Here is a 115,343-nt window from a genome sequence, read left to right on the forward strand (position 1 = left end):
AAGCTGTCATGCAGGAACCATCCCGTCGCACTCTAATGAAAGGGACTGGGTTGTAAATGTTGGAGAAGAGCCGTTAGTGCCCAGGGGTCAGGATCACCAGCGCGTCGTGCTCAAAGGGATGCTGAGCCACGCGCACGGTGCCGTCGCCGTTGTCGCGGACGGGCAGCTTGGCGATGCGCTTGTCCTCCATGTCGAGGACCGTTGCCGTCCAGCCGCGCGCGCCGTCGAGCTTAAACTTGAGCGCCGTGGTGCGCGGCAGGTACGTAACGACACGATCGCCAACGCGCGCCACACGAATGGCCTCCCGCGCGTCGTCGATCAGCTCCTGCGCCGGAACCACGGCAAGCGCGTCATCGCCAGCCGTAGCGCCCAGGCCGGCAAGCACGTGCTCGATCAGGCCAAAGTCCCACACGCCCGCAAACTGCAGGCACTCTTGCCAGCGGAACGGCATGTCAAAACCCTCGCCCAGGACGGAGCCCTTACTGCGCGACGTCTGCCAGTTCCACACGCCGTGCGCACCGTAGGTAATGCCGGCACTGGCACCGGCCAGAATGCTCGACCAAACACTCGCGCGACAATCCTGCGCGGTAAAACGCCAGTACACGTTGCGGCTCGCGCCCATTTGCTCGTAGCAGGGCTCGGAATTGACCATCGGCTTTTTGGGATACTGCGCGCGAAAATCCTCGGGCAGCTTCCAAGCTTCCTCCTGACCGCTATAGTTGTGGCCGGGCTGGAACATGTAGAAGTCCAAGCGATCGGCAAACTGCTCGGGCAGGGCGCGGTTGCCACGGTTGATATGCATGGTGTGCAAGGACTCGGGAGCCAGCTTGGTGACCTCGTCGAGTGCATCCCCGTAATAGGCGATAGCCTCGTCGGTCTTAAAGTCGGTGTCGCCTGTCACCACATAGACGGGGTCGAACTCGCCCAGGTTCTCGACGACGCGGGCAACGTGGGCGCGAACCTCCTCGCGCGGCATGACCTCGGCACCCAGGCGCTCGGCGATCACGGAGCCCCAGGTACCGGGCACGTAGTTGCACCACATAAGCACGAGCGCCGGACGAATGCCGTGCTCGACGGCAGCGCGACACATGGCGGCGGCGCGATCCCAGTACGCTTGGTTGGGACGGGACCAATCAAAATGCACGCCGTCCTCGCTGGCATAGGGCCAAATGCCCAGATCGGGGCAGCAGCGATCCCACTGCGGCAGCGTGTTGATCTGCAGCACGTTCATGCCCTGTTCGGCACGGCGGGTCAGATAGTAGTCCCAATCGGCCTCGGTAATGCTCGTAAACGCGCTCCAGCACGTATCGGCAAACCAAAAGAACGGTTTGCCCTCGCACAAAAAGCCGTCCTGACGACCGTTAACGGTCAGCTTTCCCAAACTCATCTGCATGTCCTTTCGTTTGATAAAGGAGTTGCGAACCGGCAGATTCTTTCGCGGTAACCCCGCGCGAAAGCACCTGGCGCTTAGCATGCCCCGGCGAGTAGGCGCCACGCGCCCCCAATCAGTCTACCTTGTAAGAAGGGCCCCGCCGGGCTTGCGCCTGACGGGGCCCTGTCGTGTAGGTAAGGTCGTATGCGTCCGAATGGTTTGGCCTTAGGCCTCCATCTCGGCGAGCTCCTCCTTGGAGAAGCCAGTGGCAAAGACGACGGCAGCTGCGATGACAAAGGAGATTGCCATACCGACGATAGCCCAGACGGTGTTCATCTGGCCACCCTGCAGGTAGTTGGTGAAGACCAGGAAGTTGGAGGCACCACCGGCCAGGTAGTAGGTAACACCCATGAGGCCGGAGAACACGGCGCCGATGGCACCGCCGATGAACATGCCGAGCATGGTGCGACGGAAGCGCATGAGGATACCGAAGAGCGCGGGCTCGGTGACGCCACCGGCGATAGCAGAGATGACGTAACCGATGGCGAGAGACTTCTCGTCGGGGTTCTTCATCTTGAGGAAGGCACCGAAGGCGCAGCCCCAGACGGCGGCCATAGCGCAGTTGGTGGAAACGAAGACGAAGGGATCGTAACCGGCAGCGATGATCTGAACCTGGGCGAGCAGGATGACGGGCATGTGCATGCCGCAGACCACGAAGAGCTGCCAGAAGGCGCCGAGGACGGCCATGACGATCAGAATACCGATGCCGCCAAGGTCAGCAAGGCCGAAGAGCGCGTTAGCGATCAGCGTACCGATCTCGTTGCCGATGGGGGCGAGGACGATGAAGGCGATGGGGATGGTAACGATCATGGTGCAAAACGGCGTGAAGACCGTGGAGAGCACGTCGGGCATGACCTTCTTAAAGAACTTCTCGACGAAGTAGAGGACAGGCACCGAAAGGATGATCGGCAGGACGGACTGCTGATAGTTGGCAGCAGCGATCTGGATGCCGTAGACGGAGATGATGCCGCCACCCTCCTGCGTGGCAGCCGTCACAACGGACGGAGCCATGAGGGCGCCACCGAGCAGCATGCCGAGCACGGGGCTGGCGCCGAGCTTCTTAGCCGCGGCATAACCCAGGTAGATGGGGATAAAGGTGAACGTGGCCTCGTACAGCGTGGTGTAGAGGAACGTATAGGTCGGGTCGTCGGCCGAGAGCACACCGAGCATGGTGGGGCCGAGGACGGCCGCGATGGTACGGAACAGACCGCCGGCCATGAGCAGCGGGATGAGCTGGGTCATGGAGCCCGACAGATAGTCGAGGATGATATTGGGGAGGTTCTTGAGCTCGAACTTCTCCTTGGGAGCGTCGAGGTTCTCGTTGACGGCCTCACCCTGCTTGACGCCGGAGATGGCGACGAACTCGGCGAGCACCTTGGGCACGTTCTGGCCAATGATGACCTGGAGCTGGCTGCCGGCGAACTGGCAACCCAGAACGCCCTTGACCTTCTTGATCTTCTCCACGTCGGCCTTGCTGTTATCCTTGAGCGTCAGACGCAGGCGCGTCATGCAGTTGGTGGCAACGGAAACATTCTCCGCGCCGCCCACGAGCTCGAGGACATCGGTGGCAATCTGCTTGTTATCTACTGCCATGGGACCCCTCCCCATATCTTCGTGTGCCAGCCCCCTTGGGCTTAGGCACGCCTTTGGCCCGGCGACTATAACCCCTTACGGTTGCCGGACCCTTGGATACGCTTTTGTAAACAAGGTGTTTACTGAACGTTTACAGGCTTTAGTTTACACGGAGCGCCTCATTTGTGGCAATTTTGCCGTCTGAAGTCCGGTGAACGGTAGGAAATCGGGGGTGAGCGTATTTAAATGGCAGAAGATGGTCTCTTTGGCCATCTATTCATATATAGCTCTTTACGTGGGCTTTTATTTTGATAAACACCTCGCTGACCTGTTACCTCATCAGCAGAAGCCCTGCTAGAAGTTAGTAAACATATGTTTAGTGGTTCATTGCGTGTTCAGTTTTGCCGTTTACCGAATTTATCTGCTTGTTCTGCAATTCTGGATTAAACTAAACATGTTTAGATTGTATTGCCGCTTATGTTTCGTGTTGGCGGCGCAAGGGAGGCAGCTCATGGAACTCAGATCGTGCACCTACGCAACCGTCACCACCTTGGGCGACTTTGGCCCCTGGATCAGCAAGGTCGTACTCGACCTGCCCTGCACCGTGCGCGCCAACGACATCGACACGAACACCTTCCATATATATGTAGAGCGTCACGAGCGCTCGGGCGAGGTTCTGATGCGCAAGGAGCGCGGCGCCGACCATGCCGTTCCCTCCGCGGGTTACATCGACATTCTCGCCGCATATCCGTGCGACGAGAACGGACGTAAGCTCGCCGTGGGCACCCATGTGGCGCTCGAGGTCGCCGAGCAGCGCCTGACCAAGACCATCGAAGGCGGCGTCATGGGCTCGCGCATGCTCGATGACCAGCTGCGCATCACGCAGCTCACAGCTCTTCCCGGCAACGACGGCGACGATCCCACCTGCGGCCTGGTCTTCGACACCTGCCGTGGCGATATCTGCCCCGCGCTCAAAGGCTGGAGCAACACCACACAAAAGACCGCCGTCGACGGCATCGCGCTCGAATACGGCTTCTTTGAGCCCAGCTTTAAGGCCGAGGACTCAGCATGCTTCAACCCCTTTGCGCCCGAGGCAACGGTTGTGCCCCAAAAGGCCCCGCTCGTGGTGTATCTGCACGGCGCCGGCGAGGGCAAGGGCACCACGCAAGGCGAAGGCGCCACGCGTGCCTATATCGGCAACCGCGTCACAGCCATTAGCCAGGCGCAGATCCAGCGCTACTTTGGCGGCTTCGCCTGGGTGCTCGTGCCGCAGTCGCCCACGTTTTGGATGGACAACGGCGTCGAGCAGCTCGGTCACTCCAACCAGAGCATCTACTCCCCCGTGCTCAAGGCGCTTATCGACGAGTTTGTCGCCGAGTATGCCGACCGCATCGACACCGACCGCATCGTGGTCGCCGGCCTTTCCAACGGCGGCTTTATGACCCTGCGCCTGTGCGCCGACTACCCCGATTTTTTCGCCGCGGGCCTTCCCTGCTGCGCCCCGTGGTACAACGCCACGGACGAGGACGTAGCCGCGCTCGCCAAGACGCCGCTGTGGTTTACGCACTCCAAGGGCGACGAGCTCGTGCCGCCGCAACAGACCGTGCTGCCGCTCACGGCGCGTCTGCGCGATGCCGGCGCCAACGTGCACCTCACCTACTTTAGCCATGTCGAAGACCTGACCGGCGTGTATCGCGAAGCCGACGGCTCGGCCAAAAAGACGTTCAACCATGGCGTGTGGATCCACCAATTCAACGACCTGTGTTATCAAGACTTCGACGGGGGCAACGTACTCATCGACGGCGAGCCGGTGGGCTGCTGGGAGTGGTCGGCCAGGGTCGACCGCTAAGCCCTCCCATCGCGGGGACCGGGGTTTAGTCTCGCAAACGTCCTCGGGCATGCATGGGCTGGCGCTTTGCGCTTCGCGCTGCGCCTGCCCATGCCCCCTGCGGAATGTTTGCAAGACTAAGCCCCGGTCCCCGCTGCGTTGCCATTGTCGTTGGCCCTGGCCGGGCGCTTCCGGCAGCACGCCGGGTCGGTGGCGATGAGGGGTGTGGGCCCGTCTTGCCTTGCGCGTAACTGGCTGAATTTTTTTGGTTGGAGCTGTTCCTATGTCTCAAAATTTGACTCGGGTGATTGTTACTACCGATATGGAAGTCGATGATATGAACTCTCTTGTTCATTTGGCTCTGTATCTTAACTTGCTTGATGTTCAGGCTGTGGTGTACACGGCTTCGCAGTATCACTTTCTTGGCGATGGCATCCATACGCTGGGTGAGGTGAATCCGCATTGGCGGACTAAGGGGCGTCGCTCTTATGAGTGGGCCGTTGTGCCGCATGAGCCCGACCCGCTGGCCGGCGAGCTTCGTGAGTATCGGCCGTTTCCCGAGCATTGGATCGAAAATCTTTGGAGCAATGAGTACGCCCAGGCTTGGCCGCAGCTACAGGCCAATGCCATCGCCGCCGATGAGCCGCCGTTTCCTACGCCGGCTCAGATGATTGAGCGCACGTTTGTGGGAAACGTTGCTTTTGAGGGTGACGTGACTGAGGAGACTGAAGGGTCGCGCGTCATCGCCGATGCCATCATGGATGACGACCCCCGCACGCTGTGGCTGCTCAGCTGGGGTGGTATGAATACGATCGTTCGTGCCCTCATGAGTATTGCCGAGCGTCATCGTGCCACGCCCGAGTGGCCCGCCGTGCAGCAGCGGGTCTATCAGAAGGTGCGCGTGATGGGCGTTGCCGGTGGCGTGGGACAGGACAACTCGTGGCTCGACCATGGGCGTGAGCTCTTTCCCGAGCTCATCTTTTGGCGGGTGCCCTATATGTATGGAAACTATTTCGACGCCAAGATGGCTCAGCCCGATACGCTGCCGCTGTTTAAGGCTCCCTGGCCTGCGCAGAACCTCACTCAGGGCAACGGCCCCCTCATGGCACGCTATATGCTCTATGGCGATGGTAAGGTCTACGAAAACGAACCCGAGCGCTTTCAGTTTGGCGAGCATGCCCGCCTGGATTGGGGCCTGGACGGTATGCCCGCGGTGCAGTTTGAGCGCGGCGACTTTATGGCCGAAGGCGACAGCATGACCTATATTCCGCTGCTGCCGTTTGGCCTGCGCGGCATCGACGACCGCGACTTCGATACGCTGCTGGGCCGCATGTTTCTTGATGGACACCCCGATGCGAGCGCGCCCGCCGGTTTTGCCGCCCTCGGCACGCCCGCAGACGACAATCTCAATCCCTACCTGCGCGCCTATCAGGAAGACTTTGCCGTCCGCGCGCAATGGTGCGCCCATGATCCGGCCATCTGCTCGCATCCGGCACATGTTGTCGAGGTCACGGCCGACCGCAGCGCCGCAGCCGGCGAGCGCGTCGCCCTTGCAGCGACCATCGTCGACCCCGATGGCAAGGGCTTCGATGCGCATTGGGATGTGGCCGTAGACCCATCGAGCTATGCAGGCGTCCAGGATCTGTCGATGTGGCAAGAATGCACGGTAGACACCGCTTTCATCGTGCCCGCCGACGCGCAGCCCGGTGACCGCTTCGTGCTCACCCTTACCGTGCAGACGCGCGCCGAGCGCCCCTGCACCCGCTACGCCCAGGTTGCCGTGACCGTGGCGTAGCAAGGGCAACGCCCACATTCGACAAAGAGTGTCCCCCAGGCGCCAAACGAGCGAGCGGGCACTCATTGGGGACGTACTTAAATGAGTAGTTTCACTCATTTAAGTACGTCCCCAATGAGTAAAGTGCGTCCCCAATGAGTAGGAAAAATGGGCCATGTGTCCCAGTTGTGGAGACTCGTTGAGCCGTCTGGGTATCGTGAAAGATCGCGCGCTCGCCCATCATCAAAAGTGACACACGCTACCTGTTGATGGGAGGCAGCCATGGGCTTCTTTGACAAAATGTTCGAGAAGAAAGAGTGCGCGATTTGCGGTACCGAGCTGGGACTTCTCGGCAAGACCAAAATCAACGAAGGTTACCTGTGCAAAGAGTGCGCCGGCAAACTCTCCCCCTACTTTCACGGCTATCGCTCCAGCACCGCGGACGATATACGCGAGCAACTCGCCTACCGCGAGGCCAACGCCGAGCGCCTGGCCTCGTTCAACCCCACGCGCACGCTTTCTGCCGGGCGAACCAACATCATGCTCGACGAAGACGCGGGCCTGCTGATTATCACTTCGCAGAGCCGCTGGCGCGACGCCAATCCCGACATCATCGAGTTCTCACAGGTACTCGGCTGCGATATGGACATCGACGAGCATCGCACCGAGATCTATCGCGAGACCAAGGACGGCGAGCGCGAGAGCTACAACCCGCCGCGCTACGACCTGGATTACGACTTTAATCTAACCATCCACGTCAACACGCCGTACTTTACCGAGATCAACCTGCGCGTGAACGACTCCACCATCGATCAGCGCGGGTCCATCGAGTACCGCGAGGCCAAGCGCCAGGCAACCGAAGTCCGCGATGCGTTGGTACAGCTGCGCCAGGAAACGCGCGACAGCGTCGTGGCCGCCAAGGCCCCCAAGACCGCGGTCACCTGCCCCTTCTGCGGAGCCACCACCATTCCCGATGCCAGTGGGCGCTGCGAATACTGCGGCGGCGCAATCGGCGCATAGCCCCCGGCACGGAAAGGACCGATCATGGCCTTCGAGAGCGTCAACTATCAGTGCCCCGCGTGTGGCGGCCCCCTTCACTTTGCCAGTGCCGAGCAAAAGCTCGTCTGTGACTACTGCGATTCTCGTTTTGAAGTCGAAGAAGTCGAGGCCCTCTATCGCGAGCGCCAGGACAAGGCAGATGCCAAAGCCGATGCCGCAGCCGCGGCCCCCAAGCCTGCTGTCGACGATGCCGTGCAGGAGCTGGCTCAAAACGCCGGCTACATCTGCTCGTCGTGCGGTGCCGAGCTGGTCTCGGACGGCACCGTCGCCGTTACCACCTGTCCATACTGCGGCAACTCTGCCGTGGCACCCGGCCAGCTCTCGGGCGACTTCTCACCCGACCTGGTGATTCCGTTTAAGCTCGGGCGCGACGATGTCATGGCCGCGCTCAAGGAACACTACAAGGGCAAGATCTTGCTGCCCAAGAGCTTTGTCACCGGCAACCATATCGACGAAGTCCAAGGTGTCTACGTGCCGTTTTGGCTCTACGGCGCCCGCGTTGACGGCGAACTGTACTTTGACGCGACCAACGAGACCGTAACCGAGGAATCCGACCGCACCGTCACGATCACCGACCACTACGACGCCTACCGTAAAGGCAATATCTCGTTTGAGCGCGTGCCCGTCGACGGATCGTCCAAGATGCCCGACGGCCACATGGACGCCATCGAGCCGTTTGACTACGGCGCGCTGCGCCCGTTTTCGGTCGCGTATATGCCCGGCTACATCGCCAACCGCTACGACGAGGACTGCGAAACCTGCAAGGCGCGCGCCGAGCGCCGCATGGAGGAGAGCACGATCTCGGCCCTGCGCGAGACCGTCGTCGACGAATATGACGACGCCACGGTCGAAAGCAAGCAGCTCGACTACACCTGGGAAGAAAGCGATTATGCCCTGTTCCCCGTGTGGATGCTCTCTACCTCGTGGAACGGCAAGGGTTATCTGTTTGCCATGAACGGCCAGACCGGTCGCATGGTCGGCGAGCTCCCCTGTTCCAAGCCCAAGCTCGCCATTGCCTCGGTGCTGTTCTTTGTGATCGGATTTGCCCTCTCCCAGATCCTCTTCATGGGTGAGAACGCCTTCAATCCGGATTACCTCACCTTTGATGTCGAGGGCATCCTCATCAACATCATCGCGCCACTGATCATCGTGATTATCGGAGACGTGCTGCTGGTAGGCCAGCTCAAGACAGCCAACGAGGCCACCCACGCCGATTGCTACTGCGGAGACCTCGACCTGACCGAGAAGCACGACACCTTCAGCCATACCGAGACCTCGGTCGTCATGAAGGACAACAAAGACGATTAACCATTCTGACCAATACCACCCGGCCTTTGACGAGAAAGGAAGATCACCATGGGACTCTTGAAAGCTGGATTGGGAGCTGCCGGCGGCGTCATGGCCGACCAGTGGAAGGAATTTATCTATTGCGAATCGATGCCCGCTGACGTCTTGGCGTGCAAGGGCAGCAAGCGCACCGGCGGCCGCAGCTCCAACACGCGCGGCGAGGACAACGTCATCTCCAACGGCTCCGTCATCGCCGTCAACGACGGCCAGGGCATACTCGTGGTGCAAAACGGCAAGATCATCGAAGTCGCGCTGGAGCCCGGCGAGTTTGTCTTTGACACTGGCAGCGAGCCGAGCGTCTTTAGCGGCAACCTAGGCGATTCCATCAAGGAGACCTTCGCCAATATCGGCAGCCGCTTTACCTTTGGCGGCGACGCGGGCAAAGACCAGCGCGTGTACTTCATCAACACCAAGGAGATCATCGGCAACAAGTACGGCACCGCCTCGCCTGTGCCCTTCCGCGTGGTCGACAACAACATTGGTCTGGACGTCGACATCTCCGTGCGATGCAACGGCGAGTATTCGTACCGCATCACCAACCCGCTGCTGTTCTACACCAACGTATGCGGCAACGTGACCGATAGCTACACGCGCGACAAGATCGACAGCCAGCTTAAGTCCGAGCTGCTCACCGCCCTGCAGCCCGCCTTCGCCAAGATCTCGGAGATGGGCATCCGCTACAGCGCCATCCCCGGCCACACCACCGAGCTCGCCCGCGCGCTCAACGAGGTTCTCTCTGCCGACTGGCGTGACCTGCGCGGTGTCGAGATCGTGAGCTTTGGCGTCAACTCCATCGCCGCCTCGCAAGAGGACGAGCAGATGATCAAGGACCTGCAGAAAGCCGCAGTCATGCGCGATCCCACCATGGCGGCAGCCAACATTGCCAGCGCCCAGAGCGACGCAATGCGCGCGGCAGCCGCCAATCCCAACGGCGCGATGGCAGGCTTTATGGGCATGGGCATGGCAGGTGGCATGGGCGGCATGAACGCCAGCCAGCTGTTCGCCGCCGGCCAGGCACAGCAGCAGGCCGCCCCGCAACCGGCTCCGGCACCCGCTCCCGCACCGGCTCCTGCCGCTGCCCCCGCGGCCGGCACATGGACCTGCAGCTGCGGCGCCACCAACACCGGCAAGTTCTGCTCCGAGTGCGGCAGTCCCGCACCCGCCCCGGCACCGGCCAAGTGGTTCTGCCCCAACTGCGGCAGCGAAAACGGCGGCAAGTTCTGCAGCAACTGCGGAACGCCCAGGCCCTAGCCCCTCTATCTGGTAATTGGCGGGGGATCCGCCACCCCCGCATTTGCTTCTATGGGTTTCGTTCGATAAAGGAGGACACCATGAAGACAACGTTCAAAAAGCCCGTACTCGCATTTCTGACATGCGTCCTTGCGCTCGCCTTTGCCCTGACGGGCTGCAGCGGCGGCGGCAAAGACCCCAAGGCCAACTTCGTCGGCAGCTGGCAGTACTCGGGTGGAACCTTGGACGGCGAAGAGCTCACCGATGAGTACATGGATATGCTCAAGGAGTGGGGCCTCAACTGTATCCTGATCCTCGACGAAGACGGCACGGGCGTCCTCGACATGTTCCTTGAGGTCGCCGACCTGAAATGGGAGGCCAAGGACGCCACCACCGTAACGATTACCGCCGAAGATGAGTCGCACGACCTGAAGCTCAAGGACGACAAGCTCGTCCTGGAGGTGGACGGCGACAAGCTTATCTTTACGAAGTCCGACAAGGATCTGTCCGGTACGGTGAAGAAGGATCGCGAGAACGCCGAGAAGGAAGAAGAGATCGATGAGGCCGTCGAAGACGACGACGTCCAGAGCATCGAAATCTCCCCCGCCGTCACCGTCGCCGATGACGACCTGTGCACCATCACCATCACCGAGAAGTTCAAGGACGACTGGGGCGACATCGGCTTTGTCGTCAACATCACCAACAAGAGCGACAAGGACCTGACCTTCTACGCTCCTTCCGGCAAGACCAACGTCAACGGCACCATGAAGGAACCCTGGTTCTCGGCTCACCTGATGCCCGGCACCAACGCCACCGAGGAATTCACGTTCTCGAACGGCACGCTCGATAGCCTTGACGACCTCGTCAATACGACCATCGGCATCGACGCCTACCTGACCGATTCCTACGAGGACGTCGCCTCCTACAGCGCAACCATCGCGTAACGGCACGTAACATCAGCCGCGGATTGGCGGACACATCCGCGCACACCAGACGGGGCCGCAGGAGTTGATCCTGCGGCCCCGCCGTCTTGCGCCGACAGCACCGTTCGCACAAGCAGGTCGCCCGCCGTTTTCTGATGCAAAACGGCGGGCGGCCTATCTTTACGGCGCCAGAACACGGATGAGCGCACCGACTACGGGCGCTCCATATTGGGAACGATGCTGCCCTCGGTCACCGCATGTACGGCCAGGCGCATGATGTTGTCGTAACCGGTCTTGTTGAGGATCTCCGAGATGCGGCGCTTGATGGTGCCCTCGCTCATAAACAACTCGGCCGCGATCTCGCGACGACTTTTGCCCTCGCAGGCAAGGCGCAAAATCGACAGCTCGACATCGTCAAGGGCCGCCGTGCCCGAGAAAATGCTCTCGGGCGGCTTGGGAAACGTACAGTAGCCCGCCAGCGTGGAACGCATCACGGCGAACAGTTCGTCGATGCCGACGTTCTTGTACACAAAGCTATCGACGCCCGCCTCGCGAGCCTGATCGACAAAGGTGATCTCGGGCATGCCGGTCATGATGATGACGCGACACTCGGGCAGCTCCTCTTTAATACGCGCCGCCGCCACGATGCCGTTTGAATCGTGTTCGGTGCACACGTCCATCAGTATCATGTCCGGGCGCTCCTTGAGCGCGACACCCAAGGCCTCGGAGGCATCGGCGATCGCGGCGACGACGGTCATATCGGGCTGGTCGCCAACGGAGCGCGCGAGGCTCTCGCGCAGAATGGCCTGGTCTTCGACTATAAGGACGCGGATCATGAGCTTCTCCTTTGGGACGTGTCGTTGGCGTTAAGCGGAATGGATACCGCAAGCGTAAAGGGCGGGGCGGCGTGGACCTCTAGGCTGCCACCCAGATCTTGCGCGACATGCCTCATACCTGGGATACCCGTTCCCTCGCGATACGATACGGGGGCAGGCGCGCCATCGTTAGAAACGGTCATCCGCGCAACAGCGCCGTCTTCCGACGTCTCCTGCCACAGGCGCACATGGACCTGATGGGCCTGTGCATGCTTGGTGGCATTGGTTGAGGCTTCGCGGATAATCTGCAAAAATGCGGCGGCGACACGCGCGTCGCTTGGCAGCTCTCCCTCCACATCGATCTGCACGCTCACCAGGCCAAAGGCATGGACGATATCGCCCAGTTGCTCTGCCGGTTCGGTGTCACCCCTGCTATGCAAGTCGGCGGCAATCGAGCGCAGCAGCGGATCGATCTGCTCGAGCGACTCGTCATCCAGGCGCCCCTCCTCAAGATAACGATGGAGGATGGACAGGCGCTGACCGATCACATCGTGCACACGGGCGCGCATACGCAGATAGGCCGCATTGTCAGCAACTTTTTTGACTTCTTCGATCTGGGCTTGGAGCTCTTGGCCCGCAAGCTCAAGCAGGTGGTTGGCTTGCGCCAGGCGATCATGAGCATGCGCATACTCTGTTACATCCAGGCCGATAATGCGCTCGAAGAGGCGGCCCGAAACCATAACGTCATCGTGCACAAACAAGCGAATCTCGGCGGGAGAAACCTCGACCACAACGCGCGCCTCACCAAAGCGGTCCAGATTAATGCGCACGCGGTTCTTGCTGCTTTCGGGCATTTGCATGCTGAGTTTGCGCAGGTCGTTCCACGTACCGCTCATATCGCCTAGGTCGGTGGGCATATGAAGCTCCACCAGGTTTTTTCGCATGCAGCGGTTCATGAGCAGCGGACGGCCCCTCGGGTCCAGATACAGGATGCCCACGGGAATCACGTTGATGGTTTCGATCGTCGAGAACGTAGTGATATCTTCCTGGCGGTTACGGACGTCCATCAAGAGCGCCGCGATGGAGCGGAACAGGAAGAACGCTCCCTCCGCGATAAGGACAAGGGCCCACGCCGAGCCCACGGCAAAAACCACCGGCGGTGTAACGGCGACAACAAGCAGCAGCTCGGCCAGCATGACGGGGCGACGATAGTGCACCATAAGCAACACGCCATAGGCAAAGATCGCGGCATTGAGCCACAGCACTCCGCCCATTGCCCTGGCGCAAACGTCAAGCGGCGCCACCAGATACGAGCCAGACGACGCGAATAAGATGAGCACCGAAATCATCAGGTGAAGCACAAGGCTCGCCTCGTAGGCGCAAATCACCTTACGGTTATAGGACGAGCGGCGCGATGCGATGAGCGGGACGTGGATCATCTGCAGACACGCAGCCAGGGCAAAGACAACATCGAGCGCAACGATTTGGGGAAGGATGAGCGAAATCTGCATCGTCACTCACCCGCCCTCGGCATCAAAACGATCATGCGCAGCTGGCCGGGCTCGCCCTCAAGGCGGTATGCCACGTTGCGCCCCTGCAGCGCACTTTCGAGTTCATGGGCGGCCGGTGTCTGAGACAAGTCTTCCTCATCGTTGGAGAAAAGCGTAGCGCGCAGCTCGACACTGCACGAGTCATGGTCGCCCAAGTGATACATGAGCGCCGGATGGTCGGTGGTGTAGGCAAAAAACGCAAAGTCATACACGCAGTCGTACAGGGCGCTTACCGTACTGGCGTGCATGGGGCGTCGTATGGCGATAATCGAGGCGCAATCGACATCGACGGTGCGCAGGTCGCTTGCGAGCTCGTTGGCAATGAGCTGGATGCGGTCGCGGTCAAAGCCGCTCTCCCCGTGCTGCGCCAGCGTGAGCGACCCCTTGCGCTTGCAATAGGCGACGAGCATCTTGGCGCGCTGTAGCATGCGGTAACGCTCGTGAGAAGACGCTTCGTCGGTCAACGGCGGCAGCGAGCTCAGCAGGTCGTACATCCCTTCGAGCGCGCGGGCAAGCGCCTGGTCCACGTCTTGGACCAGCAAGGTCTCGGCCTCTTGATCTGCCAGGTGCGTCTTAAGGTCGTAGTCGGCGGCGAGCAGCTCGTTTTGACGCTGCAGCTCCATGCGACGATGCGCCAGCTCACGGTTAAGCTCGTTGAGCTCCGACACGTCTTGGGCAAGCAGGGCCGATCCGCCCAGCAGTGGAAAGGCACGATACATCACATCGGAATCGGACACCACAGCAAAGGCATGGGCGCGGCCGTGCTCCTGGGCCCACAACTCCTCGCGCACGCCTACCGGCATTGGCTTTGACACCGGCGTGGCATAGACCTCCTGCAGGTCGCGCGTTAGAACTTTGAGGTCGAGCGGCAAGGTGTCGAAGATGCCGGCGATGTCGTGATACGACGGAATGACACCGCAATCGAGACAGATTTCCATCGCCACCACGCACAGGACGCAATAGACGAGCGAAAAGTTGAGCCTCCATGCCCAGGGCACGCGCAGAGCATACGAGATGGCAAAGAATGCGCCACCCAGTAGTACGAGCGCCGCCGTGCCCGAGAAACGCTGGATGCGAAAGGACGAGGACCGACCAACCAGGATAAAAAAGGCCACAAAGTTAAAGGCCGTCCACACGAGGACGGCGAAATAACCCCAGCCGTATGTGTAATCTTTGCTCCAGGTGTCGCTTGTACGGTCAAAGCGGAAGACCTGCTGGTGAAAATCGTTGGTGAGCACAAATCCGATAAGCAGGATGGCCACAATCCACAGCGCAGCGCAGTAGCGGCGACCCAGGCGGTGCTGTTCCACGCCCGCGAGGCGCAGGCCGCACAGCTGGTAGAGCAGCGGAATGATCGTCATGGGCACGTAGTACAGGTACCACAGCACGGTGGCATAGAACGGCGTGAACGACTTGTATTTGAGGATTACCTCGATCATCCAGAGGGCGCAGATAGTGGCAACGGCAACAAGGCGGCGGCGCAAGACGTAGTCCAGGCAGCGCAGGTACGCCAACACACCCCAGATTGAAAAGGCGATTGCGGCAACAAGCAACGGAAGAGAGCTCGAGTGGACGAGCGCATCCACGACCTCTTCGGACACCTCGCTATAGGCGGGCACGACGTTAGAAAGTTTGGGGTCGAAGGCGAACAGCGCCGGCAAAACTGCCAAAAGCATGAGGAACAGCGCGGTGATGGCGCCGGCGATAGCAAAGACGCGGTGACGGTACACCTGATGTGTTATGCCAACAAGGAATCGCGGCATGGCGAAGAGCCTGCCGCCCCTAGGATCCGCTACGGGCGCGGATCGGGCGGCCGCGTGGCCAATATGTCGCTCGCGGGTACCCATAGTGCTTTTAGTGTACCGACAGGCAGGCCCAAAAAGCGGGCCACATGTCCCAAAATCCGCAGACGGCAGGGAGTGTCCCCAGCGACTAATCATTTAAGTACGTCCCCAATGACTACCAATGACGAGAGTGGATAATCTCCCACTTTGAGCCCGCAGACAGGCAAAAAACGGGAGATTATCCACTCTCATTCTGCGGGCACTCATTTAAGTACGTCCCCAATGAGTGCTTTTTTGACAAAGCGCCCGGCGAGCACAAGCTGCTCGCCGGGCGCTTTAGTTAGGAAGCTGTGGTTGTTGGGAAAACCTTAGGCCAGGTCCTCGCCGTTCGTCTCGATGACGTGTTTATACCAATCGAAGCTCTTCTTTTTGGAACGCTTGAGGGTGCCGTTGCCTGCGTCGTCGCGGTCCACGTAGATAAAGCCATAGCGCTTGGACATCTCGCCCGTGCCGGCAGACACCAGGTCGATCGGGCCCCAGGTGGTGTAGCCCAGCAGGTCAACGCCGTCCTCGGTCACCGCATCGCGCATCGCGGCGATGTGCTGGCGCAGGTAGTCGATACGGTAGTCGTCGTTGATGGAGCCATCCTCCTCGACAACATCCTTGGCGCCCAGACCGTTCTCGACCACAAACAGCGGCTTCTGATAGCGGTCGTACAGGTCGTTGAGGGTAATGCGGAAGCCTAGCGGATCGATGGCCCAGCCCCACTGGCTCTCCTGCAGGTAGGGGTTCTTGGCGCCGGCGAAGGCGTTGCCCTGGGTGCGCTCGACATCGGGGTTATCGGCACCGGCGGAGCAACGGGTGCTGTAATAGCTAAAGCTGATGAAGTCGACGGTGTTGGCGGCCAGAATCTCGCGGTCCTCGTCCGTCATGCCCACATCGATGCCCAGACGCTCGAGCTTCTTGACGGCATAGGCCGGGTAGTAACCGCGGCTCTGAACGTCGACGAAGAAATAGTTGCTCTGGTTGTCAATCTGCGCCTGGCGCACATCGCCCGGACGGCAGCTGTAGGGGTAGTAGCTACCTGCGGCAAGCATGCAACCGATCTTGACCTCAGGGTCGATCTCGTGAGCGATCTTGGTTGCCCAGGCGCTGGCGACGAGCTCGTTGTGGGCGGCCAGGTACTCGACGGCCTCCTTGTTCTCGCCCTCCTCAAAGACCAGACCGGCACCCATAAACGGCAGGTGCAAGATCATATTGATCTCGTTGAAGGTAAGCCAGTACTTCACCAGGCCCTTGTAGCGGGTGAAGATCGTGGTCGCGAGGTTCTTGTAGAAGTCGATGAGCTTGCGGTTACGCCAGCCGCCGTACTCCTTGATAAGGTGGATCGGGCAGTCGAAGTGCGTGATGGTCACGAGCGGCTCGATGCCGTGCGCCTGACACTCGCGGAAAACGTCCTCGTAGAAGGCCAGGCCGGCCTCGTTGGGCTCGGTCTCGTCACCGTTGGGGAAAATGCGGGTCCACGCCAGGCTCATGCGGAAGGTCTTAAAGCCCATCTCGGCAAAGAGGGCGATGTCCTCCTTGTAGTGGTGGTAGAAATCGATGCCGGTCTGCGCGGGATAGTAATAGCCATCCTCGAAGTCGAGCATCTTGCGCTGGCCGGAGACCACCGCGTAGCGCTCGGGGCCGTGCGGGGCCACGTCCACGTTGGCCAGGCCGCGGCCATCCACGTCGTAAGCGCCCTCGCACTGGTTGGCAGCCGTCGCGCCGCCCCACAGGAAGTCATTACGGAAAGCCATGCATCGATCCTTTCACACGTTGTTTGTCGTGGTTTCAGTATCCTTGCAAACAGCGCGTCGCTCAACGGCAACGGCGCAGGTCGACACTTCTTTTCGCACACGGCGGCCCGGCAGCCGCCCCCGTCTGACACTTTTTGATACCCGCCCGCCCAAACCACCACAAAGGGGACAGGCACCTTTGTGGTGGTTTGGGCAGTTGCGGTGAAATAGTTCCTGTTTTCCGGTCCGCGGCGCCTAAACAGGAACTATTCCACCGCAAGTTAATGAGGCCAGTCGCAGGTGATGTAGAGGTTTTTGCCGATGAGGCCTATGCAACCGTCCTCGACCTGCGGACTATTTGACTGAATAGGAAAAAAAGGAAAAAATAGGAAAAAAAGGAAAGGAGACTTATGACTGAAACCATCTTCTCCCCCTCATTTGGAAATCGCCCGTCCTATCTGGTGGGGCGCGGGAACGTGATTTCGACATTCATATCCGGCCTTGAGCAGGAGCCGGGCAATCGCGACCGAGCCATGCTCATGCTTGGACAGCGAGGCAGCGGCAAGACGGTTCTTCTGTGGGAACTTGCCGACCGCGCACGCAAGCTCGGCTATGTTGTCGCCACGCCTACCGTAGCCTCCGAGGATATGCTCGAGCGCATTGTTGAGAAAATCCAAGAAGCAGGCGAGCCTTACGTCAATACGCGCTACCTTCCCAAACTCACGGGCGGCAGCCTAAGTGTTTTCGGTTTCTCGGCAGGCCTCGAGTTCACACGAGACGTGCAGGAGACCAAGAGCTTTCAGTTTAAACTCACGCAGCTTGCGCGCAAACTGACCGAGCAGGGCCACGGCATCCTCATCCTCATCGATGAGCTCCAGGCAAATTCACCCGAGATTAGGCAGCTCGTCACCGCCTATCAAGAGCTGGTCGGCGAACGACTCAACGTCGCGCTCGTCATGGCGGGCCTCCCGGGAGCAGTCTCCGCGACACTCAACGACCGCGTACTGACATTTCTCAACCGCGCACGCAAAGTCACGCTCGAACCGCTTTCAGTCGGAGATGTCGATGCATATTATCAGCGGGCTTTCGAAGAGCTCGACCTTGATATTCCAAGCGACCTTCGCCTCCGCGCCGCTCACGCGACCCAAGGTTCGCCCTATATGCTGCAACTTATTGGCTATAACATCGCCAATCGTTGCAAGGCCGGAGAACGCATAGCGCAAGCGCATGTCGACGGAGCTATCGAAGCATCGAAAGTCGATTTCGAAAATGATGTTTGTGAAACGACGCTCGCCGCGCTATCGGACCAAGACGTCGCGTTTCTCGACGCAATGACTGATGACGAAGACGCCGTTTCGCGCATTTCCGATGTAGCGAAACGCATGTCGGTCACACCCGACTACGCGCAAAAGTATCGCCGGCGCCTCATCAACGCCGGCGTTATCGAACAGGCGCGCCGCGGTTACGTGCGCTTCGCCGTACCATATATGGCTGACTACCTGCGCAGCCAGCTCTAGCCAACCACCACAAAGGGGACAGGCACCTTTGTGGTGATTTGGGGCGGTTTGTCTTGATCTGTAACAGCTAGGCCGTCAAAATCGGGTTTGGTGTTACAGATCGAGATTTTCGGGCGGCCTTCTACGATATGTCTCAATCTGTAACAGGTAGTAACGATTTAGCCCGCTAGATGTTACAGATCGAGACAGAAGACTCTAGTCGCAGGTGATGTCGAGGTTCTTGCCGATGAGGCCTACGTAGCCGCCCTCGGCTGCCTTGGGGCTGTCAGCATGGCAGAGGACCCACTTGTCGGCCTTCCAGTAGCAGTAGCTGTCACCGGCGGCAGGCATGTCGGCTGCAGCCTCGGGGCGCGGGCCGTTGGTGCCCGCCGGCAGCGCCACCATCACCTGGAAGCCGCCGTCGTCGACCATGCAGGGCGTGTAGTGGAGCGTGGTGTTAAAGACTTCGACGACCGTACCCGCCGGCACGCGGAACGCCTTGACCTGAGCGGTGTCGAGCTTGCCGTCCTCGATCTCCCAGCGATGCGCCACGAGCAGGATAAAATCGCGGGCGCCCAGGTTAAACTCGCTGGCGCGGTGATACTCCAGGCAGTTGAGCTGCGTGTTGTGGCCGTTGCACCAGCCCAGCTGGAAGGGACGACCGCCAAACATGAGAAAGCCCAGCTTATCGGCATCCTTGACGCCCTCGAGCTCCGGCGCACTCGCTACGTACTTGCTGCCCTCAGGAATGGGCGTGGCAGAGAGCGCCTCGAACACGGGCGACGTGAGCTCGGACGGAACGTCATCCCAAACGTTGCCATAGGATTTGAACTCGGGATCGTTAACAGAGTAGATATGCATGTTCGCTCCTGTTCGTAAATGTGACTATACGAACATTCTAGAACAAACATGAGCGATTTTGAACGCTCGTCCCGACCACTCAACAAAAAGGTGCCCCGCATAAGCGAAGGCGCCCAATGCGCGCGTTTTGGGCGATAAAGCCCTTACGCCTGCTGATAGTGCAGGTGCTTCTCGTCGATATCGGCCAGGTCGCGGTCGAGATAACGGCGCGCAAGCCAGTTGGCCATGGGGAGGTTCTGGTCCAGGTAGTTGCCGCACTCCTCGGGAGCAGCGCCGGGGATATCGCCCTCAAAGCCAGCAACAAACTCGAACAGCTCACGCACGAGCGGCAAGATTTCCTCGCTCGTCAGCTCACCAAAAACGACGAGGTAAAAGCCCGTGCGGCAGCCCATGGGCCCAAAGTAGACGATACGGCTCGACCACTCGGCATGATTGCGGAGGAACGTGGCACCCAGATGCTCGATGGTGTGGCATTCGGCCGTGTTCATGACCGGCTCCTTGTTGGGCGTGGTCAGGCGCAGATCAAAGGTAGTGACGGCAGCGCCGGTCGCCGGATCGCGGTCGATGCGGCTCACATACACGCCGGGCTCAAGCAGCAGATGGTCAACGGAAAAACTTGCGATGCGCTCCATGGCAGTTCCTCTCGGTAGTCAATTTGGGACGGGGCTCTTTTAGCTGGTTCGAATGGTCGCACCAATCATACCAGTCAAAAAAGCCCCGTCCCAAATGAGCTGCCTGGGACGGGGATCAATGAGTTTTTAATCCCCGTCCCAGAAGAATCATTCTAGGCCGTGTACGCGATGGTCGCATCGACGGCATGCCGCCAGCCGGCGATCTTTTTGGCTCGCTCGTCTGCGGGCATGGCAGGCTCCACGATGCCGCGGGCGCCATAGACGTCGACGACATCGCGCGCGTACATGCCCAGCGCAATGCCGCAGGCCCAAGCCGCGCCCAGACCGCTCATCTCGTCATTGCTCGCAATGCGGATGGACGAGCCGACCAAGTCGCTCTCAAACTGCATCAGGTACGCGTCACGCGTGGGGCCGCCGTCAACACGAAGCTCGGCCAGTGCGGCGCCCGAATCCTCGACCATCGCATCAATGACGTCGAAGATCTGATAGGCGATCGACTCATCGGCGGCCTTTACGAACTCCGCGCGACCCGTGGTGCGCGTCATGCCAAAGACGCAGCCCTCGGCATCACTTGCCCAGTGCGGCGCGCCCAGGCCGGTAAACGCCGGCACAAAGTAGACGCGGCTCGCCGGATTGGCGGCATAGCACAGGTCGGTGACCTCCTCGGGATTGTTGATGAGCTCCAGATCGTCGCGCAGCCAGGTCTTGACGGCGCCGGCGTAGCTCACGTTGCCCTCGAGCACATACTCGGTCACGCCGTTCATACGCCACGCAAGCGAGCTCGAAAGCCCGTGCGAGCTGGCGACAAACTCGTTGCCGACATTCATCATGATCGAGCTGCCGGTGCCATAGGTCGCTTTGGCCATGCCGCGGCTATGGCAGCCCTGGGCAAACAAGGCCGCGTGGCTGTCGCCGAGCACGCCGTGAATGGGCACGGGCGCCGGCAAAAAGCCGCCCAGGTCCGTCGTGCCAAAGAGACCGTCGGAATCGGTCACCTGCGGCAGGCAGGCCGGGTCAATGCCAAAGGCCTCGCACACCGGCTCGCTCCAACAGCCACGGCGCAGGTCGAAGAGCTGCGTGCGGCTGGCATTGGACCAGTCGCAGCGAAACTCCGCACCGCCCGTGAGCGTCCAGACCACCCAGGCATCGATGGTGCCCAGGCACAGCTCGCCCGCCGCCGCGGCCTTGGCAGCCGCCGGAACGTTCGCGAGGATCCAAGCCATCTTGCCCGCCGGATAGTAGGGCGAAAGCACCAGGCCCGTCGTGTCACGCACCAGCTCGGCCACGCCTTCGCGCGCGGCAAGCTCGTCGCACAGCTCGCGGGCGCGGGCACACTGCCACACCACGGCATCGCATAGCGGCTCGCCCGTCGTGCGGTTCCAGGCAACGGTGGTCTCGCGCTGGTTGGAGATGCCAATGCCGGCGATATCGGCCGGATCGACCCCGGTCTCCTCCACCACGGCACGCGCCACGACCAGCACGTTGGCGGCAATCTCGGCCGGATCATGGCTCACCCAGCCGGCGTCGTTGACAATCTGGCGATGCGAGCGGTCGGCACGATGAATCAGGTGGCCGCCCTCGTCCACCAGCAGCGCCTTCGTGCCCTGCGTGGACTGATCGATTCCGATGATGTATTTGCTCATGTACTCTCCTGTCTCCCCCGTCGATTAAAAACTAAAGCCCGACGGACAAGGAGCGAGTGGCCGACCGGCTCATGAGAGCGCAGCCGGCCTGCTCAGAATTCAACCTAAAAGGATTGGTGCAAACCTGCCCCCTTTGCACCAAGTTGATGCAAAGTGACCTGTCCCCGATGCACCAATTACTCTGCGGGCAGGAACTCAGCGACCGTCTTGGCGATTCCCTCGCCCGTCAGGCCGTAGTGCGCAAAGACCTCGGGGCTCGTGCCGGTGATGACCGGCGCGTCGGGCAGGCTCAGGCACTTAACCGGACGCGGGCAATGCTCGCCCACGACCTGCGCGACCATGGAGCCCAGGCCGCCAAAGGGGCTGTGCTCCTCGACGGTCACGACGGCGCGCGTGGCACCGGCGGCCTCAATCACGGCCTCGGCGTCGAGCGGCTTGACGCAGTACATGTCGAGCACGGTAGCGGAGATACCCTGCTCAGCCAGCAGGTCGGCGGCGTCCACGGCATGGCGGACCATCTCGCCGGTGGCGACAATCGTCACATCGGTGCCACGACGTACCCAGGTGGCGCGGTCCATCTGGAACGGGCACTCGTCCTCGGTATACACGTCCTCGACCGGGTTGCGGCCCACGCGGATGTAGGCCGGCTTGTTGTCGGCAACCAGGGCGCGCACGAGCTCGGCGGTCTGGAAGCGATCGCTCGGCAGATATACGCGCATGTTGGGAATCGCACTCATGGCAGCGATGTCCTGTGCGGAGTGATGGCTCATGCCCAAGGCGCCGTAGGAGACGCCGCCCGAGATGCCGATGAGCTTGACGTTGGTGTTGGAGTACGAGACATCGACCTTGCACTGCTCATACGAGCGCGTGGTCACAAAGGACGCCGGCGAGGCGGCCCAGGCCTTCTTGCCGCACGAAGCCATGCCGGCGGCGATGCTCACCAGGTCCTGCTCGGCGATGCCGACCTCAATGGACTGCTGGGGATACTGATCGAAGAACGGCGTGAGCGATGCGGAGCCGCGGGAGTCGGAGCACAGGACGACGATGTCCTTATCGGTCTCGGCGGCCTCGAGCAGCGTGTCGCAGATAACCTTGCGGTTGGCGATCTTGTTAGCCATTGATAGCCTCCTTGTGGGCAGCGAAATCGGCGATGATCTGGGCATATTCCTCGTCGTTGGGCAAGTGATGATGCCAGGCGGCCTTGTCCTCCATAACCGGCGAGCCATAGCCCTTCACCGTGTTGAGGATGATGACCGTGGGCTTGCCCTTGGTCTCGGCGGCCAACGTCAGCGCGGCGTCAATGGCCTGGATGTCGTTGCCCGGAATGGAGAGCACGTTCCAGCCGAAGGCAGCCCAGCGCTCCTCCTGCGAATCCTGCTTCATGACGTCCTCGGTGCTGCCGCTGATCTGCAGGCGGTTGCGGTCCACGAGCGCGCACAGGTTATCGAGCTGGTAGTTGCCACCGCTCATGGCGCCTTCCCAGACCGAGCCCTCGGCAAGCTCGCCGTCGCCCATGATGGTGTAGACGCGGTAGTCGCGGCCGTCCATCTTGCCGGCAAGCGCCATGCCCACGGCCACGGGCAGACCGTGACCCAGCGAACCGGAGTTCATCTCGATGCCCTTGAGCTTGTTGTTGGGGTGGCCGATGTAGGGGCTGCCGAACTTGGAGAAGCGGGCCTTGACGTCGTCGAGGTCCAGATAGCCCTCGTGGCACAGCACCGCGTAGTAGGCCTCCATGGCGTGGCCCTTAGAGAGCACAAAGCGGTCGCGGTTGGGGTCGTCGACGGTCTCGGGCGAAATGTTGAGGTGGTTGGCATAGAGGGTCATGAGGGCGTCGATCACCGACATGTCGCCGCCGATGTGGCCGCCGGCGCCAGCCATGATGATATCGACGCAATCGCGGCGAAGATCCCAACGCAGGGACTCAAGCTCTTCGATAGTTGCCATTTCTACTCTCCTCGCAGGTAGGCTTTGACGTCTTCTTCAATCGGGTCGTACAAGTCGGGCTGGATGCCAATGTACTTGCACGCCTCGTAGAGCACCGGCACCACGTTGGCGTGAATGGCGACGCAGTGGTGGATGTAGGGGCCCTCGACGATCTTGGCCTCGAGGCGCTTGAGGTTTTCGACCTCAACCCACAGGTAGGTGCCCATGCCGGCCGGCCCGTCGATGCCGCGGGCATTGCCCAGCAGCAGCGAATACTCGCCGTTGTCGCCATCAAAGCGGGCAAGGGTGAGGTCGCCGTGCTTGGCCTCGGCCGTCAGCGCGCCGGGGTGATCGAAAGCCAGCGGATAGGTGAGCTTGGGCTTGACGGCCGCGCAGCTGCAGGGCCAGGGGCCGCAGTGCTGCAGCAGCTCGCCGTTCTCGTTATCGGGATGGCGCACGGTCCAGTCGGCGAACATGCCGCGGTGACGGCCCAGGTCGGCGGCCTCGGCCATCAGCGCGGTAATGGCGCCGTGGATATCGGTCTCGCACACGACGGGGATACCCATCTCATTGAGGATGGCGTTGGCGGCGCAGGGCATAATGCCCAGCTCGTCCTGCAGAGCGTTCCAGCACTGGATGGCGCCGGCGTTGCAGCCGTACTTATCGACCAGGCGCTTCATGGCGATAGCGAGCCCTGCAACCGCGGGAACCTTGTCCTCGGGGATGCAGATCTCAAAGCTGTCGCGAATGTGGTCGAGCATGGCGGCCATGGCCTGCTCGTCGGCCTGGGCGTCGCGCACGGCCTGGACGAGCTCGGTCATGGGGATAGGCGAAAGCTGAATATTGAACTTCTCGAGCAGCTCACCCTCGTTGCACATGGTGGACCAGAAGTCGAACGGGCGGGTGGCCATCTGCAGAATGCGAGTGTGCTTGAAGGTCTTGACCACGTTGCACACGGCCAAAAAGTCCCAGACGCCGCGCTCGAACTCGGGATCGGTCAGGCGGCAGTTGGTCATATAGGTAAAGGGAACCTGGAAGCGGCGCAGGACCTTGCCGGTGGCGAACAGGCCACACTGGCTATCGCGCAGGCGGGTGCCGTCGGGCTCGGGGCGCTCGTCGCGCGGGCCCCACAGCAGCACGGGCAGGCCGAGCTCACGGGCAAGGCGGGCGCAAACGTACTCGGTGCCAAAGTTGGCGTGGCACAGCATGATGCCGTCGACGCCCTCGGCGCGGAACTTCTTGACGATAGGCTCGATATGGCTGTCGTCAAACAGCAGGCCCTCGTCGTTGATGTCGTCAATGTCCACAATGTCGACGCCGATCTCGCGCAGGCGATCAGCCGTCAGGCCGCGATACTTGATCGCGTCCGGCGCGCTAAAGATGCTGCGGCGCGTGGGCACAAAGCCGAGCTTGATCTTATCCATGTACGTCCTCCCCTAGTCACATGTTCAGTAAACAGACGCGTGTTTCGTTTTGTTCTGTTTACTAAATGTTTTACTATTCTGTTTAGAAGTTTAGCGCGAAATACTCGCAAGCGGTAGAGAATTCAGCCTAAACGGTATGTAAACAAACTGAACATACAAGGAGAACAAAAAGGGGTCCCGAAGGACCCCCTCTTGGTAGCGTTATGTATGGTTGCCTTTAGCGGACTTTTCCGCTCTGAAATCTGGCGCCGTTCCGCCTAAATCTCGCGCACGCTCTGGCGCTCGACAAAATACGTCGATACGGCCGTCTTGCAGGTATAGCTCTTGGGATTGCGGATGTTGCCCACCAGGCGGCGCACCGCGATCTCGCCCACCTCGTGCTTGGGAACGTGCACCGTGGTGAGCGGCGGGTTTGAGAAGGCGCCCAGAGACAGGTCGTCAAAGCCGATGATCGAGACATCCTCGGGCACGCGTACGCCGTGTTCGCTCAGCGCGCGCATGGCGCCCACGGCAAGCACGTCGTTCTCGGCAAAGAAAGCCGTCGGCAGGTCGTCGCGCGAAACGCCGTCGAGCCACGCGCCCATGTCGCGATAAGCGCCCTCGAGCGTGGTGTTCAGCGTGACGCGCCATGCCGGATTGGCCTCGAGGCCCGCATCCTCAAGCGCTTGGCGATAGCCGCGCTCGCGGTCCTTAAAGTTGCGGATGCGAAGGTCACCTGCTAGGTAGCCAATTTGCTTGTGACCCTTCTCGATAAGGTAATCCACGGCACGCAACACCGAATCGGTGTTGGCAATGACTACAGCATCAAAGTACTGGCGGTCGCTCCAGCCGTCGAGCACGATCAGGTGGGCGGCAGCGTTGGCGAACAAGGCGTAATCTTCCTCACCCAGCTCGGTGCCCATCAGCACGATGGCGGCAGCCGGGTCGGCGATAAGGCCCTCGACCTGCGGGCGCACGGCGTTTAAGTCGCTAAAGTCGAGCGAGACAAAGCTCGTGCTCATGCCGTGGCGACGCGCCTGGCGCTCCACGCCCTCGATGACCGCGGGGTGAAAGGTGCTCTCGTCCAGGATGGCGCCCGTCTTGCGCGCGAGCACGAACTGGATGCTCTCGAGCTGCGTCGATTGCTGGTAGCCGAGCGATTGCGCGCACTCCAGGATGACCTTGGCGGTCTCCTCGCTCACGCTGCGCTTGCGGTTGAGCGCGTTGGACACAGTCGCAGGCGAAAAACCGGTGATGCGGCTGATCTCGCGAACACTTGCTTTAGCCATTGTTCCCCCTAGTAACGGTCGCGGTCGAGCATCATGGCCTGACCGCCCCGTGACTCGACAACTAAACGACCGCAAATTCAATCTAAACAGAATAGTAAATGTTTAATAGCTAGTTTAGCCTGTTGTCAAGCGAAGTGGTGCGACTATTCCCCCAACGGGCACATTTACTCGGTAGCCAATTTGGGACGGGGCGTGAAAAACATTTAGCCAAGGACGCGGGCCATACGGGCCTTGAACTCGGACAGGAAGCGCGGGGCGTCGACGGTCAGCGCCACGAGCGTGCTCTTGTCGGGATCTGCCACGCGGCGCTCATCGCAGATGGTGCGGCCGCGGTACTCGCCCAGCAGGTCGACACGCAAATTGCAGCCGAGCGCACCCACAAGTGTGGGGTCGATCGCCACGGCAACAGCCAGGGGATCATGCAGTGCGCAGCCGCCCAGGTAGGGTGCGTTCATCTCGTACGAGCCAATGTAGTGCTCCACCATGCTCGCAAACGCGCAACCGGCCATGGTGCCCGAGCCCGTCCAGCCGGCAATGTCGCGACGCGTGAGCACCGCGCGATGCGTCACATCCAGACCCACCATAGTGAGCTTGCGGCCCGAGCGCAGCACGGCGTCGGCGGCCTCGGGGTCGCTTGCCATGTTGGCCTCGGCACCCGCGCTCACGTTGCCGGGCACGGTCAGGGCGCCGCCCATCACCACCACGCGGCCGATAGACATCATCGCCGCCGCATCGCGCTCCAGGGCAAGTGCCAAGTTGGAGAGCGGACCGGTCGCCACGTAGACCAAATCGGGGCCATAGGTACGCGCGGCATCGATCAGATAATCGACCGCAGCGTTGCCATCGGCCGACGTCGCCCCCACCGGCTCGTAGGGCGACGCAGGCACGCTCGCCCCGCCAATGCCGTTCTTGCCGTGGATGAGCGTGGTGGACGCCGGCGGTGTATAGGGCTCGGTCGCCTGCAGAGGACGGTCGGCACCCAGGTACACCGGCACCTCGGGACGACCCAACAGGTCGAGCACCGCCAGGCAGTTGTGCGCCGACTGCTCGACGCGCACGTTGCCAAAGCATGTGGTGATGCCCACGAGCTCCACCTCGGGGCTCGCGATGGCATAGGCAAGCGCCATCGCATCGTCCACACCCATATCCAGATCAAGGATCAGCTTCTTAATCGCCATAGTTCTACTCCGCTTCTCCGTCTTGTACTAATCGTCTAAACCAAACATGCGCTCAACTTCGGCACGCGTGGGAATCGACTGCTGCGCGCCCAAACGTGACACCGTCACCGCCGAGGCACGGGCGCCGGCGGCCATGCACTCAAAGAGCGGCAGGCCCTCCAGGCGAGCTGCCGCAAGCGCACCAATAAACGTATCGCCCGCGGCCGTCGTATCGATCACCGCGCTCGAAAGTGCCAGCATGCGCAGCAGCTCACCGTCATCGCCAAGTGCAACTGAGCCGGCACCGCCTAGCGTGATGACCGCAGCCCCGGCGCCCTTGTCGAGCAGCGCATTGAGCGCGGCGACGCAACTCGCATCATCCGAGGGCAGAATGCCCGTCAGCACCTGGCACTCGGTCTCGTTGGGGCAGACCAGGTCGACCGCAGGCCACGCTCCTGCCGGCAGGTCGCAGGCGGGTGCCGGGTTAAAGATCGTATAGAATCCCAGCTCGTGAGCGCAAGAGAGCGCCGCGGCCGTTGCCATCAGATCACATTCGCCCTGGGCGATAAAGACGCTTCCGGCAGCCGGGGCAATCTCGCTGGCGTCGCCGTCGAGCTCGTCGGCCACCAGGCGCCTCAGTGCGCGGGCAACGTCCTCGCCCGCAAGTGCATGGTTGGCGCCCGGCGACAGCACGATGCGGTTGTCGCTCTCGCAGCGAATGATAGTCGCGGTACCGGTCTCCACGCCATCGAGACGTGTCACAAACTCAACGCCCACGCCGGCATCCTGAAGCCCCGCCACGAGCACATCGCCAAAGGTATCGCGCCCAACAGCGCCAATCATGCACGTGTGCGCACCCATGCGCGCGGCGGCGACGGCCTGGTTGGCGCCCTTACCGCCGGCGTTGGTGATAAAACCGCTGCCACCGACTGTCTCGCCCGCGCGCGGCATGCGCTCGCACGCCACCGAAAGGTCCATGTTCATGCTGCCGAACACCGCAACGATGCTGTGATCCGCCATGGAAACCTCCTCGTCCGTGGGCTCTGCGCCCGCTGTCGGCCGTCAATCGTGTGCTCTCGCACCTCTATAACTTTAGTTCACTTTGATGTGGACGCGCGCTTGAGCTTGCGCCAGCAGCAAGCATTCACAGGAGCAGGCAGCTACAATGAATACATGCTGATTATTCTCGTCATTGGATGATGTTTTATGGAACAATTCTCGCAATCGGGCTCGCGCGGCCGACGCCGCACGGGCAACGAGCCGGCGCCGCACGAACGCGTGAAGGGCCAACGCCGTGCCAACGAGCCGCGACGCACCGCGAGCCCCCATCGCGCTTCCGCCAACAACGAGGGCCGCGCCAATACTCCCGCCGCGGAGCAGACGCCCGCTCGTCCCAAGTCCCGCTATATCCCTGCGCTCGACGGTCTGCGCACGCTTGCCGTCGTCGCGGTGGTGCTCTACCACCTCAACCTCACGTGGGCTCAGGGCGGCCTGCTCGGCGTCACGATCTTCTTTGTGCTTTCGGGCTATCTGATCACGCGCTTGCTGCTCAACGAAGTCGCTAAGACCGGCCGCATCGACCTTAAGAGCTTCTGGATTCGCCGCATCCGTCGCCTGGTCCCCGCCGTGGTAACGGTAGTGTTCGTGACCTGCGCGCTGTGCACCATCTTTAACCACGTGATGCTCACCAAGATGCGCCCCGACATCCTGCCATCGCTGCTGTTCTTCAACAACTGGTGGCAGATTGCCCAAAACGTCTCGTACTTCAATGCTCTGGGCGACCCCTCGCCGCTCACGCACTTTTGGTCGCTTGCCATCGAGGAACAGTTCTACCTGATTTGGCCGCCACTGCTGTTTGCCATGGTATCCATGCATGTGAGCAAGCCCAACACGCGCCGCGTGGTTCTGGGCCTTGCCGCGGTGTCTGCCCTCGCCATGATGGTGCTTTACAACCCTGCCGCCGACCCCAGCCGCGTGTACTACGGCACCGACACCCGCGTGTTCTCGTTGCTGCTGGGTGCCTGGATGGCCTTTATCCCCGATCGCGACCTGGCGCCGGTGCGTCTCGCTCATCGTTTGGGGCTCAATCGCCTGGCTGGCGCCGCCAAGCACGGCAAGAACGCCGAGGGCAAGCCTGGCGAGAAGGCCGACGAAGCAGCCGAGACCGCCCCGGCACAGCCGAGCGCCCTCGTGCGCTTTTGGTCCTCGCCCGCATCCATCGATGTGTTGGGCGTCGTGGGTCTGGTTGGCCTTGCCGCCATGGTCGCGCTCACCAACGGCTACACCGCGTTCCAGTATCGCGGCGGCACGCTGTTATGTTCCATCCTCACGCTCATGGTCATCGCGGCCTGCGTGCAGCCCCAGGGAATGGTTGCCCGCGCGCTGTCCGCCGAGCCACTCGTGTGGGTTGGCAAGCGCTCGTACAGCATCTACCTGTGGCACTATCCGCTGCTGCTGCTTATGAACCCGGTCGCCAACATCAACGATACGCCCTGGTGGCAGTACATCTTGCAGGTACTTGTGGTGGTCGCCGTGGCCGAATGTTCGTATCGCTTTATCGAGACGCCGTTTAGGAAGGGCGCCTTCGGCCGTACCGTCGCCGAATTCCGCGATGGCACCACCACGCCTGCCAACTGGGCACGCGCGCATATTCCTGTGTGCGCCACTTGCGGGATCGTGCTTGTCATCGCGCTGGGCGGCCTGATCTTTGTGCCCGAGACGTCTGCGCTGAGCGGCGAGGGCGCAGAAGTTCTGAACAAGGAAGCAAAAAACACCGCGCCCACCGACCAGCAGGCGGCCGACGACACCGACAAGGATAACGACGGCTTCCCCGATGGCTCCTACGACCTGTTGATGATCGGTGACTCCGTGTCGCTGCGCGCCGTTGATTCCTTTGACGGCGTGTTCCCGCACAGCCATATCGATGCCGAAAAGGGCCGCCAGTTTGATGCGGGCCGCGCGACATTTGAGGGCTATATCCAGCAGAACCTTGCCGGCAAGATCGTGGTCTTTGCCCTGGGCACCAACGGTTTGGTAACGGACGCCCAGGTCGACGCGATCATGGCCGACGCCGGCGAGCAGCGTATTGTCGTGTTTGTAAACACGCGTAGCCCGCAGCCGTGGGTCGGGTCCACAAACCAGGCCATCGCCAACGCCGCCACGCGCTACAAGAATGTACGCGTTATCGACTGGTACGGGTACAGCGCCAACCGCAATGATCTGTTCGATGGCGATGGCACGCACCTCTCGAACGCGGGTGTGACCGAGTACCTTAAGCTCATCCACGATGCCGTCAAGAAGGACCTGCCCGTGCATCCCGAGGATCACGTTAACGATCCGCAGCCGGCGGCTGTCAAATCCGCTGCCGATGCACTCGTCAGCGCCCTCGCCTACAAACCGCACAAGCTAGGCACCGACAAGTAACGCGCAGCCAAATCTGCTTACACCCGCAGGGGGCGTCGGCCACGGCCGACGCCCCCTGCGGCAGTTAGGGACGCTCCTTTTGTACCGGCACTTGGAGGCACTCCTGGCGCAGCCGATGAAGACCTCTACGGATGAATTCCAAGCCGCTCCGCCGCTCCAGACATCGTTTCCGCGCCTCGCGTCTGCCCCAAACAATCAAAACAAGCCTTTTTCGCCGCAGCCTCAAAGGTCTGTGGGCAAAAAGGGCAAATATGAGTACTGGTACCATTTTAGTAGCAGGCAAAACAACCCAAAATGACGTCCGAGCGGCCCCTAGAACCCCCTAAAGCAGCCAACCTGACTGGTTTAAGGCGTATTGGCGCCAATTTTAATGGACATACTATAAGTTATGTTCATTATCTTCTTCGATGTAAATGCTATTCACTTAGCAACAGTACTCATATTTGGCATTTTTTGCCCACTGCCATACAACTAACACCCTATAGCAGACGGAAAACAGGCCGCAGCCCATCGCTGCGACCTGTTCGGAAGCAAAAGTGGGCGTTAAGCGCTGTAACCCATCGCCTGCAGAACAAACATGACGACCGTCAGCACCGTAATCACACCGATAGTCGCCCACGTGAGCACATTCCACACGCGGCCGTTGCGGTTGGCGCCCATAATGTGTCGATCAGCGGCAATAAGCACCTGGAACACCAGGACCACAGGCAAAAGCACGCCGTTGATGACCTGCGAGGTCATCATAATCTGGAACAGGTCGACGCCGGGCATGAGCACCAGCACGGCAGAGATGCCAATGATAGCCGTAATAATGCCGCGATAGACCGGGGCCTCGTCCCAGCTGCGATCGGCACCGCGCTCCCAGCCAAATGCCTCGCAGATAGCGCTGGACGTAACGCCCGGAAGCACGCAGGCGGCCAAGAAGCTCGCCGCGACCAGGCCCGAGGCAAACAGCACCGTGGACCACTGGCCCGCGATGGGCTCCAACGCGCGGGCGGCGTCGGCAGCATCGCTGATCTGAATGCCCGCAGGGAACAACACCGTACCGGTCGTTATGATAATAAAGCCGGCAATGACATCGGCGGCAATCGAGCCGCTCACGGTGTCGATACGCTGCAGCACGATATCGTCCTCGCCCGCATTCTTATCGACCACGTTGTTCTGCGCCAAGAAGATCATCCACGGCGCGATGGTGGTGCCGATCGTTGCGACCACAAGCGACACGTAACTGGGGTCGTTTTGGATGTTGGGCACAACCAGGTCGACTGCCACCTCGCCCCAGCTGGGACCAGCCATAAATGCAGCGACGATGTAGGTCACAAACACGCAGCTCACCAGCAGCAGAATCTTCTCGATGCGCTGGAAGCTGCCCGACATGGTAAGCATCCAAACCAGCAGCGCCACCAGCGGCACCGAGATGCTCGCCGGCACGCCAAAGAGGGCAAGGCCGCTCGCGATACCCGCAAACTCCGAGATGGTCACGGCCGTGTTGGCGATCAGCAGCGCCGCCATGGCCAGCACGCTCCTGCGCACGCCAAAGCGCTCGCGAATGAGCGACGCCAGGCCCTTGCCTGTGACGCAGCCACAACGCGCCGCAGTCTCCTGCGTCACGATAAGCAGCACGGTCATGACGGGAAGCATCCACAGCATCTTGTAGCCATAGCTGGCACCGGCGCTGGAATACGTGGCGATGCCGCCGGCGTCATTGCCCGAAAGCGCCGCCAGAAGGCCAGGGCCCATGGCGCCAAAGATGGCCGCGATGGTCAGCTTTTGCTTGGTGCTCGCCTTTTGCTTCGTGTTTTGCACGCGACCACCTACCCCATGACCGACATGGTGAGCAACACCGCGGCGATGCAGTACGCCACGCATGAAATCATGACGGCAATGACGTTCATGGCGGTACCCGACGTATTGAGGTCGTGCTCGTCACGCCAGAACAGCACCATCAGGTAAATCACGGCGCTCATGTTGCCAATCAGGCAAACGATGGCCGCAATGTTAAAGCAGCCGGTAAAGAGCTGCTCTTCAAACATGGACGCGTCGGGGAATGCGGCGGTGCGCACCAGCTGGGCGCACAGGTAGGTCACGAGCGACAGAATCAGGCCCATGCCCGTGCTCTGGAAGAAGAACCCCAGATACGGCTTGGGCTCATCGTCATGGCCGTCGTACTCCAGGAAGTAGTTCTTGACGAACGACACCATACGCGAGGCAGCCAGCAGCACGAGCGGCATGGCGCACATGGGGAACACCACCAGATGCGCAGAGCCCAGCGCCGTTCCCAGCACTGTTGCCATGATGCACGAGGCAATACCCCACACGACAACCCAGTACTGGCGATGCACAAACCAGCTGAGCACATTCGTCGAGTCGTCGGACGCGCTATCGCCCGAACCGACGCCTGCGATCTGCAGGTCCTCCTGGTGCTCCTCGGCGATAACGTCCATGGCGTCGTCAAAGGTCACGATACCCAAGATGTGACGGTTCTCGTCGCAAACGGGGATGGCGACCAGGTCGTACTTGGTCATCTCGTCCGTTACGTCTTCCTGGTCATCGTCGGGCGACACATACACCAGGTCGCGATAGGCCAGCTGGCCCAGCGTGGCATCGCGGTCGGCCACGATGAGCGTGCGCAGCGAAAGGACGCCGGTGAGCATGCCGCTCGGGTCCTCGGTATAGACATAGTAGACGCTCTCGAAGTCCTCATCGAGCTTGCGGATCGCCTCGATGGCGTCACCGACCGTCGCCGTGGCGGGCAGGGAGACAAACTCCGAGGTCATGATGCGACCGGCAGTGTTGTCCTCATAGCCCAGCAGGTTACGAATCGCCTTCTCCTCCTGAACGCCCATCAGGCGCAACAGCTTCTCGGCCTTCTCGTAATCGAGCTCATCGATCAGGTCGGCGGCGTCGTCCGGGTCCATCATGGCCAGCATCGACGATGCGTCCGTATCGGACAGGCCCTCGAGCATCTCGGTCATAAGCTCGTCGTCGTCGAACTCCGAGATGGCCTCGGCGGCCTGGGCGGTGTCGAGCTGCGCGAACACCTGCGCACGCAGGCGCGGGTCGAGCTGCTCGATAATGTCGGCGATGTCAGCAGGGTGCAGCTCGCCAAGCGTCTTGTGCGACACCGAAAGCTGGATGTTTTTAGTCGAACGGTCGAGCAGGTCCATGTAGGACCAGGCGATGATGTCCTCGCCGAGCGGTTTGCCCAGGTGCTTCATAAAGCTCTCGACGACATGCTCGAGGGCGGGGCTGATCGCGCGCAGCAGACCACGGGCGCCAACTTCGGCACCCAGCAGACGCAGCTGATTTTCGCCCGACATGGAAAACTTGATGTCGTTGACGCGCACGACCTTCATGCCCTGCGTGTCGACAATCTGCTTGTTGAGCACGTCGCGCGCGAGCAAAAGTTCGGTCGGCTGCAGGTACGAAAAACGGATTTCGGTGGCCGGCGACTTAAGGTGTACGCCCGTCTCGTCGATACGGTCAACCCATTTGCGCCAGCTGATCATAAACGGCGTCTTGCCGGGTCCGCGGAACGCGAGCGATGTTACGTGCGGAAAAACTTCGCCGGTAGCAATGCCAAAATCGTTCACAACGCCGAGCTTTTCGCCATCGACGTCCAAGACCGGCAATTTGAGCATCTCACTCAGATAATTCACTGGTGCTCCCCATCATTATCCCTTCGAACTGCGGCCATGCCGGCACGCCGTCCGTGGACTTTTAGATATGTATACGCATGCGCGGGCGGCACGCCGCTCGGCGCTCACACCCCGTACATGCGCAAGAAGCACCTGCATGGGGTCATCGACTGTATGGTCGAGGTTTGGATTTCACCTGCAACCTTTCTCTTGACCCTTGTTATCCGCAGTAACTATAGCATCAGCATCGCGCCGTGGCGCCAAATTTATGCTCCAAACATCGCAGGCATACCAAACGCTGACGCATCCGTGACATAGTCATTGGGGACGTTCTTACATGACTAGTCTGTGGTGTCGTCATCTTCGGCGAGCTGGGGGAACACGGCGTTTTTGGGCATGGCGGCCTTCGTCAGCGAGGTGAGCTTTTTGCTCAGCGATGTATCCGTCTTGACCAGATCGCTCAATGTCACGATTTTGTAGCCGTCGGCAATAAGCCCGTCGATAATCTGCGGCAGCGCCTCGAGCGTCTGCTCGGCGCATTCATCGTTATCGGTCAGCAACACAATGTTGCCCGGCGTCACCGAATCGAGCACCGTCGAGACCTGCTCGTCGGCACCGTTGAGCAGCCAGTCGCCCGAATCGATATTCCACGAGACCACGGCAGACACCAGGTCCATCGCATCAATCCAGTTTTGCTCGTCAAAGGCTGCGTAGGGAGCACGCAAAAGCATCGTCGACGTTCCGGTCGCGGACTTGATCGCCTCGGTGCCCTTCGAAACCTGTTCGCGCACCGCATCGCGATCCTTGCCCTTGAGCGATTCGTCGCTGTAACTGTTGGAGCCGACCTCGCAGCCGGCATCGACAATCGCCTTGGCCGTGGCGGGCGAGGCCTCGGCCGCATCGCCCGACAGGAAGAACGTCGCGGTGACGCCCCTTTCCTTGAGCACCTGCAAGATCTGCTTGGTCGCTCCGCTCGGGCCCTCATCAAACGTCAGCGCCACGTACTTTTCGTTGCCCTTGGGCGCCACGCTCGCGCACTCGACCACGCAATCGGTGGCGGGCACGACCTCGCCGCGGTCCTGCGTCTTGCCCGACTGCTCGCCGACCCACACCTCGGAGCGACCCTGGATACCCCACGTCTTAACGTACTCGATGGCACCCGTGCCCTCGACCTTGAGCTTGGGCTCGATAACCGTCGCCTGGACCTCATGCTTCTCATACGTGTCGCGGCCGTCTTTGACCGTCACCTTCTCGCCGCCCGTAAGCTCGCGGCTTTTCCACTTGCCCTGTTTTATGCGCTTGCCGTCCACTTTTACCGACAGCTTTTCGCCGCCATGGCGAGTAAGCACGCTGTCGTCAACGGCCAGCAAGTCCCCGGCGTCGTAGGTATCGGTCAGCTCCTGGTCGTCGATGAGATTTTGCAGCGTAGAGCCGATGCGCACCGCAGTCTCCTGGCCGTTGAGGACGACATCCACGCTGCGGTTGACGTAGCCCACGACAGCAGCGATGAACAGCACGAGCGCGCAACCCACGGCGATGAGCGCATAGGGCAGGCGAGACGGACGGCGGGGCGTGCGGCCGTTGCCGATGCGAGCGCTGCGGTCGCTAAAGCCGCGGCTATGGTTGAGATACATCGCGCCAGGCTTACGGTGACGCTTGCGCTGACCGCTGGGCAGCTGCCCCAGATCGCGGCGCGCCGTCGGACGCGAGCCCGAGCGTCCGTGTGAATATGATCCGTTTTGGCGCATGTGCCCTCCCCCATAAACGCAGCAAGCCGGAGCAACAGGTCTCCGGCTTGCCTCCCATCATTTGGTACGTCGCTATTTGCTAGCTTTCGACGAGCCACCGCTCGCCTTTTGATATTCGTCCTTAAAGGCCTTGAACATACCGCGCGTCTTGCCGAGCTGCTTGCCCAGCGCGCGACTGCCCTTGTCCACGGCGACCGAACCCTTATCATCGAGCACCTTGGCGCCCTTCTTGACCTTATCGCCCACCACGACGCTTGCCTCGGCAGCCTTTGCGGCGGCGCCGCCCGAATACCCGAGCGACTTGACCTCGTCCGAGACAATCATCGCGCCGTCCGCATAGCCGCGCAGCATCGTCGGCGGCATCTGCGTGTCGCCCACCAGCACACTCGAGGCAGTGCCGGCGGTCACGTAGAACGTCTGCACGATGCCCGAACGCGGCTTGAACTCCACATCCGAGCAATAGCCCACGACATCGCCCGACTCCGTGCGCACGTCCATGCCAACCCAGATAATGCAATCGTCCAGGTTGATGTCGAGGCGCTTGGCCGCAGCGGCATCGTAGGTGCCCTTGACGTCGTCAACCGCGATGGCGCCCTCGTAGACGCCAATGGCATCGAGCGCCACAAATCGGTCGGGGCGCTCGATCATGCCCGCGATATCGGACTGGCGCACCATAAAGCCCACCACGCGCGTACCGCCCGGGGTAAAGACCGGAAAGTGAATCTTGCCGAGCTTTTTAGGGCTGCGCGGCGTGCCATCTTTTTTAGTGCGCTTATCCTCGGCAGGCTTGCGATAGATCTTGGCGCCGACAAAATCCCCGGCGCGCATTATGCCTCGGTCGAAGGCTCCGCGGCCTCGGCGTCGGCCTCGACGGCGTTTTCGACCACGACATCGGCGGCGGGCGTCACATTGCCGCCCGAGATGGCGTCGTTGAGCTGCTCGCGCAGCTGGTCCATGCGCTCGCGGGCAAGGTCAACCTTGGCACGCAGGTCATCGGTCTTGGCGTCGACCATCGGGCCAAAATCGTTGACCGCGGCGCGGGCCTCCTCGGCACCGTGCTCGTAGGTGTCGCGCATGTTATCCCAGGCGTCGTTGGCGATATCGGCAGCCATGGCGCGGGTCTCGGCGCCCGAGCGCGGAGCCAGGGCGACGCCGATGATAGCGCCGGCGGCAGCACCGAAGAGCGCACCCGAGATAAAGTTGAAAGTCTTACCCATGTTCATTCCTCTCCTGCGGGCACCTCGGCGCCCACCGTTTGAATGCTGTCCATTATACCCGCAGCACAGCGCTTGCCGTCTTGCTCATCTGCGTACGGTAAAGGCGCAGGTACATGATGGTGATAAGCGAGTGAGCCTACTCCTGCGGCACGGCCGGCATGGCCACCGTGGCGGCCGGGTCTTCGCCGGCGCCGTCAACGAGCGGCAGCGTTCCCTCGTGCGCGGGGGCAACCGGAGCCGTCGCCGCGCCACCGTAGACGGCAGCGGGGGCCTCGTGGCTTTCGGCGGTCGCGCCCTCGGTATCGATTGCCTCCTGCGGCTCGTCGTCAAAGCTCGGGACGCCCTGGGGCTCCGCGGACTCGGGCTCGACGGTCTCCTCGGCAGGGGCCTCGTCGACAAGCTCGGCAGCAGGCTCGGCAGGCGCCTCGCCCTCGGTCGCGTCCCCGGCCTCGCCCTCGCCGTTCGCAGCGGCGACGGCCTCGTGAGGATCCTTGCCCTCGGCCTCGGCGCGCATGCCCAGCACCAGGTTGCGCAGGCCCGCGACCGTGCCCTCCACGTCGGGGGCAGGCTGGTCGGCGTGCAGGTACGCCCAGTCCATCATAAAGGTGGCCGAAGACAGCGCACCGATGGCCAGCGCGTCGTCGGGGCACGAAAGCTCAACCTCAAAAACGCGCTCGTCGTGCTCGCTTACGCGCGTGCGGCCGCACGAGATGCTACCGGCAAGACCGGTCTCGTTCATGAGCTCGACCGTCACATGCTCAAGCAGATGGCAAAGCTCGGTCTGGCCCATACAGTCCTGGAACTCGCGACCGGAATCACCCAGGCACAGGTGCTTGGCAATCGCCGGCACCAGGTAATACACGCGCGCCGTGGCCTCGATATCCTCCGAGGTCATGAGCGGCATGCCGGGGTTCACCAGCACGTGCGCGCAAATCTTGTCCTCGCTGACGGTGACCTTAAGGATGTTGAACAGGCCTGCCATAACTCTCCCCTACTCTTCCTTGCCTACTCGTCGCCGTCGTGCGGGTCCGCAGGGCCCGCGCCCGACGCCGCCGGCTCATCTGCCGAGGGCTCGGAATCTTTCTTATCGGTTTCGGCCGGAGCGATCACGCGAATGAGCGAGATGCGCTGGCCACGCATCGACTGCACTTTAAACTTGTACCCCGCAACCTCAAACACCTCTCCGATGTCGGGCACCGAGTCGCAAAGCTCCAAAATCCAGCCGGCGATGGTCTCATAATCATCGCTTTCCTCAAGCGGCCAACCAAGCTCAATCGCGTCATCGCACGAAAAACGCCCATCAACGAGCCACTCGCGGCGCGAAAGGCGCGTGAGATACTTGTTGTCGGGGTCGAATTCATCCTCGATCTCGCCGACGATCTCCTCGACGATGTCCTCGATGGTGATGATGCCGGCCGTGCCGCCGTACTCGTCCACGACCACCACAATCTGGTCGTGCGAGGTCTGCATCTCGGACAGCAGCGGCAGGATGTCCTTGGTGTCGGGCACAAAGGTGGCGTCGCGCAAAAAGCCGGCGATGGGCTGGTCGCCCTTGCCGTCGAGCGCGGGCTGAATCAGGTCCTTGATGTGCGCGATGCCGGCAACGTTGTCGGGATCCTCGTGATAGACGGGGATGCGGCTAAAGCCGGTCTGGCGCATGGTGGACAGCACGTCGGCGACCGTCTCGTCGTCCTCGCACATGGTGGTGTCCACGCGCGGCACCATGACCTCGCGGGCAACGGTGTCGCCCAGGTCGAAGATCTCGTGGATCATGCGCTTTTCCTCGTCGAGCAGGTCGTCCTGCTCCGAGACCATGTACTTGATCTCTTCTTCCGAGACGTTCTGGCGGTCGTCGGCACTCTTGATGCGTAGGATACGGGCCAGGCCATCGGAGCAAGCACCAGTTAGCCACACGAGCGGGCGAGCAATCTTCTGGAACACGGAAAGCGGGCCCACGACCTGCTTGGACACGCCCTCGGCATTGGCCAGGCCGATGCGCTTGGGGACGAGCTCGCCGATCACGATGGAGACGAAGGCGACCGCGACGGTGATGATGACCGGCGCCAGGCCGCGCGCGATGGCGGAGAGCGGCGCGATGCCAAAGCTCATGAGCCACGTGGCGAGCGGGTCGGACAGACTCGTCGAGGCGACGGCGGACGAGGCGAAGCCCACGAGCGTGATGGCGACCTGGATGGTGGCGAGCAGCTGGTCGGAGTCGGCAGCCAGCTTAACGGCACGCTCGGCGCGCTTGTCGCCTTCCTCGGCCTCGTGCTCCAGCACGGCGCGCTTGGCCGTGGTGAGCGCCATCTCGGACATAGAGAAGTAGCCGTTGATGAGGGTCAATACGAGGGTGGTGATAAGGGAGATGGTTATGTCCATCGGGAGTTTCTCGAACCTCCAAGATTCGGGACGTCGGATTAAAACGTTGACGGCGGATACGGCAATTGCACCGGCGCCCAAACAAGGACACGGGCGCTGGCGTGGTCGCTAGATTACGAAGAGGATCACCGCCATGAACTGGAAGATGCTGCCGGCGAGCACCCACAGGTGAAACACGCTGTGCAGATAGCGCACGTTTTTGGCGATATAGAACGGAACGCCCGCGGTGTAGCACACGCCGCCGACGGCGAGCAGGGCAAGTGCCACGGGGTTGAGCAGCGCCACAAGTTCAGGCAGCTTAAAGACAACGAGCCAGCCCATCAGCAGGTAGACCAGGCCGCTTACCCAGTGCGGTTGACGCTCGCGCATAAAGCACTCGAGCGCGATGCCGATAATGGCGATGGCCCATACGGCAAAGAACAGCGCAGGGCCGCCGTCGTTTGCGAGCGTGATGAGGCAAAACGGCGTATAGCTGCCGGCTATGAGCAGGTAGATGCAGCTGTGATCGATGATGCGAAACACGCGCTTGGCGCGCGCGGGCTGAATCGCGTGGTAGAGCGTGGAGGCTAGGTATTCGAGGATAATGCTGACGCCATAGACAATCGCCGCGGCCATGTGGGCCGGGCCTCCGCCGCGCAGGGCGGCGAATACGATCAGGAGCACCAGGCCCGCGATACCCAGCAGGCAGCCGACACCATGGGTGACGGAGTTCATGATCTCCTCACCCATGGTGTAGTGTGGAACGGCCGCGGTCTTGGGTCGCGGCTTAGAACTGTCGCTCGAATCGGACATGCCGGTTACATCCTCCAACGTAAAGAGTTCTCAACACTATATCAAAGCGTCTGGGTACGTGCGAAATTTGCACCATACGTGACCCTTTGTTTACCCATTCTTTGCCTGTTGACGCATCAACGGCGAACGTCCATAATGCGCTTGCATTAAATGTTGATGTATTAACATCTTATAGGAAAGCTTCTTATGTCTCAAAACGCACGTTCCCATCGAAAGCTCAAGATAGCCGGCATTGTTACGTTGGTAGTCGTTGTCGCGCTACTGGGGTTTGCCGGCAACTTCTTGTTCGACTTTGCCCTGAATCCCCAAGCGCCCTACACCATGAAGATGATGCAGGATAGCAAAGACGACAAAAAGGATGAGCAGCCGGATGCCGAGGAAACCGAGGCGCAGGCGTGGTTTAAAGAGAACCGCGAGAGCAGCAGCCTCACCGCGAACGACGGGACCGAGCTTGCCGCCTGGTATTTTGCTGCCTCGGAGAACACCCACGATTACGCCGTCTGCCTGCATGGATATACCAACGAGCCCATTGGCATGGCCCGATACGCCAAGCGCTTCCACGACCGCGGCATGAACGTGCTCGCGCCTGCCGCACGCGCCCACGAGCGCTCCGGCGGCGACTATATCGGCATGGGCTGGCCCGAGCGCCTCGACATCGTCGCATGGATCGAGCAAATCGTTCAGGCTGACCCCGAGGCGCGCATCCTGGTCTTTGGCGAGTCGATGGGTGCGGCAACTGCCATGAACGTCGCGGGGGAATCTCTGCCCGCAAACGTGAAATGCATTATCGAGGACTGCGGTTATACAAGTGTTTGGGACGAGTTTTCTCTGCAGCTCAAGGACGTGTTTGGCCTGCCCAGCTTTCCCTTGCTCGATGTAGCAAACTTGGTGTGCAACGTGCGCGCGGGTTACGACTTTCATAAGGCGAGCAGTGTGGAGCAACTCAAACACGCGACGGTTCCCATGCTGTTTATCCACGGCGACCAGGACACCTTTGTGCCGTACGACATGCTCGACCAAAACTACGACGCATGCGCCAGCAAGGTCAAGCAAAAGCTCTCCATCCATGGCGCCACCCACGCCAAGAGCGCGCAGGTCGACCCCGAACTCTACTGGAACACGGTCGACGACTTCCTCGACAAGAATTTTTAGGCAAAAAGCAACGTCTGGGGTTTTGTTGCCAAAAATCGGTTTGTAGTCGGCGGTATTCGATTTTTCACCGCACTTCTGAAAAGCCGCCCGCAAGCGTTGTGCTCGTGGGCGGCTTTTGCTCAACTTACGCTACAAAGGCGCTTATTTTGTCCAATAGCTAGGCGCTACTTGACCTCGATGAGCTCATAATCGCTCGTGCCCAGGCCAATCTTCTCGGCGTGCGCGATGCACACGCGCCAGTCGGTGTCGGGATGCGTGATGCAGAAGGGATCCTTGGCCTGCTCGCCCTCCAGATGCTCGTGATTGTGCTCCATCTTGGCCGCGCTGTCGGTAAGCTCGGTGTTGGGCAGCGGCTCGGATGCCATGACGGCATCGGCGCAGGCCTGGTCGATGGCGACCGGGTCGAAGCTCGCGAACATGCCGATATCGTTGACGATAGGTGTGTCGTTTTCGGGATGGCAATCGCAGTTGGGGCTGATATCCATAGCCAGCGAAATGTGGAAGCTGGGACGATCCTGGACAACGGCCTTGGTGTACTCGGCGATCTTGCAGTTGAGCACGTCGGCCGCGGCCTCATAGCCGGGCTTGATGCAGTCCTGGTTGCATGCCGCAATGCAGCGTCCGCAGCCCACGCAGCGATCGTGGTCGATGGCAGCCACGTGCACCGTGCGAGTGTTGCCGCTGGCAAGCTCGCGCTCGCGGGTGCCGTCGAACGAGATAGCGTTGTGCGCGCAGATCTTTTCGCAGGCATGGCAGCCAACGCAGTGCTCGGTCGCGACGTTCGGCTTGCCGGCGGCATGCTGCTCCATCTTGCCGGCACGGCTGCCGCCTCCCATGCCCAGGTTCTTCATGGCGCCGCCAAAACCGGCCTGCTCATGACCCTTAAAGTGGGTGAGGCTGATCACGATGTCGGCATCCATGAGCGCCTGGCCGATCTTGGCCTCGTGCACGTACTCGCCGCCCTCGACCGGAACGAGCACCTCGTCGGTGCCCTTGAGTCCGTCGGCGATGATGACCTGGCAGCCCGTGGCGTACGGGGTAAAGCCGTTCTGGTAGGCGGTGTCGATGTGCTCGAGCGCGTTTTTGCGGCTACCGACGTAAAGCGTGTTGCAGTCGGTGAGGAAGGGCTTGCCGCCCAGCTCCTTCACGACGTCCGCGACGGCACGGGCGTAGTTGGGGCGCAAAAAGCTCAGGTTGCCCAGCTCGCCAAAGTGAATCTTGATGGCGACGAACTTGTTCTCGAAGTCGACCTGCTCAATACCGGCGCGGCAAATGAGGCGCTTGAGTTTGTCGAGCTGGCTCTCGCGAGCATGCGTGCGCAGGTTGGTAAAGTACACCTTTGCCGGTGCGACGGGTGCAGTTGCGGTCATAAATCTATCCCCTCGGTCTATATGGCGTTACAGACATAGGAGATGGTACCCGTTGAAGCAGGGTCAAAGTCAAGCCCAACACCTAGTCGTTGGGCACTCATTGGGGACAGACTTAAATGAGTGCCGCCAGGGACAGTCCTTGCCGGCCCGGCCGGCGAGCCGGCGAATCGGCAAAGACTGTCCCCAATGACTAGTCATTTAAGAACGTCCCCGATGACTACTCCTGCACTTTGAGGGCCTCGGCCAGGCTGACGCGCTTGATAGAGCGCGTGTGTAGCAGCGCCACGACCAGGTAGGTCGCAAAGCCAATGCCGACGCATGCAGCCATGGACCAAGCGGGCACGTAGATCTCGATATTGCCGTTGTAGGCGAGCAGCATCGAGCGGAAGATGGCCGTGAGCGAGCCAATAATGACCGGCAGGCTCAGCACGAGCGACGCCGCCACGCACAGCGTAATCGAGCGGATGTACAGATGCGAGATCTCGCCATCGCGATAGCCAAAAACTTTCATGCAGCTGATCGAACGGGCGCTGTGGTCGATCACCGCCTTGGTCAGCAAGTACATAAACAGCAGGAAGATAAACACCGCGAGCCCGACCATCATGCCGATCATTTTGCTCATCATGCCGATGAACTGGTCACCCACGGCGCGCATGTCGTCGGGCGTGGTGTCGCCGGCAAAGTAGCACGCATCGAGGTCGAGCTTCTCGTCGCTTACATAGCCGTTAAAGTAGGCGGCGTCGTTGTCGAACAGCTCGTTAAAGTCGTCGATACTCATATAGATATTCATGTCCGACTTGGAGCCCCAGGCACAGTCCTCGCCCGCATACTCAAGGGAATAATGCTCGCCCTCGTACTTGTCGCCGAGCGTGACCTTCTGGCCCTCGCTCCAGCCAAACTTATCGAGCAGGCCGCCGCCAAAGACGACGCGCCCGTCGCCGACGTTGAGGCCTTTCCAATAGCGCGAATCGGGCGAGATGCCGTAGACGGAAATCGTCTCCTCGCCATTACCATCGCCGCGGTCGTATTGCAGCTGGTAAACGGCATATTTCTCGGCCTGCGCGATTGCGCCCGCGCCGTTGTCGGTCGTATTGACCGGGTGGATGTCATCGTTGTCGGTGTCGATCTTAGAGGCTTTGTCAATCAGGTCGATAGCCTCGTCGCGGTCGCAGCCGAGGGCATCGGCAAGATCGTCAAGGCGCGCGTAGAGCGCATCCTTCTTGTCCTGGACCTTGGCAAGCGCATCCTGCGCTGCGGTCAGGCTCTCGGCAGACGGAGATGCGGTCGCGGCATCGGCTGCCGCCTGCGCCGCATCGGCCGCGTCGTCAAGCTCGTCATCGGCATCCTGGGTGGCGGAAAGCAGCGCACCGTCAACCGACTGCAAGCGCTCGAGCGCCGACCACTGCTCACGCTCCTCGGCAGTGCCCTCGAGCTCCAGCGGAGCCTTGAGCGTGTACTGATGCTCGGCGACCAGGCTCGTCTCGAGGTTGTCCGCGTAGTGCGTCATCGTGGGCAGAATCGCCAGGCCAAAGAGCAGCAGCAACGAGGCAAACGCAATGCCTACGAAGAGCGTAGCGAAGTTACCCAGGTTGCGCAGGAAGATGCGCAGGCGGAAGCGGGAAACAAAACCCATGCGCTCCGGCAGCTGCAGGCCGCGCTTGGTGCCCGATTTGCCGCTCGCCTCGTGACGAAGGAACTGCAACGGTGTCTTGCCCGTCTTGCGAAGCAGACCCACCAGCGTGATGAGGATGAGCGCGGCGGTGGGAACCACGGCGCACTTCACAAAGATCCCCCAGCTCCAGTACACCTGGAAGGGCGGCAGGCTGTACGAACCGTAATAGAGGCTGCGCATGGGCTCGGTAAAGAACACAACGCCGAGCGCAGTGCCCAAAAGCGCCGCGACCACGCCCACGGCAGCGGGAAGTGCCAGGTAGTGCAGCACGATCTCGCGTCGACGATAGCCGCTGGCGAGCAGCGTGCCGATGATGGCGCTTTCCTCCTCGATGGTGGCGTCAGTGAGCACCACAAAGACAAACGCCATGATCACGATGATGATGTCGAGCAGCGTCATCCACATCGTGGAGTCGCCGTCCACGTCGTCGCGCGCATAGCCAATGCCCTGATTGGAATCGGCATCGATCAGATCGTCCACACGCGCATCGGCATCGGCCAGTGCCTCGACCATATCCTGCTCGGCATCGATGCGATCTGCAGTGGGGAGGTCGCGATCGGCAAAGATGAAGGAGTAGGTGTAGGCAGGCGCGCCGCCGGCATCCTCGAGCGCGGCAAAGCCAGCATCGGTGACCTCGGCCACGCCGTACGTGATGGTGTTCACCGTAAAGTCCGAATTGTTGAGGAACAACGCCTGGCTATCGGGCTGGGTCATGATGCCGCAGATGGTGTAGGTGCGGCCCTCAAGCTCGACCTTATCGCCCACGGCGAGATCGTTGTTGGTGGCAAATACGCGGTCGACGGCCACCTCGTCGTCCGTCTTGGGCTGCCTGCCCTCACAGTAGGACGCGATATCGACCTTGGTGCGGTGCGCATAGGTGCGCAGCGTGCGCTTGGTGCCGTCGTCGCCGGCGGTCTTTTTGATGATGGCGTCGATAGAGAAGTTCTTGTAGAGCGTGACACCGCCGACGTCCTCCGCCGCGTCTTCGGCGGCCTTGAGTTGATCGTCGGTAGCCTCGAAGGAGGTGGTCACGCGGCCGTCCTCAATCGTGTACGCATCGCGCATGTCGTCGATAAGGCAACCGATGGAGTGGGCCGCGAGCAAAAAACCCGAGGTAAGGGCGATGCTTCCGCACATGAGTAAAAATATGCCCAGGTACTTGCCGATATTGCGGCGCAGCTCGCGCGGGAGACGTTTTGCGAGAGGTGTCATGGCGCCGCCTACCAATCGAGTTCGGCGGCCGCGACGGGCGACTCGTTGAGCTCATCCTCGACGATACGCCCGTCGCGCAGGCGCAGCACGCGATTGGCCATGCGCGCGATGGCGGCATTGTGGGTGACAATGATGATGGTGCAGCCGTAGGTGCGGTTGACATCCTCCATGAGCTGCAAGATTTCCTTGGACGTCTTGTAGTCGAGCGCGCCCGTGGGCTCGTCGCACAGCAGCAGGCCCGGGTTTTTGACGAGCGCGCGGCCGATGGCACAGCGCTGCTGCTGGCCGCCCGAGACCTGGCGCGGGAACTTGTTACGGTGCTCGTAGAGGCCCAGCGAACGTAGCAGGTCGTCAATGTTGAGCGGCTTTTTAGACAGGTGCGCCGTGACCTCGATGTTCTCCTTGATGGTGAGATCGGGCACCAGATTGTAGAACTGGAAGACAAAGCCCGGCTCGCGGCGGCGGTACTCACCCAGGTCGGCGGGCTTGAGCACCGTGAGGTCGCAGCCGTCCACCATGATAGAGCCGCCGTCGGCATCCTCCAGGCCGCCGATCAGGTTGAGAAAGGTCGACTTGCCCGAGCCGGAGGGCCCCAGCATGACGCAGATCTCTCCGCGGTTGATGGACGTGTCGATGCCGTCGAGCACTGTCAGGCGCGCATCACCGTCGCCGTAGTGCTTCTTGAGCCCTTTGACCTGGACGTAGGCTTGCTTCGTCGCCATGCTATCCCCCATTGTTAGCCTCGTGCTACTTTATGAGCGTAATAGTAAACCTTGGCGAACTATTTTGGAGCGAGGCCTGGGATTTATTTCAGACTAGTCATTGGGGACGTTCTTAAATGACTAGTCGCTGGGGACACTCTTTCGCCACCCGGCAGATAGGGACAGTCCTTGCCGGCCCAGCCGGCAAGCCGGCGGTTCGGCAAAGACTGTCCCCAATGACTAGTCGTTTAAGTCTGTCCCCAATGAGTACCCAATGACTAGGTGGCTAGGCGCGGGATTTGGTGCGCGAGAGTGCGAGGCCTACGGCGGCGATGGCCACGGCAAAGAGTGCCGTGACGCCCAGATCGCAGGCGATGCCGCCCAGCACGGTGGACGTCAGGTCCGCGGCGAGTGCCTTGCCGATCGCGTCGTTCACCCAATATGTCGGCACAAAATGCGCCACCGTCTGCACGGCCGGGCCCATCAGCGACAGGGGCATCCAGGCGCCGCCCAAAAACGTCATGAGCATGCCGAGCAGGTTGCCCACGCCGTTGAGCAGCTCCTCGCGCGCACCCAGGCTCGAAAGGGCAAAGCCAACGGCCAGCGGCGTGCACGCCAGGGCAAGCGTCGCCGCCAGCGCCAGACACACACGACCCACGCCGACCTCGGCAACCGCGCCGGCAAAGCCCACGACGCCCATCATGCTCGACACGAGCCAAATGCAGACGGTGAGCACGGCAGCGGCCGCAAACACGGCGAGCGAACGCTGGCGCTCGGAGACCGGGCCGGCCTCCATGCGGCGCACGCGCTCGGGCTCGTTCATGCCCGAGAACACCAATCCCACCGACACGATGACCGACGAGATAATCGCGTACGCGCCAAAGCTGAAATACGACTCGAGCGTGGCGGCGGCTGTCGAGTCAACCCTGACCTGCTCGATCTCGACCTTGGCGCGCTTCGCGGCCGCATGCTCGGCAGCCTTGGCGACGCTACCGTTAGAGGCGGCGGGCTCTAGGGCCGCCGCAGCGCCCGCGAGCGAGATCCAGCGCGAGGCCTCGGCAGACGAAAGCGCTGCCGCCATGGTGCCGGCGCCGTAGGTCATATCGAGCTTGGGCAGAGACTCCCCCGCGCGGGCGGCTGCAACAAGGTCGCCCTCAAACCCCTCCGGGATAAAGAACACGCAGTCGGCGCTACCTTTGGCGCTGTTGCTCTTGGATAGCGCGTCCGCAAGGTCGTAGGTGTCGCCGCCGACGCCCGTGACCAGCTCAAAACGAGAACCCAGATGCTTGGTAAGCGCACGCGAAAGGTCGCTGTCGTCGCGGTCGACCACGATCACGTTGGTGTCGTAGGGCTTGTACTCGGTAAGCTGCGACGAGTTCCAGCTCACCGAGGCCGCGATGAACACGCCCATGAGCGAGATGAACACCGTATAGATGAGCAGGTAGAACGGGTGCGCCAGCGCCATGCGAAGCGCGGTCTTAAAGGTGCTCATAGCGGCTCCTTCCAAAGATCAGCGTGGCGGCGGCAACGAACAGCAACGCCATAAGGACCAGCGCACCGGCGCGAACGGCAAAGGGGCCCAGGTCCTCAAAGAAATACAGGCGGTTGAACATGTCGCAGATGAGCTTGACGGGGTTGAGCCAGCACTCGGCCGGGCAGGCGCGGGCAACGTCGTCGGCAAGTGCCATCGCCGGCTCGCCGTAGAGGCCGGCGAACAGGGCGCACGTGGTGGCAAAGCCCGTGAGGATGCCCGACTTGGACGCCTTGCCGCCCTTAACGTGAAGCGTGCCCACAAAGAGCCCCAAGCCCGTGGCGGCAAGCGCGGATGCAGCACCGCCCAGCAGGCACAGCCCCTCGCGCCCGCCAAAGTCAACGCCAACGACTAGGCGCACGTAGCTAATCGCGACCGCCATCGAGGCAAAGGAAACCAGCCACGAGCCGACAAAGATGCCGGCTAGCGACGCCGTCTTGGAAAGACCGCCCACACAGCGACGCGCACCAAGGCCCGACAGATTGGGCTGCAGATCGACGACGCTCAAGGCGGCAAACTCGGCAGACATCATCGCGACCAGACCAAAGAGCGCGTAGTAGTAGACGACCGTACCATCGGGCGTGGTGCGTGTCAGACTTACGCGGCGGGTACCACCCTCGAGCGACAGGGCGCGCGCAACCGCCTCCGGGTCGGCGAGCGCCGCCGGGTTGTCTTGGGCAATCTGGGACATGAGCTCGGCATTTTGTGTATACGAGCTTGCCACCGTCTCCAAAATGCTGCGGTCGGTGAGCACCGTCGACGCACGCGAGCTGTCATAGCTCGAAAGCAATGTGAGTTTGGGCGTGCCCGCGGTATCCACCGTGTAAATGCCCGCGACTTCGCCGGCCTTGAGCGCTTTGCGCGCGGCAGCCAAGTCTTCGTACTCGCTCACACCGAGCAGCTGGTCGTCGCCTTCCTTGGCAAGCGAAGCCGCCACGTCCTTAAAGGTCGAGGCATCCCAGGCCTCGTCCGCCACGACGGCAACCGGCACCGGGTCGATCTTGCCGTCGGAGCTCAGATTCGCAAACATAAACATGAACATCGTGGAGAGCGCGACGGGAAAGATCGCGCCCCAAACCCACGTGCTCGGCCGGCGCAGCAGCGTCTTGACCGTAATGACAATGGTGTTGAACATGGCCGCCCCCTAGTCGCGCAGCTCGCGGCCGGTGATCTCGAGGAACACGTCGTTGAGGGTCGGCGGCTCGCTCCACACGCGGCCGAGCGCCACGTCGGCGGCGCGCAATGTGTCGAGGATGTCGACCAGGTTGTGCGGACTCGCCTCGCAGGTGCAGACGAGTTCGCCGCCGGACAGCTCGACGCTGAGCACGTGCTCGAGGGCGCGCAGCCGCTCGACCGTGGCGGGCTCGACGGCGCCGACCTCGACGGTCACGCGCTCGCCCATCTGTATCATGCGCTTGAGCTCGTCGTTGGTGCCCTGCGCCAGCACGCGGCCGCCGTCCATGATCATGATGCGACTGCAGATCTGCTCGACTTCCTCCATGTAATGGCTGGTATACACCACCGTGACGCCCTCGTCGCGCAGGCGGCAGATGCCCTCCAGGATGGCGTTGCGGCTCTGCGGGTCGACCGCCACCGTGGGCTCGTCAAAGAAGATGAGCTCGGGCTTGTGCGCGATGCCGCAGGCAATGTTGAGGCGACGCGCCAGACCGCCCGAGAGCTTGCCGGGGCGGAACTTGGTAAAGTCGCCCAGCCCGACAAAGTCGATCGCCTCGTCCACGAGCGCGCGACGGCGCTTGCGGTCGTTGATGTACAGGCTACAGAAATAGTCGATGTTCTCGCGCACCGTGAGCTCGTCGAATACCGCCACCTGCTGCGGCACCACGCCGATGCGGCGCTTGAGGTCGTAGCGGGCGGGTGTCATGGGCTCGCCGAACAGCTCGATGGTGCCCTTGTCGTAAGCGAGCAGCTGCAGAATACAGTTGATGGACGTGGTCTTGCCCGAGCCGTTGGGTCCGAGCAGGCCAAAGATCTCGCCGGGGGCGATGCTCAGGTTAAAGTGGTCGAGCGCAATAAGATCGTCGTAGCGCTTGACGAGGTTTTCGACGTGGACGATGTCTGTCATGAGGCGGCCCTTCCGTTGATTGCGGCCCGGTACGATTGCATCATCGCAGGAGCCTCCGGCGCGCACCAGTGAGCTTTGTCACGAGTGCGGAGGTCTTGGTCGTGCGGCCTGCCGACGCCCCCGCTTTGCCGCGCGGGAGGAATGTCACGGTTGCGCAGGCGGCCCCTCCACCACGCGCAGCTTCGCGTACAATACCCGTATGAACAGGCTTTTCGACAAATCGATCGTGCTAGCGTGCTGCATTGCAGCCGCCGTGGGCCTTGCTGTGGACGCTCGCCTGGTCGCGGCGTTTTGCCTTGGCGTTATTGCCACTTCGCTGGCCGAGGTCGCACAGGAAGAACGCATGCGCCGCACAAGCGAGGCCGCGAGCTTCGTCTACATCATCGCGGCTGTCTTCGTGCCGCCGTTTGTGCCGTTTGCACCTCTCGCCCTCTATGACATCGCACGACGCGTGCGCCGCGAGCACGCCTGGGTCGCGCTAGGCATTGGCTCCGTCTTTGCCTTTGCACTCGTCGCGGACCTTCGCACCGACGCGCTCACCGCCCGAACGCTCCTGCTGACCGCCATCCTTTCGGTTGCCGCCACCTTGCTATCGCTACGTACCGCCCAGCTGGAGCGCGAGCAGCAGCGCATGCGCCGCATCCGCGACGAGCTGCAGGAACGAGCCCTCGCGCTCGAAGCGCGCAACCGCGACCTTGCCGACCGCCAGGACTACGAAGTCGAACTCGCGACGCTCGCCGAACGCGCCCGCATCGCGCGCGAGATCCACGACAATGTGGGCCACCAGCTCACGCGCGCCTCGCTGCAAGCCGAAGCCCTGCGCGTGGTTCACGCCGACGAGCCCAGGGTTGCCGCCGATTTCGCCGATGTCAAACGCACGGTTGACGAGGCGCTCCAGCTTGTGCGCACCAGTGTCCATGCGCTCAACGACAACGCTGTCGATCTTTCCGTGCAGCTCGAACGCATTGTCGAAGGAGCGCGATCGGACGGCGGCCCGCAGATTGAGCTTGAGGTTATGACCGAGCATGCACCCGCAAACGTCGCGAACTGCTTTGCGGCGGTCCTGCGCGAGGCGCTCTCCAATACCATGCGCCACGCTTGCGCCCATACTGTCACCGTACGGTGCATGGAGCATCCGTCGTTTTACCAGCTCATCGTTACCGACGATGGCGTGGGCGGGGTCCAAGCAATCGGCCGTGGCGCCGCGGAGGGCATGGGGCTCGCCTCCATGCGCGAGCGCATCGAGGCGCTTGGCGGCACCTTCACCGCCGGTCCGCGCGCCGGCGTCGGCGGCTGGCGCGTGTTTGCCACCGTTCCCAAACAGCAAGGAGATGAGGACTGATGAGGCTCATCGTTGTCGACGACGACCGCTTGGTGGTCGATTCGCTCAAGATTATCCTGGGCGCCCAGCCGCAGATCGAGGTAGTGGGCACCGGCGCCAACGGCAACGATGCGGTTTCGCTCTATGCCGAACACGCGCCCGATATCGCACTGCTCGACATTCAGATGCCGGGGCGTGACGGACTTTCGGCGGCACGCGAGATCCTTGAGCGCGACCCTTCGGCGCGCGTGGTGTTTCTGACGACATTCTCGGATGACGAGTACATTGTGTCGGCGCTCAAACTGGGCGCCCGCGGCTACCTGATCAAAACCGATGTCGCCGCCATTCCGCCGGCGTTGGCGCAGGTCATGGACGGCAAACGCGTGCTCGAGGGAAAGGCGATCGAGGACATCGATTTTGACGGAACGGGCGTCGAGGCGGGCACGACCCGCCGGCCCGCGGCCTTTGCCGGCCTGACCGACCGCGAGTTCGAAGTCGCCGAGCTCATCGCCCGTGGCCTCGACAACAAGGAGATCGCCGCCACCGCCTACATGGGCGAAGGCACCGTGCGCAACCACATCAGCTCGATCCTGGCAAAGATGGGCCTGCGCAACCGCACGCAAATCGCCATCGCCTACCTGCGAGGGTAATTACCCAACGACCGACCACCCCGGCATAGCAAAATGGCTGCCACCGATTTAATACCATTTCAAAACTATGTCGGTTTACTACGACGAATCGCCCGCCTTCGACCACGGTAAATTGCGCGTTTGCAAAACCGCAGGTAGAACGCTTGCAGTATTTAGAAAAATGCAGTCATGGTCGGGAATGTCGAATTCTTCGTAGTAAACCGACATAGTTTTGTTCGGGCGGCCCTGCACGAGTGCCTCCGCAAGCCTCGCGGGACCAAAATGATCCATTTTCTTCCACCCGCGGAAACCGGCTGACAGCGCCCGCCACGAAATCGGCCCATCTACTACGTTTGACTCGATACCCCCGACCATACCCGCTTTTCATAAAAAATCGCAGGCGTTCTACCTGCGGTTTTTATTTCGCATTACTTGCCATGGTTGAGGATAGCGGCTTAAACGTAGTAGATGGGCCCATTTCATGGCAGACGGGTCACGTGGCAGCCCTCGCAAGGCCAAAATGGTCCGTTTCCCTCTGTCCGTGGGAGATCAAGGGATGTTACGGATATGGAGGCATTTCAAAACTATGCCGGATTACGGGGCCAAACTCAGGATCCCCATCCATACCCGCGTTTTCTGCAAGATGACAGCTCGTCTACCTGCGGTTTTGTTTTTGCGATTTTCTGTATGGTCGGAGGTTCGCTATCCAGCCCCGTAATCCGGCATAGTTTTTGTTCGCAGAGGCTTAGCCGCGCGCTCACGCGCGGGGCCGGTGGGGCATTTTTGCCCCACCGGCCCCTATTCCAGCTCTATTCCAACGCTACTCCGGCTTGGTTTCTACCGTGGAAGTCTTGTCCGCTGCGACTGGGGTGCGGGCGGTGTCCATAGTCAGACAGTGTTTAGGACAGCTTTCGATGCACTCGCCGCACACCACACAGGCATACGGGTCGATCGACCAGGTACCGCCCTTGCGATCGACCGCGAGAGCGCCCGCCGGGCAGCGACGAGCGCACATGCCGCAGCAAATGCACACGTCCATGTCGTTGACGATATGCCCGCGCAGGCGCTCGGGTGCCGCGAGCTTTTCCTGCGGATAGCACACCGTGACCGGCTGCTTGACCATAGAGCCCAAGGCCGTCTTGGCAAATGTCAGTAAACTCATGCCGCGCCTACCTTTCCGTGCAGCTAATGCAGGGGTCGATGGTCAGGATAATCATAGGAACGTTGGCAAGGAGCACGCCCTGCAACGCATGCGTCAGACCCGCCAGATTTTGCGACGTCGGCGTGCGCACGCGAAAACGGTCCAGATTCTTGGTGCCGTTACCGCGCACATAGTAGTACGCCTCGCCGCGCGGCTGCTCAATCACAACCTCGCCGCGCGCGCCGTCGGCCGGTGTGAGCTTGGTGCGCCCGCCGATACCGTCGTGCGGGATCTTGCCCACAAGCTCCTTGATGATGTCCATGGCCTGCGTGACCTCGGCACAACGCACCTGGCAGCGGGCATAGCAGTCGCCGTCGGTAGCAACGATGGGCTCAAATGCTGCCAGGCCTGCATAGGCACCGTCGCCAAACATGCGCACGTCGTAATCCACGCCCGAGGCGCGACCGAACGGGCCGACCATCGACAGATTCAGCGCGTCCTTCTTGCTGATCACGCCCACGCCATGCAGGCGGTCGCCGCAGCTATTGTCGTCCAAAAACGTATGCACCAAGGCCTCGTAGTCGGGACGCATGGCATCGAGCGTCTGGACAATACCCGCCAGCTCGGAGTCCTCAATGTCGTGCTTAAGGCCGCCGATCTCGTTGATCGACAGAATCACGCGACCACCGCACGTGCTCTCGAAGATCTTGAGAATCTGCTCGCGCAGCGTCCACGAACGATAGAACAGCGCCTCGAAGCCAAAGGCATCGGCGAGCAGGCCCAGCCACAGCAGATGCGAGTGGATGCGCGAAAGCTCGTGCAAAATGGTGCGGATATACTGCGCGCGGCCGGGCACCTCGATGTCGAGCATGCGCTCGCAGGCGCTGGCATAGCCATAGCTGTGGCCCACGGCGCAGATGCCGCAGATGCGCTCGGCGATGTAGCCAAACTGGTGCATGTCGCGCTTTTCGGTGAGCTTCTCGAGTCCGCGGTGCACAAAGCCGATCTGCGGAATTGCCTCGATGACGCGGTCGTCCTCGATCACCAGGTCCAGATGAAGCGGCTCGGGCAGCACCGGGTGTTGCGGGCCAAACGGAATAACGGAGCGATGTGCCATGGACCTTACGCCTCCTTTTTCTGCTTGTCGCGGGCGGCCTTGGCGGCAAGCGCCGCGCGGACCTTGGCCGCTTTCTCGGGATCCATGGCGGCGAGCTTTGCCTCCAGCTCGGCGGCCTTGAGCGCGGCCTTCGCAGCAGCTTCATCGTGTTGAGTATCGGAGCCGGCAGCCGCAGCGGGCTGAGCAGCGGCGCCTGCGGCATCGCCGGCGCCCGCAGCGCCCTCCCCTGCAGCAGCCGCAGCCGCGGCGGCCTTCTCGGCCGCGGCCTTGCGCGCCTTGGCCTCGGCAGCCGCGCGGACCTTCATGGCCTTCTCGCGTGCGGCCTTCACCTCGGGCGTGATAACGCTCATGGGCTCGGCAGTCGAGACCTGGTAGAAAAAGCCCTTAAAGTCGATCTGCATGTCGGTGATGGCAAGCCCAAACAGGTCGTGCGCCTCGTTCTCAAACGGGAATACCGCCGGATAATACGAGCTGATGGACGGAATCTCCTGGTACTGGTCGATGCCCTCGACCACCAGGTTCTCGATCGCATGGCTGCCATCCCGAGCGATCTGCTCTTGCGCAGCGCGGACGTTGATAAACGTATAGACCAGGCGATACGTGCCGTCGTCCACACAGCGCTCGGCGTGCATTTGCACAAAGCGCGCGCCGACGCCCTTGAGCGCCTGGACATGCGACAGGAGCTCATCGATCCCGACGGTGGTATAGATAGCCTTTTGCATTACTCGGCCTCCTTTGCAGCGACGGGCGTCTCAGCGGGCGCGTCGCCAGCGGCGGGTGCGGCGGACCTGGTGGACACGTTGGCCTCGACGCCGTCACCGGCACCATCAGTCCCGGCCCCCGCAGCCACAAACCCGTCCTCGCCCAGCTCAACGCCACCGTCCCAGGTCGCGGCGCCGCCCACGGTAAGCGGATCGCCGCCGGCGCGCATCACGGCCTCCTTCTGGTCCAGGATGCCGCACGCCTCCACGATGGCATCGATCACGGTCTCGGGGCGAATGGCGCACCCGGGCGCGTACACGTCCACGGGAATCGCGCGGTCCACGCCGCCGATCACGTTATAGGCATCGCGGAACACGCCGCCCGAACACGCACAGATACCGCAGGCCACCACGCACTTGGGCTCGAGCATCTGGTTGTAGATCTGGCGCACGACGGGCAGGTTCTGGGCATTGACCGACCCCGTCACCAAAAAGATGTCCGCATGCTTGGGGTTGCCGGTGTTGACCACGCCAAAGCGCTCCGCATCGAACAGCGGCGTGAGCGAGGCCAGCACCTCGATATCGCATCCGTTGCAGCTCGAGCCGTCGTAATGAATAACCCACGGCGAGCGCGACATTTTATGATCCATGGATGCCGCCTCCTAAATAAACACGTCGACGAGGATGGGCATAAGATTGAGCAGGCCAAACACCAGCGCCACGCCCCATCCGAGCTTAAAGCAGCTGCGCCAGGTGCTGCGGGCAAAGGTGTTGTCGATCAGTACCTCGACAAAATACGTCGCGGCCATCACGACCAGGGCCACGACCCAGCTCACCGGGTTGTCCCAGACAAAGAACATGCCCACCCACATCAAAAACAGCACGGTCTCGCACCAGTGCATAAGGGTCATCTTTGCCAGCGTGCCGCCGCTCATCTCGGTGGCGACGCCCTGAACGATCTCCTGATGCGCGTGATGCGAGTACGAAAGGTCAAACGGCGACTTGCGCAGCTTGATGGTGAGCACCGCGAGCAGCGCGAGGAAAATGGGCGCGCTGTACACGATGATGGGGGCCGACTGCCCCGTCACGGCGATGGAATCGAAGCTATCGGTGGCAAGGTACAGGCCCACGCTCATCAGCAGAACGGCGGGCTCGTAACTCATAACCTGCAGCAGCTCGCGGTCGGCGCCAACCTGGGCAAACGGGCTTTGCGTCGAGGCGGACGCCAACACCACAAAGATCGCGGCGAGCGTCACCATAAAGGCGCACAGCAGCGTGTTGGAGCCCGACACAAAGATGCCGCCGCCCACGACGGTAAAGATGAGCGCGCACGCCATGTAGGTATCGTCCATGGTGTTTACGCTGGCAGGGGCCTTGCTCAGCAGCTTGGCAACGTCGTAGAACGGTTGCAGCAGGCGCGGGCCCACACGGCCCTGCATGCGAGCCGAAAGCTTACGGTCAACGCCGTCGATCAGGCCGCCCACAAGCGGCGCCAGCAGGGCAAACGCCACGGTGCCAATAAAGATGCCCACGACACCCGAACCTTCAAAATACTTGCCACGCAGCACCGAGGGCGCGCTCATGGCAAGCCGCTCGGGCCCAATCCACGCGCAACACAGCAGCGCAAACAAAATAATACTGCAGCACACGACGCTACCCGCGGGGCCAATACGCTTCTCGCCAAGGGCGTCCTCCGAGTACCAATTGCGCTTTTCGGCCTTTACCTCGTGACCCATCGAGCCGCGGAAATGGCGATATTTGTCGGTTCCCACGCCCGAAAGGTACACGTTGACGTGCGGTTTGTTGCTCACGCGGAATGAAGTCAGCAGCACCACGGCGATAAACGCCACGATAACCACCATCAGATACATGGCGTCCTTGCCAATAACGTACGGCACGCGACCAAACACCATGGCCAGGTAAGGCGACACCAGACCGCTCGAGATGAGCGGGAAGGCCACGCAGCACAGAATCAGCAGCGCGGCGATGGTGTTGAGCGCCATCCATTCGGTCTTATGGACATTGACCTCAACGTTTTGAGCCGTGGGGTCGACGCCCGAAAGCTTGGCAAGCCACTTGCCCCAGAAGTAAAACGTCGCAGCCGAGCCAAAGGCCAACACCATGATCATGAGCACGTTGCCGGTCTGCGCGAACGCCACCAGGGCGCCCCACTTGGACACGAGCATGCCAAACGGCGCCACAAACATGCCCATGATGCCCAGCATCATCAGGCGCGTCAGGTGCGGCATGCGGCTGAACATACCGTCCATGTCCTCGATATTGCGGCTGCCGATATGATGCTCGGCCGTGCCCACGCACAGGAACAGCAGCGACTTTGCCACCGTGTGGAACAGGATCAGGAAGATGGCCGCCCATACGGCCTCGGGCGCGCCGACACCCAAACAGGCACTGATGAGGCCCAAGTTGGAAATGGTGGAGTACGCGAGCACGCGTTTGGCGTTGCTCTGCGAGATGGCCATGAGGGCGGCGAGCAAAAACGTGATAGCACCCACGCTCGTGACCATAAAGCCAGTCACGGGATAGATGGCATAGAGCGGGCTGAGCTTGACCATCAGAAACACGCCGGCTTTGACCATGGTTGACGAGTGCAGCAGGGCGCTCGTGGGCGTGGGGGCAACCATGGCACCCAGCAGCCAAGTGTGGAACGGCATCTGTGCGGCCTTGGTGAGTGCGGCGAGCGACAACAGGATGACCGGCATCACCAGCAGCGCGGATTGCGCGGTTCCGGCGCCGGAAAGCTCGATCATGCCCGAGATGGTCAGCGGCATACCGTTAACGTGCAGGTACATGAGGCCGGCCAAAAACGCGATACCGCCCAGCATGTTGAGGATGATCTGGGTGAAGGCGTTCTTGATGGCCTCGGGCGTGCGCGTATAGCCAATCATAAGGAACGAGCACACGGTGGTGATTTCCCAGCCGCAGAACAACCACTCAAGGTTGTCGCTCGTCACGATGACGAACATGGCCGAGAGGAACAGGAACATAAGCGCCAGGAACTGCGGGCGACGGTCGGGCGCGGTCTGCCCGCGCAGCGCGGCCTCGTGCTCGTCGTGGGCCTGGAAGTCCTTCATGTAGCCCAGGGCATACACGCAGATTAGGCTGCCGACAATGCCGACGGCGAGGACCATGATCACGCTCATGTAATCCAGGTAGAGCGGCGTCGCCGTGACGGCTTCGGCCGCGGGCAGCGTCATGGCTGCAAAGGCGAGCGAGCCCACCAGCTGGACTATGCCGAGCACCGTGGTGAGCACGTTCCTATATTTGTACGCGTTGTACAGGATGACGGCGCACAGGATGACATCGATGGCGGAGCTGATGATCGAGAGCACATGCGAGGTGTCGGAGGCAACCTCAAAGCTCTGCGGGCCCGCGCCAAAAAACATGACGGCGACTACAACTGTCACCACCATAATGATGCCGGAACCTATGAGCCCCACCGCATCGCGGGCGCGGTCACCGTGCGCGAGCAGCATGCCCAGCGCCGGTACCAGCGGAAACAGGGTAAGGAAATACAGTAGCGTCATACCATCACTCCCCCATGCAAAAACGCTGCAATTGTTTAACGTTATAGCTCAATTGAGGAGTAGCGGCGGCGGGTTTTCGGTCAACTGGGGAGTTTTAGGCGTACGGGGCAAGGAGTCTGTCCGCATTGGAGCAGAGGGGCGGCAAGAAAAATGCGCCCCTGTGGGCGCACCATCCCGTTCGCTATTCCGCCTTTTTAACGCGCGGCTTGCGACCGCGCGGCTTATCGACCAGCGCGGACTCACCGCTCTCGCGATACTGGCGGCACCAGGCCTTAACCGAAGACTCGCTGGGAATCCCGTGCTTGATCATGGCCTCGCGAACCGTCAGGCCGTTTTCCAGACGGTCCTTAACCACGGCGAGCTTTACGTCGTACGAATAGGTGTGATGACGAGCGCCCGCATTGAGCACGGCGTCGGCACCGCCCACGGCATATGCGCGGGCCCACTGACGAGCCGTGGCCTGGGGAATGCCAAGCTTTGCAGCGAGGGCGCGGTGACCGACCCCCTCTTGGAGGATCTCGACGGCGCGCTGCCTAACCTCGGGCGCATGCGTGCGGGTCCTAGTTGCTTCCGACATACCTGCCACTTCTTAGCCTTAACCGTTAATCTGCTTTCTTACGTGCTTGTTAGATAGTAGCATTTTGCTGTTCCCGCGTAACAGTTAATTGAAAATCGCAACGGCGGCATCTGGGTATTTGCCATTCATTTGCAACAGTTCTTTAGGTTTTATTTGCGCAGCTAGTTGGCTCGCGGCTCATTGACGGTGTTTTACCAACCAGATTGGTATCTTTTGTTTGGCTGGTATGGTTTGTGCAATTATTAACCCCTCGTCAGTCCGCACCTAACATGTCAGCTTTCCACTTGCTTCCCAACTTTCCACTTAACTTTCCAGCTTTCCACCTTAAGTGGTAAGTTAAGTGGAAAGCTGGAAAGAAGTTGGGAGACCGAAGCATGGGCGACGGACAGCCCTACTTCGCGAGTCGATACCGTTGTCGCGGGCTGCGCGGAGGCTCCATCGCCTCAATCTTGCCCGCACCAATCAAGCCTTTTATGTGGTTGGAAACGGCGCTCCTGCTCAAACCCGAAGCGTCGGTGAGCTCCTTGGTCGAAGCCGAAGAATGTGTTGCCAGGTAATCCAAGATTGCCTCGTCCACATGCCCCACAGACGTCACCTGTTCCGCCCGCATTATCTTTCGCTTATCGAACGTCAACGAAAAAGAAACTGTCGAGTTCTTTGGTTCGGGCGGCAACATGTTTGCCCGCTCGAGCTGCTCACCTATCTCCTGATAACCAGTGCCGCGATTTTCGACCACGTAGCCACCGTCTGGGTACGGCGTGGTCTCGAGGATATTTGAAAGGAACTGGTTTCTGGATGACGAAACCCCAGAAACTCCCAGCGAATCGATCGTTACGTCGCCGTACAGCCCGCCGGGATTGAGAATCTCGACGCGGTCGATATACAGGTTGACCTGCACTTGTGAGCCACGCGCGGCGGAAGAGTAGTCGCGGTGCATGAGCGCGTTCGCCACCGCCTCGCGCAGCGCCACGGGCGGATAATCGGGCACATCTTTCCGGAACGCGCCCTCGATAACCGCGGCGTTTCGGGTGTTTCTCGCAACGGCGGCAAGCACGTCCTCAATCATGAAAGGGATTGGACCCAAAATGGTCTGTGAATCCACAAAACGCTTGTTATCGCTTACTCGCTGCGTTTTTGTAGTCCCGGGGTACGCCGTAAAGGTCACATTGAGACGTGGGAAGAACTTTTGCGGAAACCGTCCCATCGCGACAATTGCGGCAAGCGTCGGCACGATTGCGTCGTCCACCCTTTTGGTCACATGCAGGTCAAGGAGAATCTCGTCATCGCTTCTGGTGCCCAAAAGCCTAGGGTGCAGCTCGCGCTGGCGTTTTATAAACCCTTGCAAAAGATCGGCGTCAAGGTCATCGAGCGTGGCATCTTCGACCGGCTCGTCGTCGTATGTAGGCTGAACATGCTCCTCCATAAAGCGATCGATTTCGTAGGGAGTCATGCGCCGGTCGCCGTCGCCCGTACGGATAAAGGACGAATCGTACATGCCGCGCGCCGTGATGTAGCAGGGCTTATCGCGTGGATGCATCTCATTGATGCGCGCGCAAAGCACCAGTTTTTCCTCAAAGGGAATCACTTGGATATCCGGCCTCACAACGGGCGTCAGCCTTTCGCATGCAGAAGAGAGGGCGTCTTGCATCTTGCGAGCATCGAAACCTTCGACAGGAACAAACCCGTTCTTTTCGGAAATGCCGAGGATGATAAAGCCGCCCTGCGCGTTGGAAAATGCCGAAAGCGTCTCGACGATGCTTTTGGGGAGCGCGCCCTTGGCTTCTTTTACTTCGTACTGCTGGGTGTCGTTTCCTATTGCCCGCAGATGATGGATAACCTGCGCCAACCACTCCTCATTCATGCCGAACCTCCCAACTTTCCAACTTTCCACCTAACTTACCAGCTTTCCACCTAACTTTCCAGCTTTCCACCTTAGGTGTTAAGTTAAGTGGAAAGTTGGAAAGACGGTTGAGAAGCTGAAGCAGCGGCAGTCCGAGCGAGCAAGAAAAGGGGCGGCAACTGGGTGGTTGCCGCCCCTTTGCGTGGCTAGTTGGACCCGTGGGGAATGCCCTTGGTGTTGATGCGCGCCAGCGTGTACGTCACGTAGTCGGAGTTCTTATAGCCTCCGAGGTTCTTGACATTGACTGGCGTGTCCTTTATTACACCGTTATCGGACATATTGGCCGTTAGCACCAGACGATAGTTGGCATAGGTCTGACCAGCCGTCTCAACATCGGTGTTCACCTTAACGCGGAAGGCATGCTTAAAGGCGAGGCTGTTACCATCGCGCGTGGCAAACGTGTCACCAGCCTTGGTATCGGTAAATACATAGCTGCTACCATCTGCGCTCTTAACGCCCGTGCCCAGCTTGTCGCTATCGAGCACCGTAATGTAGCTCGAGATATCGTCGACCGCATCATAGTTGCCATCAGCTTGGCGCTGCTGCAAGCTCAACGTATAAGCCACGCTGGTAGCACTGGAAATCATCGCGTCGGCGCCCGACAGCTTGGAAAGATCATACGTTCCCACCAGCGCGATTGTGCCATCAGCGGACTTAAGGTCATCGATATTGATACCCAGCTGCGACTTCTTGGAAGCCTCGAGCGCGATAGTCGACGAGCCCACATCCATGCGGTAGTAGCCGGCGTTACCATCGGTGTATGCCGAGTTGCTACTGGCGCTGAGCGTGTCAGCATGCGTGGAAAGGAACGCGCGGTAGTTGGGCTTGGTGTAACGGTCGATGCCGTTGTTCTGCGAGGCCACGATACCCGCCTGACAGGCAGGCTCGCTCATGGTGAGCGCGGCCTCCATGGTAATGGTGAAGGCGTTGCCGTGGTTCTTAGCGACCTCGCGCAGGCCCGACATGTCGATGGATTTGCCGTTAGCGTCGGCCAACACGAGCGACATGTCGCCACCGCTCTTGCTCTTCCAGGTAAGCCCCGACACCACCGGAGTCTTTGTCGCGCCGGCCGGAGTCCAGCCCGACCCATTCCAGGTGTAGTAGCTCTCGCCCACCTTAACGTAAAACGCATAGCTGCCCTGCGTGCCCGTTGGGTATCCCACCGAGCCCGCGATGGCGCCGTCGTGATAGGTAACAAGCGACGAATCGAGCTGGTAGTACAGTGCGTCGGAGCTCGTATATTGCTGGTTCGGATCGAATGTCACGGTGTCACTCACGTCCATGGGAAGCGGATAGGTGGCGCCGCTGAGTTCCATCTGCTTGGTGCTGACCCTGTTATTGTCGACAAGGTTGTGCGTGTAGTTGGATGCCACGCTGTAGGTCGAGGCCGTATTCTGGTGCCCATCCTCAGCAGCCTTGCCGTCGGCTGCTTTCTTGCCTCGCAGCAGGTAGTTAATGTGCTCGTTGAGGCTCGTGTCGACCGTAGTTGCGGTGTAGCCGTTGACGCCCGCAGAGCCCGCCGGCGTGCGCACCACCAAGTAGAAGTTCTCACTCTTGGGCTCTTCCTTGGCAACGGAGAGGGTGTAGAACGTGCCCATCGTGTCGGAAGATGTACGCGCGCGGTAGTACGCACCGCCGACCTTGGCGCCGGCCGCCTTCTCGAGCTCGACCTGGCTCTTGCCTTTGACCTCGGCATCGGTGAGCTTGACCCAGGCACCGTCCTTGTCCTCCTTGGCCGCCACGCCCACGATTTCGCTCAGCCACGGCTCGACGTAGGCATTGTTGCCGGAATCCACAAAGTCGGTGAGCTTGACCGACGCTGCTCCGCCCGCGCCCACCGTGCAGTGATATTCACGGTTGTTATGAGCAGTGTCCACGAGCGTGAGCTGCGTGCCCTCGGGCAGCGTGGCGCCGAAGGTGATGCTCTTGTTGAGCGGGCCCATGGAGCCGCCGGCTTCGAGCAGCGTGTTCCAGCCGTAATCGACTGCCTCGCCCCGGGCGCTGCCATAGGTCCAGGTAAGGTAGCCGGTCATGGTGTCGCCGCTGCTCACAAGCACGTGCTTGTCGTATTTTGTTGCATAGTCGGCAACCTTGAAGTTCGCACCTTCGGAGTAGGTGGCGGTGAAGTCGATCTCGAGCATGCGCTTAACGATGATGGGCACCTGCACGCGGTAGCTCTGGCCGGCCTCGCTAAAAGTGACCGTGAGCAGCGTGAAGCGGCCCCGCTCGTTGTCCCAGTCGGTACTCGCGCGGAATACCATGGAGCTCGTGCCGTTGTTGAGCACCTTGAGCGTGGGCGTTTGCGAGGCGGTTGCGTCCTTGACGAAGGCGCCGTTATCGGCAAGCGAGAAGACCTCAGCGGTGGCGGTCACGTGCTTGGCGCTGCCGTTGAGACGGCGGGCATCGGAAAAGCCGCCGTTAGTCACGATGTTCAGATACTTCTCGACCGTCGTCGTGTCGTTGCCGGGAATCATGAGTACCGGGAAGTCGTTTGTGACCTTCTTGCCCGAAGTAACGTTGTTGGTGTTGAAAGTGCTCTTTGAACTGTCCGCGCTATAGGTTTTCTTGTTTTGGTACGTGCCGTCATCATTGATGCCATTGATGTTGGTGTAGGTGTAGCGGCCGAGAACGGGTTTGCCCGCTTGGCTTTGGATGGTCGTCGCGGTGTCAATGGCGGCACCGTCGCCAAACAGATAGCGATCAGTGGTGCCGTCGTTGGAGGCACGCACCGTCAGCGTGCTCACGGGGCTCGTAGTCACGTACGGGCTTGCCGTCGTGGTGGCGGTATCGTCCGCACCGTAGAGTGTGGTGTCCTTGCCGGGTACGTCGAGCCTGTCGTTGTAGTCTCCGAACGCGATGTAGGTTTTCTTGTTTACGGCGGTCGTATTGTCCGTGTAAACCATCGACGGCAGGTCGCTCGTGGTCTTGCCGTCGCCAGGCTTAACGTCCACGCCCGCTGCGGAGAGGCTGTACTGATTATCTCTTGTGTCAACCTCGCCCAAGAGCACGCCCTGCTTAACCCCCGATTTGTAGGTGTTGCTGTCCATGAGCACGTTTACCAGATGGAACTGACCGCGTCCATCGCCCGCAATGCCGCCGTTGGAGGTTCCGCCAAACGTGGTGTTGGAAACCTTTGTGTTGGTGACGTTGATGACATCGGACCCGCTGTTAATCGCGCCAAGTAGACCGCCGCTCCAGCTGCCCTTGATCGCAGCGTTCTCAATTGCGATGTTGTTGCAGGTTATGTTCACATTGCTGAAGTAGTAGCCAATAAGCCCGCCCGAGCATTGGTCGGTACCGGCGACGTTGACATTCTTTACGCTGCAGTCCTTGAACCAATACTTGTTGGGGCTGCCGCTGCTCGTGACCTCGCCAATCAGTCCGCCCGCATTGCGGATTTTGAAGTTCTTTCCGGTACCATCGCCGATGATGGCGTTCTTGGTGCCGGTCCCGGCATCAATGCGCACGTTGCTCATAGAAATAACGCCGCCATCGGCGCGTCCGACCACGCCGCCAGCGCCCATATACTTATCGGTATTCGACCCAGTGGCAAGCACATTTACCCCAGAGATGACTGCCGTGCTCGACCGGACCGCTGTGGTGGTGCCGATGTTGGTATTGACCGAGAGGTTGCTTGATTTAGCAAAGCCGAGCACACCGCCCACGTAGGGTGTTGCCCCCGTGGCGGTTATGGTCGAGCTTTTGCCAACAGCCTTTTCACTCACCCCTTTGGCCGCGCTTGTCCACACGCGACAAGCCGAGGCGACCGTACCCACGTAGCCGCCGACGTACTTCTCGCCCGTGACGTTAAGGTCGGTATATGAGCAGTCATAGAGATACGCGGTCGCCCGTGCGTCGCTGAACGCAACCATATAGGTCCTGTCCTTGCTTAAACTTCGGCTGGCGCGGCCCGAGCTGCCAAGAAGCCCTCCCACGCTCTTTGCGCCCGACACGGTGCAGTTATTCATCTGCACGTTGCGGTAGACGCCGCACGTGTTGCCATCGTAGTTAGCCGTTGCGCCCGCCAAAAGACCGGTGCCGATAAGGTCGTTCGATGCCGTTCCCGTTGTGGCGCCGCCGTTGGCGGCGATATAGGTGAGCGCTACATTGCAGCTGCTAAAGGTAAGATCTTTGACCTGCGCTCCACCGTTCGCGGTGACGCTCTGCCCCACATTGGTGGAGGTAAACATCACGGTGCTGAACAGGCCGCCCACGCCCGAGACCTTATAGTCGTCATCGGCGTATTCGACGGCGCCGTAGGCAGCGTCTTTGGTGCCCACCGTGATGGTGGCTCCGTTGCCGTCGATCGTGGCCACGTGCGGCGTGATGCGGTCGCGATCGGTGGTCGTCTCGTTCGAGTTGCAGGCATTGGAATAGTAGCGGCCGTTGAGACCCACATATCCTGTGCCGTAGCCGGTCATATCGTAGGTGGTGCCCTGCTTGAACTCCAAGCTCATGCCGATCGATTTCGACGCGCACACATAGCCCGTTTGGCAGTCGGCAGCATAGGACGCCACCAGGTAGGGCGAGTTCACATCGTCATCAGGGTCAAGCGGGCCGTGCCACTCCTGCTTGCCGGGAGCTTTCTGGTCGTCGTTTTTGGCAATCTCGAAATCGCCGGCAGCGCTCATAGGCTTGCCCACGCAGTCGTAGCTGGCATTCCGCACCTTGCCATATTCCTTGTTGCCAAACAGGTAGCCTTCTATCGCCGGATCTTGCGTATCGCTGCCCCAGTACGCCTTGGAGCCACGGAACACACCGTAATCGGCATAGTTGGTATGTGCCGCGCCAGCGCCCGCACCCGAGCTAATGATGGCCGAGAGCACCAAAAGGCCTTGGGGATTTTCCACCGTAGTCACGGGCGCCTCAGCGTTGGTGCCGATGTACTTATTGTCGGTGCCCGTGGTGGTGACACAGGGGGTTCCCTTGTTTATGAGCTCGTTGATTTTGTAGTTGGCGTCACCGTTATCGACGTTGCAGCCCTCGCTAAAGGCATAGCCGTCGATCACGCGGCCAACGTAAGGGTTATCGTACTGGTCATACTTTGCGGCATCTTCCTCAATGGGCTTGTACTTTTTGTTCTTTGTACCACCACGCCACGAGGTGCCCGTGTTGCGGAAAATCACGCCGCCACCCGCAATGGCACCAACATAACCGCCGATGGGAACAAGGTGCGAGTCGCCAGCAACGGTAAAGCCGTACGTCGTCGAGCCGCTATTTGGATCGTTTACGACCACACCATCAATAATGTTATCGCCGCCAAGAATGCAGCCGATAACGCCACCGAAAAACGCTGTCGGGACGCCGTCCGCATCCTTCTCAGAGTAAGTAATAGTCGCCTGCGCATTCACATAGTTGATGTTGAGATTGCGCACCACGCTGCCATAGCTATAGGGAATGAGGCCGCGAAGCTCGCCATTGTTGTTTTTAATCTCAATTGTTGCAGGCTCAGAGGACTTAGGGTCGCCAACAATAACGCCGCGGAACGGGTTGGCCTTATTGCCAAAGCCGCCAAATGAAGCCGCATCGACGGTAATCTTTTTGCCCTCAGCAGGCTCAATGCTGTAATACGCACTTTGTATATAGCGGTGCATGGTTTCGTCGCTCAGCGTCTGCGCGGGGTCGGTCGTATCGCCGACCTTCCTCTCCCATTTTTTATCAGTACCTTTTGCCTGCTTATAGACGTACGTAACCTCATTGTCGGCCGAATTGCTGTTGCGGCGAGTGCAAAGCACGCTCTGTTCTGCGGCAATGGTGACTTCCCAGCCATCCAACGCCACACTATTGTTGATGTAGTTGGCGATGGCGTTCATCTCCGTCGCGTCCTTAACGGCATACGGATCGCCATATGTGCCGCATCCCTCTACCAGCTTTGGAATGCGCTGGTTGACTTTAATTTCGTGATACTGGACGCCATCCTCGGTGGCTTTTCCCTTGTAAACATAAGGAAGGTAGTCACCGAACCAAGGCCTGACGTCACCGTCCTTCTTACCATCAACCGTCACATAGCCGCTCACGGCACCATACGTCGCTTCGTCGTAATACCAAAGCTGCTTGCCCGAGTACTCCTTGTTCTCGGCATCGATTTCGCTTCCGTACGTCACCATTCCGGCATTGGCATCGGCCATAGTAAAGGTGTAATCCGCAGAGCCCGTGCCAGTACTTTTGTAGCCAAAACTCTCCAGCAGGCTCGCATGGGTGAAAATCGTATTGCTATTTTGGCTGGGCAAGCTGATTCGCTCAAACTTTGCCGTCACCTGATCGGAATTTTTTCCCACGCCGAGTCTGCCGAAGAGCGAGGTTGCCGCCGTGGCCCCTTTCGCGTACCCAAGGGTTGAAATATTCTTAGCGCTCAGGTTCACGCATGTCTGCATCTCGTTGATAAGCAGAGGAGCGTAACTGGTATTGCCGTTCACACCGTCAACCGTCAAGCCGTCGAGTGTCAGACCATCTATCTCGAGCTGCGCCACATTAGTCTCATTGATGGGCCCATAGATATAGCGGCACACAAGTGCACCGGACGAACTTCCCGCATCGTTCACAACAGAGCCCACGGTGCCTGCAAGCGTGACATTTTTAACCTTGAGGCTGCCCGTATGGGTTCCGATGAGAGCGCAGTGCATATTTTCGTGCTGCGTGGCTTCGCTATTCTTTTTGTTACCTTCTTGCTCAGCTTTAATGTCGGAATAATGGAACGTAATCGTTGCATTATTCACAGTAACCGTTGAGCCCTTCGCGGGATCAGTAGGATAGAAACTGTATCCATCTAAATTGATTTCCACGCCCGCGCTGTCGCTCGTGCCAATATTGTTTCCTTGGAAAATAGCCTGATTTTCCGGAATGATATAGTCCTGAATCGCGCTAGGAGCATACAGGTACGCACACCAAAGTAATAAGTACTCTGCGGAGTTCATCCAATTGTCTTTGCTAGCGTTTTCCGGTTTGTTGCCTACCTCCGTATATGCTTTGTCAAGATTGTAGTAGTAGCGAACAGAACCATTTGTTTGTGGAAAGTTATCGGAAGAATTAGCGGGGGCGATGCGATTTCGATAACTATTATCTCTAGCGGGATTTCCGCTCATGTCCAGCTTTTGGCCCTCGGTATGAAGCGAGACGACCGCATTGCAGCCGTTATCGATCAGATTGCTTTCGGGCTTCACGCCATTTGCAAGCCATTCGTCGTATGTCTTTACCTTTGGGGCGGTTATAGATACGCCATCCACAGCATAAGCGGTACCCCACCAAGCCCTGTCCTCCAGATATAGACCGCCGTAGGAAGTCTCGGCACCAAAGCTATTTGAATCGGATGTACTGCCGCGAGCAATAAGAACGCCAAGCGTGGTTGCACTATTAGCGGTGAAGGAAGCGTTGGCCAAATTGATAGCATACTTATTGATGATCCAGTGGCCACTAGCGGCGTATACGAGACCGCCGACCTCGGTAGAGCTATTTGCAGTCACGGTCGTGTTGTTGGAAGTTTTTAGGGCGTAGGTGCTGTCGCTGGTATTCGCAGCAGTATCGCCAATGGTGACGATGGCGTTGCCCCAGCTGTAGCCCAGAAGACCACCGGCGCCGTTGAGCTTGTCGCCGTTCTTGCCCACGGTCATAGCGAATTCACTAAAGCTAAGACCGGTAATGTTAACGTTCTTCTCGTTCGATCCCTGCACAATGCAGCCGATAAGACCGCCGACCTGGGCAATCTTGCCGCCGGCGCAATCGCCGGTTTTGATTTTGCCGCCGACTTCGAGGCCCGTAACATTGAATGTCGAGGTATAGTCGCCCACGTAGCCGATGGCGCCGCCAATGCGGGTGTTGCCCTTGAGCGTATTGCCTGTAGCAATAGCCGTTTGTGCCTTGCTATTGCCACCGAAATCAACGTTTGCAGCCGCCGATACACTACCCGCAATACCACCGATGTTCGCATCGTTACCGAACGTATCATCACACGTGATCTTTGTCTCGCACGCTACGCCCGACAACGTCAGTTTCTCGTCGGCGGTGCCCGTAATGGACGCCGCAAGCGAACCGGCATCAACGCTTAGGCCGTTATCGAATTTCATGAAGCCACCGATGGTGAGGTTGCTCACCTTCGCGGCACCGCCAATGGCATTGAACAAGCCCAGACGACCATGGCGGTAAATCTTACCGTTGCCGTCACTCGTATCGCCGGCGTCGAGCGTCTTCCCGTCGCGCGTGCCATACGGCTCGCCGACGGCAAGGTTAATTGTGCCGTTGCCATTCAACTTTCCCGAGAAAACTTGCGAGCCGTCTGCACGATCCTGCGTGAAACCCGTCAGGCCCGTGCCCTTGAGATCAATAGTGCCGTTCACCGTAATGGTCGAGGACTGCAAGCCGTTAAGGTTGTTTTCGGTAACGCCGTCAACCATCGAGTAGTAGCCGTTGGTTTGCCAGGTAATCGCCAGCTTTGCGAAATCGTCGATACTTGCCAGCGCAAATGCATCGCCAGTTTTTACGAGCTTAGAGCTAAAGTTCCACTGGTGCGCTTCGTTGATGGAGATGAGGTTCTCGCTCAACGGGTTGCCCAAGCGAATGACTTGGCCGCAGCTGTACACGTCATCGATCTTGACGGGCGTAGAGGGGCGCTTATATTGCCATTTCGTGGTTTTGCCTGCGGCGGTGCCGCTATCGCTTCCGCTACCGGCGGCAAAAATCAGCGAGTTGAAGTTCTCATAAATCAGCTGCGCGGTGTGATCATTTTCCACGAAGGTGGCATGCGACAGGTCGGTGATACCGCTGAACTTGACGATGCCGAGCCACGACGACCCAACGACTCCGGCAAAGCCGCCGTTTGTGCCGCCGATGGTAGCGCCGCTGGCGGTTTTGACCTTCAGGCCGCGCACTTCTAGAACGTTGTTTGTGTCCACGACGCCCACGGCGCCGCCGTATTTGCCATTTGCACTGGCGTAGCCCGAGGTTGAGCATGTCACTGTTGCATCACTGATGACCACAGCGGACACGTTGACACTCCCGCCGCCTTCGCCAAGGTAGCCTACTAGGCCGCCTGCGTAGGTGAGTTTGCCGTTGGAGCCCACGCCGAACGACACCGCAGTATCACCCTGCACCGTAAAGGCATGCAGCGCGTCGCCGTTCTTCTTCCCCCACAGCTTGCCCACCAAGCCGCCGTAGTTGCCGTGCTTGTTGTCGTCCTTGCCGTTTTGCAGCGTGCTTGTATACGAACCGCCATTGACGGCCACGTCGCCGTTCGATATGTCGAGCACGCCGAACAGTCCGCCGGCAGAAGGGGCAGCGCTCGTGTTGGACACACTGAGCGCCACGCCCTTGCCAAAGTCGAAGATGCCGCTGTTGATGGTGAATGCGTCGGCAAACGAGGCGTCGCCGATAAGGCCACCTGCATACGTCCCGGCAGATGACGATCCAACCGCATACGCGGGCTTGATGACAATGGCGTTGCCCGAGGCGTCTTTTCCGCTGTTATCCTTGCCCACGGTGAGCGTGAGCTCAGTCGCCTTACCAATAAGACCGCCCGCCGCGTTTTTACCTGCGACGCTCAGCGCCGAGACATCGATGCCAGTTGGCAGGGCGACGGTAGCACCCTCCCGCGCCTCGCCGATAAGACCCCCCGCGTTGGCGTCAGCGGCTGTCGCGTTGATAGTGGGGGTACCGTCGAGTTTGTCCGGCAGGGTAAGGCCCGCAAGCGTAAGCGATGCTCCTTCGGCAAGGGTGTTCACAAGCAAGCCCATGTTGCCTGCGCTCGATTGCATATCGACTGCCAGGGGGCCGTTCGCGCTTGTCGTGTAGGTGGCATTAAGTGTAAGCGCGCCCGTGACCTCACCCACAAGCGGCGAGGTGAGCTTGCAGATGTCCTTTTCGGTCTCGCTCTCGGGCTTGTCTACGGTAATGGCAGCGCTGAGCGTCTTGCCCGCGCCCGTGACCTTTGCGGCCACGATGGGCTGAACATCGGTGCCCTTCCAGGTGAGCTTTACGGTGCCGTTGTTATCGTTGAGCTCGATGTTGTTGAAGAGCGTCTTGTTGGCGGTAAGGGACCTGCCGCCCAGGTCGAGCGTACCCTTGAAGGGGTAGGCATCGCTGCCGAACCCCTGGAACGCGAGATTGCCCAGGTCGCCCACGGCCTGCGCGCTGCACACGTCGAAGTCGACGCCGCTCAAGCCGGTCTTGGAGATGCTCGCGTTCTGGTAGATGGCGGGGTCGGTGTTGGAGATGGCGATAAGGTCGGCGTTGGATCCGAAGGTGATGGCCGTGACGGCGCCCAAGTCGTCAGTGATGACATTGCCGTCACCCAACGCGTGCCTGAGATCCTCGACAGTAGCGATGGTGGGGGCGGTGTTTGCCTGATCAGCAGCATCCGCGTCCGCGTCATCCGCTTGTTCTCCGTCAGCAGCACCCTCATCGGCAGCCGCATCGTCTTGGGACGCGTCGCCCTCCGTTGGGGTATCGCCGTTAGTGGTTCCATCGGTCGTGGAGTCCTGCGATTCGCCAGCGTTGGTAGAACCGTCGCCGCCCTCGGTGGCGCCAGCGTCGGCGCCCGGAGTCGTTGCGACATCATCAGATGTAGCCTGGTCAGCATCTTGCAGCGCGGTGGCCACAGCATCCTGTACGGAGCGCGCCGTGTTGCCCGCGGCGCGCGCGGCGGAGACGGATGCCTCCATAACGGCGTCGAGCTCTTGCGCGAACACCTCCGTGGAGGGCGCGAGCGCCTGGAAAATCATGATCGCAGTCAGGCATGCGGTTGTTATGCGCTTTGCCGTTCTCATCTGGTCCTACCTCGTTCTATCTCATGCCCCGTGCGGGGTCTCAAAATCACCGATTGCGGTTGGCCTACGCAGCCCTGCACGTAACACCGATGTCATCCCAGCTGCCGGGCGCGGTATCCGTCGCACGGTAAAAGGTAATAATCTCCGACCCGGGATCCATGGTGAACGTAACCGACCTTCCATCAAGGGTCGCGTCGGAATGATTCGTCGTCAAAAATGGGTCAAGCTCAACCTTGTCGCCCCATGTAAGCTTGATTTTTGTTGGCGCGCCCGTAACGGTCACGCGATAGTTGTAAGCGTCGAAAGCGTTGATATCCGAGTTCTTATCGACCCACTCGCCCGAAACGCCCGAAGCCGTCACCTCTGCACGTTCGGCGGGCGCAATCTTGGCGGCGAGCCATTTAAGGTTGGTGCCAGGGCTATTGGAGCCGACCTGGACCTTAACGGTGAAAGATGCTTTGTTGAGGTCCGCCTTGGAAAACGTAACCTTATAGGTATACATGGTTGCCTTGTTGGCAGGGAAGGAAAGGCCGACCGTGCCGCCCGCCGTCAGCGCGGGCGAACCGCTTATGCTCCAATCTGTCGTTCCCGTCGCCTTCACGCTCAGCGTCGCGTTAACGTCCTTGTCGTTGACCTTGTTCTTGTCGCCCAGCAGATGGTTGTAAATGCGAAAGGTAAAAGAGCACTTTTCCCCACTCGTGTCGGCGATGACGCTTCGGACGGCAATACCCTCGTCATTCAGCGTCTCATTCGTGTAGCCCGTAAGCATGTCCGAGGCAAACAGCGCCTGTGACGTGCCCGAGACAGCGACCGACTTAAGGAAGTCGCCCGCCAAAAAGGCCGTGTAAGTAAGGTGGGTACCCGCCACAATCGCGACGGCGCATAGCAGCACCGCAACCGCCCATAGGCGCTTGCGCACTTTGGAATTAGGGGCAGCAGGCTCCGCCAAGGCAGACTTCGCCGCATGATCATCAACCTGTGCAAAGTGCTTTCCGGCAGGCCTTGCGATTTCATTTTGTGCGTTCTTGTCTTTCCTCATCTGGCGCCCCTCCCTTCCTGCTATTAGTTGCCGCTCGTGCCGCGAGCGATTAGGTAGACCATGTCGGTCTCTTTGACGTTTGAGACCTTGGCACCACCCACGGTTACGCCATCCGCGTTCCACGTGCACTCAACAATAAAGTTGGTGGCATCGTTGGCTTTCGTGCCATTCCAACCGTCTAGATCGTCTTTTTGGAACACGTGGTACCGATACAGCGGACGGGCGTTTTTCTGGACGTCCTTATAAGTACCGTACGTTGGATCATTGCTGGCGAGCTCTTTAGCCAGGCCGTTTGTCTCATCCCTATTGATAAAGTCGAACGAAATTAGTTTGCCCTTACTCCACGAATACGGATTGTTGAGCCCGTCGAGGCCGACCACAGTGCCGTTTTTATCGTTCGGATTATTGACCGTCACGTGATACACGTTGATTGTCAGCCCCGTGATATTCGTTGTGTTGGCAATCTGCAGCTCAAACGCTTGACCGCCGGCAGCGGGATCGCCATTGTCGCTCTGCACACAAAACGCGCGACGAACGGTCACGGTGCCGTCTATGTTTTTAACATCGCCCCGTGACTCGTCATACGAAATCTCGATGGGCTCGATGCTCGTCTGGTTGGGACCCATGATCTTAAGCTGCGCGGGCGTTTGGATCTTGCCCACCGTAGACAGACTTTTGCTGCCCACAAACCACGAGAGCGACAAGCCGATGATAAGAGCGATTGCCGCCAGCAATATCAGGACCGCAAGGGCCTGTGCGCGGTGGTTTTCTATCCAATTGCGGGCATCGCCGAGGCGCGTTTGCATGGTGCTCATGAGCTCACGCCCTCCTGAGCGCTAATTCTAAGTTGGATGTATTTGACCTTATTGCCGATCTGCTCGTCGGCATTGTTGTACAGCGCCGAGCAGATGGCGGTGTCGCCGAAGGATATGTCAGCCGAAACCGCAGGAGCGTTGGCGGCACTCGTGCCGTTTGCCGCGCCATAGAAGTAGTTCGCTTTATGCGCGTTCATATCTGCCTGCAGAGCGCCGTAGTCAGACTTTGCGTCGCCCGCCGCCGCAAACAGGTTCTTGTAGTAATTCGTGTTGCCGGTAAGGACGAAGTTTTGGAAGTACTCCGGCCACACCCAGTACAGGCTGATGGTGACGGGTTTGTTCGTTGGCTTGTTCACATCGCCGTTTTCGCAAAATTCGCACTTGCGAATCTCGATCTTGCTATCAACCACGCGGCCCGAGTAATACCCGTTCTGGTCGCAGCTCGTAAAGAACAGCAAGTGGCCTTTGATCAAGCCAAGGAGCGCCTCCGCCTCGGGCGCCAGCGTTCCCCCGTCCCCAACAACGCCAACAGTGTTCGTGACCTTAAGCAAGCGCGACAGACTGATCGTGACCCCGTCCAGGTCACTCACCAGCGGCTTCACCGTAAATGTAATCTTGCCGCGAGCACCCGGGTACAGAGAGCCCGCGGTCTCGTTGTTGAGGTTGGAGCCGAGCGTTACCGTCATGGCGTCGGTCGTATCCAGGCCATCGATGGCATACTTTTCCTCGGGCGTGCGCTCGGAGCGCTCGTAATAGCCCACGTGCGCGCCGGACTCACCCTCGCCCGCGGCGGTCAGCGTGTACCGATCCGCCTTCGCCCCGATCGTGCCCCCCGTGGCGCTCACTCGGTTATTCGCAGCAAACCAGGCCAGGCATGCAAAGATGGCAACGATGGCAGCCAGCACAAACAGACCGCTCACCAGGAAATCCTTCCAGAAATCCTTGAGAGTCCGCACGTGCTCGTCGGCAGCTTGGCGGTACTCGGCCGCTGTCTTGTGCTGCTGGAGCTCGTTATGTCGGTCCATGCCACTCATCGCTTGCGTTTGCCCTGCTTGCGGGCTTGCCATCCTTTTCCGCTCGGTCGCGTTTATCCGTTGTTCGCAGGTAGAGAATTCAGACAGAATACAACACCATACGATAAGGTAAAAGAATAGCATTGACCTGCGGTTTGCTCCACAACGCAAGTCTTAATGATGTCTTAAAAGTCAAACCCTTGGTGCAAGGGGGCAGGTTACTTCGCACCAACATGGTGCAAACAAACCTGGTCCCCTTGCACCAATCCGTGGCACCGGGCAGCGGACACACGGCGTGCCGCCCCTTAACACCCCAACGCGCGAACGGGTATCACGTAGATACCGTCCTCGACCTCGCGGGCGTACTCACCCACCCCCACAATCACGGCCATAAACTCCGGTTCGCGTGTGCGTGAACGAGGATTTCCACAGACCTTCTTGCGAACGCGCTTGAGGCTCTCGACGCCGGCGTTCGCTTTATCTTCACTCACCTTAATCTCAAAGGCGGCCCACCGTCCGTCGGCTAGCTGCACGATAGCATCGCACTCAAGACCCGAATCGTCGCGATAATAGCGCACGGGCGTGCTATCCAGCAGGTCGAGCGAACGTGCGTAGACCGAAAGGTCGCGTATGACCAAATTCTCAAACAACAGACCGAATGTCCGCCAGTCGGCAAGCAGCGCCTGCGAGGACATACCTAGCAAGGCGCAAGCAAGGCTCGGATCTGCCAGATAGCGCTTGGGCTTGACGGTAAAGCGCCGTTTGTCGCGCGCGGCGGGAACCCAACCGGGAACCTCCTCGAGAATAAACATGCCTTTGAGGGCATCCAGGTACCTGCGCACCTTGGTCTCATCGGCAAACGCTGCGGGTTTCTCCTCGGCACCGAACATATCCATAAGAATCGTTTTATACGTGGTTGCCTGTCCCAGATTGCGCGCGATCGATGCGGAGACTCGACGAGCAATATCGGGGTCGAGACCGACCGCCGGGAAGCTGCTCGAAAACGTGGTGTTGAGATATTCGCGGGCGATGAGCTGGGCGTCAGCCGAAACCATATCGATCGCCTCGGGCCAGCCGCCGCGGCAAGCGGCTTCGACAAGCCCCGGCGTATCGCCATTGCACCGGCAGGGCTCAAAACGATGCTCAAACAAGCCCGCCAGGCTCACCTTGCCGTTGGACTCACCTGTCTCGGCAAGCGTCATGGGGTGCATGCGGACGCGGCCGATGCGGCCGGCTCCACTATGCGCGGGCGCCTCCGCCTTTGAGCCAAACGCAGGCGTGGCGGAACCCGTGAGGATATAGGCGCCGCGCGTACCCCGGGTGCGGTCGACCTCGTGTCTAACGTAGTCCCAAATCTGGGGAACGCGCTGCCACTCATCGATAATATGCGGACGGTCTCCCAGCAACATCATCGCCGGGTCGGCACGCGCGAGGTCGAGATTCTCGTCGACATACGAGGCGGACGCCCCGTGCTCGAGCGCGGCCCACGTCTTGCCGCACCACTTGGTGCCCGCAATCTCGACCGCGCCAAAGACACGAAGGTAGCGCTCGATTTGCGCATCCACGATACGTGGGATGTATCCGTCCCGATGTAGCCTCTCGCCTGCCATGAGCCACCCCCGCAGATTTCCAGTTCCTGCTTTCTGATTCTTCTATTCCACTGTAGCAAATTCGGATTTTCGGGTGGTTGCGATTCGGATTTTCGTGTTCATATAATTCGGATTTTCTGGTGCATGAGATTCGGATTTTCTGAACCCGCTGGTCAGGGGCACCTCTTATCGACAAAAAGGCGGGGAGCACCGATACGGCACTCCCCGCCCACTCAATACGCGATAGCTTTCTCGACTACAGCTCGTTGGCCGCGTGATACGCCGTGCGAATGGCGCTCGCGATGTCGGCGGTACGCTCGCCCGAGCAGTCGCCCACGCAGGTCACGGGCACCGTCACGCCGTCCAGGTCAAACGCGTTGGCCTTGGAACCCACGGCCATCACCACGTAATCGCAGGCGATCTTCACCGGCTCCTCGGCGCCGTCCTCGGTGGTGCGAATGGCCTCCACGCCCTCATCAGTAATGGCGGTCAGGCGGGTCTTCACGTGCTGCTCCACGTTATGCTCGGCAAAGTCGCTCATGATCAGCGGCAGAATGGTCTCGGACTCGCCCGCGGCAATCTTGTCGAGCATCTCCACAATCGCCACCTCGCAGCCGTGCTGCAGCAGGTACTCGGCAGTCTCGGTGCCCACCAGGCCACCGCCAATGACGGCGACGCGGCCCGTAAGCTCCACCTTGCCGGCCAGCACGTCCCAGCTCGAGACGACCTTGTCCGAATCGGCACCCGGAACGGGAATGAGCACGTCGTGCGCGCCCACGGCCACAATCGCGGCGTCAGCGGCGTTGAGGTCCTCGGCGGTAGCGGCATGGTTGAGCTCGACCTTCACGCCCAGGCCAGGCAGAATCTTCTCGTAATACTCGACCGAGCGCATAATCTCGTCCTTGCGCGGAGGCGCAGCCGCCAGCACGATCTGGCCGCCCAGATAATCGCTCGCCTCGTAGACAGTCACATCGTAGCCGCGCTTGGCCGCCACGCGCGCGGCCTCCAGACCGGCAATACCGCCGCCCACCACGGCAATCTTCTTGTCGCCCTCGCCCGGCTTGATGGCGATGGTCGCCTCGTCGCCGTTCTCGGCATTGAGCACGCACGAGATGTACTTGCGGTTTTGAATCGCATCGACGCAGCCCTTGTTGCAGTTGAGGCACTCGCGAATGGGCTCGCCCGTGGCGGCCTTCAGCGCAATGTCGGGGTCGCACATGAGCGAGCGGCCATAGGCGACGATGTCGGCAGAGCCATCCTCCAGGATCTTCTCGCCGGCCTCGACCGAGACCACGCGGCCGACGGTTGCCACCGGCACGGAGACCAGGGCCTTGACGCGCTCGGCCACGGGCAGCGTCCAGTTGTAGGGCATGGCGCCCATGGGCGGAATGGTGTCGCCCATGTTGCCGGTGTGATTTGCCTGTGCAACCTGGATCATGTCGATGCCCGCGCCCTCGAGCAGCTTGGCAAACTCGCAGGCCTCATCGGGCTGCAGGCCGCCCTTGCCGCGCGGCGTACCGTCGGGGTTCTCCATGATCACGGGGAGCTTGTACTCCACCATCAGCTGCGGCGCGGCCTCCTTAATGGCGGCGACGACCTCCAGCGCGTAGCGGACACGGTTCTCGAACGAGCCGCCATACTCGTCCGTGCGCTTGTTGAGGATGGCGGAGCACAGCGAGCCCACCAGGCGGTCGCCGTGGACCTCGATGGCGTCGATGCCGGCCTGCTGCGCGCGGGCGGCCGAGGCGGCGATAGCCTCCTTGATCTGGGTGAGCTGCTCTACGCTCGCCTCGTTCACAAAGTGCTGCATGTCGTGATGCAGCTTGGCGTAGGCCTGCTTGCGGATCTCGTTGGACTCGGCCATCTTGGCGGCAAAGGTCTCCTCGTCGCCGGCGGCCTTGGCCTCCTGCGCGGCCTTGGCAGCGGCCATGGAACCCATGACCATGCGACCGACGCCGGGCACGTCGTACTCGGGGTGGAACAGCTGTAGCGCGATCTTGGCGCCGTGCTTGTGGACGGCATCGGCCAGGGCCTTAAACGTGGGGATCTGGGCGTCGGTCGCCAGCTTGGGCGTGGGGCTCGCGGTCATAACGGGAGCGACGTCGCCGATGACGATGTAGCTCACGCCGCCACGGGCCAGGCGCTCGTAAAAAGCCAGGCTGCGCTCGCCAATGGAGCCGCCGCGCTCCTCGTAGCCGGTGGTCAGCGGCGGGAACATAATGCGGTTCTTGAGCTCAAGGGGGCCAACCGTAATGGGCTGGAGCAGTTTGGATGCAGGTGCGGTCATGGACATTCCTCTCTTGTAGGCGCGGCGGCGATGATGCCGCGTAGTTGTCTAAAGGATATGGCATGGGAGCACGGCGACGCAACGGAAATCGGCAGACAGCAGGTAGCGGCAGGTGGATGGGGCGGGGCCGGCTGCCGGTTTGTCTCGATCTGTAACAGTAAGACCCTGTTTTGCCGAGCAACTGTTACAGATCGAGACAAACCGAAACCGTCCCGGCGGAAAATCTCAATCTGTAACATCTACAGGCCAAAAACGACCCTAGATGTTACAGATCGAGACATTCCTCTCGACCCATCCCTAACAATCTAGATCTGTAACATCTGGACCCACTTTTGACCCCTACCTGTTACAGATTGAGACAAACCAATCCCGTCTGCCGAAAGATCTAGATCTGTAACAGTTACTCGGCAAAATGGGCCCCAGATGTTACAAATCGAGACAAACGGGACCCGCCTGCAAGAAAATCTCAATCTGTAACAACAACTCGGCAAAATCCGTCCCTCGTGTTACAGATTTAGACAAACGCGGCCCAACCCACCGGTATATCTCGATCTGTAACACCTAGCCGCCCAAATCGGGTTTAGATGTTACAGATCGAGATTTTGTTTGAGAGGTCGAGAAGTGAACCGAAGAAACGATCCCGGGATAATAAAAAAGCCCGCCGGCTAAGCCGACGAGCTGCAAGTTCTTGGTCGCGGGGGCAGGATTTGAACCTACGACCTCCGGGTTATGAGCCCGGCGAGCTACCAGACTGCTCCACCCCGCAATGTCTGGGCGCCTCATGTGCGCAAGAAAGAATATTACGTGAGAGTTCGGTAAACGGCAAGGAAAATCTCGTAGAGCATAATTCCTTCATATTTAAACCCCTCAGCCCATATCGCCGTCAACGAATCGAAGCCGAGCGCCGCCGACGGCACGTATACAATGGTGCGCGTCCTTTTACGCCGACACCTGGAGTAGACATGCTGCTCGCTATCGATATGGGAAACACGCAGACGGCCATGGGTCTGTTTGACGGAGACGAGCTGGTGCAGTCGTGGCGCATGCCCACCGACCGCTCCTATACCGCCGACGAGATCCACGTGCGTCTGATGGGCTTCTTTAAGATGTACGACCTCTCGCTCGACGCGGTCGACGCGATCGCCTTCGCCGGCGTGGTGCCGCAACTCTCGCGCGAGTGGCACACCGTGGCCAACCGCATCGCGGCAGACGCCATCGTCATTGGGCCGCAGACTGCCGCCGTGACCAAGCTGCGTGCGGCACGCCCTCAGGCCGTTGGTGCCGACCGCATCGCCAACGCCGTCGCTGCCGAGACCTTCTACGGCGCCCCAGCGATCGTGGTGGACTTTGGCACCGCGACCAATATCGACGTCATCGATAAGGACGGTTATTACATTGGCGGAGCGATCGCGCCGGGCATGCGCATCTCCATGGACGCGCTTGCCGCCCGTGCCGCCAAGCTCGCCAGCGTTCCGCTCGAGGCGCCGGAGCACGCCATCGGCCGCGATACCGAGGAGTGCATCAAGGTCGGCGCCGTAACGGGCGCCGCCGCCATGGCCGAGGGCTTGGTCGCGCGCATGAAGCGCGAGCTGGGCCGCGAGGACGCCACCGTTATCGCCACGGGCGGTCTCGCCGGCATCGTCGCCGATTCGACCGATGCCTTCGACGTGGTCGATGGACAGCTCACCATCAAGGGCATCTGCGAAATCTACCGCCGCATGCAGGAGCTGGGGTAAGACAGGGGCATAAGTCGAGCACGTCCAATGCCCCAGCCCCCGCAAACGTTCGCCAAGCCTATTCCTCAAAAACGAAAAATTTTCAGTTTTGAGAAATAGGCCCGAGGTGCTACCCCACAGTCACGCGAAAGCCCTCCCCGGTGCAAGGCCGAAGAGGGCTTCGTTGTCATCGCTATCTTTGAACGCGGGCGCCTCGCATTACAGTCCGCGAATCCGTACGGCCTCGGGCGGAAACTCCTGCTCGCCGGCATCGGTCTTGATGGTCGCGCGGCCCCAGATGTCCAGGCCCGCAAACACACCGACCGCAAGCGGCAGGCCGTTGGGCGACACCGCCGCAACTTGGCGGCCCAGCAGCGGCACCATGTCGAAGTACTCGCCCAGCACGGGGGCCAGCGGGCCTGCGGCGCCCTGCGGCGTGTTGGCAACAGCTGCCCAGGCGTCCACGCGGACCAGCACGGCGGCGAGCAGCGCCTCAACCAGCGCTTCGTCGGCCACATCCACACCGAGCTCGCTCAGCGCCGCACGCTCAATATCCACCGTTACGGCACCGAACATGCCCGCGGCACCGACACCGCCGTTGACGGCGACGCGCGCGAACGACGTCTCAAACGCGGGCGCGCCGCACACGATATTGCTCGGCCACTCAATGCCTACCTTACCGGCAAGGCCCAACCCCGGCGTCGATGCCGTGCCCACGAGCGCGTCCATCATGCCCATTGCGGCCACAAACGGCAGGCCGTGGAAGGCGTGCATGTTCACATCGGGGCGCACGACCAGCGAAAACGTCAACGACGCCTCGCCCGCGCTCCAAGCGCACCAACCCGCAGACGCACCCTCGCGGCCCGCGTCGCGCGCGGCGTCAAGCTCGGTGCCGGCGGCTACAGCGTTCATCTCAATCATCTACATACGCCCCAATTCGCCCACGATATGGCCCACGCGGTCCTCGGGCTCCTTGACATCGACACCGTTGAAGCGGAAGAACCGCGCCGGGTCGTGCATCAGGTCCTCGAGCGGCACCAGCACAAAGTCGCGCTCGCCGATCAGCGGATGCGGCAGGCGCAGCTTCTTGCCGCCGTGAGTCTCGCCATCCATCCACAGCAGGTCCAAGTCGATGGTGCGCGGACCGTTGGCCTTGGCCTTCTTGGAGCGGTCGCGCCCCAGCTCGGCCTCGATCTTCATGAGCTCATCGAGCAGTACCAACGGCGCCAGCTCGGTCTTGATCTCGATGACGGCGTTGGCAAACGCGTCCTGGCGCGTCTCGTAGGCCGGCTCGCTCTCGTAAATCTTGGAGGAGTTGGACACGCAGGTGAGTGGAATCTCGGCGATCATCTCGCGTGCGGCGCGGATGTTGTCGCAGCGATGCCCCAGGTTGGAGCCCACGGCCACAAACGCGCGGCGCGGCTGCGGCTTGGCAACCGCCCAGTAGCCGTTCAGGAACTGCGCAAAACCCGCGGCGTCGTGCACGCGCACGATGTTGGCACCGGCCTGGATGGCGCCCAGGCACACGCCAAACGTAGCGGCATCGCGCTCGGCGGCCTCGGTCACGCCCGAGACGGCGCCCACAAAGCGCTTGCGCGACACGGCACACATGAGCGGATAGCCCAGTGACGCCATCTTGGCAGTCTCGCGCTGGATGACGATGTCCTCGTTAGCCGACTTACCAAAGCCCGGGCCAGGATCGATGCAGATGCGGTCGCGCGACACGCCGGCATGGATGAGCGTGCGGGCCTGGTCGGACAGAAAGCCCATGACGCGGCGCATGATGGGCGCCGAATCGGGCAGGGTGAAGCGGCGGAGCTGCGAGGTGGGCACGTAGGCTTCCTCGCGGCGGGCGCTGCGGCGCATCATGGCGGCCAGGCGGTCATTGGGCTCCGATGCGGCCTCGGTGGCTGCGGGCGCGGCCTCGGGCGCGAGCGCGACGGTCTCGGCTGCAGCAGCCTGCTCGGCGGCCGGCGTCTCCCGCTCGCTTGCAGGCTCGGACGTGGGCTCCGGTTCGCCAAACGGCAACGAGGGCTGCACCACGCCGCCCGGAAGCTTGGCCTCCGGCTTAGGATCGCCCAACAACTTACCGCGACGGCGACGGGCCGGCTTCTCGGCCTCGCGCGCGGCCTCGGCAGCCGCTTCGCGTGCCTTCTCGGCAACAAACGCCGCTGCCGAGGTATCGAGCTGCACCGTTGCGTGCGTGCGCGCGGGCGCGGCGACCTCGCCGGCATGCATCACGATGACGCCGCAGGTGCTCGTCTTAACAAACTCGACCATCTTGGGATCGGTGAAGCCGGTCACGTCGTTGACGATCGAGGCGCCGCAGCGCACGGCCGCCTTGGCAACCGCCACATGACGCGTGTCGATCGAGACGATGGCGCCCTCCTTGGCCAGCGCGCGCACCACGGGCAGCACGCGGCGAGCCTCCTCATCGGGGTTGACCGGGGTAAAGCCGGGGCGCGTGGACTCGCCGCCCACGTCGATGATGTCGGCGCCGGCGTCGAGCATCGCCAGGCCGTACTCGATGGCGGCATCGGGGTCGAAGTGCTCGCCGCCGTCGCTAAACGAATCGGGCGTCACGTTGAGGACGCCCATGATGCGCGGACGGTCAAAGCTGAGCTCATACTTTCCGCACCGCCATGTCTTGCTGTCGTTCGCCATGAACATCCTCCTAAAATGCCCACGCCGCCGAGCTTGGGGAGCTGGCGGCGGGGTCGTTTTGCACTCAGTCTTTCTATTGTATCCGCGCGCGCGGGCTAGAACGCAAACGCGGCCGCGATGTCGCAAGAAATCAGCAGGTCGGCATTTGCATCCTGATCGGTGGGCGCCAAATTGCAAATGGCCAGCGTATCGCCAGTAAAGTAACGCGTGAGGCCCGCCGCCGGATACACTACGAGCGAGGTTCCACCCACGACGAGGGCGTCGGCTGCGGCGATGGCAGCAACGGCACCGGTCAACACATGCTCGTCGAGCGGCTCTTCGTAGAGCACTACATCGGGCTTGATGCGGCCGCCGCACGCGGGGCACGCAGGCACGCCCGCGGCATCCTCGTGCTCGCGCGAGCAAATCCACTCGGCGCTATAGACTGTGCCGCACGACTGGCAAATGTTGCGATGGACCGATCCGTGCAGCTCGAACACGCGCTGTGAGCCGGCCATCTGATGCAGGCCGTCGATATTTTGCGTCACCACGGCATTTAGCTTGCCGGCGCGCTCCAGCTCGGCCAGCTTGGTGTGGCAGCGGTTGGGCTTGGCGCCAAGCGCGATCATCTTGGTGCGGTAGAAGTCAAAGAACTCGGCCGGATGTGCCTCGTAAAAGCTGTGCGAGAGCATGGTCTCGGGCGGATAGGCAAACTGCTGATGATACAGGCCGTCCACGCTGCGGAAATCGGGAATGCCACTTGCCGTGGAAACACCCGCGCCGCCAAAGAAGACCACGCGCTTGTGGGTGTCAAACAGATCCGCCAGCGCGGCGGACGCCTGCCTGGGGTCCGATATTGCCTGAGCCATATGAGTCCTCCGTCCTTGTTAGTCGGGCGGCGGCGTCTGCACCGTCGCTCGTGGACTACGTCCCGCCCTTGTTGCGCTAATCTTAAGCCTGCCAACCCCGTCGAAAGGACACCATGCCTCAGACTTACACTTTCGCCTCGTGGAACGTCAACGGCCTGCGCGCCGTGCTCAAAAAGGACCCGAGCTTTATCCAGGTCGCGCAAGAACTCGACGTCGATATCCTGGCGCTGCAGGAGACCAAGCTACAGGAGGGCCAGGTCGATATCGACCTGCCCGGCTATCACCAAACCTGGAGCTACGCCGAGCGTAAAGGCTATTCGGGCACCGCGGTCTTTAGCCGCCAGGAACCGCTGCGCGTGCTACGCGCCGACGCGCTGCTACCCTACGCCGGCGAGGGCGAGGCGGCCGAGCTCGTGGCGCAGGCCGCGACCGAGGGCCGCGTCTGCGCGCTCGAGTTCGACAAGTTTTGGTTTGTCGACGTCTATACGCCCAACGCGCAAAACGAACTCGCCCGCATCGATGTGCGTATGGCCTGGGACGATGCCTACCGCGGCTTTTTGAACGCGCTTGAACGCGAGACCTGCAAGCCCGTTGTAACCTGCGGCGACTTTAACGTGGCGCACGAGGAGATCGACCTTAAGAACCCCAAGTCCAACCGCGGCAACGCCGGCTTTTCGGACGAGGAGCGCGGCAAGTTTACCGAGCTGCTCAACGCCGGGTTTACCGATACCTGGCGCGCGGCAAACCCCGACGTCGAGGGCGTCTACAGCTGGTGGAGTTACCGCTTTAATGCCCGCAAGAACAACGCCGGCTGGCGCATCGACTACTTCCTGGTAAGCGACGCAATCGCCGCCAACGTTCGCGACACCGGTATCCGTGGCGACATCTTCGGCAGCGACCACTGTCCCGTCACCCTCGCCCTGGAGCTCTAACCCCCCAATGATCCCCCGGGGACGGAGGAAAACGGATCATGTGACCCCTCTCCCCCTATAAGTTGCGGTGGAATAGTTCCTGCTTCGGCCCCAAACAGCCAAAAACGAGAACTATTCCACCGCAAGTTCGTGAGGGAACGCGAAATGCCCTACAGCCCGTATTTCACGACGACTCGGTTGATACGGCGACACCAGGGCTTGTACAGGGCGGCCAAGAACACGCAGGTCGCGAGGCCGTGTGTGATATCGAACGGCACCGCCGTGGCAAGACGCGCCACGGCGCCCGCCCACGTGAGCGGCTGCACAAAACCGATGATGTCGTAGGCATTGATTACAACGCCGTAGAGCAGGCCCGATGCAAAGCCGTACGCCATCAGCGCCGGCATGCGCACAGCTCCATCCGCGCGGTCGAACGCACCCGCATGCGCCAGCACGCCGCCAACATAGCCAACCAGACCCCAGGCATACATCTGCCACGGCGTCCACATGCCCTGCCCAAAAAAGAAATTGCTGGTCAGCGCCGCCAGCGCACCAACCATAAAGCCGTTACGACGACCGAGTGTCGCCCCAGCGATAATGGCGATGGCGCTCACAGGTTTAAAGTCGGGAATGGGGCCAAACAAGATGCGCCCCGCCGCGGCCAGCGCCGCCAGCACCAGCGTGGGCATAATCTGGCGCAGGCCCGGCCGCGACGCCTCGTAGCCCGCGAAGAACAGCGCAAGCACCAGCGCTACCACGACAAGCATGGCAAGCGCCGCCTGCTCAACGCCCGCCAGCAACGCCGCAGCCATCACGGCTGGCACCGCCAGCAGCAGCGGGATCTCCAGTTTTGCGAGCAGGCGCGAAGCGCGATGATCCGTCATCCCATCACGCCCTATAAAACACGTTGTCGGAAAAAAAGTCGACCGGCGGCTCCATGCAGGCAATCTCACCGTCGAACATCATGGCAATGTCATCGGCAACCTGCTCGGCAAAATCCAGATCGTGCGTGGCCATGATGACGGTGCCGCCAGCCTTTGCATGGTCACGCAGGGCGCAAGCGATGATGCGGCGGCTGGCCAGGTCCAAACCCTTGGTGGGCTCATCGAGCAATAGCAGTTCGGGGCCAATCAGCAGCAGCTTTGCCAATGCGAGCAGTTGACGCTGTCCGCCCGAAAGATCGTACGGGTGGCGCCCATCCAGGTCCGACAGCCCCAGGCTCGCCGCGCGCCCCCGCGCCACGGCCTCATCATATCCGCAGGTCGAAGCCCATTCCATCAGCTCGCCGCGCACCGTCTCGGCAACCAGCAACGCCTTGGGGTTCTGGGGCAGCAGCGCCGCCGAGGCCGCCCCGCGCTCCATATGCCCACGCTGCAACTTGACCGTCTTGGCCAGCACCGAAAGCATTGTCGACTTGCCGCAGCCGTTACCGCCCACAACCGCATGCACCGCGCCAGCCGAAAACGCCGCATCGAGTCCGCGCAGCACCCAGCCGGACGCTCGATCGTAGCGAAACCAGCTCCCTGCCAGGGTGGTAGCCGACCCAGCGTGCATTTTTGGGAGTATTCGGCATCCATCGGCGCGCGATGGCGCCCCCGAGTCGTCTTGCGGCAGTATTTGCGCCTCAAATTCACCCGATTTGTCCGATTTCAGCCCTTTTTCTGCACCCGGAGCGCCCGCGCGCGGGTCCAAAGAGCCCAGCTGGCCGCTGGCGCTGCTGAAAACTCCGTTTTTTGCACGCCGAGAGGCACCCCACCCTGACGCCTCACCAGAAAACAGCTCTTCACGATGCCCCAAGGAGGCAATGTCAGCCACCTCGCACACGCGTCCGCCCTCAATCCGGTACGCACACGTCGCATATTCGAGCATCGGCCGCGGTTGATGCGTTGCCACGACAACCGTGCAGCCCAGTTCGCGGTTCACGCGGAACAGCGCATGCAGAAAACTCTTCTCGGCAACGGGATCCAGTTGGGACGTGGGCTCGTCGAGCAGCAGCACGCGCGGACGCAGCGCCAGCACGGCCGCCAGCGACAGCAGCTGCTTGCGTCCGCCCGAAAGCGTATCGGTATCGCGGTGGAGCCAATCCTCCAACCCGAAGAAATAGCTGGTCTCGGCCACGCGACGGCGCATCTCGTCGCGCGACATGCCTAAGTTTTCCAGGCCAAACGCCATCTCGTGCCACACGGTTTCGCACACGATCTGGTTCTCTGGGTCCTGAAACACATAGCCCACGCGCTCTGCGGACGCCCGAACGTCCATATCGGCAGCGCTCTCGCCCAGCACGCGCAGCTCGCCAGTGCATTCGCCCGCCGGCGAAATCTCGGGTTTGAGCAGCGAGAGCAGCGTCGACTTGCCCGATCCGGTACCGCCAACAAGCAGCGCAAACGCTCCTTGGGAAACACGCCAATCGAGCCCCTCGAACACCGGTGCCTCAGCCCCGGGGTAGGTAAAGCTCAGACCCCGCACTTCAATCGCCGGCGCATCCGAGCCGCACGCCGCGCCCGCCATCATGCTCCCATCCAACCGAGCCATCAGCCAAACCTCTTTTCGTCAATCGCACGCAGTACGCAGGGCAGCGCCATCCAGGCCGCGTATACAACATAGCCCGGCCACGGTGCCGGCACCGAAAGCTGCGGGTAAAACGAATACTGCGCCATCGCGGTCCACGCCACTGCCATCGTGGCCACGCCAAACAGCGCGAGCCCAACCAGCGCGGCAGCATCGCCGCGCCCCAGCCGATACCGCGCGTACGTCGTACGACGCGTCGCGGCGCCCCATCCGCGCGAGCGCATGGCGTCAGCGCGCTCCAGCGAATCCTCCATGCCCCAGCCCATCAGCACACTCGAGGCCCGCAAGCGCGAGCGCACGGGGTCGGCCGGCGCGCGACCCGGCACATCAATCGCATCCTGCACCGCCAGTACCGTACGACCGCGGCGCAAAAACTGCGGGATAAGCCGCATGCACATCGAGATCATGAGCGCGATCACCGGCGCGGCGTTACCCAGAAGCGCAAGCACCTTGTCGTAGCCAAGCATCGATGCCGCGGCCTCAAACCACAGCACGCTCGCCACAAACAGCCCGCCCATGCACAGGCCGTATACCATGCTCTCCAGATACACCGCACGCATGCCAATACGGAACAGCTCTGTCGAGCCCGAGGCGCTAAACAGCGGGTTGAGCACCGCGATGATCAAAATCACCGGCAGCTGCCAGCGAAGCGCCCCCAACGTACGCGCGGCGCCGCGCGTCGCAAACCCGTACGCCAACCCGCCCGCAAGCGACAGCGCAATCAGCACCGGCTGCATCGAGAACATGGTGAATCCCAGCGTCAGCACCATGTAGAGCGCCGGCACCGCCGGATGCGACATCGAAAATGCCGCGACGGGCTCGTTGCCCGATTCCTCTCGCATGATGTCCACGGGCACCTCCCATCCCCTCGCGCAAAACGCCAACGCCGCAGCGCCGCCGCCATGCACAACCAGCGCAAACACCACGTCGGCGGCAGCGACATCGGCCGTCGCGCATCAATCGTTACGCGCTCATCATATGCCTGCGGTATCATATTGCGCCGTGTATCGTTTCCAAACACACGTCTCTATAACGTAACAGGAGATCACATGGACGCAACCGCAATTATCCTCGCCGCCGGCGAGGGCACCCGCATGAAGTCGAACCACTGCAAGGTTTCGCACAAGATCCTGGGTAAGCCCATGGTCCAGTGGATCGTCGACGCCACCATCAAGGCCGGCTGCAGCCGCGTCGTGGTCGTCATCGGCAGCCACGCCGACGAGATGCGCGCCCTTATCGACGGCGCCTACGCCAACAGCGCCACCAAGGTCGAGTGCGTCGAGCAGACCGAGCGCCTGGGCACCGGCCACGCCGTCAAGGTCGCGCTCGAGGCCTGCAGCATCACGCAAGGCCCCGTCGTCGTGCTCAATGGCGACCTGCCGCTCATTACCGCCGACACCGTCGCCAAGTTCGCGCAGACCGTCGCCACCGGCGAGCTCGCCTGCACCGTCATGACCATGACCCCGCCTGACCCCTTCGGCTACGGCCGCATCAAGCTGGGCGCCGACGGCCAGATCGAGCGCATCATCGAGCAGAAGGACTGCACGCCCGAGCAGGCCGCCACGCTGCTCGAGTGCAACGCCGGCTGCTACGCCTTCGACGGCGCGCAGCTCGCCGCACACATCGACGAGATCGGCAACGACAACGCGCAGTCCGAGTACTATCTGCCCGACATGCTCGAGATCCTCAAAGGCCACGGCCAGGCAGTCTCCATCTTCCACTGCGATGACTACCGCGACGGCCTGGGCGTCAACAGCCGTATCCAGCTCGCGCAGCTCACCGCCATCGCGCGCGACCGCATCAACGAGCACTGGATGGCCGAGGGCGTTACGTTCATCGACCCCACGCAGGCCTGGATCGGCCCCGACGCCACCATCGGCCGCGACACCGTCGTGTGGCCGCAGACGCATCTGATCGGCCACGTCACCGTGGGCGAAGAGTGCCAGCTCGGCCCCAACAGCCGCCTCACCGACACCACCGTCGGCAGCGGCTGCATCATCGATGAGACCATCGCCATCGAGGCCGTCATCGAGAACGGCGTCGACTGCGGCCCGCGCGCCTACCTACGCCCGGGCACCCACATGCTCGACGGCTCCAAGGCCGGCACGCACGTGGAGATCAAGAAGTCCACGATCGGCGAGGGCTCCAAGGTGCCCCACCTGTCCTACATCGGCGATACCACCATGGGCTCCGGCGTCAACGTGGGCGCGGGCTCCATCACCTGCAACTATGACGGCGTGCACAAGCACAAGACCGTCATCGGCAAGGATGCCTTCATCGGTTCCGACACCATGATGGTCGCGCCCGCTCAGATCGGCGACGGTGCACTCGTTGCCGCCGGCTCCGTCATCACCGAGCCGGTTCCGGCCGACGCACTCGGTCTGGGCCGCGCCCGTCAGGTAAATATTGAGGGCTGGGCCGCCGATTATCGCCGCCGTCTGCACGAGGACGACGAGGTATAACGTTTTACCAAGCACAAAAGGAGCTGTTTCCATGGGGACGGCTCCTTTTTCTATTGTGACCTGCGCGACCGGATGAGTGGTCGGTTCGTGTCCGTTGACGGTAAAGACGTTATCAAGGCTCGATAAGCCCCGTCGCGCGGTTACAATGCAACAAGGCATCTATATGGCATTCGATGTATAAAGGAGAAGGGTAATGCCGATTAATGATCCCGAGAAGTCGGAGAATATGCGCAAGTCCATCCGCGTGTATTCCGGTTCCTCCAACCGTCCCCTCGCTCAGAAGATCGCTGAGTACCTTGGGGTCGAGCTTTCGGGCCTTACGCTAAAGCAGTTCGCCAATGGTGAGATTTACGCCCGCTACGACGAGACCGTCCGCGGCGCCGACGTCTTCCTGATTCAGTCCGTGGCCGGCGGCAACGTCAACGACATGCTCATGGAGCTGCTCATCGCCACCGACGCTGCCAAGCGCGCATCCGCCCGCTCCATCACCGCCGTTATCACCCACTACGGCTATGCCCGCCAGGACCGCAAGGCCGGCCCGCGCGAGCCCATCACCGCCCGCCTCGTCGCCAACCTGCTCGAGCGCGCCGGTGTCGACCGCATCATCACCCTCGACCTGCACCAGGGTCAGATCCAGGGCTTCTTCGATATCCCGGTTAACCACCTGTCCGCACTGCCGCTGTTTGGCCAGTACTACAACGACATGCACTTCGACACCGACAACCTGGTTGTCGTCTCCCCCGACGTGGGTCGTGCCAAGGCCGCCAAGAAGCTGTCCGACATGCTCGGCTGCGACTTGGCCATCGCCCACAAGGGTCGTCCGCGCCACAACGCTGCCGAGGTCATGGGCATCATCGGCGACATCAAGGGCAAGACTTGCGTCATCAATGACGACATGATCGACACCGCTGGCACCCTGTGCGCCAACGTCAAGGAGCTCAAGGCCATGGGCGCTGGCGACATCTACGTCTGCGCCACCCACGGTATCTTCTCCGGTCCGGCCATCGAGCGCCTGAACGACGCCCCGATCGTCGAGTGCGTCGTCACCGATGCCATCCCCGTCGAGGTCGGCGGCAAGATCAAGACCATCTCGGTCGCCGAGGAGTTCGCTCAGGCCATCTCCGCCGTTTACCACGAGGAGCCCGTCTCCACGCTCGTCGGCGGCGACTTCGCGCTGTAATCCAACGCGCATCGCATCATCTTTGGTGTTTTTAAAGGGTCGGAAGCTCGCTTCCGACCCTTTTCTATCCCTCGCCAACCTTCCCTGGACAATTAATTCAGATACGTATTTTTCTAAAGCTCCAAAGAGCCGTTCGGAGCCTTCGTAGCTCCCCGGCGGATGCCATACCGTCCAAAGCTCATCGTTTTCGAGTACAACCGCTGCATATTTATCCTCAAATCGCCCTCAAAGGCCCTTAGAAACGCCTCGAACGCCCGCCGCCTTATACGTATCTGAACTAACTGTCCAGTAGATATCGTCAACCTTCGCGGCAGAGCTCAATTTCCTGCAATCCCCTCGACCGATTCCACCGATTTCATAACACCCAGCCGTTCGTGGCGCGCAGCGCCCCGCTGAGCGAAAAGAACGGTATGGCGGTCGCATTCTGCCGCCAACTTAGTACGTTATAGCTATGACGACCGTGATTTCACATCTCTCCGCCCTCCGCGCAATTCGTCGCGCACGACGGGCGTACTCTGCCCTACCCTGGGACTTCGTTGATAGTGAACAGCAAGCACAGGCCTTGGCTAGCTGCATTCCCAATAATGACGCGATAGACTTTGGCGCACTTTCGATACTCGATGCCTGGAATGAAGATGATTCCGAACTGCTCGATCTTCTCGTTTCAGACGAAGACAACAGACGCCCCGACAAGCGACTTCTTCAGCATATTCTCTCCGCTCCGCTTCCTGAAGGTGCAATTATGCACGTCGAGGCCGACATCTACGCAACGTCTCCCGCCGTGACAGCCATGCTTTGTTCCAAAAATGAATCAGTCGCCAAAACCTTGATGCTTCTCATGGAACTGCTCGGAACCTACTCCCTTCCTCCCGGGGCAACATACCCTATTGCCCATGACGACATCTGGCCCAAGAGCGATGGCTGCGCAGCGACGGGCGATCTTGATTGCTTGGGCAACCAGTCGGTGGCCGAGCAACTGAACGAAACCCGCTATGAACAGGCACACTACAAATGCGAGCCCGCAACGACCATCGAAGAGCTCGAGGCGGTCGCACGGTTCGCCAAAAGTAGCTCGTACGCCTCGTTTCGTACGGCCGTTAAACTCGCCCGGGCTGGATCCGCATCCCCAGCCGAATCCCTAATGTTTGCCGTTCTCGGAGCACCCATGCGCTTTGGCGGTTTCGGATGTTGCAATCTGCCCATGGGAGGCCTGCTACTCAACTATCGAATCGACTTCGACACTCTTGCGGTCAACATGTCCTCCGGCATCCCTTACGCCATCTGCGACCTGTATTGCCCGGCAGCCGGAGTCGACAACGAATACAACGGAATCGGGCATGAGCTTCAAAACGCTCGCATCCACGATGGCAATCGAAATAATGGTCTCAAGGCAATGGGCATCCACGTCCTGGTTATCAATCGCGACCAAATGAAAGACCTTGTTGCACTCGAAGCCTTCGCCCAAACGATGCATCGACTCGCGGGAGTCCGATTCCGATATCGCATCAAGGGCTATCGCAAGCGTCAGGCCGCTTGGCTCAACGCTCTGCGGGCCGGAATCGGCCTTGCGCCGGTCTAAACGGCGAATCACCCGTGCGCCGCCGAGCAGGGCTGGACAGTTAGTTCAAATACGTATAGAAGGACACATTGAATTAGGCTGTTTTGCAGCCATCTCTATACCATTCGCCCTATTTGAAGGCAGGATAGACTTCAAAACAGCGTCATATGGGCTAACTAAAGCTCCAAAACAACGCATCGGCATTGAATTGAGCAATTCGAGTCCTAGAACTTATACGTATCTGAACTAACTGTCCACCTCGGATTTCGACGGCCGTCCAAACGCCCCCAAACAACCTCAATTGCCCTCCATTTGACAGCGGCAACAGGGTCGCTCACCATAGCAGGCGACAAATCAACGAAAGGACGAACATGGCAGCTGCACAGCCGCTTAAGATTCGCATGGTTGCCGGGCTTGGCAACCCGGGCGAGGAATATGCAGAGACCCGCCACAACGCCGGCTTTAAGGCAATCGACGAGCTGGCCCGTCAGGCCGGCGTCACGTACTGGAAAAACCAGGCCGGCGCCGAGGTCGCGCTCATCAACATCAACGACCCCGAGGAAGAGGGCGGCAAGCGCCAGATTGTGCTGGTCAAGCCGCAGTCGTACATGAATACCTCGGGCGGTCCCATCTCCAAGCTCTGCCGCGAGTACAAGATCAAGGCCGAGGAGCTGCTCGTAATCCACGACGAGCTCGATATTCCCGCCGGCGACGTGCGCGTTAAGGTGGGCGGCGGCCATGCTGGCCACAACGGTCTGCGCTCCATCATCGACAAGATGGGCAGCCGCGACTTCAGCCGCATCCGCACCGGCATCGGCAACCCTCCCGGCAAGATGGCCGTCGCCGACTACGTGCTCAAGCAGCTACGCGCCCGCGAGGCCGAGGATTTCCAGGACACCTGCGCCCGCGCGGCCGACGCCGCCGGCCTGGCGATCGTGCACGGCGTGGTCTATGCCCGCGACCATGTCAACGGCGCCGCCTCCGCCAACGGCAAGCACTAAAACCTACCATTTAGGGATGTTTATTTTGGCAGGTTTTATATGCGAAAACGCCGCGGCGGCCGCATCGCAATAAGCCCTGTGCCGCAATACATATGCAGCGCTCCAAAGGGGGCCGGCCTCACCGATGCGCGAGGCCGGCCCCCTTTGCCGTTTTGCCTGATAAAACCTGCCGAAATAAACCTGTCCCTTTTTGGCAGGTCACTTTTCCGCCTGCCGAAGACACACGTAAACAGCATGTCCATGAGGGTATAATTTGCACCGTATGTCTGCACAACGCCTGTGCGCGTACGGTTTTACTCGGGCTACCGTCCATTTCCGTGGAGGCACGGTTCGGCGGCCCTAACAAGAGAGGGGTTCTATGTATAAGATCCTGGAGAAGACGCAGTTCTCGGAGAAGGTGTTCAAGTTCCGCATCGAGGCGCCCGCAATCGCCAAGCATGCGCACGCTGGACAGTTCCTCATGGTTCGCGCCAACGAGACGGGCGAGCGCGTCCCGTTTACCCTGGCCGGCTGGAACGGTGACGAGGGCTGGGTCGAGTTCATCTTCATGGTGATCGGCAAGACCACCGAGATGCTTTCCACCTACGAGGCCGGCGAGTCGCTGCGCGACGTCGTGGGCCCGCTGGGCGTTCCCACCGAGATGGCCGAGGGCCCCTGCGCCGTCATTGGCGGCGGCGTCGGCCTGGCAATTGCCTTCCCGGTCGCCAAGCACCTGGTCGAGACCGGCCACGAGGTGCACGCCATCATGGGCGCCCGCACCAAGGACCTCCTGCTTATGGAGGACCAGTTCCGCGAGCTCCTCGACGAGGACCACATCCACATCACCACTGACGACGGCTCCTACGGCGAGCAGGGCGTTGTCACCGCTCCGCTGGAGCGCCTGCTGCAGGACAAGGCCGTGAGCCAGGTCTTCTGCGTCGGCCCCGTTCCGATGATGAAGTTCTCGACCCTCACCGCCCAGAAGTACGACACCCCCATCACCGCGTCGCTCAACCCCATCATGGTTGACGGCACCGGTATGTGCGGCTGCTGCCGCGTCGAGGTGGGCGGCGTGACCAAGTTCGCTTGCGTCGACGGCCCCGACTTCGATGCCACCCTAGTCGACTGGGATGACCTTCGTGCCCGCCAGGCCGCTTACCGTTCCGAAGAGGGCGAGTCCCTCAAGGCCTATGAGGAAAAGAGCTGCGCATGCCACTAGTTAACGGTCGTTTCGTTGCCGATATGAAGTCGCCCCGCACCCCCGATAACGAGGAGCCGGCTGCCGAGCGCGCCTGCGACTTCCGCCCCGTCGACAAGGGCTTCACCGAGGAGATGGCGCTGGCCGAGGCCGAGCGCTGCCTCAACTGCAAGAAGCCGTTCTGTGTTGAGGGCTGCCCCGTCAACATCAACATCCCCCGCTTTATCGAGCAGATCCGTGCGAAGGACTTCGGCGGCGCTCTCGATACCATCCGCGAGGACTCTATGCTTCCCGCCATCTGCGGTCGCGTCTGCCCGCAGGAGAACCAGTGCGAGGGCAAGTGCATCCGTGGTAAGAAGTCCGAGCCCGTGGCCATCGGCCAGCTCGAGCGCTTCCTGGGTGACCGCCCCGAGCTCGCTTCCACGCCCAAGATGGCTCCCAAGAACGGCAAGAAGGTCGCCGTCGTCGGCTCTGGCCCGTCCGGCATCACCTGCGCCGGCGAGCTCGCCCGCAACGGCTTTGACGTTACCGTCTTTGAGGCCTTCTTCACCGGCGGCGGCGTGCTGGTCTACGGCATCCCCGAGTTCCGTCTGCCCAAGGCGGTCGTCAAGCGCGAGATTGACGGCCTGGAGGACATGGGCGTCAAGTTTGAGTACAACTCCGTCGTGGGCAACATGGCCACGGCCGAGGAACTGTTCGAGCAGGGCTTCGACGCCATCTACGTGGCGACCGGCGCTGGCCTGCCCAAGTTCCTCAACGTCCCCGGCGAGAACCTGCCCAACGTCTTCTTCGCGAACGAGTACCTCACCCGCGTGAACCTGATGAAGGCCAACAAGTTCCCCGAGTACGACACCCCCACCAAGCACGGCAAGAACGTCGTCGTCTTTGGTGGCGGCAACGTGGCTATGGACGCCGTCCGTACCGCCAAGCGCCTGGGCGCCGAGCACGCCATCATCGCTTACCGCCGTACCGAGGACGAGATGCCCTGCCGTCGCGCCGAGCTGCACCATGCTAAGGCCGAGGGCGTCGAGGTTCTGCCGCTCGTCTCCCCGCTCGAGTTTGTCGCTGGCGAGGACGGCTCCGTGTGCGCCGTCAAGGTCCAGAAGATGGAGCTCGGCGAGCCCGACGAGTCCGGCCGCCGTCGCCCGGTGCCCATCGAGGGCGCCATCGAGGAGATCCCCTGCGACGTCGCGATCTCGGCTATCGGCACCAACGCCAACCCCTTCGCAAAGAAGATCGGCGGCAAGATGGAGCTCAACAAGTGGGGCTACATCGTTGCCGACGAGGAGACCGGCCAGACCACCGATCCCCGCATCTGGGCCGGCGGCGACATCGTCACCGGTGCCGCTACGGTCATTCTGGCGATGGGCGCCGGCAAGAAGGCCGCTGCCTCCATTACCAAGAGCCTGCTGGGCGAGTAATCACCCTCAGCGTTAGCCACCAAAACGGCAAAGTCCCCGTCGAGCACACGCCCGGCGGGGACTTTTTCTATGCCGGCCGCCCAACCACCACGATGGGGACAGGCACCTTTGTGGTGGTTGGGGGCCTGGTCGGTCGTTTTGTCTCAATCTGTAACAGCTGGAGTCCGTTGAGCCCTGCAGTTGTTACAGATTGAGATATTGTGCCGGCCGGCCACGCTGCATCTCAATCTGTAACAGTTAGAGACCAAATATGCCGCCTGGTGTTACAGATCAAGACGTTGGGCTGACGGCCGAACGGTTCATCTCAATCTGTAACAGTTAGAGCCATTTTCGCTGGCTTGGTGTTACAGATCGAGACTATGCAAAAGCCGAGGATAGGCACTGCCGCCAAGGCCTTCCCCTCGGCCTAAAACAAAAACCACCACAAAGGTGCCTGTACCCTTTGTGGTGGTTTTTGGTCGGCTAGCCTTCGAGTTGAGCCACTTTGTAGCGGTAGGCAGCGGCTATGACGTCTTTGCAGCCTTCGCGGCCCAGCTTGGCGCGGTTGACGACGATATCCTTGCCGCTCGTCATCTTCCACTTTCCGGCACTGTAGCGCTTATAGAACGCCTCGCGCGCCTTCTGCTGCTGCTTGACCAGCTTGGCGCCCTTCTTTTTATTAAGGCCACGCTTTTTGCGCACAATCTCGACGCGGTCCTCAAAGGGGGCGGTCACCAGCACGGCAATATGGTTGGGATTATTGCGCAGCAGATAATCGGACAGACGACCCTCGATAATGCAGCTCTCGGTCTCGCCCAGGTCCAAGATCACCTGGCTCATCTTTTGGAATAATTTGTCCGAGTACGAACGGGCATCGTAGCGGTCGGGCAGAAACGCCATGTTCTCCACAGCCAGACGCTCGTCGTAGGCAGCCATCTTGTCGAGTGACTCGCCCGCACGCAGCGACGCGCGCACCAGCAGCTCGTTATCATACAGGGGAATCCCCAACTCGTCGGCAAGTATGCGGCCAATCTCGTGACCCTCGGCACCAAAATCGCGCGCGATGGTAATGACCACAGGATTCTTCTTATTCTCCAGATCGCTCATCGCGATTCCTTTCTAACACATGAGAAAAGGACTGTTTATCTCTTATTCCCACGATACCGTACCTGGGTTTTCCTGGTGCCCAAGATTGGCCTGAAAGAGGAGCGACGCGTACTTTGGTACGCGAGCGACGGTTTGAAGGCCAAGGTTGGGTGCCAGGAAAACCCAGGCTATGCGGCTACGATGCGGCGTTGGTATGCTCTCACCAGCAACGAGATACCAAAGTTGAGCACAAAGTACATCGCAAACACCAGGCCGTAGAGCATAAGCACCTGCGACAGGTCGATCGCGTGGGCCATCACGACGTTTGCCGTGTACATGAGCTCGGCCACGTTAATGCCCGAAAGATACGAGCTGTCCTTAATGACGGTCGTGCACTGGCTAAACAGCGCCGGAATGATCGTCTTAAACGTCTGCGGCAGAATGATGTAGCGCATGGTGGCAAAGAAGCCGAAGCCCTGGCTCTGCGCTGCCTCAAACTGGCCGCGCGGAATCGAGTTGAGGCCACCGCGCACAATCTCGGCCATAACAGCGCTGGTAAACAGCGTGAAGGCGATGGTCGAAATCACAATGTCCAAACCCTGCACCGTAAAGTAGATAAACAGGATCCACAGCAGGTTCGGCGTGCAACGGAACAGCTCGATATAGGCGCTCACCAAAATACGGAACGGGCGGGGCGCATAGCTTTTAACGAGCGCCAGCACCGTGCCAAAGATGAGCGAGAAAAAGATCGACAGCGCCGAGATCTCGATCGTCTTAACAAAGCCGCCCCAAATGTAGAGCAGGTTGGTCGCGTTGAAGATTTCCATGCGCTAGGCCTCCTCTACGTTGTCGAGCCCCAGCTCGGCCAGGCTCACGCCGCGCGGACGCTCCTTGGAGCGGCGCTCGAGCCACTGCACCAGCATGGCGAGCGGAAAGCAGATGATGAAGTACATAAGGCAGCAGACGATGTATCCCTGCAGGTAACCGTACAGACTCACAAAGTTGTCGGAACGGTACATAAGATCGCCGCCGGCCACAAGCGCGAGCACCGACGTGTTCTTGACCAAGTTGAGCGCCTGGTTACACAGCGGCGGCAGAATGATCTTGAATGTCTGGGGCAGCACGATGTACCAGTACGCCTGTGCACGGGTGAAGCCCTGGCTCTGGGCCGCCTCCATCTGACCGCGCGGAACCGCCTCGATACCGGTGCGGATGACCTCCGAAATGTAGGCCGCGTGATACAGACCCACACCCAAGAAGCCCAGCACGAACGGCGCGATACGCACCGGCTGGTCGGCACCGGTTATGGCCTGCAAAAACTGCGGACCGGCCATGTACATAAAGAGCACCTGCACGGGCAACGGGGTGTTTTGGTAAAACTCCACGTACACGCGGCTTATGGCGCGCAGCACGCGCGAGCGAGTGGTAGAGAACACGCCCAGCAGCGTACCCAGCACCAGCGACAGCAGCAGGCCGGCAACGACCACCTGCAGCGTCACGCCAAAGCCCTCCCAGAAGGGCCCCATGTTTTGAAATGTCGTCGACCAACGGTCGGCGTCAAATAATCCTTCGAGCATTTGATTCCTTCCTTGGACGATGCGCCTATACAAGACCCCAGGTCTTAACCTCTTGTTCGAGCCAGCCGTCGGCCAGACGATCGCAAATCACCTGATCGACCACGGCGGAAAGGTCGCAGCCCTTCTTGGTCGCCACGCCGTAGCCCTGCTCGCCAAACTTGACCTCGGGCTGCAGCAACTCAACGGTCTCGTTCATATAGCCGGCCAGCGTGGAGCGGTCCATGGCAAAGACGTCGATATTGCCGGCGTCGAGCGAACTCTTGATGATGGGGTAGCCACTAAAGGCCCTAAACTCGGGCTTGCAGCTAAAGCCGTTGTCCTTGATCATCTGCTCGATCAGGCTCTGCGTGGTGGCGCCCTGGCTCACGCCGATGACCTTGCCATCCAAATCCTCAATCGAGGTAAAGCCCGAACGCTTCTTGACCATGAGTCCCACGTAGTCGGTGCGGTACGGCGTCGAGAAATCCCAGCTCTTCTTGCGCTCGTCGGTGATGGTGTAGGTCGCCGCGACCACGTCGAGTTGGCCGTTATCGATCAGCGGGCCGCGCGTCTTGGGCGTTACGTCGGTAAACTCGACAAGCTCCTGGGCGCGGGCCTCCTTGTAGCTCACGCCAAAGACGGCAGCGGCGATCTGGTAGCACAAATCGACTTCCATGCCCTCAAAGCGGCCCTTGGCGGTGTCGTAATAGCCGTAGCCGGGAACGTCCTTCTTAACGCCGGCATTCAGATGGCCACGCGACTTGATGGTCGCAAGCTTGGACCCCTTGTCGGAGCCCTCGCTGCTGGTGGAGTTGCCGCAACCGGTAAGCGCGGTCCCCGTCAGAGCGAGCATACCGGCGCCAGCCAGCTGCAAAAAGTGGCGGCGCGACACGGCCGCCCTCGTCATATCCGTCATGTCCATCACCGCGCCTAGTGCAGAATCTTGGACAGGAACTCGCGGCAGCGCGGGTTCTCGGGGTTATCGAAGAAGTGCTCGGGCGTGCCCTCCTCCAGGATGCGGCCGTCCTCCATAAAGATGACGCGGTCGGCCACCTGGCGCGCAAAGCCCATCTCGTGCGTCACGCAGATCATGGTGATGTCCTCCTGCGCGAGCTCAATCATAACGTCCAGAACCTCCTGGACCATCTCGGGGTCGAGCGCCGAGGTCGGCTCGTCAAACAGGATGATGGGCTGCTTAGTGCACAGGGCACGGGCGATGGCGATGCGCTGCTGCTGACCGCCCGAGAGATTCTGCGGATACTCGCCGGCCTTATGCGCCATGCCGACGCGCTTGAGCGCGGCGATGGCGATCTCGGTCGCCTCCTCCTTGCTCTTCTTTTGCAGCTTGATGGGCGCGAGCGTCAGGTTGCCCAGCACCGTCATGTTGGGATACAGGTTGAACTGCTGAAACACCATGGAACTATACTTGCGAGCCATCTCCAGGTGATTCTTTTTGGTGAGCGGCGTACCGTCGATGACGACCTCGCCCGATGTGGGCTCCTCCAGATAATCGACGCAACGGATGAGCGTCGACTTACCCGAACCGGAAGGCCCGATCATTACGAGCTTCTCGCCGCGCTTGACGGTGAGATTGATATCTTTGAGCACATGCAGGTCGCCAAAGTACTTGTTGAGATGCTTGATCTCGATCATGTCTGCCATGAATGTCCCTTCCCTGCGTTTACACGAGTTGAACTATTGTACGGAAAGAACCACGTTTCCGCAGCCCACACTACATTCCCGTAAAGAACCCGCAACCTTCCACCCACTCATTGGGGACAGACTTAAATGAGTACCCGCTCATTGAGCACTCATTTAAGTCTGTCCCCAATGAGCGCCAAAATAATACAACCGCCCTTGTTGAGCATAAGCCAGCGAAAACCCGTACACGCGAGCAAGGTGACGTGAAATGAAAGGGCGCTGACCTTCTGGTCGCGCCCTTGAAATTGAACGTCTGATTGCCGCGTGTACGGGTTTGCAGCGTCGAGCCGTTACGCGGTTTGGTAAAACCGCGTAACAAATTACGCGAGTTTGGCGCCGACGATCTTTGCCGCGGCAGGCTTATCGAAGTTGCCGCCGGTGGCCTTGCCGAGTGCCCCCATGACCTGGCCCATCTGCTTCTTGGACGTGGCGCCCAGCTCGGCGATGACCTGCTCGATCAGGGCCTCGAGCTCCTCGCCCGAAACCTGCGCGGGCAGCAGACTCTCCAGAATCTTGACCTGCTCGGTCAGGTTGTCAGTACGGTCCTGGTCGGTACCGGCCTTAATGGACATCTCCAGCGTCTCGCTCGTCTGCTTAATCAGACGCTTGATCATGTTGTTGACGTCTTCCTCGGTCACGTCGCGGCGCTCGTTAACCTCGATATTCTTCACCTCGGCCTTGACCTGGCGAATGATGGACAGGCGAACCTTATCCTTGGCCTTCATGGCGGCGATCATTTCCTGCTGCAGCTCTTCGTTGGTCATCTGCAAATCCTCCTTAATAGTGTGGGCGGCACTCGCATGAGCACCGCCCCATGATTACTCAGTCGTCGACGAATCGTCGGTCGAACTCTTGGTGACGCCCTTCAGGCTGACGTTGTACGGTACGTCCTTGGGCATGGGGTTGACGGTGATGTCGGCGTCCTTCTTGTACTGTTCCAGCCACTCGCTGTATGCAGTGCTGGCCGCCTGCGTCTTCACCACGTTGGAAATATACTTCTTGATGTCCTTGGGTACCTGCTTGATGTCATCGACCTGGCTATCGACATGGAAGTAGTCGGTGCACTTGATGACGTGGTAACCGTACGTCGACTCGATCACGTCGCTCACATCGCCCTTGTTGAGTCCCTCGAGCGCCGCCTGGTAGCTGTCGACGAAGGTGGTGAGCTTGTCCCAGCCCACATCGCCCTTCTTCTCCTTGGAGCCGGTGTCATCGGAATACTGCTTCACGGCGTCCTCAAAGCTCAGTTCGCCGGAGTTGATTTTGTCCAGGCACTCCTGCGCCTTGGCCTTGGCGGCGGCCTTGTCCTCGTCAGATGCGTCGGAATCAACCTTGATCAGGATGTTCGACGAGCGGCGGGCATCGTTGTAGTTAGACAGGTTCTCGTTGATGTAATCGACGATCTCACTGTCCTTGGGCTTACTGGTGGGCGCCACGGCGTCCTTAAGCTTTTGCTGTGCCAGGTTCTCCTTGAGCGAGTCCTTGTAGGTGTCCTCGGTATAGCCGTAGGTCTTAAGGGTCTTCTTAAAGGCCTTGGCACCGCCCGCGCTCTTGCACGCGTCCTTCCATGCCTTCTCGACCTCCTCGTCCGACACCGTCACGCCGTTTTCCTTCTGCGCCTGCTGGAGCAGAATCTGCTGCGTGTAGGAATCGATGAGCTGCTTGCGGTACTTTTTGGGCGTCAGGTCGTTGTCGACCAGATACTGCGCCCAGTCCTTGTCCTTGGTGTAACCGTAGGACGTGCGCATGCTCATGATCTGCTTGGTCACGGTGTCCTCGGTGAGGTTGGTGCCGTTGATGGTGGCGGCGACACCGCCGGTAAGCTTGTAGCTCGAGGTATCCTCTGCCTGCGACATGAGACCGGAGCATGCCATGGCCGAGACGGAAAGCAGCATTGCCAGCACGCCGATAACCACCAGGACGATCTTGACGGTCTTAGACACGTACGTCTTGCGCTGCTTCTTACGAGAGCTGGAGGCAGCGCGAGCCTGCTGCTCGGGCGTCGGCGCGGCCTCGGAGTTCTTTTTCTTGTTTGCCATAGTTGGCCTTTCGCATCACGAATCGAACAAACGCCATTGTGTCACAACGCGGACCCCGCGACACACCTGGTGCATGGGGGACAGGTTAATCTGCACCATTTTGGTGCAAAGGGGGCTGTTCTGGCTGTCGGCAGTTAGGGACATTCCTTTTCTGCCGGCAGTTAGGAACAATCCCCAAGTGCCGGCCCTAAAAGTGGCGACGGATGGCGTCGACCATGCCCTGGCATATGGTCTGGCCGAGCACATCGGCTGCGGCGTCGGCATCCATAAAGATATTCATAAGCGATTGCAGGGCCTCGACCTGGCCGCCCGGCTCGGCGATGCCCAGATTGATGATGATCTGCGCCGGCACGGGGGCACCCATGCCCGCCATTGCGCTGAACACCACGGGCGCCGCGGGCTTTACCACCGCGATATAGGGCTTAGCCACAAATCCGGGATCGGTGTGCGGGATGGCGATGTTGGCCGCCGGCATGGCAAGACCCGTGGGATAGACGTCCTCGCGCGTGCGGACGGCATCGAGCCAACCGGGCGCAATGTAGCCGCGAGGTGCAAGCTCGTCCTCGAGCCGCGCAAACACCTCATCCGGCGTCGCGCACTCCCAATCAAAAAACACCAGCTCAGGCGTAAACAATGCTTCGTTATCCGCCATGGGCCCACCTCTCTCACCTTGTCACCTGCGACGTTCTTTAACGACTAGTCATTGAAGAGCGTCGCAGGTGATTACCTAAAACAAAGGATGGCCACTTGCGCCTTGGCGCCAATGACCACCCTGACTACTCGGCTAAATTGTACTGTGCGCCACTAGCCGCGCGGCGCATCAATTGCGACCTTGCCGCTCTCCAACACGTGGACGCGGCCGTCGGCGAGCATCTGCACGACCTCGGGATACAGCACGTGCTCAATCGCGTGGATGTGCTCCTCGAGCGTATCGACATCCCAGCCTTCCTCAACGGCCAGCGCGCGCTGGGCGATGATGGGGCCGTTGTCGTAGATCTCGTTGGCAAAATGCACGGTCACACCGGTTACCTTGACGCCGCGCGCAAAGGCATCGTCGATCGCATGCGCGCCGGTAAAGCTCGGCAGCAGCGCCGGATGCAAGTTGACCACGCGGTTGGGAAACGCCGCCAGCAGCGGCGTATGCACCATGCGCATGTAGCCGGCCATGACCACATACTCGCAGCCGCGCTCGAGCAGCTCGTGCGCGATGATCTCGTCGGCGGCGATGGGGTCGGCATAGACATCCTTGGACAGCGTAAGCGTCTGGATACCCGCACGCTCGGCACGCTGCAGACCCTTGGCCGAAGGACGGCTCGACACCACAAGCTCAATTGAGGCATTGAGCTTATCCGCGGCGATTAGGTCGATCAGCGCCTGCAGATTGGTGCCGGAGCCGCTGATAAGCACGCCGATCTTGAGCGGCTCAGCCGTATCGGTACCGGTCGGACGGGTATAGGGCACAAAGTCCAGGCCCTCGGCGGCAGCCATCTGCTCGTTAGCGCTCATCGGAGTACACGACCTTACCGGAACCCTCGACACACTCGCCCACGCGGAACGGCTTCTCGCCCAGCGCAACCAGGGCCTCGGTCACGGCAGCCTCGTCCTCGGGGGCGACGATCAGGCACAGGCCGACGCCCATGTTGAAGGTCTTGCATGCCTCGTTGGGCGCGAGCTCGGCCTGACGCGACACGTAGGTGATGACGGGCGGAACATCCCAGCCCATCTCGGCGCCGTTGCGGGTGACCACAGCGTCGACGTCGTCGGCAAGCGCGCGGTTGAGGTTCTCGGTAATACCGCCGCCGGTGATGTGGGCAATCGCGTGCACCGGAGCGCCACCGCGCAGCAGCTCCAGAATCGGCTTGACGTAGATGCGCGTGGGGGCCAGCAGGGCGTCGGCCAGCGATGCGCCGCCGAGGGCCTCGAGCGGGCGGCTCAGCTCCTCGGCCTTAGCAGCGGCCTCGGGCGTGCCCGGCTTGATGCCGTCAACGCCAACGACTTTGCGCACGAGCGAGTAGCCGTTGGAATGCACGCCGGTGGAAGGCAGGCCCAGAATCACGTCGCCGGGGCGGACGTTCGCGGGGTCGAGCATCTTGGGACGGTCGACGACGCCCACGGTAAAGCCGGCGAGGTCGTAATCGGCGGGGGCCATGACACCGGGGTGCTCGGCCATCTCGCCGCCCACGAGCGCGCAGCCCGCGAGCTTGCAGCCATCGGCCACGCCCTTGATGATCTTTGCCATGTGCTCGGCCTCAATGTGGCCGATGGCAACGTAGTCCAGGAAGAACAGCGGCTCGGCGCCCGAAGCCAAAATGTCGTTAACGCACATGGCGACCAGGTCCTGGCCCACCGTCTCGTGACGGTCCATGATCTGGGCGAGCACGAGCTTGGTGCCCACACCGTCGGTACCGCTGATCAGGATCGGGTCTTCCATATCCTTAAGCGCGGCGGCCGAGAACAGGCCACCAAAGCCACCGATACCGCCGATGACCTCGGGGCGGTTGGTGTCCTTAACCATTTGCTTAATCGCGTCGACGGCGCGGCCGCCCTCGGCGGTATCGACGCCGGCATCCTCATACGTCACATGCTTGCTGTCGCTCATCTGAGCCTTCCTCTCCCACTACCGTCCGCCGCCCGGGCGCCAAACGGTGCTCATAGTTGCCCTCGATTCGGCGCGCGTCATAGCAACGAGCGCCGCTCAATCAACAAAACAGCAGGTAAAACCTACCAAAATAAGCCTGTCCCCAAATGGCAGGTTTTAGGCCTCGCCGTGCTTCTCTTCCCAGCTGCGGTCGTCGTATTTCTCGACCACGGCGTCGTCGTCAAAGTGCAGCGGCTTATCCAGGTTACGGGGCTTAAAGCCCTCCATAAACTTGTCGCGGCCAAAGCTCTCGGGAATCGCCACGGGATAACGGCCGGTAAAGCATGCATCGCAGTAGCCGCCCTTGGGCATGACCTTCAGCAGGCCCTCAACCGAAAGGAAGGCCAGCGAATCGGCGCCGATATACTCGCAGATCTCCTCGACCGTCTTGTTGGCGCTGATGAGCTGCGACTGCACGTCGGTATCGATACCGTAGAAGCACGGCCAGATGACCTCGGGCGAGTTGATGCGGATGTGAATCTCCTTGGCGCCGGCATTGCGCAGCATCTTGACGAGCTGCACCATGGTGGTGCCGCGTACGATGGAGTCGTCGATCACGACAAGGCGCTTGCCCTCGATGTTGTCGCGCAGCGGGTTGAGCTTCATGCGCACGCCCATGGCGCGCAGCTCCTGCGTGGGCTCGATAAACGTACGGCCCACATAGCGATTCTTGATGAGGCCCTCGCCAAAGGGAATGCCGCTCTCGTGCGAATAGCCCTCCGCGGGCGGCAGGCCGGAGTCGGGCACGCCGATGACCAGGTCGGCCTCGACGGGCTCCTCGTGTGCCAACTGACGACCCATGTCGTAGCGGCAGGCGTAGACGCTCTTGCCGTTCATGATGGAGTCGGGGCGGGCAAAGTAGACCTGCTCAAAGATGCAGTTAGCGGACTCTTCGGCTGCGGGCACACCCTGCTCGGACACCAGACCCTCGGCGCTGATGCGCAAAATCTCGCCGGGGCGGACATCACGGACATACTCGGCGCCCACGATATCGAGCGCGCACGTCTCGGAAGCAACGACCCAGCCGCCGGCGCGCGTGACATGGACGGCGGAGTCGACCGTCGAGGCACCGTCTTGCGAGGGCAGCTGCGAAACAGAAGCGGCGTCGGCCTGGTCCAGGCCCTCGTCCACGAGCTTGCCCAGCACCAGCGGGCGAATGCCGTGCGGATCGCGGAATGCATAGAGCGCCTGCTCGTTGATGAGCGTCATGGCGTAGCCGCCGCGCACGAGCTCCATGGTCTTGCGAATGCCCTCGCGCAGGTGGCCCGTACGCTGAGTAAAGTAGCCGATGAGTTTGGTCGCGACCTCGGAATCCGAGTTGGAGAGGAACGGCACGCCCAGCTCGATCAGCTGGCGGCGCAGCTCGTCGGTGTTGACGAGGGTGCCGTTGTGCGCGAGCGCGATAATGACGCTATTGATGGTAGAGAGGTGCGGCTGAGAGGCTTCCCAGCTCTTGGCGCCGGCGGTGCCGTAGCGCACATGGCCCACGGCCAGCTGACCGGAGAGCGTCGACAAGTCGGCATTGGAGAACACGCGGTCGAGCAGGCCCAGGTCCTTGCGGACCATAACTGTGCCGCCGTCACCCACGGCGATTCCCGCCGATTCCTGGCCGCGATGCTGCAACGCGCGCAGACCAAAGTACGTCAGCCGAGCCACATCGCGATCGGGTGCCCACACACCAAAGATGCCGCATTCCTCATGCAGCTGGTCGGAGTCCGGATCATACGTCGACATGGTCGTCACCTGTCCCGTGGCACGCTCGGCCGCGCGGATGGTTTCTTGAGACATGGCATCCCCTCAGAGCCTCGTTATTTGGCGTTACCCGCCTTATTATACGCACGGCACGACGCGCTCCCCAGCGCATGAGCAGCGCTTTTTAAAAGCCCACCGAGCTAATAATCCGTTTTGTGGCCAAACATTTTATCGGTCTGTCCAGTGCAAGCGCCCGCGCCCCCAGATGGCCGCCGCGTCCACCGTTGGGGATTACAAAGTTGCAATTGGGACGTTCGTCCTGTCTTTTGGCAGGTCGGCGGCGTATCCTTGTAGCCTAGGACAAAGCGAGAAAGGTTCTGTATGGATCGAAACGAACTCGACCCCAGCGTCCCCAGCGCCACGGAGGTCAAGAAGATTCCCCTCATCATTAAGGTGTACGCCGTCCTGTGCATCCTATCCGGCGTGGGCACACTCCCGTCGGTCGGCGCCTTTATGTGGCAGGTCATCACCGCGCTCATCAACGGCAACGCCGCCGAAAAGCTCGGCGACAATATGCTGGTCTCGGTTGGACTCATCGTCGCCGGCATCATGCTCTCTGCGGCAAGTGCCGTCATCCTGATCATCTTTGGCCTGGACCTTATCAAAAACCAGCGCCGCAACGCCGCCCGCCTGTCCTACATCCTTATTGCATTCACCGTCGTCGAGCTTTTGGTCGACGTGATGCTCCAGGGCATCGGGCCCTTCCTGCTGCGTCCCGCGATCCAGCTCGGCATCCTCGTTGCACTTTCGGCAACCGTCGACCCCACGCTGCGCCAGGAGCGCGAACTGCAGCGCCGCCTGCAGGAGATGCTCGACCGTGACGCCGCGGCGGAGGGCATGCTCGGCCGCGATGAAACCGGCGAGGGCTACATCAAGCTCAACTACTTCAACCTGTTCTGGGTATTCTTCGTCTGCTGCGTGCTCGGCCTGATCGCCGAGGACATCTGGCATATGACAGTCGACGACCCGGGCGTCTACCAGAACCGCGCCGGCATGCTGTTTGGTCCCTTCAGCCCCATCTATGGCTTTGGCGCCGTACTCATGACCATGGTGCTCAACCGCTTCTATAAAAAGAACCCCATCATCATTTTCCTGGTAAGCGCTGTGCTCGGCGCGAGCTTTGAGGTGTTCGTGGGCTGGTTTATGCAGACCTCATTTGGCGTGGTCTCGTGGAGCTACTCGCACATGAAGCTGTTCGGCATGCCCGACCCACTCGCCGTCCTTACGGGCGGACGCACCTGCACGGGCTTTGCCTGCCTGTGGGGCCTGGGTGGCCTTATCTGGATCAAGCTGCTGTTGCCGAGGCTGCTCAAGCTCATCAACATGATTCCGTGGAAGAGTCGCTACTCGGCTACCGTCATCTTTACCGTCATTATGCTGGTCGACGGCGTCATGACGCTGCAGTCGCTCGACTACTGGTACCAGCGCGTCAACGGCACGGAGCCGGATATTCCCGTCGCGCAGTTCTACGGCAAGTATTTCGATAACGACTACATGGAGAACCGCTTCCAGAGCATGACCATGAGTCCCAAGGATGCGACGCGCGTGTAGCGCCCACCGCGCCCAAAACACAAAATGCCCGCCGGTATCACACGTACCGGCGGGCATTTTTATAAACGAGCCTTCTATCGACGCAAGCCTCTACGCCTCGCGCTCGACCTCGCTCACACACTCATTTTTGATGGTACCGACGAGCGCCTGCAGCGCATCGACCACATGCGGGCGAATGTCCCCGCCAATGAGCACGAGCATGATGTCGTCGCCCACGGCGAGCTCGCCACTCGCCAACCACACGCGCACGTAACCGATACCCGGCATCGCGTGCGTTGCCTCGATAGCGGCCTGCACCTTTTCGGCATCGAAGCCAAACGCCATGCCGCCCACCTTATGTCCAGGCGCCACACCATCGGTCTCGACCCCACGCACCTCGGCCTTGGGCGTCGCGCGCACCACGCCGTTGTGTGTCAGGTACATCCCACAATCAGCCGCCGAAACATCGGCCTTGGCTTCGCGCAGCCAAGCATCAACCGAAGGCATCGATTTGCCATTCTCAAACATCATTTCTCCTTTTGATTTCCAGGGCAGTCTTTTTGGGACGGGGCTCCCGGACACTTTATTCCTCGACCGGCGTGAGCACCATGACGGCGCGTGTGTTGCTCAGCGACAGCGAGCGACAGGTCACAAGCGTTACGACCTTGGTTGCCGAAGCGGCACGGTCGGTGGCATCGCTCGCCACGGCAGAGGCACCGTCGAGCATCTCGGACAGGTAATTCTTCAGTCCGTCATCGCCCTCAAAGTTGGGCGTGCGCGCCTTGGCATACGTGTCCTCGACCACCTTGGTCGCCAGCGGGCGCAACTTATACGTCGCATCGCACGTGATGTAGTACACGTATTCCATGCTGTCGAACGTCGCCTGATCGGTCGTACGCGAAATCACGTTGAACATCGAACCGTCGTTCATGTGATGGCCGTAAATCGTGGTCTGCTGATCCACCATGCCCGGCGCGGTGTCGTCGCTATCCAAGAAGATGGCTCCCGAGGCATTGGCCGTACCGTCGAACAGCGTGTTGAGGTACTTGGAGTTGTTGTTGGTCTGCACCACGGGGTAGTTGATGTTGGTGCCGGGCGCGTAAATCCAACCCACAACCTCGGGATTTGTCTGGGCGAGCGCGTTGAAGTCGATAATCGGCACGCCGCTGGCGTCCTTGTCGCTCACATATTGCTTTTCGATTTTTTGATACGACTCGCTCGCCTGCTTGTAGCCAATCTGGGCATTAATAAAGATGGCGGCCGCAGCAACGATCAGGCCAATGCCAATGATGATGAGCAGAATGGGAATGACGGAGCGGCGCTTTTTGCGCAGCGGCTCGGTATAGCTCGATGGCGCGGTATGCGCCGAAGAGCGAGGTGACTTCTTGGCCGTACTGTATGACGAAGGGCGATAAGCAGCAGGCGTATCCTGACGGCGATGGGACGTCGGCGTTACGGAACGCGGCGCGCGCGGCTGCTGAGGAGAGGATGTCCGACCCTGCTGTGCCGCATGGGCAGCACCCGGCTTCGACGGATCGGGAATCTGAGAAGCCTTGAATCGTTTTCCCTGATAATCGGACATGGCTCTCCTTATACTGCGGTGAAACGGCGGAACGCCTAGGCGTCGGCCATCTCCTGCTTCATTTTCTCGATAACCTTGCGGTACTCGGGGTCGCAAGCACCCAGAATCTGCGTGGCATAGATGGCGGCGTTCTTGGCACCGTTGATGGCAACGCAGGCCACGGGCACGCCCGAAGGCATCTGCACCATCGACAGCAGCGAATCCATACCGCCCAGGTCACTCGTCTTCATAGGCACGCCGATAACCGGCAGCGGCGTAAAGGCAGCCACGACACCACCCAGGTGAGCGGCCTTGCCGGCGGCGGCGATAATCACTTTGATACCGCGATCGGCGGCAGTCGAAGCCCACTCGTGGACCTTCGCCGGCGTGCGGTGCGCGCTCGCGATCACGAGCTCATAGGGCACACCCAGTGCCTCGAGCTCGGCGGTGCAGCCTTCCATAACGCCCAGATCGGACTTGGAACCCATGATGATCCCGACAACCGGCTTTTGATCTGCCATAAACAAAGACCTCCTGTTGAGAGCGGTGACGCGGCGAATCCGCGACCCTTAACTGCAAATAATTCAAGTATAGCCGCCGATGCTGATGTGTTCGGCGGGAGACGGAACGCTTTGCGAGATTAAGGCCGAAGGGTCGGAGCTTTCCGCCTACATTCAAAAAGCGTGCCCACCGTCCTTGGGTGGGACGGCGGGCACGCTTGCTTAGCTGTTGCTGGGGCTACTTAGCCTTGCTGCGACGATGGAAGAAAGCGCCGATCGCGGCGATGATGGCGCCAAGACCACCGACGGTCGCGACGGTCGCCGCCGTCTGGTCTCCGGTATTGGGAATCGCCGAACCGTTCTTCTTGCTGCCCTGGGCCTTGTCGCCTGCGGGCTTGCCCGCCTGGTTGCCGCCGTTCGAGCCATTGCCGGAACCCTGGTTGCCCGAGCCGCCCTGATTGCCGGAATCGGCATCCTTGAGGCTCTCAATAGCCAGCTTGAGCTGGTCATAGGCCGCCTGGAGCTGGGTGTCGGAAGCATTCTCAGCACCCAAGACGTCCTCGGCGTAGGTAATGGCATCCGTCAGGGCCTTGACAGACTCGGCCGTCTTGCCCCTAGTGTCAGTCTCCTTCGCCTGCTTGACCAGGGCCTTGAGCTGCTTCTTAGTCGGTTTCTCGACCGGGGCCACCGGGGTCTTCTCGAGCGCGCCGCGGGCGCTCTCGAGCGCCCTGAGCGCCTGGTCGACCTCGTCCTGCGTGGCTTTCTCGTCGCTCAAGATGGCGCGGGCGCTCGCCAGGGCGTTCTCGAGCGCCGTCCAGGAGGCCTCGGTGTAGTCACCGGCCTTGAGGTCGCCGGCAGCAACCTCGGCATCAACCTTTTCGATCGCGGTAGCGAGATCATCCTTCGCCACCGGATCGGGGACGGCCGTACCGTAGAACTTGAGCTCCGCCATGCTGCAGTAGGCATCAACGTTGCCACCGCCGGCGTGAATCACCTTGACGGTCACGTAGCGACCGCGCGCGGCGCCAAAGCTCATCTGCTTCCAGTCGCCACGGTCGGTGAGCACGCGGCCGTCGTTGTCGAAGGCGAACGTACCCATCGACGCGGCGGTGCCCATCTCATAGCCGTCGGCAGTGTCGGAGACCAGTATCTCGGCCTCGAAGATATCGCCGTTAGTGCCGCCGTCCTGGCGCGGCAGGAATGTAACGTCGGTGAGATCGTAGTCGCGGCCCAGGTCGACACTCAGATACTGGGGCATACCGGTCCCATGGGCCCAGTCGCTGTGCCAAAGCGTCCGCTCGTCGCCGTCGAGAGCGTTGACGGCGTTGCTGCCCTCGTAGTCGGCCTCACTCGAGAAGTCGGCCACCTTGACGTTCTTGCGGTTCTCGGGCGTGTTGATGAGGATCTTCTCATCGACAGGGCGCATCTTGAGGCCGTCGATTGCCTTCTCGATCTTGGCAGTGGCGTCTGCGACATCCTTCTTGCTATAGCTGCCCTGGCCGCTGTCGAGGAGCTTCCGAGCCGCCTCGACCGCAGTGGTGAGAGCTGCATAGGAATCCTTGGTGTAGACGGACTCGCTGTAGCCCGCGGCCTTGGAAAGCGCTGCCACGAGCGCAGAGGTATCGACACCAGCCTTGACCTCGACCTCATAGGATGCGGTCTTGGAGGGGTCGAGTACCGACGCCACCGTGATCTTTGCCTTGCCGGCCTTGTTGGCACGCAGGTAGTAGCTCACGCTATCGCCAGCCTGAACAGCGGAGACGCTTACCACAGAGGGGTCGGAGCTCTCGACCGTCACATAGGGGTAGCCAGCGCTCTCAGGCGTAGCCTTGGCGTCGACGGGCGTAATGTCGCCTTCAAAGAACTCGGTCTGGTTCTTGCCTAGCTCGACACCCTCGATGGCCTCGACACCCTGCGTGTAGTTGAAGTTGACCTCACGCAGTGTGAGCATCTGGTCACCCGATGCCTCAAGCGGCGTGACCTCGACCTTGGTCGCCTTCTTGCCCTTGTTCTCGGCAGAGAGGTCAAAGGCGTAGCGAGCCAGGAAGGAATCGTACTCCCCGCCCGCGAACTCTTGGATCGAGCCATCCTCGAACGTCACGACGGCCTTGATCTTCTGTACGGTTCCGTTGCCGCCGTTGCGGTTAACGACCTCGACGCTATCGAGTTTCGACGGCGTCTTAAATGCGAATGTCATCGTGGTGGGAAGCTTCACGTAACTCGGTAGCTTACCCTCGCTGTCCCAGTTGCCACTCCAGTTCCACAGGAACTCAAAGCCGTTGTCGCCCTCGTTATTATCGAACAGCGCGTTATAGCTCTTCTGCTGGATAAGTTTCTCGACGTTGGTCCCGTCGTCGGTCGTGAGCTCATCGTTGGTCATCGTGATGTTGAAGGCATCCTGGGCGTACTCGGCGACCGTTGGCTGAGGAACGTCCGGCATCGTCACCGTGCCGTCGCTCGCAAACTCAAGTGCGTCGCATGCCGGGCCGATAAGCCAAGATGTCGAGGGCAGTTCGACCTTTCCGGCGGTCTTGGCCTTGAGCTTGAAACTCGCCACCGCACCAGTACCGTTGTAGAGCTTGCCATCGCCGCGGTTGGCAAAGGCGAGATTGATAGTCTGCGTTCCGTCCACGAACTGGACCTTCTCGCGAGACAGGTTCTCCATGCCGGCAGTCGAGCCGTCCTGCGCGATGCTCTCGGACACAAACTCGAACTGGTCGCTCTTGAAGTTGACGAGGGCGCCCAGGGCGTTGACGTTCTTGGCGTCGGCCGCATAGACATCAACGGTGATCTCATCACCGGCCTCGACCTCGGTCTTGCTCGGAATCACCGCGAGCGAACCTGCGACCTTGCCCTTTTGTTTAGTGCCGCCGTCAAGACCCGCCATGGTGAACGAGTAATCGTAGACGTCGTAAACGCCGTTATCGTTGAGGTCGGCGAAGTGGTCGCGGATCTGCGAACCGAACGTCGGGGTATCGGGCTCGCGATTCTCGAGGCCCAGATAGTTCTTCATGTTGGAGTAGTCTCCGTCGGAGATCGTGGCCTTGTTGAGGTTGGAGCCCACGGCGAAGCCATCCGTGCCGTCGGTCTTGTAGATGGCAATCTCGGACGCGGAGAAGAAATTGCCGACCGAGGCGAGCGGTGTCATGCGCACGTAACGGGCGGCCACGGTGCCGTCAAACGCTACCGTCTTACAATCAGCGGAACGTGCCCAATCGACCTCCTGGCTCGTCCAGTGGACGCCATCGAGACTCGTCTCAACACGCATCTTGGTCACGGTGCCGTTGCCGGCGTCATCGCGCGGATAGTACTCGAGCTTATCGAGCTTGTAAGCGCGTCCATAGTCAACGGTAAGCGCCTTGCCCAGATCGTTGCCACCGGAGTGGAAACCGCCGTCGCCCGACTGGAACTCATGGTCGAAGGCGAGCTCGGCCTTATGGCTGCCGTAAAGTGAGCCCTCCCAGGTGATTTCCTCGGCGTCGGGGACGTTCCGCCACGGATCGAGTGCGGAGTTCGCCTCGAGCACATCGCTCCAGGCGGAGTAACCTTCGGCGTTGCGCGAACGAATCTGGTAGGTGTGCTTGCTATTGTAGGCGAGGTCGGTGTGCGTGAACTCGGCCGCATCACCCACGGCAAACACAGTGCCGTCGACCTTAAGGTCGTAGGAGGTAGCACCATCGACCTTTCCCCAGGTGAGCTTGATGCTCGTTGGGGTCGTGGCGTCCTCGGGGGCAGCAAGGTTCGTGGGTGCGGAGAGGTTCTCGTTGAGGCGATCGGCTGTGAGCGTGGCGTCGGCGTTCACGAAACCGCCCAGCTCAAGCGTCTGCGCCGCTGCAGCAACATCGGTCTTCGCGAACTTGACGTAGACCTTGGGGTTCGTGGTGATCTTGGTGTTGTTGAAGCTCTCGCCCTGCTCGGCCTCGGTGCCGTCCGCATCGCTGCCGTAGTGGTTGAGGTTGGGGGTCTCGCTGTAGAAGTAGACCGCCTGGCCGGCCTCGGGGGTCGCGGCGTCAAAGGTCTCCTGCGAGTCGACCTCAACCACGTTGAGTGCGGATCCGCCGTTCTTGGCGACAACGCTCGTGGGCTTGGCGGACACATTGGCCACGAAGGTCGTGGTGCGGTTGGAGTCGTAGCCGTTGTAGCCGCCCTGCGAGGCCTCGGCGGTAAAGGTCGCGGTGCCGCCTGCGGCCTTGGAGCTGTAGACGGTGCTCACATGCTCACCGTAGGAGATATTGTCGATCGTGCCGTAGGAATCGTCCTCAGTCGTGTTGTTCTCGATGGAGGAGCCGTCGTCCTCGTACTGCGTAAAGGTGCCGTCGCCCTCGGTGGCGAAGAACTCGACGATACGCTGGCTGCGGTCGGTACCCTTGGTGTTGGTGTCGCTCACGGCCTCGGGGTTGTTGTTCTCGGCGTACATCGGCACGATAGCGTTGGCCTTCACAAACAGCGGCAGCTTCCAAAGCGGAGCCTCGTAGTTGTTGAGAACCTGGCCGCCGCGATACTGCTTACCCGAGAAGTAATCGATCCAGATGGTGGGATTCTCGTCGGTGCCGTAGTTGGGGAGGTAAATCCCATTGCGAATGTCGTTGCCGTTCTCGTCTGCCTGGGTATCCTGATACACCGGTGCCACTAGGAAGTTCTCACCGAACAT

The 115,343-nt window shown here is 60.8% G+C and carries 83 protein-coding genes and 1 tRNA gene (1 of these 84 cut by a window edge); 20 read left to right on the plus strand and 64 right to left on the minus strand.

What is annotated here, in order from left to right; all coding sequences use genetic code 11:
• Positions 1-73 precede the first annotated feature (73 nt).
• A complete protein-coding gene (locus AAAX73_RS00995; RefSeq protein ID WP_349124771.1) occupies positions 74-1,387 on the minus strand; it encodes a DUF4038 domain-containing protein in 1,314 nt (437 codons plus the stop codon).
• 210 nt (positions 1,388-1,597) lie between these two features.
• Positions 1,598-3,025 (minus strand): PTS transporter subunit EIIC, encoded by a 1,428-nt coding sequence (locus tag AAAX73_RS01000; RefSeq protein ID WP_349124772.1) that lies wholly within the window; start codon positions 3,023-3,025, stop codon positions 1,598-1,600.
• 490 nt (positions 3,026-3,515) lie between these two features.
• Between AAAX73_RS01000 and AAAX73_RS01005 the strand changes: the two genes are divergently transcribed.
• From AAAX73_RS01005 to AAAX73_RS01030, 6 genes are all read left to right on the plus strand, one after another.
• Positions 3,516-4,853 carry a prolyl oligopeptidase family serine peptidase gene (locus AAAX73_RS01005; RefSeq protein ID WP_349124773.1) on the plus strand — a complete coding sequence of 446 codons (1,338 nt, stop codon included), beginning with the start codon at positions 3,516-3,518 and terminating at the stop codon, positions 4,851-4,853.
• A 262-nt stretch (positions 4,854-5,115) separates the two neighbouring features.
• A complete protein-coding gene (locus AAAX73_RS01010) occupies positions 5,116-6,627 on the plus strand; it encodes a nucleoside hydrolase-like domain-containing protein (protein ID WP_349124774.1) in 1,512 nt (503 codons plus the stop codon).
• A 261-nt stretch (positions 6,628-6,888) separates the two neighbouring features.
• The gene (locus tag AAAX73_RS01015) at positions 6,889-7,626 is read left to right on the plus strand and encodes a DUF4428 domain-containing protein (RefSeq protein WP_022094560.1); all 738 of its coding nucleotides are present in this window, start codon (positions 6,889-6,891) and stop codon (positions 7,624-7,626) included.
• 24 nt (positions 7,627-7,650) lie between these two features.
• On the plus strand, positions 7,651-8,973 hold the full coding sequence (locus tag AAAX73_RS01020) for a hypothetical protein (RefSeq protein ID WP_349124775.1): 1,323 nt from the start codon (positions 7,651-7,653) through the stop codon (positions 8,971-8,973).
• A 48-nt stretch (positions 8,974-9,021) separates the two neighbouring features.
• On the plus strand, positions 9,022-10,263 hold the full coding sequence (locus AAAX73_RS01025) for an SPFH domain-containing protein (protein ID WP_349124776.1): 1,242 nt from the start codon (positions 9,022-9,024) through the stop codon (positions 10,261-10,263).
• An 80-nt stretch (positions 10,264-10,343) separates the two neighbouring features.
• Positions 10,344-11,186, plus strand: a complete 843-nt coding sequence (locus tag AAAX73_RS01030) for a hypothetical protein (protein WP_349124777.1) — start codon at positions 10,344-10,346, stop codon at positions 11,184-11,186.
• 191 nt (positions 11,187-11,377) lie between these two features.
• Here AAAX73_RS01030 and AAAX73_RS01035 read toward each other — a convergent pair whose 3' ends face one another.
• From AAAX73_RS01035 to AAAX73_RS01050, 4 genes are all read right to left on the minus strand, one after another.
• On the minus strand, positions 11,378-12,001 hold the full coding sequence (locus AAAX73_RS01035) for a response regulator transcription factor (RefSeq protein WP_349124778.1): 624 nt from the start codon (positions 11,999-12,001) through the stop codon (positions 11,378-11,380).
• Positions 11,998-13,497, minus strand: coding sequence for a hypothetical protein (locus tag AAAX73_RS01040; RefSeq protein WP_349124779.1), 1,500 nt, complete (start codon positions 13,495-13,497; stop codon positions 11,998-12,000). Before AAAX73_RS01040 ends, AAAX73_RS01035 begins: the two co-directional genes overlap by 4 nt.
• Positions 13,494-15,293 carry a histidine kinase N-terminal 7TM domain-containing protein gene (locus tag AAAX73_RS01045; protein ID WP_349124780.1) on the minus strand — a complete coding sequence of 600 codons (1,800 nt, stop codon included), beginning with the start codon at positions 15,291-15,293 and terminating at the stop codon, positions 13,494-13,496. Before AAAX73_RS01045 ends, AAAX73_RS01040 begins: the two co-directional genes overlap by 4 nt.
• A gap of 389 nt (positions 15,294-15,682) precedes the next feature.
• Positions 15,683-17,113, minus strand: a complete 1,431-nt coding sequence (locus AAAX73_RS01050; RefSeq protein WP_349124781.1) for a 6-phospho-beta-glucosidase — start codon at positions 17,111-17,113, stop codon at positions 15,683-15,685.
• Between the two features lie 389 nt (positions 17,114-17,502).
• Here AAAX73_RS01050 and AAAX73_RS01055 point away from each other — a divergent pair, with 389 nt between their 5' ends.
• Positions 17,503-18,609: an ATP-binding protein gene (locus AAAX73_RS01055; RefSeq protein ID WP_117640522.1), complete on the plus strand. Its 1,107-nt coding sequence runs from the start codon at positions 17,503-17,505 to the stop codon at positions 18,607-18,609.
• Between the two features lie 195 nt (positions 18,610-18,804).
• On the opposite strand, the gene AAAX73_RS01060 is transcribed toward AAAX73_RS01055, so the two are convergent.
• From AAAX73_RS01060 to AAAX73_RS01100, 9 genes are all read right to left on the minus strand, one after another.
• Positions 18,805-19,449, minus strand: a complete 645-nt coding sequence (locus AAAX73_RS01060; RefSeq protein ID WP_349124782.1) for a DUF4867 family protein — start codon at positions 19,447-19,449, stop codon at positions 18,805-18,807.
• 143 nt (positions 19,450-19,592) lie between these two features.
• A complete protein-coding gene (locus AAAX73_RS01065) occupies positions 19,593-20,081 on the minus strand; it encodes an S-ribosylhomocysteine lyase (protein ID WP_117640520.1) in 489 nt (162 codons plus the stop codon).
• A gap of 152 nt (positions 20,082-20,233) precedes the next feature.
• Positions 20,234-21,724: a glycerol kinase gene (locus AAAX73_RS01070; RefSeq protein ID WP_349124783.1), complete on the minus strand. Its 1,491-nt coding sequence runs from the start codon at positions 21,722-21,724 to the stop codon at positions 20,234-20,236.
• A gap of 176 nt (positions 21,725-21,900) precedes the next feature.
• On the minus strand, positions 21,901-22,842 hold the full coding sequence (locus AAAX73_RS01075) for a transketolase C-terminal domain-containing protein (protein WP_117640518.1): 942 nt from the start codon (positions 22,840-22,842) through the stop codon (positions 21,901-21,903).
• On the minus strand, positions 22,835-23,671 hold the full coding sequence (locus AAAX73_RS01080; protein WP_192934535.1) for a transketolase: 837 nt from the start codon (positions 23,669-23,671) through the stop codon (positions 22,835-22,837). Before AAAX73_RS01080 ends, AAAX73_RS01075 begins: the two co-directional genes overlap by 8 nt.
• 2 nt (positions 23,672-23,673) lie before the next feature.
• On the minus strand, positions 23,674-25,074 hold the full coding sequence (locus AAAX73_RS01085; RefSeq protein ID WP_117640517.1) for an L-fucose/L-arabinose isomerase family protein: 1,401 nt from the start codon (positions 25,072-25,074) through the stop codon (positions 23,674-23,676).
• 257 nt (positions 25,075-25,331) lie between these two features.
• Complete coding sequence (locus AAAX73_RS01090; protein ID WP_117640516.1) at positions 25,332-26,342, minus strand: LacI family DNA-binding transcriptional regulator; 1,011 nt, start codon at positions 26,340-26,342, stop codon at positions 25,332-25,334.
• A 203-nt stretch (positions 26,343-26,545) separates the two neighbouring features.
• Positions 26,546-27,520: a nucleoside hydrolase gene (locus AAAX73_RS01095; protein ID WP_117640515.1), complete on the minus strand. Its 975-nt coding sequence runs from the start codon at positions 27,518-27,520 to the stop codon at positions 26,546-26,548.
• Between the two features lie 27 nt (positions 27,521-27,547).
• Entirely contained in the window at positions 27,548-28,519 is a 972-nt protein-coding gene (locus tag AAAX73_RS01100) for a ribokinase (RefSeq protein WP_349124784.1), read from the minus strand.
• A gap of 186 nt (positions 28,520-28,705) precedes the next feature.
• Between AAAX73_RS01100 and AAAX73_RS01105 the strand changes: the two genes are divergently transcribed.
• Entirely contained in the window at positions 28,706-30,922 is a 2,217-nt protein-coding gene (locus tag AAAX73_RS01105) for an acyltransferase family protein (protein WP_349124785.1), read from the plus strand.
• A 543-nt stretch (positions 30,923-31,465) separates the two neighbouring features.
• On the opposite strand, the gene AAAX73_RS01110 is transcribed toward AAAX73_RS01105, so the two are convergent.
• The 8 genes from AAAX73_RS01110 to AAAX73_RS01145 form a co-directional block, all read right to left on the minus strand.
• Positions 31,466-32,662, minus strand: coding sequence for an Nramp family divalent metal transporter (locus tag AAAX73_RS01110; protein WP_349124867.1), 1,197 nt, complete (start codon positions 32,660-32,662; stop codon positions 31,466-31,468).
• A 74-nt stretch (positions 32,663-32,736) separates the two neighbouring features.
• Positions 32,737-34,581: a CBS domain-containing protein gene (locus tag AAAX73_RS01115; RefSeq protein ID WP_349124786.1), complete on the minus strand. Its 1,845-nt coding sequence runs from the start codon at positions 34,579-34,581 to the stop codon at positions 32,737-32,739.
• 320 nt (positions 34,582-34,901) lie between these two features.
• On the minus strand, positions 34,902-36,308 hold the full coding sequence (locus AAAX73_RS01120; RefSeq protein ID WP_349124787.1) for a polysaccharide deacetylase family protein: 1,407 nt from the start codon (positions 36,306-36,308) through the stop codon (positions 34,902-34,904).
• A 72-nt stretch (positions 36,309-36,380) separates the two neighbouring features.
• A complete protein-coding gene (locus AAAX73_RS01125) occupies positions 36,381-37,136 on the minus strand; it encodes a PRC-barrel domain containing protein (protein WP_349124788.1) in 756 nt (251 codons plus the stop codon).
• Positions 37,136-37,525 (minus strand): YtxH domain-containing protein, encoded by a 390-nt coding sequence (locus tag AAAX73_RS01130; RefSeq protein WP_118080297.1) that lies wholly within the window; start codon positions 37,523-37,525, stop codon positions 37,136-37,138. Before AAAX73_RS01130 ends, AAAX73_RS01125 begins: the two co-directional genes overlap by 1 nt.
• A gap of 136 nt (positions 37,526-37,661) precedes the next feature.
• Positions 37,662-38,507 (minus strand): hypothetical protein, encoded by an 846-nt coding sequence (locus AAAX73_RS01135; protein ID WP_349124789.1) that lies wholly within the window; start codon positions 38,505-38,507, stop codon positions 37,662-37,664.
• Between the two features lie 23 nt (positions 38,508-38,530).
• Positions 38,531-39,904, minus strand: a complete 1,374-nt coding sequence (locus AAAX73_RS01140) for a hemolysin family protein (protein ID WP_349124790.1) — start codon at positions 39,902-39,904, stop codon at positions 38,531-38,533.
• Positions 39,905-40,012: 108 nt separating this feature from the next.
• Positions 40,013-40,696 carry a hemolysin III family protein gene (locus tag AAAX73_RS01145; RefSeq protein ID WP_349124791.1) on the minus strand — a complete coding sequence of 228 codons (684 nt, stop codon included), beginning with the start codon at positions 40,694-40,696 and terminating at the stop codon, positions 40,013-40,015.
• A gap of 186 nt (positions 40,697-40,882) precedes the next feature.
• Here AAAX73_RS01145 and AAAX73_RS01150 point away from each other — a divergent pair, with 186 nt between their 5' ends.
• Positions 40,883-41,848 carry an alpha/beta hydrolase gene (locus AAAX73_RS01150; RefSeq protein ID WP_349124792.1) on the plus strand — a complete coding sequence of 322 codons (966 nt, stop codon included), beginning with the start codon at positions 40,883-40,885 and terminating at the stop codon, positions 41,846-41,848.
• A gap of 164 nt (positions 41,849-42,012) precedes the next feature.
• Here AAAX73_RS01150 and AAAX73_RS01155 read toward each other — a convergent pair whose 3' ends face one another.
• From AAAX73_RS01155 to AAAX73_RS01180, 6 genes are all read right to left on the minus strand, one after another.
• Complete coding sequence (locus tag AAAX73_RS01155) at positions 42,013-43,218, minus strand: DUF362 domain-containing protein (protein WP_349124793.1); 1,206 nt, start codon at positions 43,216-43,218, stop codon at positions 42,013-42,015.
• 217 nt (positions 43,219-43,435) lie between these two features.
• Positions 43,436-46,102 (minus strand): ABC transporter permease, encoded by a 2,667-nt coding sequence (locus tag AAAX73_RS01160; protein WP_349124794.1) that lies wholly within the window; start codon positions 46,100-46,102, stop codon positions 43,436-43,438.
• Positions 46,103-46,110: 8 nt separating this feature from the next.
• Positions 46,111-46,824: an ABC transporter ATP-binding protein gene (locus AAAX73_RS01165; RefSeq protein WP_349124795.1), complete on the minus strand. Its 714-nt coding sequence runs from the start codon at positions 46,822-46,824 to the stop codon at positions 46,111-46,113.
• 265 nt (positions 46,825-47,089) lie between these two features.
• Positions 47,090-48,295 (minus strand): ABC transporter permease, encoded by a 1,206-nt coding sequence (locus AAAX73_RS01170; RefSeq protein WP_349124796.1) that lies wholly within the window; start codon positions 48,293-48,295, stop codon positions 47,090-47,092.
• The gene (locus AAAX73_RS01175; RefSeq protein WP_349124797.1) at positions 48,282-49,469 is read right to left on the minus strand and encodes an ABC transporter permease; all 1,188 of its coding nucleotides are present in this window, start codon (positions 49,467-49,469) and stop codon (positions 48,282-48,284) included. Before AAAX73_RS01175 ends, AAAX73_RS01170 begins: the two co-directional genes overlap by 14 nt.
• A gap of 9 nt (positions 49,470-49,478) precedes the next feature.
• Positions 49,479-50,417 (minus strand): ABC transporter ATP-binding protein, encoded by a 939-nt coding sequence (locus tag AAAX73_RS01180; protein WP_349124798.1) that lies wholly within the window; start codon positions 50,415-50,417, stop codon positions 49,479-49,481.
• A gap of 199 nt (positions 50,418-50,616) precedes the next feature.
• On the opposite strand from AAAX73_RS01180, the gene AAAX73_RS01185 reads away from it, so the two are divergent.
• Positions 50,617-51,759, plus strand: a complete 1,143-nt coding sequence (locus AAAX73_RS01185; protein WP_349124799.1) for a histidine kinase — start codon at positions 50,617-50,619, stop codon at positions 51,757-51,759.
• A complete protein-coding gene (locus AAAX73_RS01190; RefSeq protein ID WP_195239905.1) occupies positions 51,759-52,388 on the plus strand; it encodes a response regulator transcription factor in 630 nt (209 codons plus the stop codon). The genes AAAX73_RS01185 and AAAX73_RS01190 overlap by 1 nt, the downstream gene beginning before the upstream one ends.
• Positions 52,389-53,187: 799 nt before the next feature.
• Here AAAX73_RS01190 and AAAX73_RS01195 read toward each other — a convergent pair.
• The 14 genes from AAAX73_RS01195 to AAAX73_RS01260 form a co-directional block, all read right to left on the minus strand.
• Positions 53,188-53,529 carry a 4Fe-4S dicluster domain-containing protein gene (locus AAAX73_RS01195; RefSeq protein WP_349124800.1) on the minus strand — a complete coding sequence of 114 codons (342 nt, stop codon included), beginning with the start codon at positions 53,527-53,529 and terminating at the stop codon, positions 53,188-53,190.
• A 7-nt stretch (positions 53,530-53,536) separates the two neighbouring features.
• A complete protein-coding gene (locus AAAX73_RS01200) occupies positions 53,537-54,625 on the minus strand; it encodes a nickel-dependent hydrogenase large subunit (protein ID WP_349124801.1) in 1,089 nt (362 codons plus the stop codon).
• Positions 54,626-54,630: 5 nt separating this feature from the next.
• Complete coding sequence (locus AAAX73_RS01205) at positions 54,631-55,347, minus strand: NADH-quinone oxidoreductase subunit C (protein WP_349124802.1); 717 nt, start codon at positions 55,345-55,347, stop codon at positions 54,631-54,633.
• Positions 55,347-55,976 (minus strand): NADH-quinone oxidoreductase subunit NuoB, encoded by a 630-nt coding sequence (nuoB, locus tag AAAX73_RS01210; RefSeq protein ID WP_349124803.1) that lies wholly within the window; start codon positions 55,974-55,976, stop codon positions 55,347-55,349. Before nuoB ends, AAAX73_RS01205 begins: the two co-directional genes overlap by 1 nt.
• Positions 55,977-55,988: 12 nt before the next feature.
• The gene (locus tag AAAX73_RS01215; RefSeq protein ID WP_349124804.1) at positions 55,989-58,871 is read right to left on the minus strand and encodes a proton-conducting transporter membrane subunit; all 2,883 of its coding nucleotides are present in this window, start codon (positions 58,869-58,871) and stop codon (positions 55,989-55,991) included.
• Between the two features lie 181 nt (positions 58,872-59,052).
• A complete protein-coding gene (locus AAAX73_RS01220) occupies positions 59,053-59,448 on the minus strand; it encodes a transposase (RefSeq protein ID WP_349124805.1) in 396 nt (131 codons plus the stop codon).
• A gap of 391 nt (positions 59,449-59,839) precedes the next feature.
• Positions 59,840-61,309: an ATP-binding protein gene (locus AAAX73_RS01225; RefSeq protein WP_349124806.1), complete on the minus strand. Its 1,470-nt coding sequence runs from the start codon at positions 61,307-61,309 to the stop codon at positions 59,840-59,842.
• 185 nt (positions 61,310-61,494) lie between these two features.
• Complete coding sequence (locus tag AAAX73_RS01230; RefSeq protein ID WP_349124807.1) at positions 61,495-72,102, minus strand: hypothetical protein; 10,608 nt, start codon at positions 72,100-72,102, stop codon at positions 61,495-61,497.
• Between the two features lie 64 nt (positions 72,103-72,166).
• Complete coding sequence (locus AAAX73_RS01235; protein ID WP_349124808.1) at positions 72,167-73,141, minus strand: hypothetical protein; 975 nt, start codon at positions 73,139-73,141, stop codon at positions 72,167-72,169.
• 23 nt (positions 73,142-73,164) lie between these two features.
• A complete protein-coding gene (locus tag AAAX73_RS01240; protein WP_349124809.1) occupies positions 73,165-73,956 on the minus strand; it encodes a hypothetical protein in 792 nt (263 codons plus the stop codon).
• Complete coding sequence (locus AAAX73_RS01245) at positions 73,953-74,981, minus strand: hypothetical protein (RefSeq protein WP_349124810.1); 1,029 nt, start codon at positions 74,979-74,981, stop codon at positions 73,953-73,955. The genes AAAX73_RS01240 and AAAX73_RS01245 overlap by 4 nt, the downstream gene beginning before the upstream one ends.
• Before the next feature lie 293 nt (positions 74,982-75,274).
• Complete coding sequence (locus tag AAAX73_RS01250) at positions 75,275-76,579, minus strand: DUF4143 domain-containing protein (protein ID WP_349124811.1); 1,305 nt, start codon at positions 76,577-76,579, stop codon at positions 75,275-75,277.
• A 235-nt stretch (positions 76,580-76,814) separates the two neighbouring features.
• Positions 76,815-78,845: a bilirubin reductase, long form gene (gene bilR, locus AAAX73_RS01255; RefSeq protein ID WP_349124812.1), complete on the minus strand. Its 2,031-nt coding sequence runs from the start codon at positions 78,843-78,845 to the stop codon at positions 76,815-76,817.
• A 689-nt stretch (positions 78,846-79,534) separates the two neighbouring features.
• A tRNA-Met gene (locus tag AAAX73_RS01260) sits at positions 79,535-79,611 on the minus strand.
• Positions 79,612-79,807: 196 nt separating this feature from the next.
• On the opposite strand from AAAX73_RS01260, the gene AAAX73_RS01265 reads away from it, so the two are divergent.
• Positions 79,808-80,581: a type III pantothenate kinase gene (locus AAAX73_RS01265; RefSeq protein WP_349124813.1), complete on the plus strand. Its 774-nt coding sequence runs from the start codon at positions 79,808-79,810 to the stop codon at positions 80,579-80,581.
• 198 nt (positions 80,582-80,779) lie between these two features.
• Here AAAX73_RS01265 and AAAX73_RS01270 read toward each other — a convergent pair whose 3' ends face one another.
• From AAAX73_RS01270 to AAAX73_RS01280, 3 genes are all read right to left on the minus strand, one after another.
• Positions 80,780-81,481, minus strand: a complete 702-nt coding sequence (locus AAAX73_RS01270; RefSeq protein WP_349124814.1) for a hypothetical protein — start codon at positions 81,479-81,481, stop codon at positions 80,780-80,782.
• Entirely contained in the window at positions 81,482-83,224 is a 1,743-nt protein-coding gene (gene folP, locus AAAX73_RS01275) for a dihydropteroate synthase (RefSeq protein ID WP_349124815.1), read from the minus strand.
• A gap of 95 nt (positions 83,225-83,319) precedes the next feature.
• Positions 83,320-84,072, minus strand: coding sequence for an NAD-dependent protein deacylase (locus AAAX73_RS01280; RefSeq protein ID WP_349124816.1), 753 nt, complete (start codon positions 84,070-84,072; stop codon positions 83,320-83,322).
• Between the two features lie 113 nt (positions 84,073-84,185).
• On the opposite strand from AAAX73_RS01280, the gene AAAX73_RS01285 reads away from it, so the two are divergent.
• Positions 84,186-85,004 (plus strand): exodeoxyribonuclease III, encoded by an 819-nt coding sequence (locus AAAX73_RS01285; RefSeq protein ID WP_349124817.1) that lies wholly within the window; start codon positions 84,186-84,188, stop codon positions 85,002-85,004.
• 149 nt (positions 85,005-85,153) lie between these two features.
• Here the strand turns inward: AAAX73_RS01285 and AAAX73_RS01290 are convergent, their stop codons facing one another.
• Genes AAAX73_RS01290 through AAAX73_RS01300 form a run of 3 tightly spaced genes read right to left on the minus strand, consistent with a single transcriptional unit; the run spans position 85,154 to position 88,393 of the window.
• Complete coding sequence (locus AAAX73_RS01290) at positions 85,154-85,867, minus strand: DUF6580 family putative transport protein (protein ID WP_349124818.1); 714 nt, start codon at positions 85,865-85,867, stop codon at positions 85,154-85,156.
• Positions 85,868-85,871: 4 nt separating this feature from the next.
• Positions 85,872-87,515, minus strand: coding sequence for an ATP-binding cassette domain-containing protein (locus AAAX73_RS01295; RefSeq protein ID WP_349124819.1), 1,644 nt, complete (start codon positions 87,513-87,515; stop codon positions 85,872-85,874).
• Positions 87,515-88,393, minus strand: a complete 879-nt coding sequence (locus AAAX73_RS01300) for an energy-coupling factor transporter transmembrane component T (RefSeq protein ID WP_349124868.1) — start codon at positions 88,391-88,393, stop codon at positions 87,515-87,517. The genes AAAX73_RS01295 and AAAX73_RS01300 overlap by 1 nt, the downstream gene beginning before the upstream one ends.
• Before the next feature lie 207 nt (positions 88,394-88,600).
• Between AAAX73_RS01300 and glmU the strand changes: the two genes are divergently transcribed.
• From glmU to gltA, 6 genes are all read left to right on the plus strand, one after another.
• Complete coding sequence (glmU, locus tag AAAX73_RS01305; protein WP_349124820.1) at positions 88,601-90,013, plus strand: bifunctional UDP-N-acetylglucosamine diphosphorylase/glucosamine-1-phosphate N-acetyltransferase GlmU; 1,413 nt, start codon at positions 88,601-88,603, stop codon at positions 90,011-90,013.
• 193 nt (positions 90,014-90,206) lie between these two features.
• On the plus strand, positions 90,207-91,193 hold the full coding sequence (locus tag AAAX73_RS01310; protein ID WP_006235790.1) for a ribose-phosphate pyrophosphokinase: 987 nt from the start codon (positions 90,207-90,209) through the stop codon (positions 91,191-91,193).
• 451 nt (positions 91,194-91,644) lie between these two features.
• Positions 91,645-92,772 (plus strand): hypothetical protein, encoded by a 1,128-nt coding sequence (locus tag AAAX73_RS01315; RefSeq protein WP_349124821.1) that lies wholly within the window; start codon positions 91,645-91,647, stop codon positions 92,770-92,772.
• 350 nt (positions 92,773-93,122) lie between these two features.
• Complete coding sequence (gene pth, locus AAAX73_RS01320; RefSeq protein WP_006235792.1) at positions 93,123-93,752, plus strand: aminoacyl-tRNA hydrolase; 630 nt, start codon at positions 93,123-93,125, stop codon at positions 93,750-93,752.
• A gap of 358 nt (positions 93,753-94,110) precedes the next feature.
• Positions 94,111-94,950 (plus strand): sulfide/dihydroorotate dehydrogenase-like FAD/NAD-binding protein, encoded by an 840-nt coding sequence (locus AAAX73_RS01325; protein ID WP_006235793.1) that lies wholly within the window; start codon positions 94,111-94,113, stop codon positions 94,948-94,950.
• A complete protein-coding gene (gene gltA / locus AAAX73_RS01330) occupies positions 94,941-96,350 on the plus strand; it encodes an NADPH-dependent glutamate synthase (protein ID WP_022094914.1) in 1,410 nt (469 codons plus the stop codon). Before AAAX73_RS01325 ends, gltA begins: the two co-directional genes overlap by 10 nt.
• Before the next feature lie 462 nt (positions 96,351-96,812).
• On the opposite strand, the gene AAAX73_RS01335 is transcribed toward gltA, so the two are convergent.
• The 11 genes from AAAX73_RS01335 to purF form a co-directional block, all read right to left on the minus strand.
• Positions 96,813-97,436 (minus strand): cytidylate kinase-like family protein, encoded by a 624-nt coding sequence (locus AAAX73_RS01335; RefSeq protein WP_117734775.1) that lies wholly within the window; start codon positions 97,434-97,436, stop codon positions 96,813-96,815.
• A 167-nt stretch (positions 97,437-97,603) separates the two neighbouring features.
• Positions 97,604-98,242, minus strand: a complete 639-nt coding sequence (locus AAAX73_RS01340) for an amino acid ABC transporter permease (RefSeq protein ID WP_055285379.1) — start codon at positions 98,240-98,242, stop codon at positions 97,604-97,606.
• Between the two features lie 3 nt (positions 98,243-98,245).
• Entirely contained in the window at positions 98,246-98,992 is a 747-nt protein-coding gene (locus AAAX73_RS01345) for an amino acid ABC transporter permease (RefSeq protein WP_035136546.1), read from the minus strand.
• A 25-nt stretch (positions 98,993-99,017) separates the two neighbouring features.
• A complete protein-coding gene (locus tag AAAX73_RS01350; RefSeq protein ID WP_349124822.1) occupies positions 99,018-99,893 on the minus strand; it encodes a transporter substrate-binding domain-containing protein in 876 nt (291 codons plus the stop codon).
• Positions 99,894-99,901: 8 nt separating this feature from the next.
• Positions 99,902-100,633 (minus strand): amino acid ABC transporter ATP-binding protein, encoded by a 732-nt coding sequence (locus AAAX73_RS01355; RefSeq protein WP_022094215.1) that lies wholly within the window; start codon positions 100,631-100,633, stop codon positions 99,902-99,904.
• A gap of 359 nt (positions 100,634-100,992) precedes the next feature.
• Positions 100,993-101,436 carry a GatB/YqeY domain-containing protein gene (locus AAAX73_RS01360; RefSeq protein WP_349124823.1) on the minus strand — a complete coding sequence of 148 codons (444 nt, stop codon included), beginning with the start codon at positions 101,434-101,436 and terminating at the stop codon, positions 100,993-100,995.
• A gap of 54 nt (positions 101,437-101,490) precedes the next feature.
• Positions 101,491-102,711, minus strand: coding sequence for a peptidylprolyl isomerase (locus AAAX73_RS01365; RefSeq protein ID WP_349124824.1), 1,221 nt, complete (start codon positions 102,709-102,711; stop codon positions 101,491-101,493).
• Between the two features lie 187 nt (positions 102,712-102,898).
• Entirely contained in the window at positions 102,899-103,363 is a 465-nt protein-coding gene (locus AAAX73_RS01370; RefSeq protein WP_349124825.1) for a PTS sugar transporter subunit IIA, read from the minus strand.
• A 152-nt stretch (positions 103,364-103,515) separates the two neighbouring features.
• On the minus strand, positions 103,516-104,217 hold the full coding sequence (gene purN / locus AAAX73_RS01375) for a phosphoribosylglycinamide formyltransferase (protein WP_349124826.1): 702 nt from the start codon (positions 104,215-104,217) through the stop codon (positions 103,516-103,518).
• Positions 104,207-105,310, minus strand: a complete 1,104-nt coding sequence (purM, locus tag AAAX73_RS01380; RefSeq protein WP_349124827.1) for a phosphoribosylformylglycinamidine cyclo-ligase — start codon at positions 105,308-105,310, stop codon at positions 104,207-104,209. The genes purN and purM overlap by 11 nt, the downstream gene beginning before the upstream one ends.
• 156 nt (positions 105,311-105,466) lie before the next feature.
• On the minus strand, positions 105,467-107,137 hold the full coding sequence (gene purF / locus AAAX73_RS01385) for an amidophosphoribosyltransferase (protein WP_349124828.1): 1,671 nt from the start codon (positions 107,135-107,137) through the stop codon (positions 105,467-105,469).
• Positions 107,138-107,422: 285 nt separating this feature from the next.
• On the opposite strand from purF, the gene AAAX73_RS01390 reads away from it, so the two are divergent.
• Complete coding sequence (locus AAAX73_RS01390) at positions 107,423-108,652, plus strand: putative ABC transporter permease (RefSeq protein ID WP_117640751.1); 1,230 nt, start codon at positions 107,423-107,425, stop codon at positions 108,650-108,652.
• Positions 108,653-108,742: 90 nt separating this feature from the next.
• Here AAAX73_RS01390 and AAAX73_RS01395 read toward each other — a convergent pair whose 3' ends face one another.
• The 4 genes from AAAX73_RS01395 to AAAX73_RS01410 all read right to left on the minus strand — a co-directional run.
• Positions 108,743-109,162 (minus strand): molybdenum cofactor biosynthesis protein MoaE, encoded by a 420-nt coding sequence (locus AAAX73_RS01395; protein WP_117640750.1) that lies wholly within the window; start codon positions 109,160-109,162, stop codon positions 108,743-108,745.
• Positions 109,163-109,214: 52 nt separating this feature from the next.
• Complete coding sequence (locus AAAX73_RS01400) at positions 109,215-110,213, minus strand: class B sortase (protein WP_117640749.1); 999 nt, start codon at positions 110,211-110,213, stop codon at positions 109,215-109,217.
• 35 nt (positions 110,214-110,248) lie between these two features.
• On the minus strand, positions 110,249-110,713 hold the full coding sequence (purE, locus tag AAAX73_RS01405) for a 5-(carboxyamino)imidazole ribonucleotide mutase (protein WP_006235810.1): 465 nt from the start codon (positions 110,711-110,713) through the stop codon (positions 110,249-110,251).
• 217 nt (positions 110,714-110,930) lie between these two features.
• Positions 110,931-115,343 carry the 3' portion of a discoidin domain-containing protein gene (locus AAAX73_RS01410; RefSeq protein WP_349124829.1) on the minus strand. The gene runs 2,001 nt beyond the window's last position, so only the last 4,413 of its 6,414 coding nucleotides appear in the window; its start codon lies off the right edge, out of view; it ends in the stop codon at positions 110,931-110,933.

The sequence above is a fragment of the Collinsella sp. CLA-ER-H9 genome, from assembly GCF_040092295.1.
Taxonomy (GTDB): domain Bacteria; phylum Actinomycetota; class Coriobacteriia; order Coriobacteriales; family Coriobacteriaceae; genus Collinsella.

What these genes read in the sequence shown, in the direction of transcription:
- AAAX73_RS00995 (WP_349124771.1), bottom strand. Translation starts at nt 1,387, where the DNA reads ATGAGTTTGGGAAAGCTGACCGTTAACGGTCGTCAGGACGGCTTTTTG.
- AAAX73_RS01000 (WP_349124772.1), bottom strand. Translation starts at nt 3,025, where the DNA reads ATGGCAGTAGATAACAAGCAGATTGCCACCGATGTCCTCGAGCTCGTG.
- AAAX73_RS01005 (WP_349124773.1), top strand. Translation starts at nt 3,516, where the DNA reads ATGGAACTCAGATCGTGCACCTACGCAACCGTCACCACCTTGGGCGAC.
- AAAX73_RS01010 (WP_349124774.1), top strand. Translation starts at nt 5,116, where the DNA reads ATGTCTCAAAATTTGACTCGGGTGATTGTTACTACCGATATGGAAGTC.
- AAAX73_RS01015 (WP_022094560.1), top strand. Translation starts at nt 6,889, where the DNA reads ATGGGCTTCTTTGACAAAATGTTCGAGAAGAAAGAGTGCGCGATTTGC.
- AAAX73_RS01020 (WP_349124775.1), top strand. Translation starts at nt 7,651, where the DNA reads ATGGCCTTCGAGAGCGTCAACTATCAGTGCCCCGCGTGTGGCGGCCCC.
- AAAX73_RS01025 (WP_349124776.1), top strand. Translation starts at nt 9,022, where the DNA reads ATGGGACTCTTGAAAGCTGGATTGGGAGCTGCCGGCGGCGTCATGGCC.
- AAAX73_RS01030 (WP_349124777.1), top strand. Translation starts at nt 10,344, where the DNA reads ATGAAGACAACGTTCAAAAAGCCCGTACTCGCATTTCTGACATGCGTC.
- AAAX73_RS01035 (WP_349124778.1), bottom strand. Translation starts at nt 12,001, where the DNA reads ATGATCCGCGTCCTTATAGTCGAAGACCAGGCCATTCTGCGCGAGAGC.
- AAAX73_RS01045 (WP_349124780.1), bottom strand. Translation starts at nt 15,293, where the DNA reads ATGCCGCGATTCCTTGTTGGCATAACACATCAGGTGTACCGTCACCGC.
- AAAX73_RS01050 (WP_349124781.1), bottom strand. Translation starts at nt 17,113, where the DNA reads ATGGCTTTCCGTAATGACTTCCTGTGGGGCGGCGCGACGGCTGCCAAC.
- AAAX73_RS01055 (WP_117640522.1), top strand. Translation starts at nt 17,503, where the DNA reads ATGACTGAAACCATCTTCTCCCCCTCATTTGGAAATCGCCCGTCCTAT.
- AAAX73_RS01060 (WP_349124782.1), bottom strand. Translation starts at nt 19,449, where the DNA reads ATGCATATCTACTCTGTTAACGATCCCGAGTTCAAATCCTATGGCAAC.
- AAAX73_RS01065 (WP_117640520.1), bottom strand. Translation starts at nt 20,081, where the DNA reads ATGGAGCGCATCGCAAGTTTTTCCGTTGACCATCTGCTGCTTGAGCCC.
- AAAX73_RS01070 (WP_349124783.1), bottom strand. Translation starts at nt 21,724, where the DNA reads ATGAGCAAATACATCATCGGAATCGATCAGTCCACGCAGGGCACGAAG.
- AAAX73_RS01075 (WP_117640518.1), bottom strand. Translation starts at nt 22,842, where the DNA reads ATGGCTAACAAGATCGCCAACCGCAAGGTTATCTGCGACACGCTGCTC.
- AAAX73_RS01080 (WP_192934535.1), bottom strand. Translation starts at nt 23,671, where the DNA reads ATGGCAACTATCGAAGAGCTTGAGTCCCTGCGTTGGGATCTTCGCCGC.
- AAAX73_RS01085 (WP_117640517.1), bottom strand. Translation starts at nt 25,074, where the DNA reads ATGGATAAGATCAAGCTCGGCTTTGTGCCCACGCGCCGCAGCATCTTT.
- AAAX73_RS01090 (WP_117640516.1), bottom strand. Translation starts at nt 26,342, where the DNA reads ATGGCTAAAGCAAGTGTTCGCGAGATCAGCCGCATCACCGGTTTTTCG.
- AAAX73_RS01095 (WP_117640515.1), bottom strand. Translation starts at nt 27,520, where the DNA reads ATGGCGATTAAGAAGCTGATCCTTGATCTGGATATGGGTGTGGACGAT.
- AAAX73_RS01100 (WP_349124784.1), bottom strand. Translation starts at nt 28,519, where the DNA reads ATGGCGGATCACAGCATCGTTGCGGTGTTCGGCAGCATGAACATGGAC.
- AAAX73_RS01105 (WP_349124785.1), top strand. Translation starts at nt 28,706, where the DNA reads ATGGAACAATTCTCGCAATCGGGCTCGCGCGGCCGACGCCGCACGGGC.
- AAAX73_RS01110 (WP_349124867.1), bottom strand. Translation starts at nt 32,662, where the DNA reads ATGGGCCCTGGCCTTCTGGCGGCGCTTTCGGGCAATGACGCCGGCGGC.
- AAAX73_RS01120 (WP_349124787.1), bottom strand. Translation starts at nt 36,308, where the DNA reads ATGCGCCAAAACGGATCATATTCACACGGACGCTCGGGCTCGCGTCCG.
- AAAX73_RS01125 (WP_349124788.1), bottom strand. Translation starts at nt 37,136, where the DNA reads ATGCGCGCCGGGGATTTTGTCGGCGCCAAGATCTATCGCAAGCCTGCC.
- AAAX73_RS01130 (WP_118080297.1), bottom strand. Translation starts at nt 37,525, where the DNA reads ATGGGTAAGACTTTCAACTTTATCTCGGGTGCGCTCTTCGGTGCTGCC.
- AAAX73_RS01135 (WP_349124789.1), bottom strand. Translation starts at nt 38,507, where the DNA reads ATGGCAGGCCTGTTCAACATCCTTAAGGTCACCGTCAGCGAGGACAAG.
- AAAX73_RS01140 (WP_349124790.1), bottom strand. Translation starts at nt 39,904, where the DNA reads ATGGACATAACCATCTCCCTTATCACCACCCTCGTATTGACCCTCATC.
- AAAX73_RS01145 (WP_349124791.1), bottom strand. Translation starts at nt 40,696, where the DNA reads ATGTCCGATTCGAGCGACAGTTCTAAGCCGCGACCCAAGACCGCGGCC.
- AAAX73_RS01150 (WP_349124792.1), top strand. Translation starts at nt 40,883, where the DNA reads ATGTCTCAAAACGCACGTTCCCATCGAAAGCTCAAGATAGCCGGCATT.
- AAAX73_RS01155 (WP_349124793.1), bottom strand. Translation starts at nt 43,218, where the DNA reads ATGACCGCAACTGCACCCGTCGCACCGGCAAAGGTGTACTTTACCAAC.
- AAAX73_RS01160 (WP_349124794.1), bottom strand. Translation starts at nt 46,102, where the DNA reads ATGACACCTCTCGCAAAACGTCTCCCGCGCGAGCTGCGCCGCAATATC.
- AAAX73_RS01165 (WP_349124795.1), bottom strand. Translation starts at nt 46,824, where the DNA reads ATGGCGACGAAGCAAGCCTACGTCCAGGTCAAAGGGCTCAAGAAGCAC.
- AAAX73_RS01170 (WP_349124796.1), bottom strand. Translation starts at nt 48,295, where the DNA reads ATGAGCACCTTTAAGACCGCGCTTCGCATGGCGCTGGCGCACCCGTTC.
- AAAX73_RS01175 (WP_349124797.1), bottom strand. Translation starts at nt 49,469, where the DNA reads ATGTTCAACACCATTGTCATTACGGTCAAGACGCTGCTGCGCCGGCCG.
- AAAX73_RS01180 (WP_349124798.1), bottom strand. Translation starts at nt 50,417, where the DNA reads ATGACAGACATCGTCCACGTCGAAAACCTCGTCAAGCGCTACGACGAT.
- AAAX73_RS01185 (WP_349124799.1), top strand. Translation starts at nt 50,617, where the DNA reads ATGAACAGGCTTTTCGACAAATCGATCGTGCTAGCGTGCTGCATTGCA.
- AAAX73_RS01190 (WP_195239905.1), top strand. Translation starts at nt 51,759, where the DNA reads ATGAGGCTCATCGTTGTCGACGACGACCGCTTGGTGGTCGATTCGCTC.
- AAAX73_RS01195 (WP_349124800.1), bottom strand. Translation starts at nt 53,529, where the DNA reads ATGAGTTTACTGACATTTGCCAAGACGGCCTTGGGCTCTATGGTCAAG.
- AAAX73_RS01200 (WP_349124801.1), bottom strand. Translation starts at nt 54,625, where the DNA reads ATGGCACATCGCTCCGTTATTCCGTTTGGCCCGCAACACCCGGTGCTG.
- AAAX73_RS01205 (WP_349124802.1), bottom strand. Translation starts at nt 55,347, where the DNA reads ATGCAAAAGGCTATCTATACCACCGTCGGGATCGATGAGCTCCTGTCG.
- nuoB (WP_349124803.1), bottom strand. Translation starts at nt 55,976, where the DNA reads ATGGATCATAAAATGTCGCGCTCGCCGTGGGTTATTCATTACGACGGC.
- AAAX73_RS01215 (WP_349124804.1), bottom strand. Translation starts at nt 58,871, where the DNA reads ATGACGCTACTGTATTTCCTTACCCTGTTTCCGCTGGTACCGGCGCTG.
- AAAX73_RS01220 (WP_349124805.1), bottom strand. Translation starts at nt 59,448, where the DNA reads ATGTCGGAAGCAACTAGGACCCGCACGCATGCGCCCGAGGTTAGGCAG.
- AAAX73_RS01225 (WP_349124806.1), bottom strand. Translation starts at nt 61,309, where the DNA reads ATGAATGAGGAGTGGTTGGCGCAGGTTATCCATCATCTGCGGGCAATA.
- AAAX73_RS01230 (WP_349124807.1), bottom strand. Translation starts at nt 72,102, where the DNA reads ATGAGAACGGCAAAGCGCATAACAACCGCATGCCTGACTGCGATCATG.
- AAAX73_RS01235 (WP_349124808.1), bottom strand. Translation starts at nt 73,141, where the DNA reads ATGAGGAAAGACAAGAACGCACAAAATGAAATCGCAAGGCCTGCCGGA.
- AAAX73_RS01240 (WP_349124809.1), bottom strand. Translation starts at nt 73,956, where the DNA reads ATGAGCACCATGCAAACGCGCCTCGGCGATGCCCGCAATTGGATAGAA.
- AAAX73_RS01245 (WP_349124810.1), bottom strand. Translation starts at nt 74,981, where the DNA reads ATGGACCGACATAACGAGCTCCAGCAGCACAAGACAGCGGCCGAGTAC.
- AAAX73_RS01250 (WP_349124811.1), bottom strand. Translation starts at nt 76,579, where the DNA reads ATGGCAGGCGAGAGGCTACATCGGGACGGATACATCCCACGTATCGTG.
- bilR (WP_349124812.1), bottom strand. Translation starts at nt 78,845, where the DNA reads ATGACCGCACCTGCATCCAAACTGCTCCAGCCCATTACGGTTGGCCCC.
- AAAX73_RS01265 (WP_349124813.1), top strand. Translation starts at nt 79,808, where the DNA reads ATGCTGCTCGCTATCGATATGGGAAACACGCAGACGGCCATGGGTCTG.
- AAAX73_RS01270 (WP_349124814.1), bottom strand. Translation starts at nt 81,481, where the DNA reads ATGATTGAGATGAACGCTGTAGCCGCCGGCACCGAGCTTGACGCCGCG.
- folP (WP_349124815.1), bottom strand. Translation starts at nt 83,224, where the DNA reads ATGGCGAACGACAGCAAGACATGGCGGTGCGGAAAGTATGAGCTCAGC.
- AAAX73_RS01280 (WP_349124816.1), bottom strand. Translation starts at nt 84,072, where the DNA reads ATGGCTCAGGCAATATCGGACCCCAGGCAGGCGTCCGCCGCGCTGGCG.
- AAAX73_RS01285 (WP_349124817.1), top strand. Translation starts at nt 84,186, where the DNA reads ATGCCTCAGACTTACACTTTCGCCTCGTGGAACGTCAACGGCCTGCGC.
- AAAX73_RS01290 (WP_349124818.1), bottom strand. Translation starts at nt 85,867, where the DNA reads ATGACGGATCATCGCGCTTCGCGCCTGCTCGCAAAACTGGAGATCCCG.
- AAAX73_RS01295 (WP_349124819.1), bottom strand. Translation starts at nt 87,515, where the DNA reads ATGGCTCGGTTGGATGGGAGCATGATGGCGGGCGCGGCGTGCGGCTCG.
- AAAX73_RS01300 (WP_349124868.1), bottom strand. Translation starts at nt 88,393, where the DNA reads ATGCGAGAGGAATCGGGCAACGAGCCCGTCGCGGCATTTTCGATGTCG.
- glmU (WP_349124820.1), top strand. Translation starts at nt 88,601, where the DNA reads ATGGACGCAACCGCAATTATCCTCGCCGCCGGCGAGGGCACCCGCATG.
- AAAX73_RS01310 (WP_006235790.1), top strand. Translation starts at nt 90,207, where the DNA reads ATGCCGATTAATGATCCCGAGAAGTCGGAGAATATGCGCAAGTCCATC.
- AAAX73_RS01315 (WP_349124821.1), top strand. Translation starts at nt 91,645, where the DNA reads ATGACGACCGTGATTTCACATCTCTCCGCCCTCCGCGCAATTCGTCGC.
- pth (WP_006235792.1), top strand. Translation starts at nt 93,123, where the DNA reads ATGGCAGCTGCACAGCCGCTTAAGATTCGCATGGTTGCCGGGCTTGGC.
- AAAX73_RS01325 (WP_006235793.1), top strand. Translation starts at nt 94,111, where the DNA reads ATGTATAAGATCCTGGAGAAGACGCAGTTCTCGGAGAAGGTGTTCAAG.
- gltA (WP_022094914.1), top strand. Translation starts at nt 94,941, where the DNA reads ATGCCACTAGTTAACGGTCGTTTCGTTGCCGATATGAAGTCGCCCCGC.
- AAAX73_RS01335 (WP_117734775.1), bottom strand. Translation starts at nt 97,436, where the DNA reads ATGAGCGATCTGGAGAATAAGAAGAATCCTGTGGTCATTACCATCGCG.
- AAAX73_RS01340 (WP_055285379.1), bottom strand. Translation starts at nt 98,242, where the DNA reads ATGGAAATCTTCAACGCGACCAACCTGCTCTACATTTGGGGCGGCTTT.
- AAAX73_RS01345 (WP_035136546.1), bottom strand. Translation starts at nt 98,992, where the DNA reads ATGCTCGAAGGATTATTTGACGCCGACCGTTGGTCGACGACATTTCAA.
- AAAX73_RS01350 (WP_349124822.1), bottom strand. Translation starts at nt 99,893, where the DNA reads ATGGACATGACGGATATGACGAGGGCGGCCGTGTCGCGCCGCCACTTT.
- AAAX73_RS01355 (WP_022094215.1), bottom strand. Translation starts at nt 100,633, where the DNA reads ATGGCAGACATGATCGAGATCAAGCATCTCAACAAGTACTTTGGCGAC.
- AAAX73_RS01360 (WP_349124823.1), bottom strand. Translation starts at nt 101,436, where the DNA reads ATGACCAACGAAGAGCTGCAGCAGGAAATGATCGCCGCCATGAAGGCC.
- AAAX73_RS01365 (WP_349124824.1), bottom strand. Translation starts at nt 102,711, where the DNA reads ATGGCAAACAAGAAAAAGAACTCCGAGGCCGCGCCGACGCCCGAGCAG.
- AAAX73_RS01370 (WP_349124825.1), bottom strand. Translation starts at nt 103,363, where the DNA reads ATGGCGGATAACGAAGCATTGTTTACGCCTGAGCTGGTGTTTTTTGAT.
- purN (WP_349124826.1), bottom strand. Translation starts at nt 104,217, where the DNA reads ATGAGCGCTAACGAGCAGATGGCTGCCGCCGAGGGCCTGGACTTTGTG.
- purM (WP_349124827.1), bottom strand. Translation starts at nt 105,310, where the DNA reads ATGAGCGACAGCAAGCATGTGACGTATGAGGATGCCGGCGTCGATACC.
- purF (WP_349124828.1), bottom strand. Translation starts at nt 107,137, where the DNA reads ATGTCTCAAGAAACCATCCGCGCGGCCGAGCGTGCCACGGGACAGGTG.
- AAAX73_RS01390 (WP_117640751.1), top strand. Translation starts at nt 107,423, where the DNA reads ATGGATCGAAACGAACTCGACCCCAGCGTCCCCAGCGCCACGGAGGTC.
- AAAX73_RS01395 (WP_117640750.1), bottom strand. Translation starts at nt 109,162, where the DNA reads ATGATGTTTGAGAATGGCAAATCGATGCCTTCGGTTGATGCTTGGCTG.
- AAAX73_RS01400 (WP_117640749.1), bottom strand. Translation starts at nt 110,213, where the DNA reads ATGTCCGATTATCAGGGAAAACGATTCAAGGCTTCTCAGATTCCCGAT.
- purE (WP_006235810.1), bottom strand. Translation starts at nt 110,713, where the DNA reads ATGGCAGATCAAAAGCCGGTTGTCGGGATCATCATGGGTTCCAAGTCC.